Here is a 115,343-nt window from a genome sequence, read left to right on the forward strand (position 1 = left end):
CGATTAAATATGCGATTGAACACGGTCGCAAATCTGTGACGCTCGTTCATAAAGGAAACATTATGAAATATACAGAAGGTGCGTTTAAAAACTGGGGTTACGAATTAGCTGAACAAGAATTTGGCGATCAAGTGTTTACATGGGCGGAGTATGATCGCATCGTTGAAGCGCATGGAAAAGAAGCTGCAAACAAAGCGCAGGCGGAAGCAGAAGCAGCAGGAAAAATTATCATTAAAGATGCGATTGCAGATATTTTCTTACAACAAATTTTAACTCGTCCACGCGAGTTTGATGTTGTTGCGACGATGAACTTAAACGGCGATTACATTTCTGATGCGCTTGCAGCACAAGTAGGCGGCATCGGTATTGCTCCAGGTGCAAACATTAACTATGAAACAGGTCATGCAATTTTTGAAGCAACGCATGGCACGGCACCAAAATATGCAGGATTAGATAAAGTAAATCCGTCATCGGTCATTTTATCTGGTGTAATGATGTTTGAACATCTCGGTTGGAACGAAGCAGCGAAACTCATTATTGACTCTATGGAAAAAACAATTGCATCTAAAGTGGTCACATATGATTTTGCACGCTTAATGGAAGGTGCAACAGAAGTGAAATGCTCTGAATTTGCGGATGCTCTCATTCGAAATATGAGTGAATAAACGAAAAAAAGGGGATGGAAGAACGTGGGTATGAAACGTAAAAAAATCTCAATTATCGGTGCTGGATTTACGGGAGCGACAACAGCGTTTATTTTAGCGCAAAAAGAGCTAGGGGATATCGTTCTTGTCGACATTCCACAATTGGAAAATCCGACAAAAGGAAAGGCGCTCGATATGCTTGAGTCAAGCCCAGTTCTTGGTTTTGACGCGAACATTATTGGTACGTCAGATTATGCGGATACGGCTGATTCAGATATCGTTGTCATCACTGCGGGGATTGCGCGGAAGCCAGGGATGAGCCGTGACGACTTAGTAACGACAAATCAAAGCATTATGAAAGCTGTAACGAAAGAAGTCGTCAAATACTCACCAAACTGCTTTATTATCGTCTTAACAAACCCAGTAGATGCGATGACATATACAGTATTTAAAGAATCAGGCTTTCCGAAAAACCGCGTCATCGGTCAATCGGGTGTATTAGATACCGCACGTTTCCGAACATTTGTTGCACAAGAATTAAACTTATCTGTTAAAGACATTACAGGATTTGTTTTAGGCGGTCATGGAGATGATATGGTACCGCTTGTACGTTACTCATACGCAGGAGGCATTCCGCTTGAAACGTTAATCCCAAAAGAGCGTTTAGATGCCATTGTTGAACGTACGCGTAAAGGTGGCGGTGAAATCGTCAACTTGCTAGGCAACGGTAGTGCTTATTATGCGCCAGCCGCTTCCCTTGCTGAGATGGTTGAAGCGATCGTAAAAGACCAGCGCCGAGTTCTTCCAGCCATCGCTTATTTAGAAGGCGAATACGGATATGAAGGCATTTATTTAGGTGTGCCAACGATTTTAGGTGGCAACGGAATCGAAAAAGTGATCGAATTACAGCTAACAGAAGAAGAAAAAGCAGCATTAGCGAAATCTGTTGAATCGGTGAAAAACGTGATGAAAGTGTTACAATGATAAAAAATTCGGGGGACCTTTCCCCGAATTTTTATATATGGTCAAACAAAGGGGAGATGGCGATGTTAGGGAAAAAGCGTAAAATTGGGCGTTTAATTTCGGACATTTCGGTAGGGGAGAAGCTCGTATTAACGGAAGCGATTGAAGATAAAGATTTATTGTTATATTTAGGGCTGACAAACGATGCGAACCCGCTTTATATTCAACATGACTATGCATCTCAAACACCGTTGAAACGTCCGATCGTACCAGCGATTATGTTAACAGGTATGATTACATCAGCTATTTCGAAATATTTACCAGGTCCAGGAAGTCATATCGTTTCCCAAACGATTGAATTTAAACGACCGGTATATCATTATGAACACGTGGAGTTTTTATTTGAAGTAACGCATGTTGATGAAGAAAACAATGAAATTCATATTTCTGTTCAAGCGGTTCGAGATGGAGAAGAAATATTAGTTGGGGCGTTGCGTGTCGTTCCTCCATATCCGTTTATGGAAGAAAAAGCATTAGATAACTTTTAAAAGGGGCATCGCCTCTTTTTTTATTTTTATCTTTCAAAGTAACCCGTTATAATAAAAATGTAACAAATTTACGTTGTTGGAGGATGGCTATGTCGAAACGTCTGTTAGTTGTCGATGATGAGCACTCGATCGTCACTTTATTAGAGTACAATTTAAAGCAGGCAGGATTTATTGTATTAACAGCTTATGATGGGGAAGAAGGGCTTCATAAAGCATTGGAAGAACGACCCGATTTTATCATTCTCGATTTAATGTTACCAAAATTAGATGGTATCGAAGTATGTAAGCAATTGCGTCAACAAAAAGTGATGACACCTATTTTAATGTTGACGGCAAAAGACGATGAGTTTGATAAAGTGCTTGGGCTTGAACTAGGTGCTGATGATTATATGACAAAGCCGTTTAGCCCACGCGAAGTTGTCGCGCGTGTCAAGGCGATTTTGCGCCGAACGACCATTCATGGACATGAAGAAAAACAAGAAAATGGTGACGATTCGCTCATTGTCGGGCAACTAAAAATTTTCCCAGATCGTTATGAGGCGTATTTTGCAGAGCAAAGATTAGAATTAACTCCGAAAGAGTTTGAACTATTAGCATATTTAGCGAAATATAAAGGGCGTGTGCTGACGCGCGATCAATTGCTTAGCGCCGTATGGAATTACGATTTTGCTGGTGATACGCGCATTGTCGATGTACATATTAGCCATTTGCGTGAAAAAATTGAACAAGATACGCGAAAACCCGTATATATAAAAACGATACGCGGATTAGGGTATAAACTAGAGGAGCCGAAAGCGGATGAATAAATTTCGCTCTCGGCTATTGCTTGGCCTCATTTCTGTCATTTTATCTGTTTTATTTGGTCTTGGGTTATTATTAGGCCAATTATTTCAAAAATTTTATGCAGATACTGTCCATGAACGTATGGAGAAAGAGGCGAAGCTTTTAGCTTTATATATGGAAAATAAATCGCTCCAATCATCATCGTTTGAGCAAAAATTGCGTGCCATTAGCGATATGTTGTCTGCTCGCATCACCATTGTTGACCGAAATGGGAAACTTATGTTTGATACGAACAATTACGTATCCATTGATGAAAAACGTCATAAAAAATTGATTCAAACGTTATTAAAACAAGAAGATCGGTCCGTTATATTTGAAGAAGAGCAAGATTTATATTACTATGCGGTCCCATTTTGGCAACGAGATGAACAACTGGGGCATATCGTTCTCAGCTTGCCGATATATGCGATTGAGCGGGTAAATGAACAAATTTGGATTTTGCTTACATTCAGCTTAAGCATTGCATTTTTCATTATTCTTTTATTAGGTATTAAAATTACGAATCAATATACAAAACCGATTGAGACCGCGACAAAAGTGGCGATGGAGCTTGCACGCGGCAATTATAAGGCACGAACGTACGAAAGTCGAGAAGATGAAACAGGAATGCTTAGTCAGTCGCTTAACATTTTAGCGCGCAATTTACAAGAGATGGTGCGCATGCAAGAAATGCAGCAAGATCGCTTGCGGGCATTAATTGAAAATATGGGGAGCGGCTTAATTTTAATTGATCAACGTGGCTACATTTCGCTGATGAACCGCGCGTATAAGGAAATGTTTCATATTGATCCGTCCGACTATGTTCATCGTTTATATTATGAGGCGTTTCCGCATAAAGAAGTTATTGCGCTTGTGGAAGAAATATTTATGACCGAAGTAAACGTACGTAAACAATTGCTTCTTCCTGTCGGTATTGAGCGAAAACATTTCGAAGTATACGGAACACCAATTATCGGAACGAACGATGAATGGAAAGGAATTATTGTTGTGTTCCATGATATTACTGAGCTAAAAAAGCTTGAGCAAATGCGAAAAGATTTTGTCGCGAACGTTTCACACGAACTAAAAACGCCGATTACATCGATTAAAGGTTTTGCGGAAACGTTGTTAGATGGGGCGATGCATGATGCTCAAACGCTTGAATATTTTTTAACGATTATTTTAAAAGAAAGTGAACGACTTCAACATTTAATTCAAGATTTGCTTGATTTATCGAAAATTGAACAACAAGGATTTACATTAAATGTATCTGTTGTTGACTTGCATGAAGTATTAAAAGAAGTCATTGTTATGCTTGAAGCGAAAGCAAACGATAAACAAATTGCATTATCATGCACATCGAATGCACCGATTTGTTATATGTATGGGGATTTACATCGTTTAAAGCAAATTTTTATTAATTTAATTAACAACGCCATCGCTTATACGCCAGCAGGTGGACGCGTCACTGTTTCCATCGAAAAGGACGATAAACAATTGCGTGTTCATGTCAGCGACACAGGAATTGGTATTGAACAAAAAGAAATTCCGCGCATTTTTGAACGATTTTATCGCGTAGACAAAGCACGAAGTCGCAATTCAGGTGGAACAGGTCTTGGATTGGCGATTGTAAAACATTTAGTGGAGGCACATCACGGAACGATTTCTGTCAAAAGTGAAGTAGGGGTAGGAACGACCTTTACCGTGCATTTTCGCATCGATGCTTGTTTAGACGAGTAATTTTTTTACGATATATTTACAAACGATTTACCATATATTCAAAAAATATTGGTAAGATAACAGATGAAAACCCCTTCATCCAAGAAGCCGATTGTCTTGGAATAGGCGAGGACAACGAACGTTCTCGTCTTTTTTCTTTTTTTACGGGTATCGTGGTAAAATAAGCGTAAGTGAATAAAGAGGAGGTTTTCGGTTTGACAAATAAATTAGTATTGATCGACGGCAATAGCATCGCTTACCGCGCTTTTTTTGCTCTGCCGCTCTTACATAACGATAAAGGGATTCATACAAATGCGATTTACGGTTTTACCATGATGTTAATGAAGCTCATTGAAGAAGAAAAGCCGACGCACATGCTCGTGGCGTTTGACGCAGGGAAAACGACATTTCGTCATGAAGTGTATACAGAATATAAAGGTGGGAGACAAAAAACGCCACCGGAACTATCAGAACAGTTCCCATTTTTACGTGAGTTGCTCGATGCGTATAACATCCGCACGTATGAGCTTGAAAATTATGAAGCCGATGATATTATTGGGACGCTCGCGACACAAGCGGAAAAAGAAGGATTTCACGTTGTGATTATTTCAGGGGATCGGGACTTAACTCAATTAGCGTCTGAGCGTATTCATGTCCATGTGACGAAAAAAGGAATAACAGATATGGAACGATATACACCAGAACATGTACTTGAAAAGTACGGATTAACGCCGGCGCAAATTGTTGATTTAAAAGGGTTAATGGGAGATGCATCGGATAATATCCCAGGTGTTCCGGGAGTCGGAGAAAAGATAGCATTAAAGTTGTTAAAGGAGTACGGAACAGTTGAACACGTACTTGCATCACTTGAACATATTTCAGGAAAAAAACTAAAAGAAAATTTACAAACGTATCGTGAACAAGCGCTACTAAGTAAACAGCTAGCAACCATTCATCGCGACGTTCCGCTTACGCTATCGCTTGATGAATTAGCATGGCAGTCATACGATGTTGAGCGACTGGCAGCGCTATTTCAAGAGCTAGGTTTTACATCGTTAATGGATAAAATAGGAAAGTCTTTACATGAACAACGATCGTTAACGAACGTCTCTTTTGTGACGGTGCAAACGATTGAAGAACATATGTTGACGGAAGAGAGCGCCCTTGTTGTCGAAGTGCTCGATGCGAATTATCATCAAGCACCGATTCTCGGATTTGCACTTGTTAATGAGCGAGGACATTTTTTTATTCCCACAGATGTTGCTTTCGCCTCATCTATATTTCGAACATGGCTTGAGAATGAGCGATGTAAAAAAAGTGTGTTTGATGCGAAACGAGCGATTGTTGCGCTAAAGTGGCACGGCATTGAATTGAAAGGTGTTGATTTTGATTTATTATTAGCTGCATACTTGCTCAATCCGACAGATGCAAACGGAGATGTCGCTGCTGTTGCAAAAACAAAGCAATATACAGACGTACAAAGCGATGAAGAAGTATACGGAAAAGGGGCAAAACAAACTATTCCCCCGACAAATGTATTAGCTGAACATCTCGTACGAAAAGCAAAAGCGATCGCTTCGCTAAAAGAAACATATATTCATGAACTAAAGCAAAATGAACAATTCGAATTGCTTATTCACTTAGAGTTACCACTTACGTTCATTTTGGCACAAATGGAGTTTCACGGTGTAAAAGTAGATGTGAATCGCTTGCAAGACATGGGGAAAGAGTTCACCGCTCAGCTTCAACAAATTGAGCAACGCATTTATGAATTAGCAGGAACGACATTTAACATCAATTCCCCAAAACAACTAGGGACGATTTTGTTTGAGAAATTACAGTTGCCGATTGTAAAAAAGACGAAAACAGGTTATTCAACATCGGCGGATGTTTTAGAAAAATTAGCTCCTTACCATGAAATCATCGAGCAAATTTTACATTATCGTCAGCTCGGAAAATTACAATCGACATATGTAGAAGGATTAATGAAAGTAGTTCGTCAAGATACAGGGAAAGTGCATACCATTTTCCAACAAGCATTGACGCAAACAGGGCGCTTAAGTTCGACGGAGCCTAATTTACAAAACATTCCGATTCGCATTGAAGAAGGAAGAAAAATTCGTCAAGCATTCGTCCCATCTTTTGATGACTGGGTCATTTTTGCGGCTGACTATTCGCAAATTGAGTTGCGGGTGTTAGCTCATATTGCTAACGATGAAAATTTAATCGCAGCATTTCATCATGATCTCGACATTCATACGAAAACAGCGATGGACATTTTTCATGTAAAGGAAGAAGAAGTAACCGCACATATGCGCCGACAAGCGAAGGCCGTCAATTTTGGTATCGTTTACGGAATTAGCGACTACGGATTGTCGCAAAACTTAGGCATTACACGCAAAGAAGCAGCGGAATTTATCGAGCGATATTTTCAAAGTTATCCGGGTGTCAAACGGTATATGGAAGAAATTATACAAGATGCGAAACAAAAAGGATATGTTACGACGTTGCTTCATCGTCGTCGCTATTTACCGGATATTACGAGCAACAACTTTAATATTCGCAGCTTTGCTGAGCGGACAGCGATGAACACGCCGATTCAAGGAAGTGCTGCCGATATTATTAAAAAGGCGATGATTGATTTAGCGACACGGTTACATGAAGAACGGTTACAAGCTCGTCTATTATTGCAAGTACATGATGAACTGATTTTAGAGGCTCCAAAAGAGGAAATTGATTTGTTGAAAAAACTTGTTCCAGACGTGATGGAAAATGCGGTATCATTACGTGTTCCACTAAAGGTCGATTATCACTTTGGACCGACGTGGTATGATGCAAAGTAAAGAAAGGATGAACACATGATGCCAGAATTACCTGAAGTGGAAACGGTGCGGCGCACGCTTCTTCCGCTTGTTGTCGGCAAAACGATCGAACGGGTGAAAGTGCATTGGGAAAAGATGATTCAACATCCTGACGTAGAAACATTTTGTGAACGATTAAAAGGAAAAACGATTGCCGATATTCAACGACGAGGAAAATTTTTAATTTTTCAATTGGATGATGTCGTTCTTGTGTCCCATTTGCGTATGGAAGGACGCTACATATACGAAAAAGAAAATGCTCCATTTGATCGACATACGCATATCTTTTTTACATTTACAGATCGTACAGAACTTCGTTATCGCGATGTGCGTAAATTTGGGACAATGCATTTGTGCGATAAAGGGGAAAACATTCCTCCTTTATTGCATATCGGCATCGAGCCACTTGATGAGCAGTTTACTGTTTCATGGCTTACCGATCAGCTTCAACGAACAAAACGAAAAATAAAAGCGGTATTGCTTGATCAAACGATTGTTGCTGGGTTAGGGAACATTTATGTCGATGAAGTGCTATTTCGTTCGTCCATTCACCCAGAACGCCTCGCAGCTACGTTAACGACGCAGGAGGTAGAAGCGTTACATGAAGCGATCGTTGAAACGATACGAGAAGCGATTGAAAAAGGGGGAAGTACGGTTCGAACGTACGTCAATACACAAGGGAAAATAGGAACATTTCAGACGCAATTGTACGTATATGGTCGCGTAAACAAGCCGTGCCGTCGATGTGGAGAGCCCATTGTCAAAACAACGGTTGCGAATCGCGGTACGCATTATTGTAAACATTGTCAAACATAGTGTAAGAACATTGCCTAGGCCTCTTCCATATACTATGGTAGTTTTTCAAAGGAAGGGGCGGGCGCTGATGATCACATGGTCTTTATTTTTACTTGCTTTAGCTGTTAGCATCGACGGTTTGACTGTCGGGATTACGTATGGCATGCGGAATGTGCATATTCCGCTTCGGTCATTGCTCATTATTTCGCTGTTTTCGTGCATGACTTTTTTAGTAGCGATGGGCATTGGACGCATCATATATGCGTTTTTTTCCTCAACTGTTGCGAACGCAATGGGTGGAAGTATATTGATCGTATTAGGGCTATGGATGCTCATTCAATTTATCCTTAAACGAGACGACAATGAAGAAAAGTTTCTCATGAATGTAGAAATTCGTTCGCTCGGTATTGTTATTCAAATTTTACGCAAGCCGACGATGGCTGATTTTGACCGATCAGGTACGATTACAGGGATGGAAGCTGTATTTTTAGGTGTTGCGTTGTCTCTTGATGCGTTTGGAGCCGGAGTGAGCGCAGCGCTTTTAAATTATTCTGTAACGTTTACGACATTTCTCGTTTGTTTGCTTAGCTTTAGCTTTTTATTTAGCGGTTTAAAAATTGGTAAGTCGTTTAGGACATATGACTGGCTACAAAAATATTCGTTTTTGCCTGGAATTATGCTCATTGTACTTGGTATTTTTAAAATGAGGTAGGGGGGACGGTAAGTGTTAACGATCGGTTTAACAGGGGGGATTGCGAGCGGAAAAAGCACGGTCGCGGCGATGTTTCGCGACTTACATATTCCTGTCATTGATGCAGATGAAATTGCCCATCGTGTCACAGCAATAAATGGTGAGGCGTATAAGCCCATTATTGAAACGTTCGGCCGCGACATTTTAGATGCAAACGGAGCAATTGATCGCCGCAAACTCGGTGCGATCGTGTTCGATGATGAACAAAAGCGAAAACAGTTAAATGCCATCGTTCATCCGCTTGTGCGCAAACATATGCTACAACAAAAAGAACAATATGCGAAACAGGGGAAAAAGGTAGTTGTTCTTGATATTCCCCTTCTATTCGAAAGCAAATTAGAGCATCTCGTTGATCGCATTCTCGTTGTATATGTCGATGAACAAACCCAGCTTCATCGGCTTTGTGAGCGCAATGGCTTTTCGGCTGAAGAAGCGTGGGCGCGAATCAAAGCACAAATGCCACTTGAAGAAAAAAGAAAGAAAGCCGATGCTGTGATCGACAATAACGGAACGATAGAAGAAACGAAACGACAACTGCATACATGCTTAATGCGTTGGGGTGTCCTTGAAAAATAGGACGCCCTTTTTTTATTTTTTTATAGCATAAACACACTAAAAGTGTTATACTATTTTTGTAGATAACAAGTAAATAGTATAACATATATATTGAAAGGAGCTATATAATGAAAGCGAGAGTAGCGATTAACGGGTTCGGACGCATTGGACGAATGGTGTTCCGAAAAGCGATTATTGAACAAGATCTTGATATTGTAGCGATTAATGCGAGCTATCCGCCTGAAACGTTAGCTCATTTAATAAAATATGATTCAAACCACGGCAAATTTGATGGAGAAGTTATTCCGGTTGAAGATGGGCTTATTGTAAACGGGAAAAAAGTACAGTTGCTCAATTCCCGTGATCCACGCCTATTGCCATGGGGAGAGCTTCAAATCGATATTGTCATTGAAGCGACAGGAAAGTTTAACGCAAAAGAGAAAGCAATGATGCACATCGAAGCAGGAGCAAAACGTGTCATTTTAACAGCGCCAGGAAAAGATGAAGATGTAACGATTGTCATGGGTGTAAATGAACATATGCTTTCTCCGGAACATATCATTATTTCAAATGCTTCATGCACAACAAATTGTTTAGCTCCGGTTGTGAAAGTGCTTGATGAAGCATTCGGCATTGAAAATGGATTGATGACAACTGTGCATGCGTATACAAACGATCAGAAAAATATTGACAATCCACATAAAGATTTACGCCGTGCACGTTCGTGCGCACAATCGATCATTCCGACAACGACAGGTGCAGCGAAAGCGTTAGAGCTCGTATTGCCACATTTAAAAGGAAAAATGCACGGCATGGCGTTGCGTGTTCCAACGCCAAACGTTTCGCTTGTTGATGTCGTTGTCGATGTCAAAAAAGACGTAACGGTCGATGAAGTCAACGAGGCATTTATGCAAGCAGCGCGTGGATCGTTAAAAGGTATTTTAGACGTGACGATGGAACCGCTCGTATCCATTGATTTTAATACGAATCCACACTCTGCCATTGTCGATGGCTTATCCACGATGGTGATCGAAAATCGAAAAGTAAAAGTATTAGCATGGTATGACAATGAATGGGGTTATTCGTGCCGCGTTGTCGACTTAACAAAGCTTGTCGCGAAACAGTTATTAAAAAATGAAGCGGTTGCCATGTCATAACGCTGGGGCTCCAGCGTTATTTTTATGCCTATTTTACAAAAAAACAAAAAACAATATTGAAAAAAATATATAAACAAAGTATACTATTTTTCGTGAACTTCTTGAACGCATGGTAATGTGACTACTTAAAGGGTTAGGACCTCTTTGGACTAACTTTCCCCCGTGGTAGTTATACATTCCAGAAAGCAAAAGAAATTCATCGTTTATTTTTTCAAAATTTATTAAAGGGGGATACGATCATGGATACAATGGGTCGTCACGTTATCTCAGAACTTTGGGGATGCGATTTTGATAAGTTGAATGACATCGAGTTTATTGAAAAAACATTTGTTGATGCAGCGTTAAAGTCAGGTGCGGAAATTCGTGAAGTTGCATTTCATAAATTTGCACCACAAGGCGTTAGCGGTGTTGTGATCATTTCTGAATCACATTTAACAATTCACAGTTTTCCTGAACACGGATATGCGAGTATCGATGTGTACACATGTGGACATTTAGATCCAACAATTGCTGCTGACTATATTGCAGAAGCGTTAGGCGCGCAAACACGTGAAACAATTGAATTGCCTCGTGGCATGGGTCCGATTGAAATTAAACAAGCAAAAGCTTTATAATAAAATGTAAGAGAAAAGAGGTGTAGATTCTGCACCTCTTTTTTATCATTCATTGAAAGGCGAGGAGACGAAAGGTGAAGTGGAAATACGTATTAACGAATCATAATGAAACATCGGAACGTCACCCGGATGAGCAGTTAAAAAGCCGCTATTACAAAACGACGCAAATGGCTGCATTAAAGACAGTGAAAGAAATATTTGAGCAAATGGACGGCTATCATATTGTAGCAATCTCTGAAGAAAGAGGAGAAATGAGTGTATCGCTTACAAAAGGAAAAAAAGCATTTATCGTCGTGACAGTCATTTCTGTTCGACCGTTTGAAACAGCTATTGATTTTTCTGTGACAACGGAAACAAAGTGGTTGCCGATCGACTTTGGATTTAGCCGTCAACTTATTATTCGTTTATATGATCAATTAGCTAAACGATTAACATACATCGGATCGGGAATATATAGTGAGAAGTAGTTGTGTATGTGCCTTTTTTTGTCTACTATAAGGGTAAGATTACTATCGGGAGTTGATACATATGAAATGCCCATCGTGTCACCATCATGGGACGCGTGTACTTGATTCGCGTCCAGTTGATGAAGGGCGTTCCATTCGCCGTCGTCGCGAATGTGAACGTTGCCATTTTCGTTTTACAACGTTTGAAAAGGTAGAGGAAACACCGTTAATTGTCGTGAAAAAAGAAGGAACGCGAGAAGAATTTAGTCGTGAAAAAATATTGCGTGGGCTGATTAAAGCATGTGAGAAGCGGCCGGTTGCCCTTGAACAATTAGAGCAAGTGACGCAGCAAATTGAGCGAGAATTGCGCAATAGTGGCATAAATGAAGTAAAAAGTGAAACGATCGGCGAAATGGTGATGGAAAGATTATCAAAAATTGATGAAGTCGCTTACGTTCGTTTTGCCTCTGTATATCGACAGTTTAAAGATTTAAACGTCTTTATTGAAGAATTAAAAGAGCTCATTAAAAAAGAACAAGGAGAAAGAGCATAACGTGCTCTTTTTCATATGAAGAAGGTCGATAAGATGGAATATAGTTGGAAAGAGTTAATTGCGGTCGACCGATATATTGTCCATGCGAACGGAGTGTTAAGTGAACTAGACCGAAAAGTATTGACGCTTTTATATCAACCTTTAATCGGGGCTCAAGCGTACAGCTTATATATGACGTTATGGAGCGAACTTGAACAAGCGCGTCTATGGAGCGAGGAGACGACACATCATAGCTTAATGGCGATCATGCAATGCAGTTTGCCGACGATATATGCCGAGCGTTTAAAGCTTGAAGGGATTGGGTTGTTAAATACGTACATGAAACGAACGAATGAAGACGATGAACGGGTATTTATTTATGAATTGCTTCTTCCACTTACACCAGAACAATTTTTCAACGATGGCGTTTTAAATGTATTTTTATATGACCGTGTCGGAAAAACAAAATTTCAAAAGCTGAAAAAGTTTTTTTCTGATCGTGCCATTGATCGTACGTCATTTACATCTATCACCCGCTCATTTCACGATGTCTTTTCATCCATCCAACCCGAAAAAATGATTCATAAATTAAGTGATGAAGCGAAACAAGAAGTGATGCTTCAAGATGGACAGCAATATATAGGAAAAGAACGAGCGATGTATAAGATGCAAGATGATATATTTGACTTTGATGCCTTTTACGCTGGACTATCCCATCACCTTGTACCACGACGGGCGATTACTGAAAAAGTAAAAGATGCAATCAAAAAGCTTTCTTTTCTGTATGGGATTGGTCCTCTTGATATGCAAAAAATTGTGATGGGCGTCATCGATCCCGCTGAACAAATTGACATCGAAGCACTACGAAAAGCGGCGCAAGAATGGTATCAATTTGAACGTGGTGAAGCGCTTCCGCGTTTATATGATCGGGTACAACCGTTAGCTGAGCGAACGATGGCACATGTCGAGCCAAAAAATGAAGAAGAATATTTAATAAAACAACTAGAAACCGTTTCGCCGAGACAATTGCTTATGGATTTTTCTGGTGGAGTTGAACCGGCATTAGCTGATTTACAGTTGATTGAAGACATTATGTTTAAACAAAAATTGCCGCCAGGTGTCATGAACGTGCTTATTTACTATGTCATGCTGCGGACGGATATGAAGTTGCCGAAAAAATATGTTGAAAAAATTGCGAGTTCATGGGCGCGAAAAAAGGTACGTACGGTGAAACAAGCGATGGAATTAGCGAAAAAAGAAGCGCGAGAATATGAGACGTTTATGAAAGAAAAAGAGCAAAAAGGCGCGAAAAAACCGATTCGTACCGAACTGTTGCCAGATTGGCTACAGACGGACTATTCACAATTTGAGCGAAAACAAGTGAAATCAGAAGAAGAGCTAGAACAAAAACGGCGCGAGTTGGAAGAACGGTTGAAAAAACCGAAAAGTTAGGGGATAAACGATGAAACCAATTCGGGAAACAATTCACCATTTGATGAATCGTCACGATTTTAAAGAGCGATATGAGGCGATGAAGCGCGACATTTTACGTGATCCTCATGTTCAAACATTTTTGCGTGGCCATCACGTGACGGATGCGATGTTAAATCGTCATCTCGGTAAATTGTACGAGTTTGTGCAACAAAGTAAGCATTGTGAACGTTGCCAAAGCTTAGAACAATGTCCGAACTTACTGAAAGGTTATACGCCTCATTTAATTTGGCAAGGGAAAAACATTGACGTGCAGTATGAGCGGTGTGCTCGTAAAGTGCAAGATGATGAACGAAAAAAGCAACAGTCGCTTATTCGTAGTTTATTTATTCCGCGCGATATGTTGCAAGCCTCGTTTGATAAGCTAGAAACGGACGATCTTGGGCGAATCGAAGCGATCGAGCTTGCGAACACGTTTGCATCGACATATGAAATAGGCAAGCGAATGAAAGGACTATATTTATATGGATCGTTTGGCATCGGAAAAACATATTTGTTAGCGGCGATGGCAAATGAGTTAGCCCAAAGGCACATTGCATCATTTCTTGTGTACGTGCCAGAGTTTGTTCGCTCGCTAAAATCATCACTTCAAACGGATGCATTTCAAGATACGATTGAATATGCAAAGCAAGTACCCGTTCTGATGCTCGATGATTTAGGAGCAGAATTAATGTCAAGCTGGTGGCGCGATGAGGTGCTCGGTCCGATTTTACAATATCGTATGCTTGAACATTTGCCGACATGTTTTACATCAAATTTTGATTTAAAACGTTTGACGCATCACCTTGCTCACTCACAGCGAGGGGAAGAAGAACAAGTAAAAGCGGCACGAATCATTGAACGAATTGTCTATTTAGCTACTCCGATTGAAATGAAAGGAAAAAATCGCCGAATGGAACTGTGATAAACAAACGGTGTTCCCCATATATATAAAACAAGCATGTTTCGGGAAAAGGGGGGGCACCGTTGATTTATATCGTATTTCAAAATGGACAAGATGCACAACGCCTATTTGCACAGTTAAGCAAAGCACCGCAACCATATGGGAAGTTGCTTTATGATGACAAGACGATTACCGTTTTTTTTCATGAACGGGATGTTGCGCATATGCGCGCATTGTTCATTCCTATTTTTGCTTCATGTATCATTCGAGCGTTTGAAGCGCGTTGGATTTTATCGATCATTTCGCGAACGTTTTTTTATGAAAATGAAGAAGAACAACAACAAATTTTGCAGCTTACGTATTCGTTTATTGACGGCGAAAGGCATGATTATCGTCTCGGAAAAAAGATGAATATACCGCGTGAGCAACTTATTGCTCAATCGTTACATGAATGTTTGCATGAAGGGGTGTTTTCGTTTGAGTCGCTTATGACTTTTCGCTTAAAGCCGTATTATGATCGGCTTATGCATTATGTCGAATTAGCGATTGACGAATATAAATTAGAACAAGAATACCAATCGTTTGTTCAACTGTTGCGCGAAATCGTGGTGTCGCGCCAGCCACAAATGAGCATTCTTCATTTAGTATATGAAAACGAAACGTTTCAATTTTTTGATGACCAATTTTTTCACTTGTCGCCTCAGCAATTAAAGCAGTTTATTGACCGTCGATTGATGGTGAGTCAGCCGATGTACATTGATACGTCTGTATTAGCGCCGCTCGTATCGATAGCGCCAGAAAAAATATATATGTATACAAATGTGACAGATGTTGGAATGATTCAAACGATTCAAAATGTGTTCCAAGAGCGAATGGAGCTGCGACCACCTCTTGATTTTCCAAAAAAATATGCTTATAATGACATACATAATGAATAAAGCAAAAAGTGATGATGAGGACATGGGTGTATTTTTACGGTTCACAGAGAGGGAAGGCATAGGCTGAAACCTTCCTAACACGAAAAATGCACTTACCACCTCTAAACTTCAGCAGTGAACAATGGGACGATCGCCCGTTTAGTAATTGCTGACGGTTTGCGCCGTTATCGAAATGAAGCCGTTTATACGCTCGATTTATATCCGTATAGACGGGAAGAAGGGTGGAACCACGAAACCAACTCGTCCCTCGTTTTTGGGACGAGTTTTTTTTATTTCTAAAAAAAGGAGTGAAAAGCTTTGGCGGATGTAGTAAAAATTACATTTCTAGATGGAGCAGTGAAGGAGTTTCCGAAAGGAGTGACGACGGAAGACATTGCAGCGTCCATTAGTCCAGGATTGAAGAAAAAAGCAATTGCAGGAAAGCTAAACGATCGCATGATCGATTTGCGAACACCGATTGAAGAAGATGGCGCCATTTCGATTATTACGCAAGATATGCCGGAGGCGCTTGACATTTTACGTCATAGCACAGCGCATTTAATGGCACAAGCGATTAAACGATTGTACAAAGATGTGAAGCTTGGTGTTGGCCCTGTCATCGAAAACGGCTTTTACTATGATATTGATGTCGATGTACCAATTACAGCAGAAGACTTACCGAAAATTGAACAAGAAATGAAAAAAATTGTGAAAGAAAACTTAGATATCGTTCGTCGAGAAGTTAGTCGTGAAGAGGCGATTCGTCGTTATACAGAAATTGGCGATCATTTAAAAATTGAGCTTATTCACGACATTCCAGAAGGAGAAATCGTCTCCATTTACGAACAAGGCGAATTTTTCGACCTTTGCCGCGGAGTGCACGTCCCATCAACAGGAAAAATTAAAGAGTTTAAACTGTTAAGCGTGGCAGGTGCATACTGGCGTGGTGACAGTAAAAATAAAATGTTGCAACGCATTTACGGTACGGCCTTTTTCAAAAAAGAAGATTTAGATGAATATTTACGTCTTTTACAAGAAGCGAAAGAGCGCGATCATCGCAAGCTCGGAAAAGAGCTCGACTTATTTATGACATCGCAAAAAGTAGGACAAGGATTGCCGCTTTGGCTTCCAAAAGGTGCAACTATTCGCCGAACAATTGAGCGTTATATCGTCGATAAAGAGCTGTCGCTTGGCTATCAACACGTATATACACCAGTGCTAGGTAGCGTCGAGTTATATAAAACGTCTGGTCATTGGGATCACTATAAGGATGGGATGTTTCCGCCAATGGAAATGGATAATGAACAGCTCGTCTTACGTCCGATGAACTGCCCACATCATATGATGGTGTATAAACATAAAATTCATAGCTATCGCGAGTTGCCAATTCGTATCGCAGAGCTCGGTACGATGCATCGTTACGAAATGTCAGGTGCGCTTACAGGATTGCAACGCGTTCGTGGAATGACATTGAATGATGCGCATATTTTCGTTCGCCCAGATCAAATTAAAGACGAGTTTAAGCGTGTCGTTAATTTAATTTTAGATGTATATAAAGATTTCGGTTTAACAGACTATTCGTTCCGTCTGTCGTATCGCGATCCGCACGATAAAGAAAAATATTATGATGACGATGCGATGTGGGAAAAAGCACAAAGCATGTTAAAAGAGGCGATGGACGAGCTTGGACTTGACTATTACGAAGCAGAAGGAGAAGCTGCGTTTTACGGTCCAAAACTAGACGTTCAAGTACGAACAGCGCTTGGAAAAGATGAAACGTTATCTACGGTTCAACTTGATTTCTTGTTACCGGAACGTTTTGACTTAACATATATCGGTGAAGACGGAAAACCGCATCGTCCGGTTGTCATCCATCGCGGTGTCGTATCAACGATGGAACGTTTCGTTGCCTTTTTAATTGAGGAGTATAAAGGGGCGTTCCCGACATGGTTAGCGCCTGTACAAGTACAAGTTATTCCTGTTTCCCCAGCTGTTCATATGGATTATGCGTATGAAGTAAAACATGCGTTACAAGCGGCAGGCATTCGTGTTGAAGTCGATGAGCGTGAAGAAAAAATCGGTTATAAAATTCGCGAAGCACAAATGCAAAAAATTCCGTACATGCTCGTTGTCGGCGATAATGAAGTAAATGAACGGGCAGTGAACGTGCGAAAATATGGCGAACAAAAAAGCGAAACGATGCCGCTTGATGCGTTCGTTGACTCTATCGTAAAAGAAGTGCGTAAATAAATAGTTGCATTTTCTCTCTATGTTTGTTATAGTTTTATTTGTTGTGATCAATTGACATCAGTTGACAATGTGTTTTGATATATGGTATATATGTTAGAGTAAAAGTAAATACTTGTTTGAACACAAGCAGAAGCACCCGCTTCTCACCTGATCGACGCCGCGTGGCTGTTAGCAGGTTTCATGACAAAGAAATGTTGTGAGCGAGACGTGTGGGTGTATTATGCCCACACGTTTTTTGTTATGTGCGTTCTGCTTTAACAAACAAGTTTGAAAAAACCGTGGAGGTGGCTAGTTATTAGCAAAGATTTTATTATTAATGAAAACATTCGGGCACGTGAAGTTCGTTTAGTCGATCCAAATGGCGAGCAGCTTGGGATTAAGACGAAGCAAGAAGCGTTAGAAATTGCAGCGCGTTTAAATTTAGATTTAGTGATGGTTGCGCCAAATGCGAAACCGCCAGTGTGCCGCATTATGGACTATGGCAAATTCCGCTTCGAGCAACAAAAGAAAGAAAAAGAAGCGCGCAAAAAGCAAAAAGTAATTAACGTAAAAGAAATTCGCTTAAGCCCAACGATCGAAGAACATGACTTCAACACAAAATTGCGCAACGCGCGGAAGTTCCTTGAAAAAGGAGATAAAGTAAAAGCGACGATTCGCTTTAAAGGACGTGCGATTACGCATAAAGAAATTGGTCAGCGCGTGCTTGATCGATTTGCTGAGGCGTGCGCGGATATTGGTACGGTTGAGACGGCTCCGAAAATGGACGGCCGCAGCATGTTTTTAGTGCTAGCACCGAAAAACGACAAATAACAAAAGGGAGGAACACCTTATGCCAAAAATGAAAACTCACAAAGGCTCAGCGAAGCGTTTCAAAAAGACAGGAACAGGTCAATTAAAACGTTCACACGCATTCACTAGCCACTTATTTGCAAACAAAACACAAAAACAAAAGCGTAAACTTCGTAAAGCAACGCTTGTATCAAAAGGCGATTTCAAACGCATTCGTCAATTGTTAGATAACGTAAAATAATTTTAGGAGGGAAATGTTATGCCACGTGTAAAAGGCGGTACAGTCACACGCAGACGTCGTAAAAAAATTCTTAAACTTGCAAAAGGATATTTCGGTTCAAAACATCGTTTATATAAAGTTGCAAATCAACAAGTAATGAAATCGTTAATGTATGCGTATCGCGATCGTCGCCAACGCAAACGCGACTTCCGCAAACTTTGGATTACGCGCATTAACGCTGCAGCGCGCATGAACGGTCTTTCTTACAGCCGTTTAATGCACGGATTAAAGCTTGCAGGAATCGAAGTAAACCGCAAAATGCTTGCTGATTTAGCAGTAAACGATGCAGCAGCATTCACACAACTTGCTAACATCGCAAAAGAAAACTTAAACAAATAATAAAGGAAATGACCATTCTCCCTTGAGGGGATGGTCATTTTTTATAAGAGGGGGAGAAAAAATGGATATAAAAAAATTATTTTCTATGCAGCGGCAATTAGATGAGCGAATTGAAACGGAGCGTGGTTTGCGCGGTGAACGTTTAGTGGAGCGCAAGTTGTTAGCTCTTCTTGTTGAAATTGGAGAACTTGCAAACGAAACACGTTGCTTTAAATTTTGGAGTTCGAAGCCGAAAGCGGCAGAAGAAACGATTTTAGAGGAATATGTAGACGGCCTTCATTTTATTTTATCGCTCGGGCTTGATCTTTCCCTTTATGAACATATCCAATGGCCACATGTGCAAGAAAGTAAACCGCTTGTTGAACAGTTTTTACACGTATTTGAAGCCGTTCAGACGTTTCGCAAAAAGATGGACGAAGAAGCATATGGTCAATTAGTGTATGCGTATGCACAGCTTGGTCATGCGCTTCAATTCAATGCTGAACAAATTGAACGAGCGTATGTCGCAAAAAACGAAGTGAACCATGAGCGACAAAGTCACAATTATTAACAACTGTCAAAATGTTTAGTATAATGAATGTTGTACATAGAGAGGAGTGACATACGTGAAAAAATTAGATGAAACGTTAACGATGTTGAAAGCGTTAACGGATGCAAAAGGTGTTCCGGGCAATGAACGGGAAGTACGTGAAGTGATGAAATCGTACATCGCTCCATATGCAGATGAAGTAACGACTGATCGTCTCGGCAGCTTAATTGCCAAAAAAGTAGGAAAAGAAAACGGACCAAAAGTGATGATTGCGGGTCACTTAGATGAAGTTGGTTTTATGGTCACCCAAATTGATGAAAAAGGTTTTATTCGTTTCCAACCGCTTGGCGGGTGGTGGGGACAAGTGATGCTCGCTCAACGCGTGACAATCGTCACAAAACAAGGTGATATTACAGGCATCATCGGCTCAAAACCGCCACATATTTTACCTGCTGAAGCGCGAAGAAAACCGGTGGAAATAAAAGATATGTTTATCGACATCGGAGCTTCTAGCCGTGACGAAGCGCTTGCTTGGGGCGTGCGCCCTGGCGATGCGATTGTGCCATATTTTGAATTTACAGTGATGAACAATGAAAAAATGTTGCTTGCGAAAGCATGGGATAACCGCATCGGTTGTGCGATTGCGATCGATGTGTTGAAACAATTAAAAGACGTCGAGCATCCAAACGTTGTATACGGCGTTGGTACAGTACAAGAAGAAGTCGGCTTGCGCGGTGCACGAACATCTGCTTTTGCGATTGAACCAGATATTGCATTTGCAGTTGATGTTGGTATCGCGGGCGATACGCCGGGCGTGTCAGAGAAAGAGGCGATGGGGAAACTTGGCGCTGGCCCGCATATCGTTTTATACGATGCAACGCTCGTTTCACATAAAGGATTGCGCGAATTTGTCATTCATGTTGCGGAAGAAATGAACATTCCATATCGCTTTGATGTGATGCCAGGTGGCGGAACAGACGCAGGTGCGATCCATATGACAATGCGCGGCGTTCCGGCGTTGACAATCTCCATCCCAACACGGTACATTCACTCCCATGCGGCGCTTCTTCATCGCGATGACTACGAACAAACAGTAAAACTATTAGTCGAAGTCATTAAGCGATTGGATGAAGAGAAAGTAAAAGAAATTACGTTTGATTAAGAGAAGAGAAGTCGACCTGTACACGGTCGGCTTTTTTCTTTTTTCAGAAAATTTTTATTGACGGAAACGAAAAAATTTACTAAAATTTTTACTAGTAGGCGAAAACGCTTACTAAAATAAATTCATTTCTAGGGGGAGATAACAATGAAAAGGAAAAGGATAATTGTGTTTGGAAATTTAATTGCTTCTATGATTTTACTTTTTTTGGTGGGATGTAAAGCGGAGGAGGTAGATGAAAAAGATAGTTCAAGTGAAAAAGTAAAAATCGAATTTTTTCATTATAAGTCTGAAGCGAAAGATACATTTGATGAATTAATTTCCAAATTTGAAAAAGAAAACCCTAATATCGACGTTGTTAACGCCAATCCGCCAGATGCTGAAACGGTTTTGAAAACTCGCGTTGCTAAGCGGGATATTCCGGATATCGTCGCTATTGGAGCAAACTCTACATTCGCTGAACTGTCCAAAGCAGGTGTATTTGTCGATGTAACGAACGCCACAGAACTTGATTCCATTCAACCTGCTTATATTGATATGTTACGCGATGTTACTGGATTAGAAAAAGTATACGCCATTCCATATGCAGCCAATGCAGATGGAATTATTTATAATAAAACGATATTTAACGAACTTGGTTTAACGGTTCCAAAAACATGGGACGAACTAATCGCTGTAGCTGAAAAAGTGAAAGCGGCTGGTAAAACGCCATTCTATTTCACATTCAAAGATGCTTGGACTACCTTGCCAGTCTATAACGCACTCGCTGCCAACACGCAAGGAGAGAATTTCTTCGATCAGTTGAATGATGGAAAAACAACTTTCCAAAAAGGATATAAAGAAGCAACTGAAAAATTTGTCCAATTACTAGAATATGGTCATAAAGATAACTTTGGCAAAGGTTATGCAGATGGGAACGTCGCTTTTGCCAAAGGTGAATCAGCGATGTACTTACAAGGAATTTGGGCTATACCGGAAATCCGAAAAGCAAATCCTGATATTGAACTAGGCGTCTTCCCTTATCCAGCTACAAATGATCCTGAAAATACGAAACTCGTTTCTGGTGTCGATTTACTTTTAGCTATTTCTAAAACGTCAAAACATCCAGAAGAAGCAAGAAAATTTGTAAACTTCTTACTTGATCCGGAAAATGCGAAATTTTACTTAAGCGAACAAAATGCATTCTCTGCCATTAAAGGTATTACACAAGAGGATCCTGCTTTAGATGGATTGAAAGAAAGTTTTGAAAAAGGAGCTCTCGTTGACTTCCCAGACCACTATATCCCACTTGCAGTCGGTTTAGAAAAACTTTTACAACAGCTTACGCATGATAAAGATGTAGAAAAATTCCTTAAAAACTTAGACGCCGAGTGGGAAAAAGTACAGGGTCGTAAATAAACGCATTTTGAGAGGGAATTAGGATTCAACCTAATTTCCTCTTCCCCTACATGAGGAGGAAAACATATGAAGAAGAGGGATATCGCACTTTCAACAAACAAACATATTCTTTTACCCGTAAAAAGCATGAAAAAGCCGAAAAATATTGCGATTTATCTTATGACGATACCTGCTGTTGTTCTATTTGCAACATTTCACACATTCCCGGCTATTCAAGGAATTTTCTACTCGTTTACAAACTGGGATGGCTTAAGCTTTGATTACGATTTTGTAGGATTAAAAAATTATCACTATTTATTTCAAGACGAAAATGTGCTCAACTCTTATCTTTTTACGTTTAAGTTTGCTTTTTTTTCAACTATTTTAGTAAATGTGTTAAGCTTATTAATCGCGATGGGGCTCAATGCAAATATTAAGTTTAAAAACTTTTTTAAGGCTGTCTACTTTCTGCCAAATATTTTAAGCGTCCTCATTGTTGGTTATATTTTCAACTACTTATTCGCCAATGTTATTCCTTTATTAGGAGAAAAATTAGGAATCGACTTTTTATCTACCAATATTTTGGGGAAAGAAAAATGGGCTTGGATCGGAATCGTCATTGTCGCTGTTTGGCAAGCTTGTGCGTTTAATACCATTTTATATCTAGCAGGCTTACAAACGGTTCCTGCAGAGTTGTATGAGGCTGCAAGTATTGATGGTGCTAATAAATGGCAAAGTTTTTGGCATATTACATTTCCAATGATAGCCCCTTTCTTCACAATTAATATGGTTTTAGCTATGAAAAACTTTTTGATGGTCTTTGACCACGTTGTGGCTCTTACTGGCGGCGGACCTGGCCGATCAACCGAATCGATTTCGCTTTTAATTTATAATGGCGGATTCCAAGGCGGTGAATTCGCTTACCAATCCGCAAACGCTGTCATCTATTTTATTGTCATTATGGTCGTATCGTTATTGCAAATTAAATTTCTACAAAAACGGGAAGTGGATATGTAATGAAAAAGAAAACAAATTGGTTCGTCACGTGTTTAATTGTTATCGGATCATTGTTCATTTTGTTTCCTTTATATATGGCTATTTCAATCGCTTTAAAAACACCAGAAGAGTTAGCGCATTCCGTCTTTTCGCTGCCAATCGGACTACACTTTGAAAACTTTACAAAAGCAATCGAAGCAACGAACTTTTTTCAAGCATTTAAAAATAGTGCGTTTATTACCATTACCACTGTCATTTTTACCATTTTAACAAACTCGATGGTGGCTTACGCCATTGCTCGAAACATGCATCGTAGATTTTTCAAAATCTTGTATTACTACTTTGTCAGTGCATTATTCATCCCGTTTCCGATCATTATGTTACCGATCGTTAAGCAAACATCTGCATTCGGTATGAACAATCCAAGCGGTTTAATTTTTCTGTACATCGTTTATGGAATTGCCTTTAACATTTTTATCTATGTCGGATACATTCGTTCCATTCCAAAAGAACTCGAAGAAGCTGCCATCGTGGATGGATGCAGCACGTGGGGCGTTTTTTGGAAAATTGTCTTTCCGCTTCTAGCACCGATTAACGCAACCATCGGTATCCTTACTTGTTTATGGGCATGGAACGACTTTTTATTGCCTTTAGTCATATTAAGCGACCAAGACGATATGACTTTACCATTAGTCCAATACGTGTTTCAGTCTGAATTTGGCACAGATTATAACTTGGCATTTGCCTCCTACTTAATGGCACTTTCACCAATGATTATCGTTTACTTGTTTGCGCAAAAATGGATTATCAGCGGAGTAATAAGAGGCGCAATTAAATAAAAAATAATGGGGGATTACCAATGGCGATTACGTTCGATTCTATAAACAAAACATTTCACTTACAAGCAAAAGACACAAGCTATGTTATGCAAATTTTCCGCGACGGGTATTTAGCCCATCTTTATTTCGGGAAAAAAGTTCGCAACTATCACCATTCGAATAAATTACAGTTTTTAGATCGAGGATTTTCTCCTAATCCAGACCCATCTGATCGAACATTTTCATTAGATACATTGCCGCAAGAATATCCAGCATACGGCAATACAGACTTTCGCACACCTGCTTATCAAATACAACTTGAGAATGGGTCTACTGTATCGGATTTGCGCTATAAAACACATAAAATCTACAAAGGCAAGCCGAAATTAAACGGATTGCCAGCGACTTATGTCGAAACAGAAGATGAAGCGGAGACGCTGGAAATCGAGTTAGAGGATGATAACACCAAGCTAAAAGTAATCCTTTCTTATACCGTATTTGAACATTTCAATGCGATTACACGTTCCGTTCGCTTTGAAAATCAAGGTTCAGAAAATATAAAAATTTTACGTGCGTTAAGCATGAATATCGATTTTCGCGATGCGAACTTCGATTTTCTGCATCTTTCAGGCGCACATTGTCGAGAGAGATATATGGAAAGAAAACCACTTTTTGTAGGTACTCAATCGATCGAAAGCCGAAGAGGGGCAAGCAGTCATCAACAAAACCCATTCATCGCGCTGTTGAGAAAAAATGCCAATGAAGACGAAGGCGAAGTATTTGGCTTTAGCCTCGTGTACAGCGGCAATTTCCTTGCACAAGTGGAAGTTGATCAATTTCACACAGCACGTGTGTCGCTAGGAATTAATCCGTTTGATTTTACTTGGCTATTAGAGCCTGGCGAAGCGTTTCAAACACCGGAAGTGGTGATGGTCTATTCCGATCAAGGACTAAACGGGATGTCGCAAACGTTTCATCGACTATACCGAACTCGTTTAGCCCGCGGACCATTCCGAGACAAAGAACGTCCAATTCTTATTAACAACTGGGAAGCTACCTATTTTGATTTTAACGAAGAGAAAATTTTGGAAATTGCGAAAGCAGGTAAAGAATTAGGAATCGAGTTATTTGTATTAGATGACGGTTGGTTTGGTAAACGGGACGATGATAAAAGCTCTTTAGGAGATTGGTTCGTTGACAAAAGGAAGCTTCCAAATGGATTAGCAGGACTAGCTACAAAAATCCGAGAGATGGGAATGCAGTTTGGACTATGGGTTGAACCGGAGATGATTTCGGTCGATAGCGATTTATATCGCAAGCATCCAGACTGGTGCCTCCATGTTCCAAAACGGCCGCGTTCAGAAGGACGTAATCAGCTTATTTTAGATTACTCACGTAAAGAAGTGTGTGATTACATCATCAAAGTAATGTCCGATATTTTATCAAGCGCCCCCGTTTCCTATGTGAAATGGGATATGAATCGTCACATGACCGAAATCGGATCTGCTGCCTTGCCGCCAGAAAGACAAAGAGAAACAGCCCACCGTTATATGTTAGGGTTGTATCGCGTAATGGAGGAAATCACCTCCAAGTTTCCGCACGTTTTATTTGAAAGTTGTTCAGGAGGAGGCGGGCGTTTTGATCCAGGGATTCTTTATTACATGCCGCAAACGTGGACGAGCGACAATACAGATGCGATCTCTCGTTTAAAAATTCAATACGGCACAAGTATCGTTTATCCAATCAACGCAATGGGAGCGCATGTGTCAGCAGTTCCAAACCATCAAGTTCATCGCATCACTTCACTGGATATTCGCGGGCATGTGGCGATGTCAGGAAACTTTGGCTATGAACTCGATTTAACGAAATTAACCGATGAAGAGAAGGAAAAAGTGAAAGAGCAAGTGGCCTTTTATAAAGAAATTCGCCGTTTAGTGCAATATGGCAACTTTTATCGAATCCTAAGCCCATTTGAAGGAAATGAAACGGCGTGGATGTTCGTTTCAGAAGACCAATCTGAAGCGGTTGTCGCTTACTTTAGAGTATTAGCGGAGGCGAATGCTCCACTTTCTTCAATTCTTCTAAAAGGGTTGGATCCGAATAGACAATACTATCTAATTGGAAAAGGAGTTGAAGAAGGAGAAGTATATGGTGGCGATGAGTTAATGTATGTGGGATTAAATGTTCCATATCTTGAAGGGGATTTCGTGAGTTTTATTTGGGTATTAAAAGAATGGAAGGATAATGAGTGTTAAAACTAATAATCAAAGTGGTGTTTTAAATGATTAAGCAATTAGAAAATGAATATATAAAAATATTTCAAAGGGAATATGGAAGATTTTTATTTTTCTTCGCCCCCGGTCGTGTCAATTTAATCGGTGAACATACTGATTATAACGGAGGGTATGTGCTCCCTTGTTCATTGCATATCGGAACGTATGTAGTCGCTCGATTAAATGATGATGGGATGATTCGGCTCTATTCCAAAAACTTTCATGACGATGGAATCGTTTCGATAAGAAAGGACGAACTCGCCTATGACGAGTGTCATGGATGGGCGAATTATCCAAAGGGAATCATCCAAGCGCTTATGCCGAAACATGTTCAAAAGGGCATTGACGTCTTATACTATGGCAATATTCCGAATGGGGCAGGGCTATCTTCTTCTGCTTCTATCGAGCTCGCTACCGCCGTTATGTTGAACGAGTTGTTTCAACTTCGTATGGAGATGATGGAATTAGTAAAAATTAGTCAAAAAGTAGAAAATGAATATATCGGTGTGAATTGCGGGATTATGGATCAATTTGCGGTCGGAATGGGGAAAGCAGGACATGCGTTATTGCTTGATTGCCAGACACTGAAGTACCAATATTTGCCCCTTTCTTTAGAAGATTGTTCGATTGTTATTGCAAATACAAATAAAAAGCGAGGGTTAGCGGATTCAGCATATAACGAGCGCCGTGCGACATGTGAACAGGCGCTTGCCAAATTACAGCGCTATGTAAGCATCCACTCTCTTAGTGATTTAACGATCGAGCAGTTTAACGAATATGCACATGTTCTTTCACCGATAGAACAAAAACGAGTGCGTCATGTCGTTTCGGAAAATGAACGAACGAAACAAGCTGCCTCTGCTTTACAAAAGGGAGATTTGCATACATTTGGACAATTGATGCGCAAATCACATGAATCATTGCGTGATGATTACGAAGTGACGGGAAAAGAGTTAGATACGCTCGTGGAGGCAGCGTGGAAACATAAAGGGACGATTGGGGCACGCATGACAGGAGCGGGGTTTGGCGGTTGTACAGTAAATATTGTAAAAGACGATCATATTCCGTCGTTTATCGAAGAAGTTGGGAAAATGTATGAAATGGAGATAGGGTATGCACCAAGTTTTTACGTAGCGAAAATTGGTGACGGGGCGAAACAACTGACAAAAGAAGGGGAGAGCATGCGATGATTCTCATTTGTGGGGGAGCAGGATATATCGGGAGTCATGCCGTGTATCGTTTCATTGAAAAAGGAGAACAAGTCGTTGTTGTCGATAATTTACAAACCGGGCATCGAAAAGCTGTTCATTCAGATGCGCTGTTTTACGAGGGAGATATTCGTGATCGTCACTTTTTAAGCGACATATTTAAAAAGCATGAAATAGATACAGTGATTCATTTTGCGGCTCATTCCCTTGTTGGAGAAAGTGTCCAAAACCCATTAGCTTATTACAACAATAATGTTTATGGAACAGAAGTGTTACTTGATGTCATGAATGAACATGGCGTAAAACAAATTGTATTTTCCTCAACAGCGGCTGTGTATGGGGAACCAAAACATATCCCTATTCAAGAGGAAGATGAAACAAATCCTGAAAGTCCGTATGGTGAAACAAAACTAGCAATGGAAAAAATGATGAAATGGGCGAACATTGCATACGGTATTCGTTACATTTCTTTACGATATTTCAACGTCGCAGGCGCGTATGGAACGATGCTTGGCGAAGATCATCGCCCTGAGACACATGTCATTCCTCTTATTTTACAAGTGCCGCTAGGAAAACGAGAAGAGTTTCATATTTTTGGAGATGACTACGACACATATGACGGCACTTGTATTCGCGATTACATTCACGTATTAGATTTAGTAGATGCTCATATGTTAGCGGTGGAAAAACTAAGAAAGGGTAGTGAAAGCGTCGTATACAATTTAGGAAATGGCAACGGGTTTTCTGTCAAAGAAGTCGTTGAAGCAGCACGTCGTGTCACAGGGCATCCGATTCCCGCCAAAATTATGCCGAGACGCCCTGGGGATCCTGCGCGCTTAGTTGCTTCATCCGAAAAAGCGAAACGTGAGCTTGGATGGAAGCCAATATATACAACAATAGAAGAAATTGTTTCTTCGGCATGGGAGTGGCATAAAGCGAATCCGAACGGGTATGAAGAGGTGTAGCGATGGTAAACATTTATGAAGAAATTGAAGCACTTATTCAGTATGCACTTTATCATCGTTTAATTGAAAAAGAAGATGTCATTTATACGCGCAATCGACTGCTAGCTTTGTTAAAGCTGGATGAATGGAAACAAGTAGACGTTACCCCCTCCTCCGACCGTCCACTTGTTTCGATTTTACAACATATCATGAATTGGGCGGAAGCGCATGGGCGATTTGCTGGAAAGACAGTGACAGAACGTGATTTATTTGATACAGAAATTATGAATTGTTTTGTGGCCCGTCCGTCTACGATTATTCAAACGTTTTATGAGAAATATAAACGAAATAAGCAAGAAGCAACAACTTGGTTTTATGAACTGAGTCAAGCGTCCAATTACATTCGTGTAGACCGAGTGATGAAAAATAGACGATGGAAAGTGCGAACGAAATACGGCGATATGGATATAACGATCAACTTATCTAAGCCGGAAAAAGATCCTCGAGATATTGCGCGCATGAAGGAAACAAAAGAGCAACATTATCCTCCTTGCTTGCTATGTATTGAAAATGAAGGGTATGCTGGAACGATTCGACATCCTGCGCGAGCGAACCATCGGATCATTCCTGTTGAGTTATGCGGCGAACGTTGGTTTTTTCAATATTCACCTTACGTTTATTACAACGAGCATTGCATCGTGCTTCGCGATAAGCATGTACCGATGAAAATGGAAAGAAAAACATTTGAGCGGTTGCTTGATTTTGTCGATCAATTTCCTCATTACTTTATCGGTTCAAACGCGGATTTACCTATTGTAGGAGGATCGATTTTATCGCACGATCATTTTCAAGGTGGACAATATACATTTGCGATTGAAAAAGCTTCAGCTGATTTTTCGTTTACACTCGCTGCTTATCCTCACGTACAAATGAGCGTCATTCGTTGGCCTATGTCAGTGATACGTATACGCGGAGAAAAACAAGATGTGTTAGAAGTTAGTGATTTTATCTATAAAGAATGGCAAACGTATAGCGATCCGAAAGTGGATATATATGCACAAACAAACGATGTACCGCATAATACGGTCACGCCAATTGCTCGTAGACGCGAGAAGTTGTACGAGATGGATATTGTGTTAAGAAACAATCGCACATCAGAAAAATATCCGTATGGTATTTTTCATCCGCATGAGGAATTGCATCATATTAAAAAAGAAAATATCGGTTTAATTGAAGTCATGGGATTAGCTGTATTGCCTAGCCGATTAGCGAATGAATTAGAGACGATTGCAACATACATGAAAAATAACACACGAAGAGAGCAATGGGATTCGTCATTATTGAAACATTGGGAATGGGTGCAAGAGATTATGGAGAGACATCCGCTCATCGATGATGTACATGAGCTATTAAAAGAAGAAGTAGGAAAACGATTCGAACAAGTGCTTGAACATGCGGGTGTATTTAAACGAACGGAAGAAGGAAAGGAAGCGTTTTATCGTTTTATTCGTCATATTCAAGAAAAACATAGATAAAGACGGAGGAGAAACCATGTATGTAGGAGTGGACTACTATCCAGAATATTGGCCAAAAGAAATGATCGATGAAGATATTCAAGGAATAAAAGAGCTTGGAGCTAACATCGTTCGTATTGGGGAATTTTCTTGGCATTTAATGGAGAAAGCAGAAGGGAATATTGACTTTTCTTTTTTCGATGAAGTAGTAAAAAAGTTGAAAGAAAACGGGCTTTCGATCATGTTTGGTACGCCGACCGCAACGTTTCCAGCTTGGCTAGCAAAAAAGCACCCAGATATTTTATCGAAAGACGAATATGGACGTACTCGTGTATTTGGGGGACGACGACAATATTGTTTTAATTCGAGAACGTATCGCTCATATGCAGCCAATATAACGGAACAACTTGTTAAACATTACAAAGATGAGGAAGCGATCGTTGCTTGGCAAATCGATAATGAATTTGGACATGAAGGAAGCGATATGTGTTATTGTGAACAGTGTCATCGTGAGTTTCAGCAATTTTTGAAAGAAAAATATAAACAAATTGACGCATTAAATGAAGCGTACGGAACAATTTTTTGGGGGCAGACGTATAACGATTTTTCAGAAATCCCAATGCCAACAAAAACAATAACAACGCATAACCCGTCTTTGCAGTTAGATTGGGCACGTTTTCGTTCGTTTTCAGTCAATCGTTTCGCTCATGAAATGACAAACATCGTCAAAAAATATAAAGGTTCTCATCAGCAAGTAACGACAAACGTATCTGGCGGATTTTTTAATAAATGGTTTGATCACGAAGAAAATGTGCGCGAAATGGATTTTGTATCGTACGATAACTATCCGGTATGGGGAGGACTAGATGAGCCGATTTCTCCTGCGGCGATTGCGATGAGTCATGATTTTAATCGCGGATTGCTCGGAAAAAATTATTGGATTGTTGAAGAGTTAATGGGGGCTCAAGGACATGAGATGATCGGATATTTACCGCGACCGAATCAAGCAAAAATGTGGTCGTATCAAGCGTTCGCTCATGGATGTACGAATATGTTATATTTTAGCTGGCGAGGAATGGATCGAGGGGCCGAGCAATTTTGTTATGGCATCGTTGACCATAGCAACGTACGAGGTAGAAAATATAAAGAAGTACAATCTGTTTTTTCACATATTCCGACATTTGAACACGTATTACAGTCGCCAATTCAAGCGCATATTGCTGTTTTATATGATTATGATAACATTTGGTCGTGGCGTTTTCAGCCGCAAAGTAAGGCGTTTGACTTTACAACCGAACTTCTTCGGTTATATGAGCCGTTTTATCGCTTAAATGCAAATATTGACGTCATTCCTGTTTCACGGGATTTTTCAAAATATAAAGTACTTATCGTTCCTGTATTACAAATCATTGACGAACAATTAGCAGAAAAATTGAAAATGTTTGCTCGTCGTGGCGGGACAATTATATTTTCTTTTCGAACAGGGCTAAAAAATAAACAAAATAATATTCATTTTAAACATGTATTACCTGCGCACGTCAGTGATCTTATCGGTGCGCATATTCATGAAGTAGAATCTCTAGCATATCGTCATGTTCCAATCATCGGTGAAGGAAGATGGCAAGGTAAAAAGGCGATGTGCTCCGTATGGCGAGATTTGCTTGAACCAACAACAGCTAATGTATTATATCGATATGACGATCCGTTTTATCCTCTCGCTGCGATAACTGAAAATGAATACGGTGATGGGAACGTCTATTACGTTGGAGGAGGAGTAGATGTTCAAGCGCTTCGTGACATGGCTAAAGAAGTTGTGCAAAAGCATAACATATGGCATGTAGAAAGCGCAGAAGGTGTCGAAGTATATCGACGTGTATGTGAAGATGTGGAGTATCTATTCATTTTAAATCATACCGATCAAGAGAAACAATTTGGCGATTTGGTTCTAAGACCGTATGATAGTCAAATCGTTAAAATTTAGCATAAATAAAGGAGTGGCATCGATGGCTACATTGAAAGAAATTGCCGAGAAAGCAGGGGTTTCGGTCGCCACTGTATCGCGTGTACTAAACTACGATACAACGTTATCCGTCTCGGATGAAACGAAAAAGCGCATTTTTGAAATTGCCCAAGAGCTGAACTATAAAACGCCTAGAGAACGCAATCAAATGAGTGCAAAAGACCGACTTCGCTTTGGGGTGGTCAACTGGTATTCGGAATCTCAAGAGCTTGACGATCCATACTACATGGCTGTGCGCCTTGGTGTTGAAAAGGAATGTTTTCGCCGCCAAATTGAGTTAGTCAAGTTATTTAAAAAAGAAGGCTCGTATGAATCGGAGTGGTTGACAGGGTTAGATGGGATTATAGCGGTCGGGAAGTTTGGGAAAAGGGAAATTGACTTGTTTGCATCTGTTACCGACCATATCGTTTTTGTTGACTATTCGCCTGATGAAGATCGCTTTGATTCTGTCGTTGTCGATTTTCGAAAAGCGACAGCTCGCGTTCTTCAATATTTAATTGATCTCGGTCATAAACATATCGGCTATATTGGAGGGCGTGAATATGTTGATGACGGTCATTTAATTCAAGATGAGCGTGAGCGTACATTTTACGAATATTTATATTTGCGAGGTATGTTTATTCCAGAATATGTATTAACAGGGCGTTTTATTGCAGAGGATGGGTATATGTTAATGAAACAAGCACTTCAGCTGCCGAATCGGCCAACTGCGTTTTTTATTGCAAGCGACTCGATGGCTATTGGAGCGTTGCGGGCGTTGCATGAAGCAGGAGTTGATGTTCCAAATGAAATTACAGTTGTCGGTTTTAATGATCTCCCTACATCAAAATTTGTTCAGCCTCCATTATCCACTGTGCAAGTTTACACAGAATTTATGGGAGAAACAGCGGTTGAATTGCTTGTCGAACAAATTCAAACGAAAAGAGAGATTCCGAAAAAAATTGTTGTTCCGACGAAACTTGTCGTAAGAGAAAGCAGCTGTGCTTATACAGTAAAGAAATAGCTTCCGCTTTGGCGAAAGCTATTTCTTTATATAACAAATAAGTTAATTAGTTTGTTTATTGAACAAACTAAAATGTTGCTGTTATAATTAAGAAAATGATAATTAAAGAAAATTCAATATTTTTGAGAGGACTGACAGTACAGCTGGTTTCGGTCTTTATCTACACGAGGAGTGAATGAAATGTCAAAAAAAGTACGGTGGGGAATTTTAAGCACGGCTCATATTGCAAGGGAGACGATGATTCCAGCTATTCAGCGTGCAGAGAACGCAGAAGTTGTAGCTATTGCTAGTGGAAATGATAGAGTACACGAGATCGCTGAACGCTTTCACATTCCTAAGGTATACAGTACTTATGAACAGTTATTGAATGATCCCGAGATTGATGCTGTATATATTCCGCTTCCTAATCACATGCACATGAAATGGACAATCAAGGCGACAGAACATAAAAAACATATTCTTTGTGAAAAGCCAGCTGCTTTATGTGAAGACGATGTTCGAAGAATGGTAGAGGTTTGTAGAGAAAATAGTGTCATCTGGATGGAAGCATTTATGTATCAATTCCACCCGCAACATAAGAGAGTAAAAGAGATAATGTCATTAGGAGAAATAGGAATTGTAAAAAGTATGAGAGCAAGTTTTTCTTTTTATCTTGTCGAGCGAGAAAATAATATTCGAATGGAGAAATCACTCGGAGGAGGAAGTTTATTAGATATAGGATGTTATTGTGTCCATTCGATCCGTTCTTTGTTACATGCAGAACCAGTTATTTTGTCTGTTCGCTCCACTTTTGATCACATGAAAGGTGTAGATATAGTCACAAGTGGTTGGCTAAAGATGAGCAACGGCGTGCATGCTTTATTTGATTGCAGCTTCGATATGTTTTCCCGCAATGAATATGAAATTATCGGAACGAAGGGAAAAGTAACCGTTCCGCGGGCGTACCGTCCTGACATACAACAAGGCAACGGTTTAATCATCATCCAAACGGATGACGGAAAAACGCGGGAAGAAGTAGTAAACGGCGACCAATACCGTCTACAGGTGGAGCACTTTTCACAATGTATCCTCGCTGGAACAACGCCAAGCTATTCGGACGATGCGATCATCCAACAAGCGAAAGTGTTAGATGCGTGCCGCATGTCAGCGGAAACAGGAAAAGTGGTCGAGTTAACCGTTTAAGCAACGTACGAAGAAAGGTAGGAAGAGGGATGAGAATTGTACAGGAACAATGGACGGAAGTAGATGGCCGTCCGATTATCGCCTATACCTTTACGAACGATAACGGGATGGAAGTGACGTGTTTAAATTATGGGTGCATCATTACAAAAATATTGGCTCCTGACAAACACGGAAACTATGAAAATGTTGTCTTAGCGTTCAATGAGTTTTCTCCGTATCTTACAAACAGCCCGTATTTCGGAGCGGTGATCGGAAGAGTGGCGGGAAGGATAAAAAATGCCTCTTTTGAATTAAACGGAAAAACCTATACGTTATACAAAAATGAAAACGGCAACCATTTACATGGCGGCAAAAAAGGATTTCATCATGCCATTTGGCAAGGAGCGGGATTTTCTAAAAAGGAGGAAGCCGGCGTCCAATTTTCGTATACAAGTGTCGATGGAGAAGAAGGTTATCCGGGCAATGTAGACGTTCAAATCACATATACGTTAAATAACCAAAACGAGTTCATTATTTCTTACCGTGCGACTTCTGACCAAGACACGCCGCTCACGTTAACGAACCATACGTATTTTAATTTGAGCGGCAATTTAAAAAGCGATATTTTACACCATCGTTTAAAAATCAAGAGCAATCAGTTTTTAGAGCTGGATAATGAGTTTATTCCGACCGGTGTGCTTTTAGATGTGGCGAATACGCCTTTTGACTTGCGTGAAGGAAAAACAATCAAAGAAGGCGTGGAAGCAAATCATCCGCAAATTGCTTTAGTCGGGCAAGGGTATGATCATCCGTTTTTATTAAATGCTCATCACGACGAAGAAATCGTTTTGTTCGACCCAAAAAGCGGACGAACATTACTAGTAGAAACAGACGAACCAGGGGTAGTAGTATATACGGGCAATCAGCTTCCGGATGAAATAAAAGTAAACGGAGTGCCATCGCGAAAATATTTAGGCATTTGTTTAGAAACGCAAGCATTGCCGGATGCGGTACATCATCCGCATTTTCCTTCTTGCATTTTGCGAGCAGGTGAAGTGTATTCATCTGTTACGAAATATACGTTTCGTGTACATGAGGAGGGAGAAAGATGAACTATCGTCGGTTAGGAAACACAGAACTGGAAGTGAGCGAAGTAAGTTTCGGAACGTGGGTGATTGGCGGTTCTTGGGGGCAAACAGATGATAGTGAAGCATTGAAAGGGTTGCAGCGGGCGATTGATGCTGGTGTCAATTTTTTCGATACGGCAGATGTTTATGGCGACGGTCATAGTGAAGAACTTCTAGCAAAAGCGACAAAAGGAAAAGAGGACGACATTTATATCGCCACGAAATTTTGTCGGGCGGGGGACATTCATGATTTTCGCACCTACTCCGAAGAAAACGTGCGGAAATATTGCGAAGGAAGTTTAAAGCGCTTGCAACGTGAACGCATCGATTTATATCAAATTCACTGCCCGCCGTTTGAAGTGTTAAAAGATGGTCGGGTGTTTGAAGTGTTGGATAAGCTGCAGCAAGAAGGAAAGATTCGCTATTATGGCGTAAGTGTCGAAACGGTGGAAGAAGGGCTGTTTTGTCTAACGAATCCGAACGTGAAAGCATTGCAAGTCATTTTTAACATTTTCCGCCAAAAACCGTTAGAACAATTGCTTCCGCAAGCAAAAGCACAAGGTGTCGGGATATTGGCGCGGCTGCCGTTGGCAAGCGGATTATTGACAGGGAAATTTAAAAAAGATACAACATTCGCCGAAAATGATCACCGCCATTTTAATCGAGATGGGCAACACTTTAATGTTGGCGAAACGTTCGCTGGGCTTGAGTTTCATAAAGGGGTAGAGCTCAGTGAACAGCTAGCGTGGATCGCAGACGGCAGAGGCAATATGACAAGAGCCGCATTGCGCTGGATTTTAGATCATGACTCCGTTACATGCGTCATCCCAGGCTTTAAAACGGTACAGCAAGTCGAAGACAATTTGCAGGCGCTCAACGTCCCGTCCTTTAGCGAAGAAGAAAAGGAACGGTTAACAGAGTTTTATAAAAATGAAATCCATCCGTTTATTCGCGGGGCGTATTAAGAAAAAGGCATCCAGCTCGTTTGGATGCCTTTTATTTTACAGAAACACTTCTATTTTTTTCCCTTTTTTCAGGAAATCTTCGATGACAAAAAAAGAAATTCCTAATGCCGTTGAATAAAGCGATAATTTAGAAAAATGAATGTTGACATTCGCGCGGTGAAACGGCAAGGTGCGCTTGTCGATAACTTGTTGGATGGCAGGGAAAAGCCATTTTTTTGCCATCGATAAGCGGTTGCCGATGATGACTTGCTCTGGATTAAACGTATTGATCAAATTATTGATTCCAATGCCTAAATAGCGACCGATGCGCTCTAATAATGCGAGCACGTCTTGATGATTGTTTTCTGCCAATTGTAATAGTTCTTCTAACGATACCTCATTGTCAAAAAACGGACTCGCTCCATCCAATAGCGCTTTTTCCGAAGCATACAATTCCCAGCAGCCAATACTTCCACAGCGGCACGGTGGACCGTCGGCTTCGATCGTCATATGACCGCTTTCTCCAGAAAACCCGCTTGTTCCTCTATATAGCTCTCCGTTTAGGATTAAGCCGACACCGATGCCAATACCGGCACTTACGTAGATGATGTTACGAAAATCTTTACCTGCACCACTACGTTTTTCCCCATATGCACCAGCGTTTGCTTCGTTATCAATCATGACAGGAACGTGGAACGTTGCTTCGATGTCTTGTTTTAGCGGGATGTTTTTCCATCCTAAATTTGGGGCGAATAATAACTCTCCTTCTTTATCAACAATACCTGGAACGCCGATGCCAATTCCGACTAAGCCGTATCGGCTGTCTGGCATCCGTTCCGTTAAATATAAAATGGTTTCTTTTATACGTGTTAGGACAGAAGAATAATTTTTGTCATGAAACATCACTTGTTTTTCAAGGACGATATTTCCTTGCAAATCGGTTAGCACGCCAAGAATGTAATGAACCCCTAAATCAATGCCAATGGAATATCCGGCTTTTTCATTAAATAACAATAAAACAGGCCGTCGACCACCGCTTGATTCTCCTTGCCCGATTTCATACACAAGCTCTTCGTCCATTAACTCTTTTACTAAAGAAGAAACAGTCCCTTTATTTAATCCGGACCGTTGTGCCACATCCGCCCGTGACAAAGGCCCTTGGCTTTTCACCATATCAAGAACAAGCGATTTATTAATTTTTTTAATTAAATGTGGATTTCCAGTTATTCTTGTCAAATTTATCACCCTGATTATCAATGTATCACAATTGTATGAAAAATTCTAGTTCACTTTGTTTGTTTTATAGACAAACAAAATGGAGGGTTTTATAATGTAAGTCAAGAAGAAAGAAGGGGCGCCTTTTCAATCTAAATTTATATGGTGGGAACGTGTTTTAGTTATGTGAAGACAGAGGTGATTTAATGATCCATCTATATGTTAAACAAAAGATGGCTCGCTTTAATACGCTACGTAATCAAATTTTAACGATCTATATTTTTGTGATGACACTTGTGCTATTATTTGTAGGAGTTATTACATTTCATATTGTTTCGTCACTACTGAAGAAAAATGCAGAAGAACAAATACAACAAACAATTATTCAAGCAAATGGAAGGTTAGAATCTTTATATAAACAGTTAAATTCACTAACTGCCCAAATTGTGACTGATATATATGTTCAACGTACATTTTTGAAAGAAGTACAAGGTAAGTATTTGAGTTTTGAAGAGAGGCAGTATTTAATGCAAGTAGTAAACTCATATCAAACATATTTTGATGGTATTCAATCGTTTGAATTATATACAAACGATTATAAGCGAATATTTCCTCTAAATGAAATGAATTTAGTAGAGCGAGTGGGAGTAGAATGGATTCAGGAAATAAAAAAACAACGTGGCAAGATGGTTTGGATTGGGCAAGATCCAAAATCGTCTCATTTTTTTGTCGTTGCGCGTCAAATTCGATTGACAGATCATTCTTTTTCATCAGGCGGTTACTTGTTAGTACGGGTTAATACTGATTATTTTCAATTTAGTGGTTTTTCTGAACAAAAAATAAACAATCAAAGTTATACATTGGTATTAGATGAGAAAGGTCACAAAATTTTCTCAAGTTTGCCCGCATATCTCATACACGTTTTATATGTAAAGAAAAAAGAAGAAAAAAATTATATGGTTGTCGAGCAGACCTCACCTCTTACAAAGTGGAAGATAATTATCGTTACGCCTTTGGAAGCGCTTATAAAAGGTGTCGATATTTTAAAAAATGCAATAATTCTCTCAGGTACTTTTGGTTTTATCATCTTCTTTGCTTTTTCTTTTTTTCTATCCACTATTGTAACTCGCCCACTTTTAAAGTTAACGAAAATTATGCACGGTGGGAGGAACGGAAAATTAAAATTAAGCCCTCCGATTTCGTCTACTATTGAAATTGATGAATTAATTGAAACATACAACTCTTTAGTAAATGATATTAATCATTTAATACAAATGGTTTACGAAAAAGAGTTAGTTCGAAGTCAAGCGGAACTGAAAGCGTTGCAGGCTCAGATCAATCCACATTTTCTTTTTAATACACTTGATGCGCTGTATTGGTCGCTTATTGAAAGAGATGAAGAAGAATTAGCGAAATTTGTATTAAATATGGCTGAGCTGTTCCGTTACACAATTAGCCATTCTGATCATGATGAATGGGTGACAATTCGAGAGGAAATGGAACATATTCAACGTTATATGGAAGTGATGAGGGTAAGGTGGGGAGAACGATTTGTTTGGAAAATTACTGTTCCTGACCATTGTTTACATGTAAGAATTCCGAAATTACTCATTCAGCCGCTTGTTGAAAATGCAGTTCTGCATGGAGTTGGAAATAAAACAGGTATAGGTACAGTTTCAATCAGCATGACAGAATGTATGGAGGGAAATGAGTTGCTTATTAAGGTGCAAGATGATGGAAACGGTATGGATGAAAAAGATTTGAAAACGTTGAAAGAAAAGTTAACAAGTAAAACGGTTCCTTCGATGAAAGGGAGTGGGATCGCGCTCATGAATGTTAACCGACGATTACAGCTTTACTACGGCGAAGAGCGAGAGTTACTTATTCACAGCGAAGCAGGGAAAGGAACATGTGTAACATTTCAAATTCCTAAAAGTGGGTGAAGCTTCGTGAGAAGTATAAAAACGATTTTGATTGTTGATGATGAGCCAAGAGCACGTGAAGGAATGAAAAAGGTTCTAAATTTGTGGGCAATGGGAAAATATGAAATTGCATGTGCTAGTAGTGCTGAAGAAGCAGTTTCTATTTTACAAAAGAAAAAAATCGATGTGTTATTAACAGATATTCGTATGCCGCAAATTTCAGGTTTAAAACTTATTCGTACCCTTAAGGAAAAAAATGAAATTCCTATTATCATTATCTCGGCTTACTCCGAGTTTACGTACGCTCAGGAGGCGATCACGTTAGGTGTTGTAGACTATTTGCTTAAACCGGTAGATAAAGATAAACTGATTGAAGCGGTGGAGAAAGCACTTGATATATCAGAAAGTCTGGAAAAGGCAAAGAAGATCGAAAAGATTTTGGATGACCATGTCATAGGAATACACGAAGAGAAACTTTCTTCACCTATTAAAAAAGCGATTCAGTTCATTCATGAAAACCTCGACAAACCTTTTAGTTTAAGTGATGTATCTAAATATGTATATTTAAATTCGAGTTATTTTAGCGCCCTATTTAAGCAAGAAATGAATATGACGTTTAGTGAATATGTAACAAGATGTCGATTACAAAAGGCGAAAAACTTATTAATAAATACGAATTTATCGATTGCTGAAATTAGTAGCGTCGTAGGGTATCAAACATCTAAGTACTTTATTAAAATATTTAAAGAGTTTGAAGGGATTACTCCTTATCGTTTTCGAAAAGAGTATCTAAAAAAAATGGAATTTTAAATGATGAATGTTACCTTACTAGGAGCCATCACTCGTGCTACATTAGAAGTAAGAAAACGAAAGGGGGATTTTGAAAGTGTTAAAGAAAGCGCATACAATATTGTGGCTAGTTGTTTTAATGCTTGTTTTAGCGGGCTGTTCAGAAAAAACAGCTGAGAAAGACACAGAAGGAAAAGGTGAGGAAAAAGTAACACTCACTTTCATGCATCTTTGGCCGGCGGGAAGTTCTAAGCAGCATAACATGATTGTAAACGAAATTATTCAAGAGTTTGAAGCAGAAAATCCGAATGTAAAGATTAAACAAGAAATTTTGGAAAACGAACAGTATAAAAACAAACTGAAAGTATTAGGGGCTTCGAATGAACTTCCTGATATTGGGATGACATGGGCTGCAGGGTTTTTAGAGCCTTATGCGAAAGGAGGGCTCTTTACTCCACTAGATGATCTGTTAGCCGACGGATTGCGTGAAAATTTTGTTTCAGGTACAACAGAGCCATATGCATTAGAAGGAAAAACATATGCCCTTCCTTTAGAGTTGAATATTACTCCTATTTACTATAACAAAGGGATTTTTGAAAAATATAATTTGGAAGTCCCTAAAACATACGATGAGTTTAAACAAGTTGTACAAGTACTGGTAGATAACGGGGTTGCCCCTATTGCTCTAGGAAATAAAGATCGTTGGACAGGTTCGATGTGGTATATGTATTTAGCTGATCGTATTGGTGGAGCAGATACATTAAAAAATGCGATTAACGGGAGCGGTACGTTTGAGGATCCGAGTTTAGTACAAGCTGCAGAAGAAATACAAAATCTTGTGAGAATGAAAGCATTTATTAAAGGATTTAACGGTTTATCGAATGATGAAGCAAAGGCAGAATTTACAAATGAAAAGGCTGCTATGTATTTGATGGGAACATGGGATTTACCACAGTTCACAACAAATGAAGATATTCCAAAAGAATTTAGAGAAAAAGTAGGATTTTTCAAGTTCCCAGAAGTTGAAGGTGGAAAAGGAAATATTGATAGCTGGGTTGGTGGACCAGGCGTAGGGTTATTTGTATCTGAAAATTCAAAACATAAAGAAGAAGCGAAACAATTTGTGAAGTTCTTTGTTGAAAAATGGGGAGAACGTTCTGTCACAAGAGCTGGTGTCATTCCAGCAACAAAAGTGAATACCGCCAACATTGAATTACCACAAATGTATATTGATGTTTTAAATGAATTAGCAAATGCGAGCAACATTACATTATTTGCCGATGTGCAGATGAACCCAGAAGCCGCACAAACTCACTTGAATTTAATTCAGTCGTTATTTGGGGAAAGTGTCACACCGGAAAAATTCGCAAAACAGCACCAAGAAGCATTGTCTAACACACGCTAGATATGAAGAACAGAAAAAGGACATATTTTTATAATATGTCCTTTTTCCTCAAAGTATGAGGGAGGAAATAATATGGACAAAGTAATGTCTGATAAACGTGTCATCGCATTATACGTTCTACCTGCTTTATTAATGATCGTTATATTAGTTTATGTCCCGATTATTATGACGGGATATTATAGCTTAATGCAATGGGATGGAATAGGTGAAAGAACATTTATTGCATTGGACAACTATAAACAGTTATTAAAAGATAGTATGTTTTGGAAAAGTGTATATCATTCATTTTTATTAGCTGTTTTTTCTGTTTTGAGCCTTGGTGGTTATTTAGTTGTCTCTCTTATTCTTGCGGGAAGGATAAAAGGCGCAAATATGCTTCGGAAAATTTATTTAATTCCTATGTTGCTTTCCTCTGTGGCTATTGCTCAGTTATGGTTAAGAATTTATCATCCTTCTAACGGAATGTTGAACCAATTTCTTTCATCTTTAGGGGTAGATGATCCTCCAAATTGGCTTGCTGACCCTTCAATTGTACTATATTCTGTTTTTATACCTATAATTTGGCAATACGCAGGGTTTTATATATTGATCTACTACGCAGCTTTAAAAAATATCCCATCTTCCATTATTGAAGCAGCTATTATTGATGGGGCTAATCCTTGGCAGTTAGCATATAAAATTAAATTGCCGCTCATTGCTGGTGTAATCAAAGTGACAATCGTATTGGCTGTTGTCGGTTCTTTGAAATATTTTGATTTGATTTATGTAATGACTGGCGGTGGACCAAACGGAGCAAGTGAAGTTATTGCTTCTTACATGTATCAAAAAGCATTTCGTAGTTTCAATTTTGGATACGGGAGTGCAATTGCTTTTTCTCTGTTGATTCTTTGTATTGTTGCTACGTGGTTAATTAGAAAGTTAACGCACACAGAAGAAGAAGTTCAATATTAATAGTGTATGGGGTGCTGATACGATGGAGAAATCGACATATATATATATGAAAAAAATAGGCATGTTTCTTTTTTATATGATGCTATTTTTAGTAGCTGGATTACAAATACTTCCTCTTGTCTGGTTATTATTTTTCTCTCTGAAAAACAACCAAGAAGTATTTAATACGCCTCTTTTTTCTTTACCTTCCCCTCCACGTTGGGAAAACTATGTGAAGGTATGGGTTGAAGGGGATATTGGTCTTTATTTTTTCAACAGTTTGTGGATTACTACTGTATCAGTCATTTTTACCGTTTTATTAGCTAGTTTTGTAACGTTTGCGATTACACGGATGAATTGGAAACTTAAACATGTCGTACTTGGATTGTTCATGGTCGGATTAATGATTCCGATACACTCGACACTTATCCCTTTGTTTAACTTTTTTATGAAAGTGAAGCTCATCGATCATCCGATGTCGATTGTTTTAACAAATATAGGTTTCAATTTACCTATCACGATTATGATTTTACTAGGTTTTTATAATGCTTTGCCACGTGAACTTGAAGAATCGGCTGTGATGGATGGTTGCTCTGTGCATCGTATGTTTTTCCAAGTAATTTTGCCAATGACTTCCCCGGTTATTGTAACAACGACAATTATTAACATGATTTATAACTGGAATGAGTTTGTATTTGTTAACACATTCATTAGTTCAGACGAGTATAAAACATTAACAGTAGGAATACAAAATTTCATCGGACAGTATACAACCGATTGGGGAGCAATTGGAGCTACTTTAATGATTAGTGTGTTACCAATTTTAATTATTTTCTTCTTTTTAAGCAATAAAATTATGGAAGGAATTACAGCTGGGGCAATTAAAGGATAAGAAAGGGGTATGGTTATGCCGAAAAATATGTTTTTTAATGCGCATCATTCACCAGTCGGAGCATTTGCTAGTTTTACACTGGGGTTTCCCGGAAAAAGTGGAGGATTAGATCTCGAATTAGCTCGTCCTCCAAGACAAAATGTGTTTATTGGTGTAGAGTCATTAGAACAGTCAAATGTATATGATGTATTGCCATTTTTACAAATGGAAAATGAAGATGAAAGCAGACGATACGATATTGAAAACCCAGATCCAAATCCGCAAAAACCAAACATTCTTATTCCGTTTGCAAAAGAGGAGATCAAGCGCGAATTCCGTGTGGCAACCGATACGTGGAAATCTAGGGATTTAACGTTTACGATTTATTCGCCAGTAAAGGCGGTGCCTGATCCTGAAACAGCAGCCGAGGAAGAACTCAAGTTGGCGTTGGTTCCGGCTGTAATTGTAGAGATGACGATCGATAATACAAACGGAACAAGAACACGGCGGGCGTTTTTTGGATTCGAAGGCACCGACCCGTACACCTCGATGCGGCGGATCGATGATACGTGCCCGCAGTTGCGCGGGATTGGCCAAGGACGGATTGTGGGCATTGTCTCCAAAGACGAGGGTGTTCGCTCTGCGTTGCATTTTAGTATGGAAGATATTTTAACAACACCGCTTGAAGAAAACTGGACATTTGGACTTGGGAAAGTTGGGGCGTTAATCGTCGATGTGCCGGCGGGAGAAAAGAAAACATATCAATTTGCCGTTTGTTTTTACCGCGGCGGCTATGCAACGGCGGGAATGGATACTTCTTATTTTTACACCCGTTTCTTCAATAATCTCGAAGAAGTCGGCCTTTATGCGTTAGAGAAGTCGGACGTATTAAAGGAGCAGTCGTTCCGTTCGAATGAACTCATTGAAAAAGAATGGCTCTCCGATGATCAGAAGTTTATGATGGCGCATGCGATTCGCAGCTACTATGGCAATACCCAGTTGCTTGAGCATGAAGGAAAGCCGATTTGGGTCGTTAATGAAGGCGAATATCGGATGATGAACACGTTTGATTTAACGGTTGACCAACTCTTTTTTGAATTGAAAATGAACCCTTGGACGGTGAAAAATGTACTTGATTTGTATGTGGAGCGATACAGCTACGAAGATTGTGCCCGTTTTCCGGGAGACGAAAAGGAATATCCGGGAGGCATCAGCTTTACCCATGATATGGGAGTTGCTAACACATTCTCGCGCCCACATTACTCGTCATATGAGCTATATGGCATTAGCGGCTGCTTTTCGCATATGACACACGAACAGCTCGTCAACTGGGTGCTTTGCGCGGCGGTATACATTGAGCAAACGAAAGATTGGGCATGGCGCGACAAGCGGCTCGACATTTTGGAGCAGTGCCTTGAAAGCATGGTTCGCCGCGATCATCCAGACCGAGAAAAGCGAAACGGAATTATGGAACTTGATAGCACGCGCACGATGGGTGGCGCAGAGATTACAACATATGATAGTTTAGATGTTTCCCTCGGCCAAGCGCGTAATAACTTATATTTAGCAGGAAAGTGCTGGGCAGCCTATGTCGCGCTTGAGAAATTGTTTAGCGATGTCGGCAACGAAGAGCTAGCCGTGTTAGCTGGTGAACAAGCGGAAAAATGCGCAGCGACTATCGTAAGCTATGTGACGGATCAAGGATATATCCCAGCGGTGATGGGGGAAGGAAATGACTCAAAAATCATTCCAGCCATTGAAGGGCTTGTATTCCCTTATTTTACGAATTGCCATGAGGCGTTAAAAGAGGATGGACGTTTTGGGAAATATATTCAAGCGCTGCGCAACCATTTGCGTTATGTATTACAGGAAGGAATTTGCCTCTTTCCAGACGGCGGATGGAAAATTTCCTCGACAAGCAACAACTCGTGGTTAAGTAAAATTTATTTATGCCAGTTTATTGCTCGCCACATTTTAGGGTGGGAATGGGACGAACAAGGAAAACGGGCTGATGCGGCTCATGTCGCGTGGCTCACGCATCCGACGCTCTCCATTTGGAGTTGGAGCGACCAAATTATCGCTGGTGAAATTAGCGGCAGCAAATACTACCCGCGCGGCGTAACGAGCATTTTATGGTTGGAGGAGGGAAGATGAAAGGGCAACTGTACTGGGAGGAAGGAAAACTTTTTCGTTTATGTGAATGGGGAATGAGATTAGCGTATGTGAATGTTCTTTGGTTTTTCTTTACTTTCGCTGGGCTGGTTGTGGCTGGAATCGCTCCATCTTCCATTTCTTTATTTACTGTTATGAGAAAATGGCTGACAGGACAAGAGGATATTCCTGTATTTCAGACGTTTTTTTCCACATACAAAAAAGAATTTTGGCGAACAAATGCAATAGGATTTGTTTTAGGAACCGGTGCCGGTGTATTGTTTCTTGATTTTTTATTTATGACTTACACGAAAGGGATGCTCTCCCTCATACTTTTGGCATTTTTGCTGATGATTACGATGTTTTATTTCATTGTTTGCTTGTATATTTTTCCGGTTTATGTTCATTACCATTTGCGAGTAGTTGATTATATAAAACATTCATTTTTCATCGGAATAGCTAATCCGGCAACAACATTGACGCTGACTATCTCGGTTATTTTGATAGGAATGTTGTTTTTGTCTATACCGGCGCTCATTCCGTTTTATGGAGCTAGTTTATGTTCTCTCATTGTAATGAAAGGGGCATTAAAATGTTTCCGAAAGATAGAGGGGAAATTGTCATAAACTTATAACAAACAAACTTTGTTTATCTAATAGACAAACAAACAAAAAGGCGTTATACTGTTATCAGAAGTTCGATTTCACTAAATGACGAGGAGGATTTTAGTATGGCGTATTTTGAAAACGTTGACAAAGTGGTGTATGAAGGCCCGGCATCGGAAAATCCGCTTGCGTTTAAGTTTTATAATCCGGAAGAAAAAGTCGGGGATAAAACGATGGAGGAGCATTTGCGCTTTTCGGTGGCGTATTGGCACACATTTGTTGGGGATGGGGCAGACCCGTTTGGGGTTGGTACGGCGATCCGCCCGTGGAACCGATACAGCGGAATGGATTTGGCAAAAGCGCGTGTGGAGGCAGCGTTTGAGTTATTTGATAAGCTAAACATTCCATTTTTCTGCTTCCACGATGTCGATATTGCCCCAGAAGGAGCGACGTTAAAAGAAACGTATCAAAACTTAGATACGATTGTTGATATGATCGAAGAATACATGAAAACAAGCAAAACCAAGTTGCTTTGGAATACAGCTAATTTATTTACACATCCTCGTTTTGTACATGGTGCAGCCACTTCTTGCAATGCAGATGTGTTTGCGTATGCAGCAGCAAAGGTGAAAAAAGGCTTAGAAATTGCCAAACGACTTGGTGCAGAAAACTATGTATTCTGGGGCGGGCGTGAAGGCTATGAAACGTTGTTAAATACAAATATGAAGCTCGAACTGGACAATTTAGCCCGCTTTTTGCATATGGCGGTTGACTATGCGAAAGAAATTGGCTTTGACGGGCAATTTTTAATTGAGCCAAAACCAAAAGAACCAACGAAGCATCAATACGACTTTGATGTTGCAACAGCATTAGCGTTTCTACAGACGTATGGACTAAAAGATTATTTCAAATTCAACATTGAAGCAAACCATGCGACATTGGCAGGTCATACATTTGAACATGAACTTCGCGTAGCGCGCATTCACGGAATGCTCGGTTCGGTCGATGCCAACCAAGGCGACCCGTTGCTTGGCTGGGATACCGACGAATTCCCAACAGACTTGTATTCTACTACTCTTGCGATGTACGAAATTTTACAAAATGGCGGACTCGGAAAAGGCGGATTGAACTTTGATGCGAAAGTAAGACGCGGTTCGTTTGAACCAGAAGACTTATTCTACGCCCATATTGCCGGAATGGATAGCTTTGCGATTGGACTAAAAGTGGCGTATCGTTTAATTGAGGATCGTGTGTTTGAATCAGTTGTTGAGGAACGGTATAAAAGCTATACAGAAGGAATTGGCCGGGATATCATTGATGGGAAGGCCGACTTCCATACACTAGAGGCATATGCATTAAATCTTCGCGATATTTCCAATCGTTCAGGACGGCAAGAACGTTTAAAAACGTTGCTTAACCAATATTTACTTGAAGTTTGTGTAGCTCGTTAACGAAATGAGGGATGAACTTGGAACACGTCATTGGCATCGATTTGGGAACGAGTGCAGTTAAAGTATTACTTGTTGACTGGACTGGAAAAGTAAAAGGGGAGTGCACAGAGGCGTATCCCCTTTATCAACCATATTCAGGATATAGCGAGCAAAATCCAGAAGATTGGGTAGAAAAAACGATTACTGCATTACGAAAAGTGTTGCAAGTATCAAATGTCGATCCCAGTTCGATTGTCGGACTCAGTTTTTCTGGACAAATGCATGGGCTAGTATTATTATCTGAAAACAATGAGGTTGTACGTCCAGCCATTCTTTGGAACGATACAAGAACGACAGAAGAGTGCCGATTAATTGAAGAGAAAGTTGGAAGAGATAAGTTGTTGTCCATTACAAAAAATCGGGCACTTGAAGGGTTTACGTTACCCAAATTATTATGGGTAAAAAAGCACGAACCGCATCTTTATAAACAAGTCCGTACGTTTTTATTACCAAAAGATTATGTTCGCATGCGTCTAACGGGTCATATCGCTATGGAATATTCTGATGCAGCAGGAACGTTGCTCCTAGACATAAGTAAAAAGGTGTGGAGTGAGGAAATTTGTCAGGCGCTCGATATTAATATTCATTTATGTCCGCCATTAGTTGAGTCCACGGATTATGTTGGTACATTGTTGCCGGAAATAGCAGAAAAAACCGGATTGTCAAAAAATACAAAAGTATTTGCTGGTGGAGCAGACAACGCATGTGGGGCAATTGGTGCGGGCATTTTAGAAGAAGGACAAACGATGTGTAGTATCGGGACATCTGGTGTCGTGCTTGCATTTGAACAAACTGGTGAAAGAGAATTTGGAGGAAAAGTACATTATTTTAATCACGCAAAACCAAATTCGTACTATATTATGGGTGTAACGTTAGCTGCGGGATATAGTTTTGATTGGTTTAAGCGAACGTTTTTAAATCACATGTCTTTTTCTGAAATTGTCAAACGAGCGTATCAATCATCTATTGGAGCGAACGGACTATTGTTCACACCGTATTTAGTTGGGGAAAGAACTCCTCATGCAGATGCTGATATTCGTGCTTCTTTTATCGGAGTGGATGCTATTCATACATCATGGGATTTTGCGCGCGCTGTATTAGAAGGGATTACGTTTTCTTTAAATGAATCTGTCGAAATCATTAGAGCGAGTGGAAAACGTGTGGATACAGTCGTTTCGATTGGCGGTGGGGCAAAGAGTGAAGAGTGGTTACAAATTCAAGCAGATATATTCGCTACACCAATCGAAAAATTAAAGAATGAACAAGGTCCAAGTATGGGAGCTGCGATGATTGCGGCCTACGGTTGTAAGTGGTTCCCATCTTTAGAACACTGTGCTCGTATATTTAAAGACGTAGAACAAGTTGTTGAGCCGAATAGCCGAGCTGTAGAAAGATATAAAGAAATTTTCGAAATGTATAAAGAAATATACCTACAAACAAAGGAACTGTCGAAAAAATTGAAAGCGTTTAGACGATAAAAATCCCCCCTTAAAATAAATTGTGCAAGAAATAGCCTTCGCATGGAAGGCTATTTTTTTACTGCTTCTTCTAATGTGGCAAGCATCGATTGTTTTTGTTCATCTGTTGCATGATTCCATAATGCTTCAAACAAGACGCCAAGACCAGGCAAATATTTTTCTTCCCCTTGTTGAATCGCATCGACGATCGTATGTTCTAATTGGTCTTTTGAGCTGTTTGCGACGTTTGCCATCACGGCACCACGTAAGTTGAAGTCCATTGTTTTCACTCCATTCTTTATGTATTGCGTACGTAGTTTTTGCTATAATGGTAACTACTATTCATTAAAAGAGGAGAGAGAAAGATGGAAAAAGCAACATTTGCTGGAGGTTGTTTTTGGTGCATGGTCACTCCGTTTGAAGAGCTTGATGGCATTTACGGCATCGTTTCTGGATACACCGGCGGTGATGTGGAAAATCCGACATATGAACAAGTGAAAACAGGGACGACAGGGCATTATGAAGCGGTGCAAATTACGTTTGATCCGAGTGTGTTTCCGTACGAAAAATTGTTAGAGTTATATTGGTGTCAAATTGATCCGACGGATGATGGCGGGCAATTTCATGACCGCGGTCCGCAATATCGAACAGCTATTTTTTATCATAATGAGCGGCAAAAAACATTAGCGGAGCAATCGAAAAAACAACTAGAAGAAAGTGGACGTTTCTCAAAACCGATTGTCACCAAAATTTTGCCTGCGACAACGTTTTATCCAGCAGAAGACTATCATCAAAATTACCATAAAAAAAATCCGAAGCACTATAAAGAAGACCGCGCTGCTTCAGGTCGCGATGAATTTATTGCGAAACATTGGGGGAACAACGAGTGAAACGAATTGAATCACCGAAAAATGAGCGAGTGAAGCAATGGAAAAAACTTTTAACGAAAAAAGAGCGCGACAAAACCGGATTGTTTCTCATTGAAGGATTTCATTTAGTCGAAGAGGCAATAAAAAGCGGCGTTCATATTGAAGAAATCATCATCGCTGAACATGCGACGATTCCAGCAAGCTGGAACGTTGCGCATATTCCGATGACGATTGTGACAAATGACGTGATGAAAGCAATTAGCGACACGGAAACACCGCAAGGCATCGCAGCGGTATGCAAACAATTGCATTGGAACGTCGACGATGTGCAAACAGCATTGTTCATTGATGCCGTTCAAGATCCGGGGAATGTAGGGACGATCATTCGCACCGCAGATGCCGCAGGAGTAGACGTCGTTGTTGTTGGTGAAGGGAGCGCAGACGTATACAATGCAAAAGTCATTCGTGCGACGCAAGGCTCACTGTTTCATTTTCCTGTTATAAAAGGAGACATCGGACAATGGATGGCTCGCTTTCAAAATGAACATATTCCGATTTATGGCACATCGCTTCAAAATGGGGTAGACTATCGTTCTGTCGCTCCTTCGTCATCATTTGCATTAATTGTTGGCAACGAAGGAGGCGGAGTGAGTGAGCAATGGCTAAAACAGACGACAGCGAATTTATATGTTCCGATTTATGGAAAAGCGGAATCATTAAACGTCGCCATTGCGACAGGCATTTTACTGTATCATTTACAGAAAAAATAAACGTATGTTTGCATGATTACCTTGCACCTGATGGCACATTTGCTTATAATAAATGAAGAATTTCATGATGAAAAGACGATGATCGAGAAGAGTAGCTTGCCGATCGCCATTCAGGGAGAAAACGCCATAGACTGCGAGCGTTTTTATGGTAGAAGCAAGTGAATTCACCTCGGGAGTTGACGCTTGGACCATTTTGCATATGCAAAATGTAAAGGCGTTCCGGTGGAAGCCGTTATCTGAATGAAGTGAGCTATGCGAACGGCATAGCTAACAAGGGTGGTACCGCGAGTGCACTCGTCCCTTATGTGAGGGGCGAGTTTTTTTATTTATATAGATCAGAGGAGGGTTTTTATGAAGGAGCGGTTACAACAGCTTCAACAAGAAGCACTTGAAAAAATTGAACAGGCAAACGATTTAAAAGCGCTCAATGACGTGCGCGTCGCATATCTCGGCAAAAAAGGCCCAATTACAGAAGTGCTGCGCGGCATGGGGGCATTGTCTCCTGAAGAGCGTCCTGTGATGGGAGCGCTTGTGAACGAAGTGCGCGAAGCGATTCAAACAGCGCTTGAAGCAAAGCAAGCAACGCTTGAACAAGCAGAAGTCGAGAAAAAACTAGCAGCGGAAGCGATTGATGTGACACTTCCAGGACGCCCGATTAGACGCGGGAATCATCATCCGTTGACGCGCGTCATTGAAGAAATTGAAGATTTATTTATCGGCATGGGCTATACGATTGCCGAAGGACCGGAAGTCGAAAAAGACTATTACAACTTTGAAGCGCTCAATTTGCCAAAAGGTCATCCTGCGCGCGATATGCAAGATTCCTTTTATATTACAGAGGAAATTTTATTGCGCACGCATACGTCACCTGTGCAAGCACGCACGATGGAAAAGCATCAAGGACGCGGTCCAGTAAAAATCATTTGCCCGGGAAAAGTGTATCGCCGCGACAACGACGATGCAACACATTCGCATCAATTTACGCAAATTGAAGGGCTTGTCGTTGATGAACATATTCGCATGAGCGACCTAAAAGGAACGTTGCGCGAGTTTGCTCGCAAAATGTTTGGTGAAGACCGCGACATTCGTTTCCGCCCGAGCTTTTTCCCATTTACTGAGCCGTCGGTCGAAGTTGATGTGTCATGTTTTAATTGCGGCGGACACGGATGCGGAGTATGTAAAGGTACTGGCTGGATTGAAATTTTAGGTGCTGGGATGGTTCATCCGAACGTGCTGGAGATGGCGGGATTTGATTCGAAAAAATATACAGGCTTTGCGTTCGGGATGGGGCCAGAGCGTATTGCGATGTTGAAGTACGGCATTGATGATATTCGTCATTTTTATCAAAACGATGTTCGTTTCTTGCAACAATTTAATCGGGTGTAAAAGGAGGTTGGCATGATGTTTGTTTCATATAAATGGCTACAACAATATGTTGATTTAACAAATATTACGGCAAAAGAATTGGCTGATCGCATCACAAAAGCAGGCATTGAAGTGGAAAGTGTTGAGGTGCGCAATAAAGGAATACAAGGTGTCGTCATCGGACATGTACTTGAGCGTGAACAACATCCGAATGCTGATAAATTAAGCAAATGTTTCGTTGATATCGGTGAAGGAGAGCCGGTGCAAATTATTTGTGGGGCACCGAACGTCGCAAAAGGACAAAAGGTTGCCGTTGCGAAAGTTGGTGCGGTATTGCCTGGAAATTTCAAAATTAAACGCGCCAAATTGCGCGGTGAGGAATCGAACGGCATGATTTGTTCGTTACAAGAACTTGGCGTGGAATCAAAATTAGTGCCGAAAGAATACGCTGATGGCATTTTCGTTTTCCCAAGCGATGCGCCGGTCGGAGCGGATGCGTTAGAACTACTTTACTTGGATGACGAAGTGTTAGAATTAGGATTAACCCCAAACCGTGCCGATTGTTTAAGCATGATTGGCGTTGCTTATGAAGTAGCGGCTATTTTAGGACGGAGCGTGAAGTTGCCGGCAATCGAACTTCACGAAAACAGCGAAAGCGTTTATGATTACATTTCCGTACGCGTCGACGCGCCAGAAGACAATCCGTTATATGCGGGACGTATTGTGAAAAACGTGAAAATTGGTCCATCTCCGCTTTGGATGCAAGCGCATTTAATGGCAGCCGGCATTCGACCGCATAATAACGTCGTTGATATTACGAACTATATTTTACTTGAGTACGGCCAGCCGCTTCATGCGTTTGATTACGACCGCCTCGGTTCAAAAGAAATTGTCGTTCGCCGCGCGAAAGCAGGTGAAACGATCGTGACGCTCGACGATGTAGAGCGGACGCTGACAGAAGAGCATCTTGTCATTACAAACGGCAAAGAGCCTGTCGCTTTAGCCGGTGTGATGGGCGGCGCGAACTCGGAAGTAAAAAATGACACAACGACCGTGTTTATTGAATCCGCGTATTTCGCAAGCCCGATTGTTCGCCAAGCGGTCAAAGATCATGGGTTGCGCAGCGAGTCGAGCACACGTTTTGAAAAAGGCATCGACCCAGCGCGGACAAAAGAAGCGCTTGACCGCGCGGCGATGTTAATGGCGGAATATGCTGGCGGTGAAGTCGTTGGCGGCGTGGTGGAAGTGAACACACTGCAACGAAAAGATGTCGTTGTCACGATTACACTAGACCGTATCAATAATGTGCTTGGCACAACCATTACGAAAGAAGAAGTGGCAGGCATTTTAACGAACTTGCAATTTACGTTCACAGAAGATAACGGAACGTTTACGATTGCTGTTCCATCGCGCCGCCGCGATATTGCGATTGAAGAAGACATCATCGAAGAAGTGGCGCGTCTTTATGGATATGACAACTTGCCAGCAACTCTTCCAGTCGGGGAAGCAAACCCAGGCAAGCTCACACCATACCAAGCAAAGCGTCGTAAAGTACGCCGTTATTTAGAAGATGCGGGCTTGTTCCAAGCAATTACGTACTCGCTCACAAACGAGGCGAAAGCGACGATGTTTGCGCTTGAAACGGCGGAACCGATCCGTTTGGCATTGCCAATGAGTGAAGAACGAAGCGTCTTGCGGCAAAGTTTAGTGCCACACTTGCTTGAAGCTGCAAGCTACAACCGTGCTCGCCAAGTCGAAAACGTAGCGCTATACGAAATCGGTTCGGTATATTTAGCAACGAATGCAAACGAGTTGCCAAACGAAAAAGAGCGGTTAGCCGGTGTCTTGACAGGAGTATGGCATGCGCATGTATGGCAAGGAGAGAAAAAAGCGGTCGATTTCTACGTTGCAAAAGGCATTTTAGACGGTTTATTTGCGCTGCTAGGATTAGAGAACCGCGTGGAATATAAGCAAGCCAAACGCGAGCACCTTCACCCAGGGCGTACAGCAGAAATTTTATTAGATCATAAGACAATCGGTTTTGTCGGTCAGCTTCATCCGGTCGTACAAAAAGAATTTGATTTAAAAGAAACGTATGTGTTTGAACTAGACATTGAAGCATTGTTGAAGGCGGAAGTAGATGACATTCGCTATACAGCGATTCCACGCTTCCCATCCATTACGCGCGACATTGCCCTTGTTGTCGATGAACATGTCGTCGCGGGTGAGTTGCAAAAAGCGATTATCGAAGCAGGCGGCGAACTATTAAAAGACGTATCGATTTTCGACGTCTATAAAGGAGACCGCCTTCCTGAAGGCAAAAAATCAATTGCCTTTGCGCTCCGTTACTACGACCCAGCGCGGACATTAACAGATGAAGAAGTAACAAACGTTCATGAACAAGTGATCAAAGCGGTCGAACAACAATTCGGCGCCACATTGCGCGGATAAAACGAAGCCCCCATCTGATGCACAAGCATTGGATGGGGGTTTTTATGTCCTCATCGAATGGATGAGGGCGTTTTTGTCTAGTCCGCCAAAATTGGCGGGCACACCGCCAAAAAATGGCGGAGTTCGACAATATGTTGGTGGTGAAGAATGGAAAAAAGTGAAGTATAATCAAACTATCAAAACGAAAGGAGGAATTTTTAAAATGATTCGTCAATTGACCAGTATAGTAACAGCGGTAATGCTTGTTGGAGGAGTTTTATTTGGCATAGGAAAAGATTCATTGGCAAATTCCGATCAAAAGGTGGTTAATTCCTCAAAACAATCTGGAACGATTACTCCTCAATCGATTGCATCAAAGACAAAAACAACAACGATCCAAGTTGGACAAACCGTTCAAACTTTGTATGTGACAGGAACTTTTGAAACTCAGTATAGTGATGTTCATAAAAGGAAACTGTTTTCGGGAGTCAAATCGATCTCCTCAAAAGCGTCTGGAAGTGGAACGTGGACACAGACAGGATATAGTGCGGAATTAATTGATGGTGGTCGCACATACGTCATTACAGTGTCAGGAAAATATTCTTATAACGGTGCAACATATACGATTTCCACAAGTATAGAATTTTATTGCAATGCTAATGGTTCTATAGGATAGATAGTAAGGGAAAAGACTTGTCACAATCTTCGACAAGTCTTTTTGTTTTTCAGGAAGGAATTTTATTGGATTTGTCGAATATTCCCTATCTGTAAATATTTGTGCAAGGTATGATCGAATGAGTGAAAAAGAAAAAAGAGCGAAACAAATGAAAGAAATTGTCGAACAATTTATGGCGGAACCGCGACTGAAAGCACACATGCTGATGGCAATCGAGCAACATAAGAAAGAGAGCGATTTTGTTTTTGGTCGATTAGCCTATTCGCACTATGACATGTTTTCAAAACAAGAACATCCCTTCATTTATATCGCCGCAGCTGTTGAATTCATCGTGCTTGCTGGTGATTTACTGGATGATGTAGTCGATCGAGATCGTTTCGAGGATACAGCTATTCCTCTTCATATGGCGATCGGGTTCTTATTGCTTGGTCAGCAAGCGATTGCAAATGTACCGATTCTTGGTGATAAAAAATTGGTTCATCACCACAACATGTACTTGACAAGTGATACGCTTTCTTGAACAAAAATGTACAGAAATCATTGGTTTACTGCTTCTTCCTCACAAGCATCGGTAGAGTGTGTTATAAAAAATCAAGTACAACTTTTGGTGAAGAGCCAATATATTTTTACGATTGAATTAAAAAACAGAACCATATCATCCATCCCTTCATCATTGACTGTTTTGTATTTCATAGTTATATTATTAAATAGTTAAACAATTGAACTATTTTGACAGGAGGCATGAAGTGTTGGAGAGAAGCATACAACAATTGATTGAGCGCTATTTGTCCGTTTCGTTTCTCGTGAATAAACGAGGGGCGGCGCTGATGAAATGTGAGTTAGATGATGTGACGCACGATCAATATTATTTATTGCGCTACATATATAAGCGAGGAGTATGCACATCAACGGAATTGGCGGACGTGTTTGCGGTGAATAAAAGCGCCATTACTGCGATGACAAATCGTCTTGTTGAAAAAGGAATGATTGAACGAGGGAGAGGGGGAGACGACCGTCGTGTTATTGCGCTTTCGCTGACGGAAAAGGGAAGGAAATGGCTTGAAGAAACAGAACAAAACGTGTATGAACTTGTGGAAGCAATTATGACGAAACTTTCACATGAAGAAATTGAACAGTTTATTCAAACGTATGAAAAGCTAGCGATGATTTTACAAGAAATGGGGGAAAGCAAATGAAAGCGATCATTCGCGGAAAGTGGGCCGTTTTGCTTCTTTGGATGTTAGCAGCCGTCGTACTGATGATGACTGCACCGAATATGGGGGAACTTGTGCGCGAAAAGGGGCAAATTACCGTTCCAGACGGCTACTCGTCTTCGCTTGCTAGCGAGCTACTAAAAGAAGTACAAAAACAAGAAAAGAAAGAAGGGGAAATGAGCGCTGTTCTCGTATTTCATCGAAAAGATCGCTTGCAAGATGAAGATTGGAAAGAAATCGAGAAAGCTGTAGAGCAACTGAAGGCGAAAAAAGAATCGCTCGGTTTAATGCAAATCGTTTCGCCACTTGATGATCGCACGCTAAAAGAAAAGCTCGTTTCAAAAGATGAAACAACGGCACTCATTTCGCTTCAATTAGAACGAAACAAACGTACAGCAAAAGAAATAAGCACAGCGCTTTATGAGGCGATTGAGCATATTGATGTGCCGCACTATTACACAGGTAGTTGGATGATTGATGAAGATGTTGTACAAAGTTCACAAGAAGGGTTGAAAAAAACAGAAGGCATTACCGTTGTTTTTATTTTAGTTGTTTTATTTCTTGTGTTCCGTTCGCTCGTCGCTCCGTTTGTGCCGTTGTTAACGGTCGGATTGACGTATGTTGTGTCGCAATCGATTGTCGCTTTTCTCGTCGACCGCGTCGATTTTCCGCTTTCTACATTTACGCAAACGTTTTTAGTCGCCGTTTTGTTCGGGATTGGCACAGACTATTGCATTTTATTGCTTAGCCGTTTTAAAGAAGAACTAGCGAAACGAGAAGACCGGACAGAAGCCATTATCGCAACGTATAAAACAGCAGGAAAAACGGTTATTTTTAGCGGATTGGCGGTGATGATCGGCTTTGCATCGATTGGATTATCGACGTTTAAATTGTATCAGTCCGCCTCCGCCGTTGCGGTTGGTGTCGTTGTGTTACTTGTTGCGCTTGTTACGCTTGTGCCGTTTTTTATGGCTACACTTGGCGAAAAGCTGTTTTGGCCAATGAAAGGTGCACTTGAACATAAGCCGAGCAAATTATGGGATGTGGCAGGTCGCTTTTCTTTCGCACGACCACTATGGGCGCTCGTGATCGTAGCTATCATTACGTTGCCGATTTTATTTACGTATGACAGCAAACTTTCTTTTAACTCGATGGCGGAAATTGGAGATCGTTATCCTTCCGTCAAAGCGTTCAACATCATTTCTTCTCACTTTAGCGAAGGGGAAGCGATGCCTACGAAAATCGTCATGAAAAACGACGAAGCGATGAATGACGAGCAATATTACTACTTAATTGAAAAAATTAGCCGTGAAGTTGCAAATATTGATGGTGTGGACGCTGTTCGTTCGGTGACGCGCCCACTTGGAGAGCCGATCGATCAATTGTTTGTGACAAAGCAAGCAGAACAGTTAAAAGATGGATTAGGAAAAGGAGCAGACGGCATCGGACAAATTCGTTCCGGTTTAAGCGAAGCGAGCAGTGAAATGGCCAAGTCAGCCCCGAAACTCGAGCAGGCAACGGGCGGCATTCGTGAACTCGTCAACGGAACGACGAAGTTGAAAACGGGAATGAACGATTTACAACAAGCATTGAAGCAATTAGAAGATGGTGTGCGAAGTGGAGCGCTCGGTGCGGCTGATTTAGAGAAAGGATTGCAGACGATACAAATGAATATGAAAAAGCTGCATGATGGAGCGAATGAGTTACGAAACGGATATGAGCAAGCAACGAGCGGATTGCGTCAACTAAGCGAACAATATAAACAAATGGAAGCAGGACTTACTGCGATTGCCAAACAATTGCCTCTTCTTTCTCAGTCGCTGAATCGTATGGAAGAACGGCATGCGAGTTTGCGTGAAGACGCGGAGTATGCACATGTGAAGCAAGCGATTGAGCAAATCAGTGTGCAAATGAATACACTCTCTTATGCGTTTGTTCAAGTGAATGATGCGCTACAACGAATTCAACTCGGTTTGCAACAAGCGAATGAATCGTTTGCGACAGTAACAAATGGACAACAGGCGCTCGTGAATGGAATGGATGAAGTCATCGTTGGACTCGGAAAGCTTCGATTAGGATTAGAGAAAGCGGCAGATGGCCAAGGACAAATTGTTCAACGACTGCCAGAAGTGACAAATGGACTAGCGAAAGTAAATGAAGGACAACAGCAATTGCTTACAGGTTTTTCACAACTCAATGGTCAAATGGATCAACTCATCTCGGGATTAAATCAAAGCGTCGATGGATTGCGACAAGTAGAAAATGGACTACAGTCTGCAAAGCAGTACGTTTCTGACTTAGCGAATGCACCAGATGAAGAAATGGCAGGGTGGTATATGCCGCCACAATTGTTAACGAGCGAGGAATTTGCTCAAGCAAAGGAAGCGTATATGTCGAAAGACGGAAAAGTAGTGACGTTCGACGTTGTTTTTTCGTCCAATCCATATGAAACAGAAACGATGGAAAAAATCGCAGAAGTGAAAGAAGCGATTGCTCGGGCAGTGAACGGTACGAAACTTGAACATGCGAAAGTAGGCGTTGGTGGCGTGACAAGCATATACTCAGATTTACGCGACGTTTCTGCCGACGATTATGCGCGCACGTCATTATTTATGCTTATAGGGATTGCGATTATTTTAATTGTTCTCCTTCGTTCGTTCATTATGCCGGCGTACTTAATGTTATCGCTTATTTTAACGTATTATACGTCGATGGCATTCACTGAACTTGTATTTGTCAATATGCTTGGATATGAAGGAGTGAACTGGGCTGTTCCGTTTTTTGCGTTCGTTATTTTAATGGCGCTTGGTATTGACTATAGCATTTTCTTAATGGATCGCTTTAATGAATATCGCGACAAAACTGTTCAAGAAGCGATGCTTGAAGCGATGCGTCACATGGGAACAGTCATTATTTCCGCAGCGGTCATTTTAGGAGGAACGTTTGCGGCGATGTATCCATCAGGTGTGCTATCATTATTGCAAATTGCGACGATTATTTTAACAGGCCTTTTCTTATATGCGCTGATCGTTTTGCCGTTATTTATTCCGGTGATGGCGAAAACGTTTGGACGGGCGAATTGGTGGCCATTTATGAAGTAAGAGCGGGTGTCGATGCCCGCTCTTCTTTTCGTATATCTTTTCATATATCTGCAAGTCGTGGTAAGATAAAAGGTAGAATTTTGCCGAAACGGGAGATCGGATGAATGGGGGAAACGGTTTGAAGGAGCAGCAAAAAACGCGCATTACAGTAGATATATACGGGCAACAATATTCGATCGTCGGAACAGAAAGTTCAAGTCACATTCGTCTCGTTGCGTCAATTGTTGATGACAAAATGCGTGAAATTAGTGCGAAAAATCCGACGCTTGATACGAGTAAGCTCGCCGTACTAACGGCTGTCAATATCGTTCATGAATATATTAAACTAAAAGATGAATACGATCGTCTTTTGCGAAAAATGAATAAAGAAAAGGATGATGACAGCGATGATTGATTTGCTCATTTGTTTCATCCTTCTCATGGGTCTAATGATTGGATTGAAACGAGGATTTATTTTGCAATTTATTCATATGACAGGTTTTTTTATCGCGTTTATCGTTGCGTATAAATATTACGACCAACTAGCGCCACGGCTGAAGTTGTGGGTGCCGTATCCGAGCTTCGGCGATGGTGAGGCGATGAAATTGCTCATTGAAAGCACCAATTTAGATGAAGCATATTATCGTGCGATTGCCTTTGCTGTTTTGTTTTTTGTTACGAAAATCGTGATGCAAGTGATCGGTTCAATGTTAGACTTCGTCGCACAGTTGCCGCTTTTAAAAAGCGTAAATCGTTGGGCAGGCGGGGCGCTTGGATTTATGGAAGTGTATTTGCTTTTATTCGTGCTTTTATACGTGAGTGCCCTTGTTCCTGTGGCTGCGATTCAACAACCGCTCCACGACTCATTTATCGCTAGTTTAATCGTCAAGCATACACCGATTTTATCCGACTTTGTGAAGCATATGCTCGTGCAATATATGGCGTAAAAACTTCTCCGTTTGAGAGAAGTTTTTTCGTCGAAAGGAAGGGAATAAAATGGAAAAAAGTAAAAAAGAAGCGATTCGTTTGCTTGAAACAATCGCTTTATATATGGAGATCAAAGGAGAAAATCCGTTTAAAGTGTCCGCCTTTCGCAAAGCAGCTTCAGCGTTAGAACGAGATGAACGTGCCTTAACAGATATTGCTGATTTTACATCGATTGCAGGCATTGGGAAAGGAACAGCAGCCGTTTTACAACAATGGTTACAGACAGGAACGAGCGATGTGCTTGAACAGTTAAAAAAAGAAATTCCTGAAGGATTGTTTCCGCTTTTAAAATTGCCGGGACTTGGCGGGAAAAAAATTGCTAAGCTGTATCATGAGTTACGCGTGACCGATATCGAAACATTAAAAGAGGCATGTTTAGCTCAACGCGTGCGACAATTAAGCGGTTTTGGCGCAAAAACAGAAGAAAACATTTTAGCTGCGCTCGCTAATCTCCATGCGCGCCCTGAGCGGTTGCCGATTGCGTTTATGCTTGAAGTGGCTTTAGATGTCGAACGTCAGCTTGCGAAGATGGAAGGGATTGTTCAGTTTTCGCGCGCGGGCAGTTTGCGCCGTGTATGCGAGACGATAAAAGACTTAGATTTTATTATTGCAACAAACGATGATTCGCTTGTTCGTGAGCAGTTGTTGCAACTTGAACATATTCATGACGTTGTTGCAAACGGTGAAACGAAAGTATCGTTGCAGTTAACGTATGAGTATGTTGTCAATGTTGATTTCCGCATCGTTTCTCCTGAACATTTTGCTACGACGCTTCATCATTTTACTGGTTCAAAAGATCATAATGTGCGCATGCGTCAGTTAGCGAAAGAACGTGGTGAAAAAATTAGCGAGTACGGCGTCGAGCATATACAAACAGGTGAAGTGAAAACGTTTGCGACAGAAGAGCAATTTTTTGCTCATTTTCATTTGCCGTTTATTCCTCCAGAACTGCGTGAAAGTGGACAAGAAGTCGATGCATATGACGGGACGCCGCTCCTTTCTTTATCCGATATACGCGGCGATTTACATATGCATACGACATGGAGCGACGGTGCGTTTTCGATTCAACAAATGGCGGAAGCATGCCGTAAAAAAGGGTATCGTTATATGGCGATTACCGATCATTCGCAGTTTTTAAAAGTAGCAAATGGGTTAACTGTCGAACGATTAAAACGGCAACAAGAAGAAATTGCTCGCCTGAACGAACAATACGATGACTTTGTTATTTTATCTGGCATTGAAATGGATATTTTACCAGATGGAACGTTAGATTTTTCTGATGATATATTACAAACTGTTGATTTTGTCATCGCTTCCATTCATTCCGCTTTTTCACAACCAGAAGAAACGATAATGAAACGTCTAAAAGAAGCGCTAATGAATCCATACGTTCATATGATTGCTCATCCGACTGGACGGTTAATTGGCGAGCGAAGCGGATACGCTGTAAACATAGAACAATTGTTACAGCTTGCGAAAGAAACAAATACGGTGCTAGAACTAAATGCCAATCCACATCGCCTCGATTTAACGTACACCTATTTACAAAAAGCGCAACAGCTTGGTGTCAAAATTGCGATTAACACGGATGCACACAATATTCGTATGTTGGATGATATGGAACTCGGTGTTGCATTCGCACGTAAAGGGTGGATTCGCAAAGAAACGGTCATAAATACATGGGATATCGACCAACTCATGTCTTTTTTGCGAAAATAAACAGCAGGAGGGTTACTTTGTGCACGTAAAAACGTTACACATTGTTGAGTTTGATAAAGTAAAAGCACAACTTGCGGAATATGCGTCTTCCTCGTTAGGAAAAGAAAAAGTTGTGGCGCTTATGCCGTCATCATCTGTTGAGGAAGTTGTGCGTTGGCAAGAAGAAACAGATGAAGCAGCAACGGTTCTTCGTTTGCGCGGCCACGTGCCGCTAGGTGGCATATTTGATGTACGTCCACAAACGAAGCGTGCAAGCATCGGGGGAACGCTTAGCCCACATGAACTTCTCGATATCGCAAGCACGATGCGAGCAGCACGGCAGTTGAAAAAATTTTTAGAAGGGACCGAGGCAGAGCTTCCGCATATGATGGCATATGCCGAGCAAATCGTTCCGCTTGTTGAGCTTGAGCAACATATATATCGTTGTATTGATGAAAGCGGGGAAGTGCTTGATGAAGCAAGCGATCGGCTTCGTTCGTTGCGCCACCAACTACGCACGATTGAAGGGCGAGTGCGCGATAAGTTAGAAAGTATTATTCGCTCATCATCGGCTCAAAAAACATTGTCTGATGCGATAATTACGATTCGTAACGATCGGTACGTCATTCCGGTCAAACAAGAATATCGCCATACGTATGGCGGCATTGTACACGATCAGTCCTCATCGGGCGCGACGTTATTTATTGAACCGCAATCGGTTGTAGAATTAAACAATGAACTGCAACAATTGCGTGTCAAAGAAAAACAAGAAATTGAACGGATTTTAAGTGAATTATCTGCCTCTGTGGGAGAGCAGGCGACAACGATTGTTGAAAACGTGGCATTACTCGCACAGCTTGACTTTTTGTTCGCTAAGGCAAAATACGCTAAAGCGATCAAAGCAACGAAGCCAGCGATCAATGAGCGTGGATATATTCGCCTCATTCAAGCTCGTCATCCGCTTATTCCACCTGATCAAGTCGTTCCAAACGATATTGAACTAGGGAGCGACTATACGACAATGGTAATTACAGGACCGAATACAGGAGGAAAAACGGTCACGTTAAAAACGATTGGCTTGTTTACTGTCATGGCGCAAGCTGGATTGCAAGTACCCGCTTTAGACGGATCGCAGCTGGCCGTATTTCGTTCGGTGTATGCCGATATTGGAGATGAGCAATCGATTGAACAAAGTTTAAGTACGTTTTCTTCTCATATGGTCAATATTGTTGAGATTTTAAAACAGGTGGACGAGCATAGCCTCGTTTTATTTGATGAGCTTGGTGCAGGAACGGATCCACAAGAAGGTGCAGCGTTAGCCATTGCTATTTTAGATGAAGTGCATAACCGTGGTGCGCGAGTGGTAGCGACAACGCACTACCCTGAATTAAAAGCATATGGCTATAATCGTCGTGGTGTGATAAATGCAAGTGTTGAATTTGACATCGAAACGTTAAGTCCGACGTATAAACTATTGATCGGTATTCCTGGTCGAAGCAATGCGCTTGATATTTCTCGACGGCTCGGATTAGATGAACATATTATTGCGCGCGCACGAACGTATATTAGTGCGGAAAACAATGAAGTCGAAAATATGATTGCTTCTCTAGAGCAAAGCAAAAAGCGGGCAGAAGAAGAGTGGGAGCAAGCAGAAAAACTTCGTCAAGAAGCGGAACAGCTGCGAAACGAATTACAACAGCAGTGGAACGAATGGCATGAACAACGCGATCATTTGCTAGAAAAAGCGAAAGAAGAAGCAGAATTCATTGTGAAAAAAGCGATGAAAACGGCAGAAGAAGTCATTCAAAACCTTCGCGAGATGCAAAAACAACAAGCGATCGCGATGAAAGAACATGAACTCATCGCTGCGCGTAAAAAGCTAGAAGAAGCTATACCGCAAATCGACACGAAAAAGAAAAAGCGAGTGCAAAAAGAAAAGCAACCTTTACAACCTGGTGATGAAGTGAAAGTCACTCATCTCAATCAAAAAGGGCAGTTGATTGAGAAAGTATCCGATAAAGAGTGGCTTGTGCAAATCGGTATTTTAAAAATGAAAGTGGATGAAGAAAATTTGCAGTATGTAAGCAGTCCAACACCAATGGAGACAAAGCCGATTGCGACGGTGAAAGGACGCGATTATCACGTTCCGCTTGAGCTAGATTTGCGTGGTGAACGATATGAAGATGCGTTGCTTCGCGTTGAAAAGTATATTGATGACGCAGTATTAGCAGGATACCCACGCGTGTCCATTATTCACGGAAAAGGAACAGGCGCACTTCGAAAAGGAGTGCAACAATATTTGCAAAATCATCGTTCGGTGAAAAGCATTCGGTTTGGTGAAGCGACCGAAGGGGGAACAGGCGTCACCATTGTCGAATTACAGTGACGGGAGGAACTATGAGCGCTTTTTGGGAAAATGAGATGATTCATATTGCTGCCAATTTTAGTGTCGTCATTTTATGTTTAGTTTTATTTTTAGCCATTTTTGAGCTTGTGACGAAATATAAAAATTGGGAAGAAATTAAAAAAGGAAATATGGCGGTAGCGATGGCGACAGGCGGAAAAATATTTGGTATTGCGAATATTTTTCGTTATTCAATCGATCATCACGATTCACTGTTAACGATGATCGGTTGGGGGATTTATGGCTTTGTCTTGTTGTTAGTCGGTTATTTTATTTATGAGTTTTTAACACCGAAGTTTAACATTGACGACGAAATTGCCAACGATAATCGCGCGGTAGGATTTATTTCGATGGTCATTTCTATCGGTTTGTCGTTTGTCATCGGAGCAAGTATACGGTGAGAGGAGAAAGAAATGGAAACGTTAGCGAAAGTATTGCTTGTATTGTGCGGTGTGTTTTTGCTTATAGGTGTCATATACCTCACATTTTTTGCATAAAAGGTGTCAGTAGGCACCTTTTTATTTTTTGATACAAAAATTTCAGAAAATATTATAAAATATAAATAATCTTATAGAAAAAGGGGGAAACAAAATGGAGAAGCCATGGCTAGCGTTATATCCTCAGCAAGTTCCTCATTCGATTGATTATCCGCGCAAGCCGTTGCAACAATTTTTGCAAGAAGCAGCGGAGCAGTTTCCGCACAAAACAGCGATTCACTTTTTAGGAAAGGAGTTGACGTACAAAGAAATATATGAGCAAGCATTGAAGTTGGCGTCGTATTTACAGCAGCTCGGTTTAGAAAAAGGCGATCGCGTATCGATTATGTTGCCAAACTGCCCTCAAGCGGTCATTAGCTATTATGCCGTTTTGTTTGCAGGTGGCATTGTTGTACAAACAAATCCGCTATACACCGAACGGGAGTTGCAATATCAGTTAAATGACAGCGGTGCAAAAATCATTATTGCTCTTGATTTACTTTATCCGAGAATCATAAAAGTGAAAGCGCATACAAATGTTGAACATATGATCATTACAAGCATAAAAGATTATTTGCCGTTTCCGAAAAACGTATTATATCCGTTTGTACAAAAGAAACAAACAGGAATGATTGTGCGCGTCAAACATGAAGGGGATTGCCATTTATTTACGAAAGCATTATCGCTAGCAAGTGGAAAAGTACAAAAAGTGGACGTTCATCCGATCGAAGATGTTGCGCTGCTTCAATATACAGGGGGGACGACAGGATTTCCGAAAGCAGCGATGCTTACACATTATAATTTAACAGCGAATACGCTCATGTGCGCGAAATGGATGTATAAATGTGAACGTGGCAACGAATCGATTCTCGGAGTGCTTCCGTTTTTCCACGTATACGGGATGACTGCGGTCATGAACTTATCCATTATGGAAGGATATAAAATGATTTTATTGCCAAAGTTTGATGTCGAAACGACGTTGAAAACGATCGAAAAACAGCGGCCAACGCTATTTCCGGGTGCGCCAACGATTTACATCGCGCTACTAAACCACCCGAGTTTGAAAAAATATGACTTATCATCGATTAAAATATGCATTAGCGGTTCAGCTCCACTTCCAGTTGAAGTGCAAGAACAATTCGAAACGGTAACAGGCGGAAAAATTATTGAAGGATACGGTTTAACAGAAGCCTCTCCGGTGACGCATTCTAATTTTATTTGGGATGGAAAACGAATCAAAGGAAGTATCGGTGTGCCTTGGCCAGATACAGAGGCGATGATCGTTTCATTGGAAACGGGCGAACGAGCAAATGTGAATGAAATCGGAGAAATTGTTGTTCGTGGACCGCAAGTGATGAAAGGATATTGGAATCGTCCAGAAGAAACGGCTGCGACGCTTCGGGACGGATGGTTATATACAGGTGACTTAGGCTATATGAACGATGAAGGATATTTCTTTGTTGTAGATCGGAAAAAAGATATGATTATTGCAAGCGGTTATAACGTATATCCGCGCGAAGTAGAAGAAGTGTTGTATGAACATCCGAAAGTGCAAGAAGCGGTCGTCATTGGTGTACCTGATGCTTATCGCGGTGAAACGGTAAAAGCGTTTATTGTGCTGAAAGAAGGGGAACAGTGCACGGAAGAAGAGCTTGACCAATTTATGAGAAGTAAATTGGCGGCATATAAAGTGCCACGCATTTATGAATTTAGAAAAGAATTGCCAAAAACAGCAGTCGGAAAAATATTGCGCCGTGCGCTTGTTGAAGAAGAAAAAGAAAAGCAAAAATAACCTTTGTACGTTTTTTCTTGACACGCTTTTGGCCTCTCTTTAAAATAAAAATATGAATGATTGTTCATTCATATTTTTGAAAGGGAGAATGCAAAGTTGAAACGCGATAAACCGAAGTTTAAACAAATTATTGATGCAGCTGTGATCGTCATTGCTGAAAACGGCTACCATCAAGCTCAAGTCTCAAAAATTGCGAAACAAGCAGGTGTAGCGGATGGTACAATCTACTTGTATTTTAAAAATAAAGAAGATATTTTAATTTCGTTGTTTCAAGAAAAAATGGGCTATTTCATTGAAAAAATTGAAGAAGAAATAGAAGGAATTTCGAGTCCGTCGGAGAAATTGTTCTTGTTGATTCAAAAACATTTTCAAATGTTAGCGGCAGATCCGCATTTAGCAATCGTTACCCAATTGGAACTTCGCCAATCGAATAAATCGTTACGTCTGAAAATTAATGAAATTTTGAAAGGATATTTAAAAGTAGTTGATCGCATTGTACAAGAAGGGATTGACAAAGGGGAATTTCGTTCAGATTTAGACGTACGCCTTACGCGTCAAATGATTTTCGGAACCATTGACGAAATGGTGACAACGTGGGTAATGAATGAGCAAAAATATGATCTTGTCGCATTAGCAAAGCCGGTTCATCAATTGGTAACGAAAGGTTGTTGTGTATAAACAACAACCTTCCGATATATACGAAGGAGGGGGAACATGTTTTCCGTTCAACAAGAGGGGGATGTGACGATTTTGACATTTCATCGCCCGCCAGCCAATGCCTTAGCCTCTTCTGTTTTGAAAGAGCTTTCAGAACGGCTTGATGCATTAAAAGAAGATGATCAAGTACGCGTGATTGTTCTTCATGGGGAAGGAAGATTTTTCTCAGCTGGTGCGGATATTAAAGAATTTACAGCGATTGATGCGAGCGAACAAGCAGCTGAACTCGCTCGTGCAGGGCAACAAGTGATGGAGAAGATTGAACAGTTTCCGAAACCGATTATTGCGGCCATTCACGGTGCTGCACTTGGTGGAGGGTTAGAGTTGGCTATGAGTTGCCATCTGCGCATCGTATCTGAAACGGCCAAACTTGGTTTGCCAGAATTACAGCTTGGCATTATTCCTGGATTTGCAGGTACGCAGCGTTTGTTACGCCATGTCGGTATGGCAAAAGCGTTAGAAATGATGTGGACAAGCGAACCGATGACAGGAGTGGAAGCGGTTCAATGGGGGCTAGCAAATCAAGCGGTGCCAGAAGAACAGTTGCTTCATACAGCAAAGCAACTTGCACAAAAAATTGCACAAAAGAGCCCGATTTCTGTTCAAGCGGTATTGCAGCTTGTTAATGAGGCAAGAACAAAAACGTTCCACGAATGTGTGGAAAAAGAGGCGCAGCTTTTTGGACAAGTATTTGTCACGGAAGATGCGAAAGAAGGCATTTCTGCATTTATTGAGAAACGGACACCACAGTTCCGAGGAAAATAAGAGGGGGAGAGAAACATGAATATTTTCGTATTAATGAAACGTACATTTGATACGGAAGAAAAAATTGTGATTCAAAATGGGAAAGTAAGTGAAGAAGGTGCGGAATTTATCATTAATCCGTACGATGAATATGCGATTGAAGAAGCCATTCAAGTACGCGATCAACACGGTGGAGAAGTGACAGTCGTTACAGTTGGAAACGAAGATGCGGAAAAAGAGCTTCGCACAGCACTTGCGATGGGAGCAGATAAAGCGGTGCTTATTAACATTGAAGATGATGTAGAAAACCGCGATCAATATACAACGGCAAAAGTGCTTGCGGAATATTTAAAAGATAAAGAAGCTGATTTAATTTTAGCAGGAAACGTAGCGATTGACGGTGGTTCCGGTCAAGTTGGCCCACGCGTTGCGGAATTGTTAGGCATTCCTTATGTAACAACAATTACGAAATTAGAAATTGATGGAAGTAATGTGAAAGTGGTGCGCGATGTTGAAGGGGACGAAGAAGTGATTGAAACATCGTTACCGTTATTAGTGACGGCACAACAAGGTTTAAATGAACCACGTTATCCATCATTGCCGGGGATTATGAAAGCGAAAAAGAAACCGCTTGAGGAATTAGAGCTTGATGATTTGGATTTAGAAGAAGATGATGTCGAAGCGAAAACGAAAACGATTGAAATCTTTTTGCCGCCGAAAAAAGAAGTAGGGAAAATTTTACAAGGGGACATTTCGGAGCAAGTAAAAGAACTCGTTTCACTTCTTCATACAGAAGCAAAAGTTATTTAATAGGGGGATGGGGATTATGGCAAGAAAAGTGTTAACATTAGCAGAAGTGCGCGACGGAGCGTTGCGCAACGTATCATTTGAAGCAATTGCTGCGGCAAAAACGATCGCGGAAGGCGGAGAGGTTGTTTCTGTCGTTGTCGGAGCGAGCGTTCGCTCATTAGCGAATGAACTCATTGCTTACGGTGCAGACCGTGTCATTGTTGTCGAGCATGAAAAATTAGCGGCTTATACACCAGACGGGTATGCTCAAGCATTGCAAGCGGTTGTCGAGCAAGAGAAGCCAGAAGGAATTGTATTCGGACATACAGCGCTTGGGAAAGATTTATCGCCAAAACTTGCTGCAAAATGGCAGTCTGGTCTCGTGTCCGACGTTGTTGCTGTGGAAGAAACGGGAGGAAATATCGTCTTTACGAGACCAATTTATTCTGGTAAAGCGTTCGAAAAGAAAATTGTTACAGACGGTTTCATGTTTGTTACCGTTCGTCCGAATAACATTGCTCCACTTGAGAAAGATGAAACGCGCACAGGTGCAGTTGTTGACGTGCAAGTAGATATAAAAGATTTACGCACAATCGTTCGTGATGTTGTACGAAAAACAGCGGAAGGTGTCGATTTGTCAGAAGCGAAGGTGATTGTTGCTGGGGGCCGTGGCGTCAAAAGTGCCGAAGGATTCGAGCCGTTGAAAGAGTTAGCCAACTTGCTTGGCGGTGCGGTTGGGGCATCGCGTGGAGCATGCGATGCAGGATATTGCGATTATTCTCTTCAAATCGGTCAAACGGGAAAAGTCGTTACGCCAGACTTATATATTGCATGCGGTATTTCTGGGGCTATCCAACATTTAGCAGGTATGTCTAACTCGAAGGTAATCGTAGCGATTAATAAAGATCCAGAAGCGAATATTTTCAAAGTAGCAGACTACGGCATCGTCGGTGACTTATTTGAAGTCGTTCCGCTTTTAATTGAGGAGTTTAAAAAATTAAAAGTACATTCATAAGGCAGAGCATGATGCTTTGCCTTTTCTTTTCAGCATATTTTTTGACGACAAGGAAATAGTAGAAGCGAAGCAAAAGATTGGCGTAATGAATACGTTCAATGGTATACTATGTGCATGGAACTGAAATGTTTAAGGAGGAATGAAACATGGCAATTGTAAATGCAACAGATCAAACGTTTGTGAATGAAGTAAAAGAAGGAGTTGTGCTCGTTGACTTTTGGGCACCTTGGTGCGGACCTTGCAAAATGATTGCACCTGTATTAGAAGAAGTAGACCGCGAACTTGGCGGCAAAGTGAAGGTTGTGAAAGTAAACGTCGATGACAACCCAGAAACAGCTGGTAAATTTGGCGTTATGAGCATCCCGACGTTATTTGTCTTTAAAAATGGCGAAGTGGTCGACAAAACGGTTGGTTTCCAACCAAAAGAAGCGCTTGTTGGTCTTTTAAGCAAACATTTATAATCGACACGCCTCGGAGAAATCCGAGGTATTTTTTTTGAAATTTTATATTGACATTGAAAATCGTTCTCTACTATAATGATAACGGTTAATGATAATCGTTATCAAAAAGGGGGATACATACGAAATGAAAAAACGTCAATTAAAAGCTGTATTTGCCATGTTTTTATTAGCAGGTGGAGTGCTTGCAGGTTGCGGACAACAAAAAACAGAAACGACAGAGAAGAAGGAAGAAACAAAAGTAGAGGAAAAACAAGAAGAGCAACAAGCTGAAACCGAGCAAGCAGAAGAGCAAGTAAACGTTCAAACGTTCATTGATGCCTATAAAGCGATCAAAGCTGAAACAGAAAAGGCGAAAGAAGGACAACCAGTTGATTGGAGCCTTGTAGAAAAAACATATACAGAGCAACTGCAAAAGCCAATTAACGAACTAGATGGTACATTTGCTCAAACGATTGAAGCAGCGATTCAAGGTGGAAAAAGCGGAGAACTAAATGTACATCCAGCGCGCCAAATTGTAGATAAAGTGACGCAGTCATATTTTTATCAGTTGCAAAAGAAATTGCAAAAAGACGTTGTAGCTGCACTTGAAGCTGGCGACCAACAAAAAGCGACAACATTGTTCGAACAAATTAAGTTGCTAGCAGCGGAAATTTTCGTCCCAACAGCGATGAAACGTGATGAATATTATCAATTAACAGGAGAATCTAGCCTTGAACAAAGCATTAACGCTGGTTTAGCAGCACAAGAAGAAGCGTTAAAAGCAAACAACGTAGATGATTTTAAAGTGTACATTCAGTTAACGGATAAATCGATCTATCGCAGCTACTATTTAGCATCAAAATCATATGCTGAAAAAATTGAAGCAGGTGTTAAAGAAGGAAAGGCAGAAGATGAGCTAAAAGGTCAACAAGCTGAAGCATGGGGCTTTTTACAAGCGATCAAAGGCTCTTTAGCTGAGGGAGATGAAGCTGCGACAACTCGCTTAGATGAAATTTTATCATTAAATAATGACTACAAAAACATTAAAGCACAAGAAGTGAGTGCATTATTTGCAAAAGCGTTGTTTGGCAAAATGAAAGGCTATCATGAAAAAGCACCGGCACAGTTAGACGAAAATAACGTTGTCGAAGCGAAAGTAAAAGCGTTAGAAGGAAACATGTTCTTAAAAGCGATTGAATTAGATGTGAAAGCAAAATTAGGTGAGCAAAAAGCTGCAGAAGTGTTTGCTACGGCAGAAAAATGGTACAACGCTATTGCAGAGAACAAAAAAGATGAGGCAGCTCAACATAGCAAAGTTGTGCTTGATGCTGTTGGTGCGATCATTGAATAAATAAAAGAGCCGCGCATACCACGCGGCTTTTTTCTTATGATACAATAGTAGCGCATAAACGATGAGGGAGTCGAACAAATGGCAAAAGTATGTATCACAGGTGGAGCAGGATTTATCGGTAGTCATCTCGGAAAAAAAATACTTGAACTTGGACATGAACTCGTTGTCATCGACAACTTCCACCCATATTACTCAACGTGTCGGAAACAGAGCCAGCTTCAACAAATAAAAAACGTCGGTTTTTTTCATTTTTATCATGTAGATATTTTACAGTCAGATGCACTGAAGCAAATTTTTTTACATCATCGCCCGAATGTTGTGTTTCATTTAGCGGCGCTGCCTGGTGTGCAGCCTTCATTAGCAGCGCCTCTCACGTACATTGATTATGATGTAAAAGGAACGGTAAACGTATTACAAGCAGCAGGAGAGGCGGTGGTTGAACATGTGTTATTCGCCTCTTCTTCGTCTGTGTATGGTGACCGAGCATTTCAGCCATTAAAAGAAGAGATGGCAAATGGACAAGTCGTTTCCCCGTATGCAGCGGCAAAATATAGTGCGGAATCGTTTTGTCATGCGTACGCACATATGTATGGGTACACGATGACGATTTTTCGTTATTTTACTGTATACGGACCGTGGGGACGGCCGGATATGGCGATTAGTAAATTTATTCGTCAATTGTTGCGCGACGAACCGATTACCGTTTACGGTGAACATACCGCTCGCGATTATACGTTTATTGATGACATTGTTGACGGAATGATTCGAGCGCTAGAGCGAAAAGGAACAAGTGATGTGTTTAATCTTGGAGCTGGTCAACCGGTGACGATGAAGCAGTTGCTTGCGGAGTTGCGCATCCATTTTCCACATATGCGCATTCATTACGAACCTTCTCGGCTTGGCGATGTCGTCGCTACATGGGCAGATATTACGAAAGCGAAAGAACAGCTCGGATATAAGCCGCATGTATCGTTACGAGAAGGCTTAGCAAAGACGATTGAATGGGCGAAGCAATATGAAAAATAAACAAATCAATATCGTTATACGGCTCATTAGTCTTGGATGTATAGCCATATTTATATGGATGACCGTTCAACATTTTAATGCACAACTGTTGCTTAATCTTATGCATAAGCTTGTTTCGCAACCGGGGCACGCAAGTTGTATGTTCATGATGTATGGGCTTGCCTTCGTTTTGCGTGCAATGGCATGGAAATGGTATTTGCCTCAGGCTCGCTTTCAAACGTGTGTCGATGGATTATTTGCTAGTTTATTTATTAATCACATTTTTCCGATTAAAGTGGGCGATGTTGCCCGCATTGGTATATGTGCAAGGAGAGATCGCATTCCTTTTACGATTGTTGCCGAATCTGTTATTATATTACGCCTTCTCGACTTGATCGTTTTGTTTTTCTTTGCTTTTTTTGGTGCAATCGTTTATATGCACACCGTTATCCGTTCCGCCATGATTTTCCCCCTCATTTTTGGCGGGCTCGTTGTTTTGTTTTTTGTCCTTCGACGCATCGATTTGTCATGGTTACAAAAACATAAACAACATTGGAACATGATATGGAAAAGCCGTCGCTTTGTGCCAATTGTTGTTGCTATTGTTTTCAGTTGGATATGTGAAGCCGTCGTTTTGTTTGAAATGGCGAAAATGGTTGCTTTTCCACTTTCATTTGCTCAATCGTTATGGGTAAATAGTATGACCGTTGGAGGACAAATATTTCAAATGACTCCAGGAGGGTTAGCTACGTATGAAGCCGTTATGGCATTTGCGCTAACGCGCATTCATTCGTATTGGGAACAAGCATATGCCCTTGCGCTAGTGACCCATTTGTTTAAATTTTTATTTTCTTATGTCGTCGGGCTATATGTATGGTTTCGCATCCCGACATTATGGACATTCGTTCGAAAGGAGGACGCAGCATGAAAAAAGCATCGAAGTTTGAAAAAATAGCGGCAAGATGCTGGAACTTATTAAATGAAGGAAAGCCATTCACTCCAATTTTTGTCATCGGAACGATGGTTCTTTTCCATTTATTTGATGGCATCACGTGGGAAGAAGGGGAAAAGTTATTTTATCATTTTTTACTTACAATTCCTCTTTTCGTTTTGTACTACGTATATGACTATCCGCTATTTTTACGTAACTATTTATGGATTCCGTACGTCATGTTTTTAATGATTTGGTCTTTCGTTCCGACGAGCTTACTTTTGTTTGCCGTCAGTCTCTACTTCTTTTTTACCGTTTTCTTTTGGGGAACGTTATATTATCATTTACGCATTGGAACAACATGGTTGAACTTCACTCGCTTTTGGAAACTCGTATTAAAAAATAGCGACTCTACGAGCGGAAATGCGCAAGAACAATTACCGAAAGTGTTGCTTCTTCTTTCTACGTGGGAATACGGGATGCAACATGATGTATATGTTCCGTCATTCATTGCTTTTTACGCATTTGTTTTTATATGGTCATTTATTTTACATCGCTATTTATTTGACTGGAAGCCGAAAGTCATCGGTCATTATACGAACAATGTGCCTCCAAATAATAAACCGTTGAGCGATCGCGTCATCGTCCTCGTGATTGATGGAATGAGAAAAGATCGTTTTGAACAAGCAAACGCTCCATTTTTAAAATCGCTCCGTGCCAATGGAACAGATTTTACACAAATGGAAACAGTATATCCTGCCCGAACGGTCGTTTGTTTTACATCGATGCTTACAGGAACGTATCCGTTTGAGCACGGTATTCGTTCAAATATGGTATGGAAGCTAGGTATTCGAGTAGAAAGCATTTTTGACTCACTTCGAAAAGTAGGGAAAAAAGGAAAAGTGCTCGGTATCGCTCATCTTGTCGATTCCCTAGGAAATGATGTCGAAACAGTTACAGCTGTCATGCATAACGATGTGGCAGATCGTAACATTATGGAGCGGGCGAAACAAATCATGGCCGAACAAGATTTACATTTATTCGTCGTTCAATTCATTGGAACGGATCAAACCGGTCATAGTCGCGGTGTACATTATGATGAGTATGTGCAAAAAATTGAAGAAGTTGATCGGTTCATTCAACAATTTGTTGAGTGGTTGCATGAGCAAGGGAAAATGGACAACACAACGCTCATCGTTTGTGCAGATCATGGACAAGCAGATGGCATTGGTGGACATGGCCATTTAGATGAAGGAGAACGATACGTTCCATTTTTCATGTACGGTCCGATGATCGAAAAAGGAAAGCGGATTGATGAAAAACATAGCCTCGTTTCCCTTGCCCCAACGATTGCTTATTTGTTAGGGGCTCCATATCCGAGCCATAGCCGTGGCCCTGTGTTAGTCGAAGCGCTGAAGAAAGAGGGAAAAAGATGAAAGTCGTTGTATTTTTGCCTGCACATAACGAGGAGGAAGCGATTGGAGAAGTCATTCGTCGTATTCCGAGACAAATTCAACCGAATATAAACGTATACGTATTAGTGATTGACGACGGATCAACGGATCGTACAGTTCATGTAGCGAAACAAGCAGGAGCTGATGTCATTTATCGACACGAACGAAATCGTGGGTTAGGGGCAGCTGTACGCACCGGCTTACAACAATGTGTCGAACTTGATGCTGACATCGGTGTCATGATTGATGCAGATAATGAATATCCGCCAGAGCAAATTCCTGATCTGATTATGCCTATTTTACGTGGAGAAGCGGATTATACAATGGGGTCTCGCTTTTTAGGAACGATTCATGGGATGAAATGGCATCGCCGCATCGGAAATTATATGTTTACGTGGCTTCAATGTATGTTGTTAAAAACATGGATTTACGACGGTCAATCAGGTATGCGGGCATTTTCACGTGAAGCGATGGAAGAAGCGGAAATTATTCATGATTACAACTACGCTCAAGTATTGACGTTAAATTTAGTTCGCAAAGGATTTCGTCTAAAAGAAGTGCCGATTGTATATCAAGTGAGAACGACAGGGCAATCGTTTATTAAATTTACCGCTTACTTAAAACATGTTCTTCCGGCTATCGTGAAAGAAATGTGCCGTCCGGTGAAAAGAAGGCATATGCGCTCTATTCAGCAACGCTAGAGAGTCATTTTCTAGCGTTTTTTCTTGACAATAATTATGATAATTATTATCATTATCATCGAAGGAGGAGATCGGAGTGAAAAAGCTTTTATTTTTTTGTTTGTCAATGATATTAATTTTCACTTCAGCTCCTATGTCTTCGTTCGCTTACTCATACGGTGATCCGAACGAAGAAGCGGTTGCTGAAGCATATAAAGAGATGGTCGCGAAAGCGCAAGAGAAAAAGTTTGATGAAGTGAAAGCCATTTATGAAACGGTGCAAAAAGAAATCGATATGCATATGGGTCCTGAACCGTCTGCCATTATTTTAGAGGCGATTGAAAATAAAGATGTAGACACAATCGTTTCAGCGATGCAAAAAGTGCTTGTGTTAAACGTTGCCCGTCGTTTAGAAAATGTGGAAAGAAATTTCGATAATTATGATACGAGCAAACGTTTATTAGCGAAAGCATTTGCTACATATAAAGCACTTTCCCCGATTGTACAACAAAAAGATGCTAAACTTGATGAAAAATTAAAGCAACAGTTTGATATTGCCTTGCAATCGCTCGGAAATCCGGGATTGTTTGGAGTAGGAAAAAAAGAGTCAAACATCAATCAATTTAAAGAAAGCAAAAAAACCATTTTACAAGCGTTACAAGATCAATTTGAATTAGAAAATATTGAAACGGGTCATTTTACAGAGGAAGATTTAGATCGATTAGCAGCAGCAAAAAAGAAGGAATGGACGGATTTATCTGATATCAAAAACTGGATTCCGATCATTGCGATCGTGATAGTTATTGTTGCTGTTGTTGTGTATGCCGCAAGAAAACGAAAGTAAAGAAAGGGGGCGCGTGGTTTGGAAGTTCAAGCACTGCTCATTACGTTTCGTGAAGCGTTAGAAGCGCTATTAATTGTTGGGATTATTACATCGTATTTGAAGCGCATTGATCAATCACGGTATGTGAAATATGTTTGGCTCGGCGCAGGATTAGCTGTGTTTGCAAGCGCCATTGTCGCATTATTATTCCAAGTTGTGCTAACTGGTTTTTCCACGATGGCAAGCGAAATATATTTAAAGGTGAGCATCATCTTCATTTCTTCCATCTTGCTGACGCAAATGGTATTTTGGATGGCAGAACATAGCAAAGATATAAAAAGTAGTATGGAAGGAAAAATGAGCAAATACGTCTCTAAAGGCGATGTATTTGGCATGGTGATGCATTCGTTTTTAGTTGTATTGCGCGAAGGTGTGGAGACGGTCTTTTTCTTCGCTGCCATTACAGGTGGAAACATCGGGGCGGCGGTGCAAGGATGGGGCGCCATTACTGGTTTAACGATCGCTGCTGTTGTCAGCTACATGTTCTTTAAAGGAACGATGCGCGTACCATTAAAAACGTTTTTTAAAGTCACAGGTGCATTTATTATTTTGATTGCAGCTGGATTGCTTGTACAAGGCATTTCAATGTTGCAAGATTTAAAAATAATCGGTAGCGTCATGCCGCACGTTTACGATATTACATGGTTTATGCCGGAACATCCAATTGATCACGAACATTTCGTGCGCGATACAGGACAAGAACCGATTCTTTCTGGCGACGTCGGTATTTTCTTCAAGGCGTTATTCGGTTATTCATCGATGCCATCGCTTGAAGAAGTGTTAGCATATATTGGTTATTTCGTCGTCATTTATTTACTTGTGAAAACACGTTATGGTGCGAAAGAAGAAAAAAACGAAAAAAATGAGAAGGTGCTTGAACAACAAGTGATGTAAAGTACAGGGGGAGCCTTGTACTTTTTTACTTAGGAGGGTTTATTGTGCGAATCGTTTCAATCATCGTGCTGTTTACCGTATGCGTATCGTATTTCGTCTATGCCAGCCCGTTTGCAGCAACGTGGGATGAAGTGGACTTTGCACTCGCGCTTGATCGATACGATTTACTTGCGATGCAACCACATTTTCCAGGATACCCGTATTTTATTTTTGGTGGCATGCTTATTCATTCGTTTGTTCACAATGCTGCCAAAGCGCTTGCGATTTGGAACGGATTACTCATGATGAGTGCGACAATTCCTATTTATTTGCTTGCCAAAGCATACGTGGAAAAAAAGTATGCGCTCTTCATGACAGCACTCGTCCAATCGCTTAGCTATGTCATGTTAATTGTTTCACAACCGATGTCGGAGGGGAGTGCTCTCGCTCTTTTATGGTGGTATGTGTGGAGTTTAGAACGGGCGCTTCGCTCGGACCGTGTTCACGTGCAATGGCTACCGTTATTATTATTTAGCATCATGCTTGGTATTCGATTATCATACATTCCTTTTGGCGTTGGTATATTATATGTTTGGTGGAAGCGGAGGTATCGTTTAAAACAGCTTCTGTTATACAGTTTGGCAGCGGTTGCGTTTCAATTCATTTGGATCAGTGCAGTGGCTGCAACAGAAGGAGAAGGTTTTTGGCAGCTTGCATTTTCGTTTGTAACAGGGCATTTTACACAATGGGGAGGAACGGTTTCAACGGATGAAGCGCCGTTTTGGCAGCGAGCATATATGCTTATTTTTTATAATATCATTTGGACAGGCATGGCAAAGCAGTCTGTATGGCTACTTAGTTGTTTTGTTATTTTGTTTTTGATGACGTGGAAGCATATATTTCTTCCGAATTTATATCGTTTGCTTTTATTGACGTATTTTCTTTGGGCGCTATTTGCGCAAAATATTGAAAAGCCAAGGCATATATTGCCGATTGTCATCATCGTTTCATTCTTTTTGTTCACAAGTGCCCTTCAGTCGACATCGCGCCTTCGCCTGACGGTTATGCTCGCTTTACTCGTTTCTCAAACGGTAATCGGCATCCAAGGGGTAAACCATCAAGCGACACAGTTGCCAGCGACGTATCAGTTGGCGTATGATTTTGAACAGAAAGAACAACCGTTTATTTTATTTACGTGGGAAGAGACGCGTGTTCTTGAGTATTTACGTGTTTCTTTTCCTCATGAACGTGTGTTTTCATTTCATGTTTTTCAACGTGACAAAGCCGCATTTTCACATGCGAAAGTGTATGTGACTGATCATGTCGTCAAAGGGTTTCAAGCGCAAGGGATAGACGTTCGTCCATATATTCGCCCGATTCGGACGTATGAATCGAGCTTATTATCTGATCCTGTATATGGGCGCATCACAGTATATGAATGGCGAGAGGAGGGAAACCGTGAATGAGCGATTAAAAGAAAAGTTAGCGATTTTGCCCGATCAGCCGGGTTGCTATTTAATGAAAGATGCACACGGAACGGTCATTTACGTTGGAAAAGCGAAAGTGTTGAAAAATCGTGTTCGATCTTATTTTACAGGCACACATGACGGAAAAACACTTCGCTTAGTGAATGAAATTGCTGATTTTGAATATATCGTGACATCTTCCGATTTAGAAGCGCTCATTTTAGAAATGAACTTAATAAAAAAATACGATCCGAAATATAACGTCATGTTAAAAGATGATAAAAGCTATCCCTTTATTAAAATTACTGGGGAAACGCATCCGCGTCTGATCATTACGCGCACGGTGAAAAAAGATAAAGGGAAATATTTCGGCCCGTATCCAAACGCCCAAGCGGCACATGAAACGAAAAAATTGCTCGATCGTTTATATCCGTTAAGAAAATGTGAGAAAATGCCGAAAAAAGTTTGCTTATATTATCATATGGGACAATGTTTAGGTCCTTGTGAATATGACGTATCGGAGGAAGAAAATAAACAAATTGTTGAACAAATTACGCGGTTTTTAAACGGCGGCTATAAAGAAGTCAAAGAGAAATTGACAGAAAAGATGATGGAAGCAGCGGAACAGTTACAGTTTGAGCGGGCGAAAGAATACCGCGACCAAATTTCGTATATTGAAACATTAATGGAAAAACAAAAAATGATTTTACATGATTTTGTTGACCGCGACATTTTTGGATATGCGTACGATAAAGGATGGATGTGCGTACAAGTATTTTTTATTCGCCAAGGGAAGCTCATCGAACGAAACGTGTCGATGTTTCCGCTGTACCAAGAGCCGGAAGAAGAGTTTTTAACGTTTTTAGGTCAATTTTACAGTAAACATTATCATTTAAAGCCACGCGAAGTCGTATTGCCCCGAGAAATCGATGGAGAAATGGCGGCGAAATTGCTCGATGTCAACGTCACACAGCCGAAAAGCGGAAAAAAGAAAGAACTTGTTGATTTAGCTTGTAAAAATGCGCACATTGCGCTGCAAGAAAAGTTCTTTTTAATTGAACGTGACGAAGAACGAACGATTCGCGCGGTTGAACGGCTAGGTGAAGCGCTCGGGATTCCGACGCCTCATCGCATCGAGGCGTTTGATAACTCAAACATTCAAGGAACAGACGCTGTTGCTGCGATGGTTGTATTTATTGACGGAAAGCCGGAAAAAAAAGAATATCGTAAATATAAAATAAAAACGGTGCAAGGGGCAGATGATTACGAGTCGATGCGCGAAGTCATTCGCCGACGCTATACTCGTGTATTACGCGAACGTTTACCGCTCCCTCATCTCATTGTTGTCGATGGAGGAAAAGGGCAAATACAAGCCGCAAAAGAAGTGTTAGAATGCGAACTTGGGTTATCGATTCCGATCGCTGGGTTAGTGAAAGATGAGAAACACCGAACGTCCCATTTCCTTTTTGGTGATCCACCGAGCATCGTTTCATTAGAGAAAAATAGTCAAGAGTTTTATTTGCTGCAACGCATTCAAGAAGAAGTGCATCGGTTTGCGATTACATTTCATCGGCAAGTTCGTTCAAAATCTGCGTTTCATTCCATTCTCGATCAAATTCCAGGGGTTGGGGCAAAAAGGAAACAAGCGTTATTGCAACATTTCGGATCGATTAAAAAAATGAAAGAAGCGACTGTTGAACAAATACAAGAAGCAAACATTCCAAAACACGTCGCCCAAAAAATTCATGAAACGCTTCAAACGTACGAAAGCTGACCATCATCGGTCAGCTTCATCTTTTCGATCCCATTTGACTGTGAATAAAACGGTTTTGGCGCGTCGTTTTTGTTGTTCAAACGCTTCTGTGACATATCCTTTTTGTTGCTCAAACTGTTGGGCAAGAAAGCCCGCTTCAAGTTGAAATGTACAATCTTCACTATAATCGAACCGCATCGCAACGAGCGGTCCTTCTAATTGAAGTTCACATTGATCTTTTTTTTCTTCAAGCAGCGATAAATTTCCCCAACCCGCTTGTTCAAAAAAAGCAATGACATCATCGATTGTAGCTAGCGGGTATTTTCTCGCTAAATCTTTTCCTGCCCAATATAAAATAAATGGAGTTTCTTTCCCGAATAAATTTGGCAACAATTCTTTCCGAAATAAAAAGTCGCTAAAAGCAGAAATGTTCATTTGTTTCCACTGTTCATGCCCGCTCACGTTCAATTCCCCTCTCTATTTTTTCATTATAGCGCACAACAATGTGAAAAACAGTATTGACTTTTCTTTTATTTCGGACTTCACTAGAGGTATAGTTGTTTTAAAATTTTAAATGATTGAACATTTCGTGAACACCTTTTCTTGACGCTCCTACATTCTGGGAGTACAATGAATGTGACAATGATCAATGGAAATGGAAGTGTTTACACTTCTATTGTTCATTGTCTAGTAGATGCGGATGGGAGCTCATAGAAAAGGAAAATGACAATTTAAGGGGGGTTATGTATGGCACAAAATCGAGAGTTTTTTTATCGTCGACTCCATTCATTGCTCGGAGTCATTCCAGTTGGGCTGTTTTTAACACAGCATTTAGTTGTTAACCATTTTGCAACAAGAGGAGCAGATGCATTTAACAAGGCGGCCGCTTTTATGGAGCAGTTACCGTTTCGGTACTTCTTAGAAATTTTCATTATTTTTCTTCCGCTATTATTCCATGCCATCTATGGGCTATATATCGCATTTACGGCACAAAACAATGTCAGTCGTTACGGATATTTTCGTAACTGGATGTTTATGTTGCAACGCTTAACGGGGATTATTACGCTCATTTTCGTCGTCTGGCACGTATGGGAAACGCGCGTTCAAGCCGCATTTGGTGCGGAAGTGAACTATGACATGATGGCGAACATCGTTGCGAACCCGTTTATGCTTGCATTTTATATTGTTGGAATCGTTTCTGCGGTATTTCACTTTGCAAATGGGCTATGGTCGTTTTTCGTTAGCTGGGGTATTACAGTGACTCCTCGTTCACAACAAATTTCTACATACGTGACAATGGGGATTTTTGTCGCGCTTTCGATCGTTGGTATACGCGCGATTTTAGCATTCGTTTAATCCACAACATTGAAGGAGTGAGGAGACATGAGTAAAGGAAAAATTATCGTTGTTGGTGGGGGGCTTGCCGGCTTAATGGCAACAATTAAAATTGCCGAAGCAGGCGTAAAAGTAGATTTATTTTCATTAGTTCCTGTGAAGCGGTCTCACTCTGTTTGTGCACAAGGTGGCATTAACGGTGCGGTCAATACAAAAGGAGAAGGGGACTCTCCGTGGGAACACTTCGATGATACAGTATATGGTGGGGACTTTTTAGCTGACCAACCTCCAGTAAAAGCGATGTGTGAAGCGGCCCCAGGCATTATTCATTTGCTTGATCGCATGGGTGTGATGTTCAACCGTACGCCAGAGGGATTGCTTGATTTCCGTCGCTTTGGTGGAACGCAGCATCACCGTACTGCATATGCAGGGGCAACGACAGGACAGCAGCTTCTTTACGCGCTTGATGAACAAGTGCGCCGTCACGAAGTCGCTGGTTTAGTGACAAAATATGAAGGTTGGGAGTTTTTAGGTGCTGTTTTAGATGATGAGCAAGTATGTCGCGGAATTGTCGCACAAAACTTGACAACGATGGAGATTAAAGCATTCCCAGCAGATGCGGTCATCATGGCAACAGGTGGTCCAGGGATCATTTTCGGGAAGTCAACAAACTCTATCATTAATACAGGTTCAGCAGCATCAATTGTTTATCAACAAGGTGCGTATTATGCAAACGGAGAGTTTATCCAAATTCATCCGACAGCTATTCCGGGCGATGATAAGCTTCGTTTAATGAGTGAGTCAGCGCGCGGAGAAGGTGGACGAGTTTGGACGTATAAAGACGGAAAACCTTGGTATTTCTTAGAAGAAAAATATCCTGCTTACGGAAATCTCGTTCCGCGCGATATTGCGACGCGTGAAATTTTCCATGTATGTGTCGACTTAAAGCTCGGTATTAACGGCGAGAACATGGTGTATTTAGATTTATCGCATAAAGATCCGAAAGAACTCGATATTAAGCTAGGCGGTATTATTGAAATTTATGAAAAGTTTATGGGTGAAGACCCAAGAAAAGTGCCGATGAAAATATTCCCAGCTGTTCACTACTCAATGGGTGGATTATGGGTTGATTATGATCAAATGACAAACATTAAAGGATTGTTTGCGGCAGGCGAATGTGACTATTCGATGCACGGAGCAAACCGTCTCGGTGCGAACTCGTTATTATCAGCGATTTATGGCGGAATGGTAGCTGGTCCAAAAGCAGTTGAATATATGAAAGGGCTTGAAAAATCAGCAGATGCGATGCCTTCTTCTTTATATGAACGCTATTTAAAACAAGAAGAAGAAAAATGGGCGCAAATTATGGCGATGGATGGCACAGAAAACGCCTACGTCTTGCATAAAGAGCTTGGCGAATGGATGACAGATAACGTCACGGTCGTTCGTTATAACGATAAATTATTAAAAACAGATGAAAAAATTCAAGAATTGCTTGAGCGTTATAAAAACATTAACATTAATGACACGGCAAAATGGAGCAACCAAGGTGCGTCGTTCACACGTCAGCTTTACAACATGTTGCAGTTAGCTCGCGTCATCACGCTTGGCGCTTATAACCGTAACGAAAGCCGTGGAGCGCATTATAAACCAGAGTTTCCTGAGCGAAACGATGAAGAATGGTTAAAAACAACGATGGCAAGCTTCACGCCAGATGGTCCATCATTCCATTATCGCGAAGTGGATACATCACTCATTAAACCGCGCAAGCGCGACTACACGAAAAAGAAAGGGGAAGTGAAATCATGAGCGAAAATAAAACGATTCGGATTATTGTCACAAGACAAGATCGTCCGGATACAGCCCCTTACGAAGAAGAGTTTGTCATTCCGTATCGTCCGAATATGAACATTATTTCGGCGCTCATGGAAATTCGGCGCAATCCGGTCAATGCGAAAGGAGAAAAAACGACGCCTGTTGCTTGGGAAATGAACTGTTTAGAAGAAGTGTGTGGCGCTTGTTCGATGGTGATTAACGGCAAGCCGCGTCAATCATGTACAGCTCTTGTTGATCAGCTTGAGCAGCCAATTCGTTTAGAACCGATGCGCACGTTCCCGGTCATTCGCGACTTGCAAGTTGACCGTAGCCGCATGTTTGATTCTTTGAAAAAAGTAAAAGCATGGATTCCAATTGACGGAACGTACGATTTAGGTCCAGGGCCGCGCATGCCAGAACGCAAGCGGCAATGGGCATATGAATTATCTAAATGCATGACGTGTGGCGTATGTTTAGAAGCTTGTCCAAACGTCAACAGTAAATCAAACTTTATCGGTCCGGCACCGCTTTCGCAAGTGCGCTTATTTAACGCACATCCAACAGGGGCGATGCATAAAGCAGAGCGGCTTGAAGCGATTATGGGTGATGGAGGACTAGCAAACTGCGGAAATTCACAAAACTGCGTGCAATCTTGCCCGAAAGGCATTCCGCTCACAACGTCTATTGCGGCATTGAACCGCGCAGCAACGATTCAAATGTTCCGCAATTTCTTCGGTAGCGATGAAGTGTAACAAAAAGGTCGACTCTTTAAGAGTCGACCTTATGTTTCTGATGTTAGCTAAACTTGTATAGAGGGGGAGAGGGAAGATGAAAATCTCTTATATTGACGATATGAAAGAATGGGAGCAACGTTTTTCTTTTTTTCATCCGGTGCGTGTTCGCTTTTCGGAAACAGATATGTTTGGCCATTTAAACAATACGGTTCCTTTTGTATATTTTGAAGAAGCGCGCATTGCATTTTTTGAACATCTCGGCTTTATGAATGATTGGTTAGGGAAAGAGCATGATGCCATTCCGGTAGTGGCGAATTTACAATGCGACTTTTTGCAACAAGTATATTTTGGTGAGCAGCTACATATCGGTGTAAAAGTCGCACACATCGGCAATTCTTCTGTCGATTTACATTACGTTGGAAAAAAACAAGATGGAGCGATTGCATTTACAGGGCGTGGGACGATGGTGCAAATGTCAAAAACGACAGGAAAAGGAGTCGCTTGGGACGAACGTGCGCGTGCGCGATTAGCTGAAAATATGTAACCGTTATAGCCCTTCTTGCATACGATATGTTGACTAAATATATACCCATCCGTTTCGGTCTGGTAAAAGCAAGGAGGGTTATCCACTTGAATCAGAAGCCGCTGCTCACAAAAAGAGAACGAGAAGTATTCGAACTGTTGTTGCAAGACAAGACGACGAAAGAAATTGCTAGTGAACTGTTCATTAGCGAAAAAACAGTTCGTAACCACATTTCGAATGCAATGCAAAAGCTTGGGGTAAAGGGGCGCTCACAAGCTGTCGTTGAATTGCTTCGAATGGGAGAACTTGAACTATAAAGAGAACCGGCTCGCCTTTTCATTTCAGGCAAGCCGGTTTTCTATTGATTTGATGTGTGTTATAATGAAAGATGTTTTGTCATACATCAACAAAGAATGAGGCGAATACATTGGAAAGACCGATTGGAGTTATTGATTCAGGCGTTGGTGGATTAACTGTTGCCAGAGAAATGATGCGCCAACTACCAAAAGAACAAATTGTATATTTAGGAGATACGGCACGCTGTCCGTACGGACCGAGACCACGGGAAGAAATTCGACAATTTACATGGGAAATGACGAACTATTTACTAGGATATGACATAAAAATGCTCGTTATTGCATGTAACACAGCAACCGCTGTCGCACTAGAAGAAATTCGCGATACGCTCAACATTCCCGTGATCGGTGTCATTCATCCTGGCGCTCGTACCGCATTAAAAATTACAAAAAACTATCATATCGGTGTCATCGGCACAATCGGAACGGTGAAAAGCGGGGCTTATGAGCAAGCACTCAAATCCATTAATAGTGATGTAACAGTAGAAAGTTTAGCTTGTCCAAAGTTTGTTCCTTTAGTTGAAAGCGGACAGTTTGAAGGAGAAGAAGCAAAACAAATTGTTGCCGAATCGCTTGAACCGTTAAAAGATCGACCGATTGATACGCTCATTTTAGGCTGTACACATTATCCGCTTTTAAGTCCGCTGATTCAACAATATATGGGGGATCACGTCAAACTTATTTGTTCTGGCGATGAAACAGCACGGGAAGTGAGCACGATTTTGCATCATAGCCATTTGCTTTATACGGGGAATAAACGCCCGAAGCATATATTTTTAACGACCGGCTCGAAAGAAATGTTTCAACAAATTGCCTCGAAATGGTTCGGTCATCCCATTGAACATGTCGAGACGATTCAATTATCTTAAAATCCTTCGCATATGCCGAAGGATTTTTTGTTCTACTTTTTTAGACGGCTCGTATACATAGTAGTACAAACCGTGTGAGGAGGGGAGTCCATGCGCCGTGCGTGGGTCGTTGTAACAATGTTTGTTTTTATTCTTTCAGGATGTGGGCTGTTTGGAGGTGAAAAAGCAACAAAAGAGATTGATCCACCAAAAGATGTAACGTATATAGAAGATGAGCAAGCGTTGCAAGAAAAAGAAGCAGCAGAAAAAGAACAAGCGACAGAAACCGTTCAACGCGAATTGTATTTAATTGATAAAAACGGCTTTGTCGTTCCACAAACGTTTGCCTTACCAAAAACAAACGCCGCCGCAAAACAAGTGCTTGAATATTTAGTGGAAAATGGTCCAATCTCAGAGCTGTTGCCAAACGGATTTCGGGCCGTTCTTCCAGCTGACACGCAAGTATTAAGCGTCAATTTAAAGCAAGATGGCACGCTTGTCATTGATTTTTCAAAAGAATTTGCTAATTATCGCCCAGAAGATGAAAAGCGAATTTTACAAGCGATCACATGGACAGTGACGCAATTTGATAATGTGAAACGTGTGAAAATTCGCATGAACGGTCATGATCAAAACGTCATGCCGGTCAACGGAACACCAATTAGCGATGAACTGAGCAGAGATGACGGAATTAATATTGAAACGAATGGCGTTGTAGACATTACGAATACGCATCCGGTCATCGTCTACTTTTTAGCACAAGACGGGAAACAAACGTATTATGTACCGGTAACAAGACGCGTACCGAATAGCGAACAAGATGAGTTAGCAGCAGTTGTGAATGAGCTGATTAAAGGACCAAGCTACGGTTCTGGGTTATTAAGCGACTTTCAAGCAGATGCGAAACTGTTAGAAGCGCCAAAATATGAAGATGGGAAAGTGACGTTAAACTTTAACGAAGCGATTTATGGCAGCGCGGAGAAAAACGTTGTTTCGACGCATGTGCTCAATTGTTTAGTGTTGTCGTTAACAGAACAGCCAGGAGTGGAGAGCGTGGCTATTACCGTAAACGGAAAAGCACAATTAGTTGATGAAAGTGGAAAACCGTTATCAGAACCGGTAACAAGGCCGCAAAATGTGAACACAGGTAGTTTTTGAAACCAATTTTTTGCTATACTATATAAAGATTCATCGTCGAGAGGCAGTGTTCCTGCCTCTTATTTCGTGAACATACATTGAGGAGGATTTTTTGTGAGAGTAGATGGTAGAACAAACGAAGAGCTTCGTCCCGTACATATTGAACCGAACTATTTAAAACATCCAGAAGGCTCAGTGCTCATTGCCATTGGCGATACGAAAGTCATTTGTACAGCAAGCATTGAAGATAAAGTTCCACCGTTTATGCGCGGGGGTGGAAAGGGATGGATTACTGCGGAGTATGCGATGATTCCGCGCGCGACAGAGCAACGAAACATTCGCGAAGCAAGTAAAGGAAAGTTGTCAGGGCGAACGATGGAAATTCAACGGCTCATTGGCCGAGCGCTTCGTTCTGTTGTTGATTTGCAAAAATTAGGGGAAAAAACAATTTGGATTGATTGTGATGTCATTCAAGCAGACGGTGGAACGCGCACAGCGTCAATTACAGGGGCATTTGTCGCCATGACGTTGGCACTCGGAAAAATGGTCGAAGAAAAAAAATTGCCGGCGCTACCGATTACAGATTTTTTAGCTGCTACATCAGTCGGAATCGATGAAGAGCATGGCATTATTTTAGATTTAAATTACGTTGAAGATTCAAAAGCGCATGTCGATATGAATATTGTCATGACAGGATCGGGGCGCTTTGTTGAAATTCAAGGAACAGGGGAAGAAGCGACATTTTCATATGAGCAGTTGCTCGATTTATTAACGGTTGCTGAAAAAGGCATTCATGAGCTTATTGCTCGACAAAAAGAAGCGCTCGGTTCTCTTGCGGAACAAATTATGCAACATCGTTCGGAAGGGGAAGAAGCAAAGTGAAGCGAATGATCATTGCTACAAAAAACAAAGGAAAAGTAGCCGAGTTTCAACAATTGTTTGCGAAAAAAGGAATCGACGTTCGTTCGCTTCTGGATTACGATGACATACCCGATGTTGAAGAAACGGGAACGACGTTTGCAGAGAATGCGATATTAAAAGCCACGACGATTGCGAATATGCTTCATGAAATCGTCATTGCAGATGATTCTGGTTTAATCGTTGATGCGCTAAACGGTGAGCCGGGCGTATACTCGGCTCGCTACGCTGGGGAAGGAAAAAACGATCAAGCAAACATGGAAAAAGTGCTTACAAAGTTACAAGGTGTGCCTTTTGAACAACGAACCGCCCGTTTTCATTGCACGTTAGCTGTTGCAAAACCGAATGGGGAAACAGCGACCGTAGACGGTGTGTGCGAAGGATATATTACAGAAAAGCCAATAGGTGAAAACGGTTTTGGGTACGACCCGATTTTTTACGTTCCTGAAAAACAACGGACGATGGCCCAATTAACAAAAGAGGAGAAAAATGAAATAAGCCATCGGGCAAAGGCGTTACAACATCTTTTGGGCATATGGGACAAGCTGTTTGAAAAGGGGAATGAGTCGTGAACGTATTAATCATAAGCGATAGCCACGGATTAACAACTGAATTACAAACAATCGTTTCACGTCATAAACAACATGTCGATGCAATCATTCATTGCGGTGACTCGGAGTTAACGAGCGATCATGAAGCGTTGCAACATATGCTTGTTGTGCGAGGAAATTGCGACCATGAACGTCGTTTTCCAACCGATCTTGTTGAAGAAGTGAACGGTGTTCGCTTTTTCATTACACATGGTCATTTGTACAACGTCAAAATGACGCTCATGAACCTATATTATAAAGCAAAAGAAGTCGGAGCACGCATCGTTTGCTTCGGTCACTCGCACATTGCAGGATGTGAACAAATCGATGACGTCCTTTTCATTAATCCAGGAAGCATTTATTTACCGCGCCTGCGTCGTGAAAAAACATATGCCATGCTACATATAGACGAAACAAACACAACCGTACATTTTTACAACATTGACGGGCAGCTCCTTCATGATGTAACGGGCATATACAAAACACAATAGGGGCAAGAAAATTCCGCCGCCCCTATTGACTTTTTTCATAAACATCATTACAATAACAATTGTCCAAACCAAGATCATATGTCCCAGTAGCTCAGCTGGATAGAGCAACGGCCTTCTAAGCCGTCGGTCGGGAGTTCGAATCTCTCCTGGGACGCTAACACAGTCCTCTTGCGTACGCAAGAGGACTTTTTTTATTAGTCAAAAAATGTTCAAAATTTTTTATCCCCTTTCTTTTCCTTGATATATCAATTATGTAAGCGGATACATAACATTTTAACTAATCTAAATAATCAAAAAATTCAATGAAATAGTATTGACTCTTTTGGTAAATGGTCGTATGATAATTTTCAAATAAATCTAACAAAAGTCGCACTCAACATAAGAAGCAGGAGACGGCGAACAGGGGAAGAGGGGAAAAACATTGAGTGAACAGTGGATTTTTCTGAACGATGAATTTGTCACAAAAGAAAATGCAAAAATCTCTGTATACGATCACGGTTTTCTTTATGGGGATGGGGTGTTTGAAGGCATTCGCGTGTATAGCGGCAACGTGTTTCGTATGAAAGAACATATTGATCGCTTATACAATTCAGCGAAATCCATTTTATTAAACATTCCGTACACAAAAGAAGAATTAACAAATATTATCGTCCAGACGGTGCAAAAAAACGGCTTTGAGGACGCTTATATTCGCGTAGTTGTGTCGCGCGGTGTCGGTGACCTCGGACTTGATCCATACAAATGTCCAAAGCCGCAAGTGGTCGTCATCGTTGAACCGTTGGCGATCTTCCCAAAACATTTATATGAAACGGGCATCGAAGTCGTTACGGTAGCAACGAGACGAAATCGACCAGATGTACTAAGTCCAAAAGTAAAATCGTTAAACTACTTAAACAACGTATTAGTACGAATTGAAGCGCATTTAGCAAACGTCAGCGAAGCGCTCATGCTTAACGACCAAGGATATGTCGCTGAAGGCTCAGCAGATAACGTGTTTATCGTCAAAAATGGCGTGTTATATACACCACCAGGATATGTCGGGGCACTTGAAGGCATTACGCGCGATGCGATCATGGACATCGCCAAAGACCTCGGTTATGTCGTTAAAGAAGAACCGTTCACTCGTCATGATGTGTACACAGCAGACGAAGTATTTTTAACAGGAACCGCAGCAGAAGTCATTGCGGTCGTCAAAGTCGATGGTCGTGTCATTGGTGACGGTGTACCGGGTGAACATACGAAACGGTTGTTAGAAGAGTTTCGTAAACGAGTTGTTTCTGAAGGTGTAAAAGTATATGCTACACAAAATGTGAATGCAGGATAACAAGTAAATAAGAGAAAAGCGTTGAAGAGGATAAGTAGCTAGCGGGTTAGGCATCTACAGAGAGCCGGGGAAGCTGAAAACCGGTGATGTCTCCGCTAGTGAACTCCCCTCCGAGCGCCGTCCTGAACGATTTCTAGTAGGGACGGACGGGTGCACGTCACTCGTTATTAAAACGAGCGCTGCGACGATTGTCGCGTGCTCCTGAGGTGGCTTTGCCACGAAGAAGGGTGGTACCGCGGAAAGGATGCAAGCCTTTTCGCCCCTTTGGTCCACGTGGACCGATGGAGGGGTGAGAAGGCTTTTTTTATTTCACATTTTTTTAGGGGTGAAAAAATGGCAGCGAATATGAAAGTGAAAGAAAGAGTAGCAAAAAAGCAAACGTTGTGTGGAGCGCTCATGTTAATTGAGGCGCTCAAAGCAGAAAACGTAAAAGTCATTTTCGGTTATCCGGGAGGTGCTGTGTTACCGATTTACGACAAGCTTTATGAGTCAGGCGTATTCCACGTGCTAACACGTCATGAACAAGGCGCTATTCATGCAGCGGAAGGATATGCCCGCATTTCAGGAAAACCTGGTGTCGTCATTGCCACGTCTGGACCGGGTGCCACAAATATCGTGACCGGTTTAACAGATGCAATGATGGACTCTATTCCGCTCGTCGTCTTTACAGGGCAAGTGGCATCAAATGTCATCGGTTCAGATGCCTTCCAAGAAGCGGATGTGTTAGGAATTACAATGCCTATTACAAAACATAGTTACCAAGTACGCGACATACACGAGCTGCCAAAAATCATTAAAGAAGCATTTCATATTGCGACGACTGGGCGCCCAGGCCCTGTATTAATCGATATTCCGAAAGATATGGCCGTCGCTGAAGCGGAGTTTGATTACGAACAAGATGTACAGTTGCCAGGTTATCAGCCGACAACAAAACCGAACCATTTGCAAATTCGCAAGCTTGTTGAAGCAGTTAGTCAAGCAAAGCGCCCGGTCATTTTAGCGGGAGCAGGTGTTCTCCATGCGAATGCCCATGAACAGTTAAAACAATATGCTGAACAACAAAATATTCCTGTCATTCATACCCTTTTAGGGCTTGGTGGTTTTCCTGCCGATCATCCACTATTTCTCGGGATGGCAGGAATGCACGGAACGTACACAGCAAACATGGCTCTGTATGAGTGTGATTTGCTCATTAATGTCGGCGCACGATTCGATGATCGGGTGACTGGAAATTTAGCGCATTTCGCACCAAAAGCAACGGTCGCTCATATCGATATTGATCCAGCGGAAATTGGAAAAAATGTACCAACAAAAATTCCAATCGTTGGTGATGCAAAAGAAGCACTCATTCAATTAATTGAACAAAACGGAAAGCGACCAGATGTATCAGAGTGGCTTAACAAGTTAAACGAATGGAAACGTGAATATCCGCTCATGTACAAACGCGAACCGGGTGTACTCAAACCACAACGTCTCATTGAAATGATTCACGAATATACAAACGGTGAAGCGGTTGTGACGACAGATGTAGGTCAACATCAAATGTGGGTCGCTCAATATTATAAATTTAAGCAACCACATCGTTGGGTTACATCCGGTGGGCTTGGAACGATGGGATTCGGCTTGCCAGCGGCAATTGGTGCTCAATTGGCGCAACCAGAAGCGACGGTTGTAGCGATCGTTGGTGACGGTGGGTTTCAAATGACATTACAAGAGCTATCGGTTATTCAAGAGTTGAATTTGCCAATTAAAATTGTCATCGTTAACAATCAAGCGCTCGGCATGGTGCGTCAATGGCAAGAAATCTTTTATGAAAAACGATATTCTCATTCTCTCATTCCGAATCAACCGGATTTCGTTCGGTTAGCGGAAGCATACGGCATGAAAGCGATGCGCGCAACGACGGAAGAAGAAGCAGAATACGTATTGAAAGAAGCGTTTGCGACAAATGCCCCGGTTTTACTTGATTTTCATGTTCATCCAGGGGAAAACGTATATCCGATGGTGGCACCTGGAAAAGGGCTACATGAGATGGTGGGGGTGAAATGGTGAAGCGAATTATTACAATGACAGTAAACAACCGTCCAGGTGTATTAAATCGCATTACAGGTTTGTTTACGAAGCGACATTACAACATTGAAAGCATTACAGTTGGCCATACAGAAACAGAAGGCGTTTCACGTATGACGTTTGTCGTCAATGTAGATGATGAACGCATTGCTGAACAAATTACAAAGCAATTAAACAAACAAATTGATGTGTTAAAAGTTGTAGATATTACTGATCAAGCGATTATCGTTCGAGAACTTGCTTTAATTAAAGTGGCGGTTACAGCGGCGACGCGCGGTGAAATTTATACATTAATTGAACCGTTTCGTGCAGCGATTGTCGATGTGGCGCGCGATAGTCTTGTCGTTCAAGTAACAGGTGAGCCAGAAAAAATTGATGCGATCATCGACTTATTAAAGCCATACGGATTAAAGGAAGTCGCAAGAACAGGAACAACAGCGTTTCCGCGCGGTTCACAACGCGCAGCATCAACAAATAAATCACTATTCATCATTTAAATTAAGGAGAGGATTTTATTATGGTAAAAGTATATTACAATGGCGATGCAAATGAAGCTTACATTCAAGGAAAGAAAGTAGCGATTATCGGATACGGATCTCAAGGTCATGCCCATGCGCAAAACCTTCGCGATAGCGGCGTTGATGTGATCATTGGGTTGAGAAAAGGTAAATCATGGGAAAAAGCGGAACAAGATGGATTTGTCGTCTTGCCAGTGGATGAAGCGACAAAGCAAGCTGATATTGTAATGATTTTACTTCCAGATGAACATCAGCCGAAAGTATATAAAGAAGAAATTGCACCAAACTTACAGCCGGGCAATGCCCTCGTGTTTGCACACGGGTTTAATATTCATTTTAACCAAATTGTCCCACCAAGCGACGTGGATGTCTTTTTAGTTGCACCGAAGGGACCAGGCCATTTAGTTCGTCGCACATATACAGAAGGAGCAGGTGTGCCAGCGTTAATTGCTGTATATCAAAATGTAAGCGGCGAAGCGAAAGAAACAGCGCTTGCGTATGCAAAAGCGATCGGATCCGCTCGAGCAGGTGTAATTGAAACGACGTTTAAAGAAGAAACAGAAACAGATTTATTTGGCGAACAAGCGGTTCTTTGTGGCGGGTTGACTGCTCTTGTCAAAGCAGGATTTGAAACGCTCGTTGAAGCCGGATATCAACCGGAAATTGCATATTTCGAATGTTTGCATGAGTTAAAACTTATTGTTGATTTAATGTACGAAGGCGGTTTAGCAGGCATGCGCTATTCTATTTCTGATACAGCACAATGGGGTGACTTTGTTACAGGTCCACGCATCATTAACGATGCGGTAAAAGCAGAAATGAAAAAAGTGCTCGAAGACATTCAAACAGGGAAGTTTGCAAAAGGTTGGATTTTAGAAAATCAAGCGCATCGTCCAGAGTTTAACGCGATTAACCGTCGCGAAAACGAGCATTTAATTGAAGTCGTTGGCCGCGAATTACGTAAAATGATGCCGTTTGTCAACGCTAAACAGAAAGATGTGGTGACGGTCGGTGCGAAAAATTAACATTTTTGATACGACGTTGCGTGACGGAGAGCAGTCTGCGGGCGTCAATTTAAACTTGCATGAAAAGCTAGAAATTGCTCGGCAGTTAGAACGCCTCGGTGTAGATATCATCGAGGCGGGATTCCCTGCCGCATCAAAAGGTGATTTCCAAGCCGTTCAAGCGATCGCTCAAACCGTTCGCAACTGTTCGGTTACAGGTCTTTCTCGCTCTGTTCAGTCAGACATTGATGCGGCGTGGGAGGCGCTAAAAGATGGGGCGGAACCACGATTACACGTATTTATCGCCACGTCACCTATTCATATGCAATATAAATTGCGCATGACACCAGAACAAGTGATTGAAACAGCTGTTGAGTCTGTTCGTTACGCGAAAAAATATTTTCCGATTGTACAATGGTCAGCAGAAGATGCATGTCGAAGCGATCTTCCGTTTCTTGCAACAATTATTGAACGAGTGATCGAAGCAGGAGCGAACGTCATTAATATTCCAGATACAGTCGGCTACATTACACCGAAACAATATGGCGACATATTCTCTTTTTTAAAGAAAAATGTTCGGAATATTGAAAAAATTAGTTTGTCTGCTCATTGTCACGATGACTTAGGAATGGCCGTCGCAAATTCGCTTGCGGCTATTGAAGCGGGAGCGACACAAATTGAAGGAACGATTAATGGCATTGGCGAGAGAGCAGGAAACGCGGCAATTGAAGAAGTGGCGGTCGCGCTTTATATTCGCAAAGATTACTACCAAGCTGAGACGCGCTTGAACTTGCAAGAGATTAAACGAACGAGCAACCTCGTAAGCAAGTTAACAGGAATGATTGTCCCTCCAAATAAAGCGATCGTTGGTAAAAACGCTTTTGCCCATGAATCAGGCATTCATCAAGATGGAGTGTTAAAAGAAAAAACAACGTATGAAATTATATCTCCGCAACTTGTTGGCGTGCAATCGAATTCGATGGTGCTCGGAAAACATTCGGGACGCCATGCGTTTCGCACACGCATTCAAGAGCTTGGTTATTCGTTAACAGAAGAAGAAGTGAATCGTTTATTTGTTCGTTTTAAAGATTTAGCAGATAAAAAGAAAGATATTACCGATGATGATTTAATCGCCCTTATTTTAGATGAAAAGCTAGATACGTATAAAAACTTTTATCAATTATGTTCGATTCAAATGCAGTACGGGACAAATCAAATTCCAACAGCAGTTGTCGTGTTGAAAGATGGAGAAGGAAACGACATTCAAGAAGCAGCAACGGGGGCTGGTAGCGTCGAGGCGCTATATAACGCTTTAGAAAAAGCGCTGCAATTGCCGGTGACGTTGCTTGACTATCGCATTGAATCCGTTGGAAGCGGACGTGATGCTTTAGCGCAAGTATATGTGAAAGTATCGCTCGATGGTAAAGAAGCAAGCGGGCGTGGAACGGCACAAGATGTGCTGGAAGCATCAGCAAAAGCATATATTCACGCCGTCAATCGCATGTTTGTCATTGAAAAAATGAAAGAAGAACAAGCGCTTGCCGCGCAATAATAAAGGGGGATGTTTTATGTATCGTATCGCTGTGTTACCTGGGGATGGCATTGGAAAAGAAGTGACAAAAGGAGCGGTAAAAGTTTTGCAAGCGATTGGTGTTCGTTTCGGACATACGTTTCATTTTTCATACGGTTTGATCGGTGGAGAAGCGATTGACCGTGAAGGAACTCCGCTTCCAGAACAAACGCTTCAAATGTGTAAACAAAGCGATGCGGTATTGCTTGGTGCTGTTGGTGGACCGAAATGGGACAGTCATCCGCCGCACGTTCGTCCCGAAAGAGGACTGTTGCAAATTCGGAAAGAAATGAACTTGTTTGCAAATATTCGTCCGGTGACGTTTTATAACAGCTTATCAGCTTCTTCACCATTAAAACCACATGTGATTGAAGGAGCCGACTTTGTTATCGTTCGGGAGTTAGTCGGAGGTTTATATTTCGGAAAACCGAGTGAACGACGTGTGGAAAAAGGAGAAGAAACGGTTGTTGATACGTTGTTTTATAAACGAGCAGAAATCGAGCGCATCATCACGTTTGCTTTTACTCTTGCACAAAAGCGGAAGAAAAAAGTCACCTCTGTTGATAAAGCGAATGTGTTAGAGTCAAGTCGCATGTGGCGGGAAGTAGCTGAACAAGTCGCTAAGCGTTTTCCGGACGTTCAACTTGAACATATGCTTGTCGATAATGCGGCTATGCAGCTCGTTCGTTCGCCAAAACAGTTCGATGTGATTGTCACAGAAAATATGTTTGGCGATATTTTAAGCGATGAAGCATCGATGTTAACAGGATCGCTCGGCATGCTTCCGTCGGCAAGCTTGTCTGTTGACGGACCTGCATTATACGAACCGATTCACGGTTCGGCTCCAGACATTGCTGGACAAAATAAAGCGAATCCGCTTGCAACGATTTTATCAGCAGCGATGATGCTTCGCTTATCGTTCGGATTGACAGAAGAGGCCGATGTCATCGAGCGAGTTGTTAAGCAGGTGTTGGATGCGGGATATCGTACCGCAGACATTGCCCAACAAGGTGATTGTGTATTATCGACGACAGCAATGGTCGAAAAAGTAAAAGATGCCATTTTAGATGATGTAGCGATTGAACGAATTATGCAAGTATATGTGTAGGAGGGATTGAGGTGGCGCCAAAGACGATTATTGAAAAAATTTGGGATGAGCACGTTGTGTACCGTGAAGATGGGAAGCCAGATTTATTATACATTGACTTACATCTCGTTCATGAAGTGACATCGCCGCAAGCGTTTGAAGGATTGCGGCAAAAAGGAAGAAAAGTGCGCCGCCCAGATTTAACGTTTGCGACGATGGATCATAACGTTCCAACGATCAATCGATTCGTCGTTGAAGATGAAGTGGCAAGAAATCAAATGACGGCATTGGAGCGGAACTGTCGTGAGTTCGGCGTTCCGCTTGCCGATTTAAACAGTCCAGAACAAGGCATTGTACATGTTATCGGTCCGGAACTTGGATTGACGCAACCGGGAAAAACAATCGTGTGCGGGGATAGTCATACGTCAACACATGGCGCTTTTGGAGCGTTAGCGTTCGGAATCGGCACGAGTGAAGTCGAACATGTGTTGGCGACGCAAACGTTATGGCAACACCGCCCGAAAACGATGCAAGTGAACGTCACAGGTGCATTGGCACCGGGTGTATCAGCAAAAGACGTCATTTTAGCGATTATCGGAAAGTTTGGTGTTGATTTCGGAACGGGGTATGTGCTTGAGTTTACAGGCGATGTTATTCGTCGTTTGTCGATGGAAGAGCGGATGACGATTTGTAACATGTCGATTGAAGCAGGCGCGCGCGCAGGGTTAATTGCTCCGGATGATGTAACGTTTGCATATTTGCGCGGGCGAAAATATGTTCCAAAAGGAGAAGCGTTTGAACAGGCCGTTGAAAAGTGGAAACAGTTATGCACAGATGAAGGAGCGGTATATGACCGTGTTATTCATATGGATGGAAGTGACATCGCTCCAACCGTTACATGGGGGACAACGCCTGCGATGAGTTCTCCAATTGATGGAACCGTCCCTTATCCAGAAGAGTTTGCAACCGAAACGGAGAGAAAGGCAGTTCAGTTAGCCTTGCAGTATATGGGACTAAAGCCAGGAACGAAAATGACGGATATTGCTGTTCAACATGTGTTTATCGGATCGTGTACGAATTCACGCATCAGCGATTTAAGAGAAGCGGCACAAATCGTGAAAGGAAAAAAAGTCGCACCGGGTGTAAGGGCGCTCGTCGTTCCGGGCTCACAACAAGTGAAAAAACAAGCGGAAGAAGAAGGCATTGCTCAAATGTTTATTGATGCAGGTTTTGAATGGCGCGATTCCGGCTGTAGCATGTGTCTTGGTATGAACCCAGATACTGTGCCAGCAGGAGAACATTGTGCTTCAACGTCAAATCGCAATTTTGAAGGACGGCAAGGAAAAGGGGCACGTACGCATCTCGTTAGTCCAGCGATGGCAGCTGCGGCGGCAATTTATGGACATTTTGTTGATGTGCGCACATTGTATAAAGAAGCGGTACGATAGGAGGGAGACGCGTTGGAACCATTCATTATTCATAAAGGAAAAGTCGCTGGTTTAGATCGTGCCAATGTGGATACGGATCAAATTATTCCGAAACAATTTTTAAAACGAATTGAGCGCACAGGATTTGGCCAATTTCTTTTTTATGATTGGCGCTATCTTCCAGACGGGACACCAAACCCGCATTTTGAGTTAAATCGCCCTGAAAACGAAGGAGCAACGATTTTAGTGGCAAATGAAAATTTTGGTTGCGGTTCATCGCGCGAACATGCGCCTTGGGCGCTTGCTGATTACGGGTTTCGTGCTGTCATTGCTCCTTCCTTTGCGGATATTTTTTATAACAACTGTTTAAAAAATAGTTTACTTCCAATTAAACTTTCAAAAGAAGATGTCGTGTATTTATTAAAACAAGCGGAGCGGTCAGATTATGAGCTGACTATTTCCCTTGAACAACAAGTCGTTTTTGATGACGAAGGATTTACAAGCGCGTTTGATATTGACCCGTATCGAAAACAGCTTCTTTTAAAAGGTTGGGACGAAATCGACTTAACGTTCGTTTATGAACCATATATTATCGCCTATGAAAAAGCACGCTCTTGACGATTCGTCGAGGGCGTTTTTCGTTGAGTTTGGTCAAAAACATTGTTAAACTAAAAGGCAAATGTAAGCGAAGGTGAACGAATATGAAAAAACGAAAAGTCGTTCCGCATCCATATGTAAAAGAACGGTTGTTAACAGAAGGGATGAATGCGTTAAAAGAAAAGCGATATAAAGAAGCGTATACGTACTTGACACAATTGAAAGAGCTGCAACTTCACGATGATGATGTAGAAATGGCACTTGTCGTCTGTTTATTTGAAATGGGACATGTAGAAGAGGCAAAAGAAAGATGTGAGCAACTGTTAGAGCGCGGCAGAGGGGATTGGACGGTATACATCTCTATGCTCGTCCATTTACAACAATACGATGAAGTTGTCGCAGTCATTCATAAACTTCAGCGAAAAGGAATGGATTGCACACCGTTTTTACCGCTTTTACAGTTTAGTGAAAAAATGATTCGGTCTCAGCACGAACAACGCTCAAAACAATACGAATCGATTTTCGAAAGCGATCAATGGACGAAACAACTACGCACCCTTCACCAATTAGATGTGCGCACCGTTCCACACCTTGTTTCTATTTTTGCTCGCTATTTACATGATGAAATGAAACATCCAATTGTAAAAACGACGATGTTACACATGTTAAGGAAAGAACAAGTGACGGAGCCGATGACCGTAAAAAAATTTGGGCAAACGATGACGGTCGTTCCAGCTGAGCTCGATGAACAACAACAAAAGCATTGGATAGAACAAGTGCTTGATATCATCGAACAAACGTGGGCGACACAAAATCCAACGATGTATGAATGGTGTGAACAAATATGGCTTCGTTACATGTTTGTGACATACCCGTTTCTTCCAGCAGGTTCCGCACAACAATGGGCAAATGCGTTATACACATATGTTGAGCAATGTGAAACGGGACAAACGGTATGGACAAATCCGCTCGTTGCCAAACTTTATGAAGCAGAAAAATTGTGGCTCTCTGTTGAAAGTATATAATTGTATGGTATAATATAGTGGTTGTATTACACATAAAACCGTGTATGCCTACATATATGTAGTTCATTTACATGAATTTTTGAAGTTGGAGGGAAATAAGCATGTCGGCGAAATGGGAAAAACTCGAAGGCAATCAAGGCGTTCTTACAGTAGAAGTAGACGCTGAAAAAGTGAACGAAGGATTAGATGAAGCGTTTAAAAAAGTAGTGAAAAAAGTACAAATTCCAGGATTCCGTAAAGGAAAAATTCCTCGCTCTTTATTTGAAAAACGTTTCGGCGTTGAATCTTTATACGCAGATGCGTTAGATATTTTATTGCCAGAGGCATACGCAAAAGCTGTTGAAGAAACAGGCATTGAGCCAGTCGATCGTCCAGAAATCGACGTGGAGCAAATGGAAAAAGGAAAAAGCTTGATTTTCACTGCAAAAGTGACTGTGAAGCCAGAAGTGACGCTTGGTCAATACAAAGGGCTTGAAGTAGAGAAATTAGATGATACAGTAACTGACGAAGACGTCGAACAAGAATTAAAACGTTTGCAAGAGCGTCATGCAGAGCTCGTTGTGAAAGAAGAAGGAACAGTAGAAAACGGTGATACAGTCGTCATCGATTTCGAAGGGTTCGTTGATGGCGAAGCGTTTGAAGGCGGAAAAGCAGAAAACTATTCTCTTGTGATCGGTTCAGGTACATTCATCCCAGGATTTGAAGAGCAATTAATTGGCATGACAGCTGGGGAAGAAAAAGACATTGAAGTGACGTTCCCAGAAGAATATCATGCAGAGCAATTAGCTGGTAAACCAGCTGTGTTCAAAATTAAATTGCACGAAATTAAAACAAAACAACTTCCTGCGCTTGATGATGAGTTTGCGAAAGACGTAGATGAAGAAGTAGAAACATTAGACGCGCTAAAAGAAAAAATTAAAGAGCGTTTAACAAAAGAGAAAAAAGAAGAAGCAGAAGCGGCACTTCGCGATGCAGTTGTTCAAAAAGCAACAGAAAACGCACAAATGGAAATCCCAGAAGTGATGGTGAAAAACGAAACAGACCGCATGATTCGCGAGTTTGAGCAACGTTTACAAATGCAAGGGTTAAACCTTGACTTATACTATCAATTCTCTGGACAAGATGAAGCGGCACTTCGTGAACAAATGAAAGAAGAAGCAGAAAAACGTGTTCGCGTCACATTGACGCTTGAAGCGATCGTCAAAGCAGAAAACATTGACGTAACAGAAGAAGAAGTAGAGAAAGAACTAGAGGAAATGGCGAACCTTTACAGCTTATCGGTCGATAAGTTAAAAGAGCTTTTAGGTACATTAGATGGCTTAAAAGAAGACTTAAAAATGCGCAAAGCAATCGATTTGCTTGTTGAAAACAGCAAAGTTGTTGCATAATGAGAAGAGAAAGAACAAGGTGCATCACGTGCCTTGTTCTTTCCACATATAGTTGCAGTAATAAAAGTTTTCTAACTTTTCGCGCACATTTGCGTTTTTATTGGCATACTTTTAAAGATTTATGATAAAATGACGAATACATAACGTTTTTTCTTTTTCGTGTACATATGATAGTAGAGAAATAAGGGGTGAAATCATGTTTAAATTTAATGATGAAAAAGGGCAGTTGAAATGCTCGTTTTGCGGCAAAACGCAAGAACAAGTGCGCAAGCTTGTTGCTGGCCCAGGTGTATACATATGCGATGAGTGTATTGAATTGTGTACAGAAATTGTGCAAGAAGAGCTTGGATCGGAAGAAGAAGTGGAGTTCAAAGACGTACCGAAGCCAAAGGAAATTCGCGAAATTTTAGATGAGTACGTCATCGGGCAAGACGAAGCGAAAAAAGCGCTTTCTGTAGCGGTATATAACCATTACAAGCGAATTAATTCAAACAGCAAAATTGATGATGTCGAATTAGCGAAAAGCAATATTTTAATGATTGGGCCGACAGGAAGCGGAAAAACATTACTAGCTCAAACACTTGCTCGCATTTTAAACGTGCCGTTTGCAATTGCTGATGCGACATCGCTAACAGAAGCGGGATATGTTGGAGAAGACGTTGAAAACATTTTATTAAAGCTTATTCAAGCGGCAGATTACGACATTGAACGTGCAGAAAAAGGAATTATTTATATCGATGAAATCGATAAAATTGCGCGCAAATCAGAAAACCCTTCCATTACGCGCGACGTATCGGGAGAAGGTGTGCAACAAGCGTTATTGAAAATTTTGGAAGGAACAATTGCGAGCGTGCCTCCACAAGGCGGACGAAAACATCCGCATCAAGAGTTCATTCAAATTGATACAACGAACATTTTATTCATTTGTGGTGGGGCGTTTGATGGTTTAGAACCAATTATTAAACGTCGTCTCGGGAAAAAAGTGATCGGCTTTAGCTCAGATGTACAGGCGGAAGTTGAAGAAAAAGATTTGCTGTCGAAAGTGTTGCCAGAAGACTTATTAAAATTCGGATTAATTCCAGAGTTTGTTGGACGTCTTCCGGTTATTACGAGCTTACAACCGCTCGATGAAGATGCGCTTGTTGATATTTTAGTGAAGCCGAAAAATGCCCTTGTCAAGCAATATGAAAAAATGCTCGAACTGGACGATGTCGAGCTTGAATTTGAAGAAGAAGCACTTCGTGAAATTGCAAAACGTGCGATTGAGCGAAAAACAGGAGCGCGCGGTCTACGCTCTATTATTGAAGGGATTATGCTTGACGTCATGTTTGAATTACCGTCGCGTGAAGATGTGAAAAAATGCGTCATTACGGCAGAGACGGTACGCGGAGAAAAAGCGCCGCTTCTCATTTTACACGACGGAACGGTTGTTGAGTACGAACGAAAAACATCAGCGTAAATGAAAAAAAGGTCGATTTTCCAAATCGGAAAGTCGATCTTTTTTTGTTTATTTCCTTCTTTGCTCGGAGATACTATGCGTACAATACATATGCAGGAGGAACGGCCATGAATTGGACAAACATTGCGCTGCTTATTCAGTTGTTTTTCGGGATTATTATCGGCCTCTACTTTTTAAATTTATTAAAAAGTCAACGCACACAAAAAATTTCAATTGATAAAGAAGCACGAAAAGAGATGGAACAACTTCGAAAAATGCGTTCCATTTCATTAACAGAACCACTTGCTGAAAAAGTGCGTCCAAAAACGTTTGATGATATTGTCGGCCAAGAAGATGGAATGAAAGCATTAAAAGCGGCATTATGTGGACCGAATCCACAACATGTCATTATTTACGGCCCACCTGGTGTCGGAAAAACAGCAGCTGCCCGCCTCGTATTAGAAGAAGCGAAAAAAAATCCACTATCTCCATTTCGAAAAGATGCTGTATTTATTGAATTAGATGCAACGACTGCTCGATTTGATGAGCGCGGTATTGCTGATCCGCTTATCGGTTCTGTACACGATCCGATTTATCAAGGAGCAGGAGCGATGGGACAAGCCGGTATTCCGCAACCAAAACAAGGAGCAGTAACGAATGCTCACGGTGGGGTGTTATTTATTGATGAAATTGGCGAGTTGCATCCGATTCAAATGAACAAGCTGTTAAAAGTGTTAGAAGACCGTAAAGTGTTTTTTGAAAGCGCATATTATAGCGAAGAAAATCCGAATATTCCAAACCACATTCACGACATTTTTCAAAACGGATTGCCAGCTGATTTTCGACTTGTTGGTGCCACGACACGAACGCCAAATGAAATTCCGCCAGCCATTCGCTCGCGCTGTATGGAAGTATTTTTTAGGGAGTTAGAGCAAGAAGAAATCGCCCAAATTGTGAAAAAGGCCGCTGAAAAAGTAAACCTTCCAATTGAGGAACAAGCAGTTGATGAGCTTGCGATGTATGCTCGGAATGGACGAGAAGCGGTCAATACGCTACAAATTGCAGCGGGAATCGTCATTTCGGAGAAACGGTCTAAAATTTTGCGTCAAGATATTGAATGGGTGATTCAATCGAGCCAACTATCACCGCGATATGAGAAAAAAGTAGGGCAAGAAGCAAAAGTCGGATTAGTAAACGGATTAGCAGTTTATGGGCCAAATAGCGGAGCACTATTAGAAATTGAAGTTGCGGTATTGCCGACAAAAGAAAAGGGAACGATCAATATGACCGGCATTGTCGAAGAGGAGCAAATTGGCGGACAAGGAAAGTCGATTCGGCGAAAAAGTATGGCTCGTGGCTCGATAGAAAACGTCATTACTGTTTTACGTACACTTGGTGTTCCTGCGGATCAATATGATATTCACGTTAACTTTCCGGGCGGTGTTCCGATTGATGGTCCTTCGGCTGGTGTTGCGATGGCGATCGGTATTTACTCCGCGATTTATCGTTTACCGATTGATCCAACCGTAGCGATGACTGGAGAAATCGGTGTACATGGAAACGTGAAGCCTGTTGGCGGCATTTTTCCGAAAGTAAAGGCAGCCAAGCAAGCTGGAGCGAAAACGGTCATTATTCCGCGCGGCAATATGCAGTCGATTTTAAGACAAGTGACAGACATTGAAATTGTTCCTGTTGATCATATTAGTGATGTTCTTTCCTTTTTATTTCACGAACATGTTCGTTCTGTTCCGATGCGTCATCATTTACCAAAAACAGAACGAATGTGAGAGTCATCGGCTTCAACGGAGCGTTGAAGTCGATTTTTTACGATGAAAGATTTTACAAACGCTATAATGTACTATACAATAGGGCAATAGAAGTATGATGGAGGTGCGGGGCTGTGGCGAGAAAGAAAAATAAAGTCATTCCACTCTTGCCGTTAAGAGGATTACTTGTGTTTCCAACGACAGTGTTGCATTTAGACGTTGGGCGGGAAAAATCAGTACAAGCGTTGGAAAAAGCGATGGTGGAAGAAAATCTCGTGTTGTTAACGTCACAAAAAGATGTACAAATTGATGATCCAGAGCTTGAAGATGTATACGAGATGGGGACGATTGCACGAGTGAAGCAATTGTTAAAGCTCCCGAACGGAACGTTTCGTGTGTTAGTGGAAGGGGTATCGCGTGGAAAAGTAGTCAAGTGGGTAAGTGAAGAGCCGTGCTATGTCGTGCAAGTGGAACCGTTTGTTGATAACGAAAAGGAAGATATAGAGTTTGAAGCGTTGCGTCGAACAATGCTCGAATATTTTGAGCAGTACATAAAGCTATCTAAAAAATTGTCCGCAGATATTTATACGTCTGTCATGGACATTCAGCAAGCGGGACGAATGGCCGATATTATCGCTTCCCATTTGCCGTTAAAGCTTGAAGAAAAACAACGGTTGCTTGAGGCGGTGGATGTGAAAGAACGCGTCCATCAAATCATTCAAATTCTTCATAATGAAAAAGAAATTTTACATTTAGAAAAACGAATTAGCCAGCGTGTGAAGCAATCAATGGAGCGAACGCAAAAAGAATATTATTTGCGCGAACAAATGAAGGCGATTCAAAAAGAGCTCGGTGAAAAGGAAGGAAAAGCGGGCGAAATCGATTTGTTGCGCGAAAAAATTGAACAAGCAGGGATGCCAGAACATGTGAAAGCCACTGCGCTAAAAGAATTAGAGCGTTATGAAAAAGTGCCAGCTGCCTCTGCTGAAAGCGGGGTTATTCGCAACTATTTAGATTGGTTGCTTGCGTTGCCATGGACGAAACAAACAGAAGATATTCACGATATTCATCGGGCGGAAAAAATTTTAAACGAGGAGCATTATGGGCTTGAAACAGTAAAAGAGCGCGTGTTGGAATATTTAGCTGTTCAACAATTAACCAATTCATTACGTGGACCGATTCTTTGTTTAGTTGGGCCACCGGGTGTTGGGAAAACATCGCTTGCTCGTTCCATTGCGAAAACGTTAAATCGACATTTCGTTCGCATTTCGCTCGGTGGAGTGCGTGATGAATCGGAAATTCGCGGTCATCGTCGCACGTACGTGGGTGCTTTGCCAGGTCGGATTATTCAAGGAATGAAAAAAGCGGGAACGATTAACCCTGTATTTTTGCTTGATGAAATTGATAAAATGTCAAGCGATTTTCGCGGTGATCCGTCTGCGGCGTTATTGGAAGTATTGGACCCAGAACAAAACCATTCGTTTAGCGATCATTACATTGAGGAGCCGTACGATTTATCAAAAGTCATGTTTATTGCGACAGCGAATACGCTCGCAACAATCCCGCGTCCATTATTAGATCGCATGGAAGTTATTACAATTCCAAGTTATACAGAAATTGAAAAGTTGCACATTGCAAAAGAACATTTATTGCCAAAACAAATGGAAGCGCACGGATTACAAAAACGAATGCTTCATATGCGCGATGATGCGATCATGCAAGTCATTCGTTATTATACGCGTGAAGCAGGTGTGCGCAACTTAGAACGTCAGCTCGCTTCCATTTGCCGCAAAGCAGCGAAAACAATCGTATCAGAAGGGCGAAAACGAATTGTTATTACAGAAAAAAATGTGAGCGAGTTTTTAGGAAAACCGAAATATCATTACGGACAGGCGGAGAGCGAAGACCAAGTCGGCGTAGCGACAGGGCTTGCATATACGGCAGCTGGTGGAGATACGCTAGCGATTGAAGTATCGATTGCTCCTGGAAAAGGAAAATTGACGCTTACCGGTCAATTAGGCGATGTGATGAAAGAATCTGCCCAAGCAGCATTTACATACATTCGCTCGAAAGCAAAACAATTAGGCATTGATCCAGAGTTTCATGAAAAACTAGACATTCACATTCACGTGCCAGAAGGGGCGGTACCAAAAGACGGTCCATCTGCAGGGATTACGATGGCAACAGCGCTGATTTCTGCTTTGACAGGGAAACCGGTCAGCCGCTTTGTCGGCATGACGGGAGAAATTACGTTGCGCGGTCGTGTACTTGCCATTGGCGGTGTCAAAGAAAAAGTATTAAGCGCTCATCGCGCCGGATTAAAGAAAGTCATTTTACCGAAAGAAAACGAAAAAGATTTAGAAGATATTCCAGAGATCGTAAAAAAACAATTGCAGTTTGTTCTCGTTTCACATATTGATGATGTACTTGAACATGCTTTGGTAGGTGGAGAAAAATGAAAATTACAAACGTAGAAATGGTCATTAGCGCTGTGAAGCCAGAACAATACCCAGCAGGCCAACTCCCTGAGTTTGCGCTTGCTGGGCGCTCCAATGTCGGAAAATCATCATTTATTAACAAAATGATTAACCGAAAAAATTTTGCGCGCACATCATCTAAACCGGGGAAAACACAAACATTAAACTTTTATCGAATTAATGATGCGTTATACTTCGTCGACGTACCGGGATATGGATTTGCGAAAGTATCAAAAACAGAACGGGAAGCGTGGGGAAAAATGATTGAAACGTATTTTACGACGCGCGAACAATTGAAAGCAGCGTTGTTGATCGTTGATTTGCGTCATCCCCCGACGAAAGATGATGTGATGATGTATGAATTTTTAAAGCATTACAACATTCCAACGCTCGTCATTGCGACGAAAGCGGATAAAATTCCGCGCGGGAAATGGCAGCAACATGTGAAGGTCGTTAAAGAAACATTGCGCCTTATTCCAGATGACGAACTCATTATTTTTTCTGCAGAGACAGGTCAAGGGAAAGATGAAGCATGGGGTGCGTTACAAAAATGGATATAAATAAAAAATGTGGGTGAGTGACCCACATTTTTGTATATTTACCCCTTTTTTACGAACAATAAGTACAATCCGAGCAAAACGAATGCGATCGGCCAAATGTGGATGAGTGAATCAAATGTCACGGACGTAAACACTTGCTGAAGCCGATGTGAAAATAAAAAAATAATGGATAGCGTAAATAATAAAATGGTAGGAAGCAATGCTTGCTTTGTTTTTACGTATTGTAACAACAACCCGAGTGCGATAATGAACGTCAATGCGCTTATATCATCTGGCCACGCTGAAAGGCGTGAAGCGAGATGAAAATGAATGCCGATCCCAGTAAACGCCACACCGGACAAAATAGCGGAGTAGTCTTTTCCGATATACGCTTGGCCTAAAAAAGCGATGCCGATCATGAACAGCAACGTTGGCCACGTATGGAAAGAAGGAAAAAGTGAAAATCGCTCTAGTAAAAAGTACGTTCCAAAACCGATTAAAATAATGCCAGAAAAAATACCACGTTTTTTCATTGAAAATCCCCCAATTCCGTGCGACACTTAAAACAGCACCTGTTCACTAGTTTACTAAATGAACAGCATTTAAGAAAGATCGAAAGTTGTCAAATTGTATTCACACTTTATAAGGAAAAAACAAAATAGACGTGCTATAATGAAATGAGATGACTTTAAAATTCGGGGTGATGGGAATGTATGTCGTCGTTGTCAGCGTAAACTATCGTACAGCCCCTGTCGAAATTCGTGAGAAATTGACGTTTAATCAAACGGAACTTGCTGAAGCGATGAAAGCGCTACAAAAGCAAAAAAGTATGTTAGAAAACGTCATCGTCTCGACATGTAACCGCACAGAAATTTATGCGGTTGTCGATCAACTAAACACAGGGCGTTATTATATAAAAACATTTTTAGCGGATTGGTTTGGGCTTGATAAAGAACAAATCGTTCCGTATTTACGTATTTATGAGGAACGTGAAGCGATTGAACATTTGTTCCGCGTCGCTTGCGGTCTTGATTCCATGATCTTAGGAGAAACGCAAATTCTTGGGCAAGTGCGCACAAGTTTCCTTTTAGCGCAACAAGAAAACACAATAGGCACGGTGTTTAAACAGCTATTTAAACAAGCGATTACATTAGCGAAGCGTGCACATGCCGAAACAGAAATTGGTGCAAATGCGGTTTCTGTTAGCTATGCAGCTGTCGAGCTTGCGAAAAAAATTTTTGGCGATTTGAAAAATAAACATGTGCTCGTTTTAGGTGCGGGAAAAATGGGAGAATTGGCGTTGCAAAACTTGTACGGAAGCGGCGTCAAACGCGTAACAGTGGTGAATCGCACGTTTGAAAAAGCGCAGCAACTTGCGGAACGATTTAACGGGGATGCCAAGCCGTTATCTCAATTGCAATGTGCGTTGCTAGAAGCGGATATTTTAATTAGTTCGACGGGCGCAAAGCAATACGTCATCACAAAAGAAACGATGGCAGTAATTGAAAAAATGCGCAAAGGTCGTCCATTTTTTATGATTGATATTGCTGTACCACGCGATTTAGATCCTGCGCTTGCTGAGTTAGATAGCATCTTTTTATATGACATTGACGACTTGCAAGATATTGTTGAAGCAAACTTGGCGGAGCGAAAAAAGGCAGCAGAGGAAATTGAACGCATGATTGCTGAGGAAATGGACGAGTTTCAACAATGGTTGCATATGCTCGGTGTCGTTCCTATTATTGCAGCTTTACGCGAAAAGGCGATGCTCATTCAAGAAGAAACGATGAAAAGTTTAGAGAGAAAATTGCCACATTTATCGGAACGAGATAAAAAAGTATTAAACAAACATACAAAAAGCATCGTCAATCAATTGTTGCGTGACCCGATTTTGCGCGCAAAAGAATTGGCTGCAGAGGACAATGCAGAAGAAGCGCTTCAGTTGTTTATGAAAATTTTCAATATTGAACAACAAGTGAAGCAGCAACAAAAAGAGATGAGCTGTGTTCACGAGCGAGCAACAGAACCATCTTTTCAATCGTAAGGAAGATCATATATGTTTGACATGACGAGATGGTATGAACTCTCGCTTCTTTTACATGCATCGTCCGTTTTGTTTTATTTTATTGATTTTCTTCACCACAACCGGAAGGCAAACCGTATTGCTTTCGGGTTGCTTTCTATTGTTTGGGGGATGCAAACATTTTTCTTTTTTGCGAGAATGGTCGAAACAGGAAGATTTCCTGTTTTAACGCTTGCGGAGGGGCTGTCGTTTTACGCATGGCTGCTTATTACGTTATCGCTTGCGATTAACGGATGGCTGCGCGTTGATTTCCTCGTCTTTTTTACAAACGTATTAGCGTTTTTTATTCTTTCGTTGCATACGTTCGCACCGACGCCGTACACTGTTGGCATTGCTGAACAGCTCATGTCAGAGCTATTGTTTATTCATATTACGATGGCCATTTTATCGTACGGAGCATTTTCGATTTCATTTATGTTTTCGCTTTTATATTTGCTTCAATATGAGCTATTAAAGAAAAAAAAATGGGGAAAACGGTTATGGCGACTCGGCGACTTAGCGAAGCTTGACGATCTTTCCTATGTGTTAAATGGCGTCGGTGTACCAGTTTTATTATTAAGTTTAATTTTAGGTATGGTTTGGGCATACATGAAAGTAGATCATTTCGTTTTATATGACGCAAAAGTGCTCGGTTCGTTTACTGTATTTGCAACATACAGTTTTTATTTATATAAGCGAGCTGTCAAAGGAATACAAGGAAAAGAAATGGCGCTTTGGAATATCGGATCGTTTCTTATTTTGCTTATTAATTTCTTTTTGTTTGGCACGTTATCACAATTTCACTTTTAGCGACTGTTGGAGGAAAAGCATGATGAGAAAAATCATTGTTGGTTCGCGCCGAAGCAAGTTAGCGTTAACTCAGACGAATTGGGTCATCGAGCAACTGAAACAGCTCGGTGCGCCATTTGAGTTTGAAGTAAAAGAAATTGTCACAAAAGGCGATCAAATTTTACATGTGACGTTATCGAAAGTCGGAGGCAAAGGGTTGTTTGTAAAAGAAATTGAACAAGCGATGCTAGATCGCGAAATTGATTTTGCAGTTCATAGTATGAAAGATATGCCCGCTGTTTTACCTGACGGATTAATGATCGGATGTGTACCGAAGCGTGAAGATCATCGTGATGTACTTATTTCGAAAGGGCATATTCCGTTTGAACAATTGCCGAGTGGGGCGATTGTTGGAACGAGCAGTTTACGCCGCTCGGCACAACTGTTAGCCGTTCGCCCAGACTTGAAAATCCAATGGATTCGCGGCAATATTGACACTCGTTTATCCAAGCTACAAACAGATGAGTACGATGCGATCATATTGGCAGCTGCTGGTTTGCATCGCATGGGCTGGGCGAAAGAAGTAGTGACACAATATTTACCGACCGACATATGTGTCCCAGCCGTTGGCCAAGGAGCATTGGCCATTGAATGTCGGGAAGATGATACAGAACTACTGCAATGGTTAAACAAGCTGACTGACGAGAAAACAGCGCGCGCTGTTCGTGCGGAACGCGCATTTTTACAGCGCATTGAAGGCGGTTGCCAAGTTCCTGTAGCTGGATACGCATCCGTTGATGGAGATGTCGTCGTCCTGACAGCGCTTGTTGCAACGCCGAATGGAACAGAAGTATTAAAAGAAGTTGTGCGAGGAACAGAGCCAGAAGAAGTAGGCATAGAAGCGGCACAACGATTAATTGAACGAGGAGCGAAACAGCTAATTGAACGTGTATTAAAGGAGCTGGGATAAATGCTTCGGGGGAAACGGGTGCTTGTGACGCGCGAGAAAGCGCAAGCAAAAGCGTTATCGCAAACGTTAGAACGATACGGTGCAATTCCTGTGGAACTGCCGCTCATTCGCATCGTATGCGCGAAACAGACGGATCAGCAATTGTTGCACAAGTGGCATACGTTTGATTGGATCGTATTTACAAGCCAAAATGGCGTTAAATATTTTTTCGAGCAAATTGGCGAAATGAAGCCACCGACGTGGCCGAAAGTGGCGGTGGTAGGAGAAAAAACAGCGCAAGCATTGCAAAAACGAAACGTCGTTGTTGATTTGATTCCAAACGAGTTTGTTGCTGAAAGTTTGGCCGAAGCGTTAAAGCCGTTGCTTTCAGCGAATGCGCACGTTTTGCTTGTGAAAGGAAACTTAGCGCGCGACACGTTGCGCGAACAATTAAGCAACATAGCGAACGTGACCGATTGGATTGTATACGAAACGACATACAACGAAGAAGCAAAGCCAAAACTCATTCATTTTCTTCAGCAACGAATGATTGATGCGATCACATTTACAAGCTCATCGACGGTACATAGTTTTGCACAAGCGATCGCAGGGGAAAACGTTGACTTGTCTTTCGTCACAATCGCATGTATCGGTCCGATTACGAAACAAACAGCGCTTCAGTTCGGGCTTCCTGTTCACGTTTGCCCACATACATATACAATCGATGAGATGGTTGAACAACTTCACCAATATTTTTCAAGGAGTGAATAATATGCAATTTGCACGTCACCGTCGTTTGCGACAAACGGCCAATTTACGAGCTATGGTACGTGAAACACATCTTCATACGGAAGATTTCATTTATCCGATTTTTGTCATCGAAGGAGAAAAAATAAAAAATGAAGTGCCATCCATGCCTGGTGTATATCAGCAATCGCTTGATTATGCCATTGAAGATGTGCGCGCAGCTGTTGACTTAGGCATTCGTTCTATTATCGTGTTTGGTGTGCCGAATGAAAAAAATGATATTGCTTCGCAAGCATATTGTGAACACGGCATCGTTCAACGTGCTATTCGTGCGATAAAGAATGAGTTTCCTGAACTTGTTGTTATTGCAGATACATGCTTATGTCATTATACGAGCCATGGCCATTGTGGCATCGTAGAAAACGGGACGATTATCAATGACGATACGCTTGAATTGTTAGCGAAAACAGCAGTAAGTCAAGCGAAAGCCGGAGCGGACATCATCGCACCGTCCAATATGATGGACGGGTTTGTGGCAGCGATTCGTCAAGCGTTAGATGAAGAAGGCTTTACATATGTCCCGATCATGTCTTATGCGGTCAAATATGCTTCGGCATTTTACGGACCGTTTCGTGATGCCGCGCATAGCGCACCGCAATTTGGCGATCGTAAAACGTATCAAATGGATCCTGCCAATCGCCTAGAAGCGTTTCGTGAAGCACAAGCAGATGTGAGCGAAGGAGCCGACTTTTTAATGGTGAAACCGGCACTGTCTTATTTAGACATTATTCGCGACTTGAAAAATCATTTCCATTTGCCGATCGTTGCTTACAATGTGAGTGGGGAATATGCGATGGTAAAAGCAGCAGCACAAAATGGTTGGATCGATGAAAAAGCGGTTGTGCTTGAAATGTTAACGAGCATGAAGCGAGCAGGAGCCGACTTAATTTTAACGTATTTTGCGAAAGACGTTGCTCGTTGGTTAAAGGAGGAAAAGTGATGCGTAGCTATGAACGTTCCAAAGCAGCGTATGCTGAAGCAGTGAAACTGATGCCTGGCGGGGTAAATAGCCCGGTGCGCGCATTTAAATCGGTAAAAATGGATCCCATTTTTATGGCGCGTGGAAAAGGATCAAAAATTTACGACATTGATGGCAATGAATATATTGATTACGTTTTATCATGGGGGCCATTGATTTTAGGTCATGCAAACGACCAAGTCGTTGAGGCGTTAAAACGAGTAGCAGAAACAGGAACAAGTTTCGGAGCCCCAACGTTAATCGAAAATGAACTTGCTAAACTTGTGATGGAACGGATGCCGTCTATTGAAATCATTCGTATGGTTAGTTCAGGAACGGAAGCGACGATGAGCGCTCTTCGTTTGGCGCGAGGATATACAGGACGAAATAAAATTGTGAAATTTGAAGGTTGTTATCATGGACATGGGGATTCGCTTTTAATTAAAGCCGGATCAGGTGTCGCGACGCTCGGCTTGCCTGATAGTCCGGGAGTGCCAGAAACGGTTGCTCAACATACGATTACCGTCCCGTATAACGACTTACAAAGCGTGCGTTATGCGTTCGAAAAGTTTGGGGAAGATATCGCAGCTGTCATTGTAGAACCTGTCGCTGGAAACATGGGAGTCGTTCCGCCAGAACCAGGTTTCTTGCAAGGGTTGCGCGATGTGACGAACGAATACGGTGCACTTCTTATTTTTGATGAAGTGATGACAGGTTTCCGTGTAGACTATTATAGCGGTCAAGGCTATTATAGTGTCACTCCTGATTTAACATGTCTTGGAAAAGTCATCGGTGGAGGGCTACCGGTTGGCGCATACGGTGGCCGTGCTGAGATCATGGAGAAAATTGCGCCAAGCGGTCCGATTTATCAAGCAGGCACGTTATCCGGAAATCCGATGGCGATGACAGCAGGTTATGAAACGTTGCGTCAATTAACGCCAGAAACATATGAAACGTTCAAGAAAAAAGCGAATCGATTGGCGGAAGGATTAAGCGAAGCGGCAAAAACATACGGTATTCCACATACGATTAACCAAGCTGGCTCGATGATCGGCATTTTCTTTACAAATGAGCGTGTCATCAATTACGAAACGGCGAAAACATCCGATTTAGACTTGTTTGCTCGCTATTATCAAGAAATGGCGAACGAAGGCATTTTCTTGCCACCATCTCAGTTTGAAGGCATGTTTTTATCGACTGCCCATACGGATGAAGATATTGAAAAGACGATTAAAGCAGCGCGACGTGCGTTTGCGAAAATTAGCGATTGCCTATAAGGCGTCGCTTTTTTTATGCATACTTCTTTTTTCCTTCTCATACTCATAGTAATGTGAAATGACTTGGACGTTGAAGGAGAGATGAGCATGTTGCGTTTTTCAATTGAAGAAGCGATTGCCTTTCGACGTGAACATCACGTTGATCAATTATTATCCATTTCGCTACAACCGACGATTACGATTGAGGAACAAGAAGATTATGTGTACATTCGTGGGGTGCTAGAGTTATCAGGAGAATATACGAACCGAGAAGAAGACGGAGAAGACGATCAACCGTTTGAAGCGGTTCGCTATGTGGAACATGTACGTATAAATGATGAGCAAATTGGCGAGTTTTTGCATCAATTTCCGATCGATGTCACCGTACCGAAAGAGCGAATTGATGACATTGAACAAGT

The 115,343-nt window shown here is 41.4% G+C and carries 106 protein-coding genes, 1 tRNA gene and 3 other annotated features (2 of these 110 cut by a window edge); of the genes, 103 read left to right on the forward strand and 4 right to left on the reverse strand.

Features of this window, described 5'->3' with window-relative positions:
• From icd to K1I43_RS03910, 34 genes are all read left to right on the forward strand, one after another.
• Positions 1–665, forward strand: partial view of an NADP-dependent isocitrate dehydrogenase gene (icd, locus tag K1I43_RS03745; protein WP_019416691.1) — the 3' portion only. 610 nt of this gene lie to the left of the window's left edge; only the last 665 of its 1,275 coding nucleotides appear in the window; the start codon falls outside the window, past its left edge; it ends in the stop codon at positions 663–665.
• A 24-nt stretch (positions 666–689) separates the two neighbouring features.
• The gene (mdh, locus tag K1I43_RS03750; RefSeq protein ID WP_019416692.1) at positions 690–1,628 is read left to right on the forward strand and encodes a malate dehydrogenase; all 939 of its coding nucleotides are present in this window, start codon (positions 690–692) and stop codon (positions 1,626–1,628) included.
• Between the two features lie 56 nt (positions 1,629–1,684).
• Positions 1,685–2,155: a MaoC/PaaZ C-terminal domain-containing protein gene (locus K1I43_RS03755; protein WP_019416693.1), complete on the forward strand. Its 471-nt coding sequence runs from the start codon at positions 1,685–1,687 to the stop codon at positions 2,153–2,155.
• Positions 2,156–2,244: 89 nt separating this feature from the next.
• Positions 2,245–2,961, forward strand: a complete 717-nt coding sequence (locus K1I43_RS03760; protein WP_009361832.1) for a response regulator transcription factor — start codon at positions 2,245–2,247, stop codon at positions 2,959–2,961.
• Positions 2,954–4,717 carry a two-component system histidine kinase PnpS gene (gene pnpS, locus K1I43_RS03765; RefSeq protein ID WP_019416695.1) on the forward strand — a complete coding sequence of 588 codons (1,764 nt, stop codon included), beginning with the start codon at positions 2,954–2,956 and terminating at the stop codon, positions 4,715–4,717. The genes K1I43_RS03760 and pnpS overlap by 8 nt, the downstream gene beginning before the upstream one ends.
• A 194-nt stretch (positions 4,718–4,911) precedes the next feature.
• Complete coding sequence (gene polA, locus K1I43_RS03770) at positions 4,912–7,539, forward strand: DNA polymerase I (protein WP_019416696.1); 2,628 nt, start codon at positions 4,912–4,914, stop codon at positions 7,537–7,539.
• 18 nt (positions 7,540–7,557) lie between these two features.
• The gene (gene mutM, locus K1I43_RS03775; RefSeq protein WP_019416697.1) at positions 7,558–8,373 is read left to right on the forward strand and encodes a DNA-formamidopyrimidine glycosylase; all 816 of its coding nucleotides are present in this window, start codon (positions 7,558–7,560) and stop codon (positions 8,371–8,373) included.
• A 64-nt stretch (positions 8,374–8,437) separates the two neighbouring features.
• Positions 8,438–9,064 carry a sporulation membrane protein YtaF gene (ytaF, locus tag K1I43_RS03780; protein WP_026011499.1) on the forward strand — a complete coding sequence of 209 codons (627 nt, stop codon included), beginning with the start codon at positions 8,438–8,440 and terminating at the stop codon, positions 9,062–9,064.
• 12 nt (positions 9,065–9,076) lie between these two features.
• Complete coding sequence (coaE, locus tag K1I43_RS03785) at positions 9,077–9,679, forward strand: dephospho-CoA kinase (protein WP_009361827.1); 603 nt, start codon at positions 9,077–9,079, stop codon at positions 9,677–9,679.
• A gap of 107 nt (positions 9,680–9,786) precedes the next feature.
• The gene (locus K1I43_RS03790) at positions 9,787–10,815 is read left to right on the forward strand and encodes a glyceraldehyde-3-phosphate dehydrogenase (protein WP_019416698.1); all 1,029 of its coding nucleotides are present in this window, start codon (positions 9,787–9,789) and stop codon (positions 10,813–10,815) included.
• Between the two features lie 239 nt (positions 10,816–11,054).
• Positions 11,055–11,429, forward strand: coding sequence for an adenosylmethionine decarboxylase (speD, locus tag K1I43_RS03795; RefSeq protein ID WP_003397846.1), 375 nt, complete (start codon positions 11,055–11,057; stop codon positions 11,427–11,429).
• Between the two features lie 74 nt (positions 11,430–11,503).
• Positions 11,504–11,896 carry a hypothetical protein gene (locus K1I43_RS03800; protein ID WP_019416699.1) on the forward strand — a complete coding sequence of 131 codons (393 nt, stop codon included), beginning with the start codon at positions 11,504–11,506 and terminating at the stop codon, positions 11,894–11,896.
• Between the two features lie 61 nt (positions 11,897–11,957).
• Positions 11,958–12,428, forward strand: coding sequence for a transcriptional regulator NrdR (nrdR, locus tag K1I43_RS03805; RefSeq protein ID WP_009361824.1), 471 nt, complete (start codon positions 11,958–11,960; stop codon positions 12,426–12,428).
• A 33-nt stretch (positions 12,429–12,461) separates the two neighbouring features.
• Positions 12,462–13,859 carry a replication initiation and membrane attachment family protein gene (locus K1I43_RS03810; RefSeq protein ID WP_026011500.1) on the forward strand — a complete coding sequence of 466 codons (1,398 nt, stop codon included), beginning with the start codon at positions 12,462–12,464 and terminating at the stop codon, positions 13,857–13,859.
• A 10-nt stretch (positions 13,860–13,869) separates the two neighbouring features.
• Positions 13,870–14,802 (forward strand): primosomal protein DnaI, encoded by a 933-nt coding sequence (dnaI, locus tag K1I43_RS03815; protein ID WP_019416701.1) that lies wholly within the window; start codon positions 13,870–13,872, stop codon positions 14,800–14,802.
• Positions 14,803–14,864: 62 nt separating this feature from the next.
• A complete protein-coding gene (gene ytxC / locus K1I43_RS03820; protein WP_019416702.1) occupies positions 14,865–15,719 on the forward strand; it encodes a putative sporulation protein YtxC in 855 nt (284 codons plus the stop codon).
• 297 nt (positions 15,720–16,016) lie between these two features.
• A complete protein-coding gene (thrS, locus tag K1I43_RS03825) occupies positions 16,017–17,948 on the forward strand; it encodes a threonine--tRNA ligase (RefSeq protein WP_019416703.1) in 1,932 nt (643 codons plus the stop codon).
• 118 nt (positions 17,949–18,066) lie between these two features.
• Positions 18,067–18,190, forward strand: a sequence feature (ribosomal protein L20 leader region).
• A gap of 25 nt (positions 18,191–18,215) precedes the next feature.
• Positions 18,216–18,758, forward strand: a complete 543-nt coding sequence (infC, locus tag K1I43_RS03830) for a translation initiation factor IF-3 (protein ID WP_006323512.1) — start codon at positions 18,216–18,218, stop codon at positions 18,756–18,758.
• Between the two features lie 19 nt (positions 18,759–18,777).
• On the forward strand, positions 18,778–18,978 hold the full coding sequence (gene rpmI / locus K1I43_RS03835) for a 50S ribosomal protein L35 (protein ID WP_003397838.1): 201 nt from the start codon (positions 18,778–18,780) through the stop codon (positions 18,976–18,978).
• A gap of 18 nt (positions 18,979–18,996) precedes the next feature.
• Entirely contained in the window at positions 18,997–19,356 is a 360-nt protein-coding gene (gene rplT / locus K1I43_RS03840; protein WP_003397837.1) for a 50S ribosomal protein L20, read from the forward strand.
• Between the two features lie 61 nt (positions 19,357–19,417).
• The gene (locus tag K1I43_RS03845; protein WP_009361819.1) at positions 19,418–19,906 is read left to right on the forward strand and encodes a dUTP diphosphatase; all 489 of its coding nucleotides are present in this window, start codon (positions 19,418–19,420) and stop codon (positions 19,904–19,906) included.
• Between the two features lie 55 nt (positions 19,907–19,961).
• On the forward strand, positions 19,962–21,047 hold the full coding sequence (locus K1I43_RS03850; protein ID WP_009361818.1) for a M42 family metallopeptidase: 1,086 nt from the start codon (positions 19,962–19,964) through the stop codon (positions 21,045–21,047).
• Positions 21,048–21,191: 144 nt separating this feature from the next.
• On the forward strand, positions 21,192–22,442 hold the full coding sequence (locus tag K1I43_RS03855; protein ID WP_136260287.1) for an ABC transporter substrate-binding protein: 1,251 nt from the start codon (positions 21,192–21,194) through the stop codon (positions 22,440–22,442).
• A gap of 126 nt (positions 22,443–22,568) precedes the next feature.
• Positions 22,569–23,438: a carbohydrate ABC transporter permease gene (locus K1I43_RS03860; protein WP_026011502.1), complete on the forward strand. Its 870-nt coding sequence runs from the start codon at positions 22,569–22,571 to the stop codon at positions 23,436–23,438.
• Positions 23,438–24,256 carry a carbohydrate ABC transporter permease gene (locus K1I43_RS03865; RefSeq protein ID WP_019416708.1) on the forward strand — a complete coding sequence of 273 codons (819 nt, stop codon included), beginning with the start codon at positions 23,438–23,440 and terminating at the stop codon, positions 24,254–24,256. Before K1I43_RS03860 ends, K1I43_RS03865 begins: the two co-directional genes overlap by 1 nt.
• A 20-nt stretch (positions 24,257–24,276) precedes the next feature.
• Entirely contained in the window at positions 24,277–26,490 is a 2,214-nt protein-coding gene (locus K1I43_RS03870) for an alpha-galactosidase (protein ID WP_019416709.1), read from the forward strand.
• 26 nt (positions 26,491–26,516) lie between these two features.
• The gene (locus tag K1I43_RS03875; RefSeq protein ID WP_019416710.1) at positions 26,517–27,698 is read left to right on the forward strand and encodes a galactokinase; all 1,182 of its coding nucleotides are present in this window, start codon (positions 26,517–26,519) and stop codon (positions 27,696–27,698) included.
• Complete coding sequence (galE, locus tag K1I43_RS03880; protein ID WP_019416711.1) at positions 27,695–28,681, forward strand: UDP-glucose 4-epimerase GalE; 987 nt, start codon at positions 27,695–27,697, stop codon at positions 28,679–28,681. Before K1I43_RS03875 ends, galE begins: the two co-directional genes overlap by 4 nt.
• Positions 28,682–28,683: 2 nt before the next feature.
• Positions 28,684–30,195: a UDP-glucose--hexose-1-phosphate uridylyltransferase gene (gene galT / locus K1I43_RS03885; RefSeq protein ID WP_019416712.1), complete on the forward strand. Its 1,512-nt coding sequence runs from the start codon at positions 28,684–28,686 to the stop codon at positions 30,193–30,195.
• 16 nt (positions 30,196–30,211) lie between these two features.
• Positions 30,212–32,155: a beta-galactosidase gene (locus K1I43_RS03890; RefSeq protein WP_019416713.1), complete on the forward strand. Its 1,944-nt coding sequence runs from the start codon at positions 30,212–30,214 to the stop codon at positions 32,153–32,155.
• 22 nt (positions 32,156–32,177) lie between these two features.
• Positions 32,178–33,197: a LacI family DNA-binding transcriptional regulator gene (locus K1I43_RS03895; protein ID WP_026011503.1), complete on the forward strand. Its 1,020-nt coding sequence runs from the start codon at positions 32,178–32,180 to the stop codon at positions 33,195–33,197.
• A 180-nt stretch (positions 33,198–33,377) separates the two neighbouring features.
• Positions 33,378–34,379, forward strand: coding sequence for a Gfo/Idh/MocA family protein (locus K1I43_RS03900; RefSeq protein WP_019416715.1), 1,002 nt, complete (start codon positions 33,378–33,380; stop codon positions 34,377–34,379).
• Between the two features lie 29 nt (positions 34,380–34,408).
• Positions 34,409–35,470: an aldose epimerase family protein gene (locus tag K1I43_RS03905; protein WP_019416716.1), complete on the forward strand. Its 1,062-nt coding sequence runs from the start codon at positions 34,409–34,411 to the stop codon at positions 35,468–35,470.
• Positions 35,467–36,450: an aldo/keto reductase gene (locus K1I43_RS03910; protein ID WP_019416717.1), complete on the forward strand. Its 984-nt coding sequence runs from the start codon at positions 35,467–35,469 to the stop codon at positions 36,448–36,450. Before K1I43_RS03905 ends, K1I43_RS03910 begins: the two co-directional genes overlap by 4 nt.
• A gap of 36 nt (positions 36,451–36,486) precedes the next feature.
• On the opposite strand, the gene K1I43_RS03915 is transcribed toward K1I43_RS03910, so the two are convergent.
• On the reverse strand, positions 36,487–37,665 hold the full coding sequence (locus K1I43_RS03915; protein ID WP_019416718.1) for an ROK family transcriptional regulator: 1,179 nt from the start codon (positions 37,663–37,665) through the stop codon (positions 36,487–36,489).
• A 185-nt stretch (positions 37,666–37,850) separates the two neighbouring features.
• Here K1I43_RS03915 and K1I43_RS03920 point away from each other — a divergent pair, with 185 nt between their 5' ends.
• The 9 genes from K1I43_RS03920 to xylB all read left to right on the forward strand — a co-directional run bounded on the left by K1I43_RS03920 (position 37,851) and on the right by xylB (position 49,285).
• Positions 37,851–39,587, forward strand: a complete 1,737-nt coding sequence (locus K1I43_RS03920) for a sensor histidine kinase (RefSeq protein WP_035065403.1) — start codon at positions 37,851–37,853, stop codon at positions 39,585–39,587.
• Positions 39,588–39,593: 6 nt separating this feature from the next.
• Positions 39,594–40,376, forward strand: a complete 783-nt coding sequence (locus K1I43_RS03925; RefSeq protein ID WP_019416720.1) for a response regulator transcription factor — start codon at positions 39,594–39,596, stop codon at positions 40,374–40,376.
• A 76-nt stretch (positions 40,377–40,452) separates the two neighbouring features.
• Positions 40,453–41,760 carry an extracellular solute-binding protein gene (locus tag K1I43_RS03930; protein WP_019416721.1) on the forward strand — a complete coding sequence of 436 codons (1,308 nt, stop codon included), beginning with the start codon at positions 40,453–40,455 and terminating at the stop codon, positions 41,758–41,760.
• 72 nt (positions 41,761–41,832) lie between these two features.
• Positions 41,833–42,711 (forward strand): carbohydrate ABC transporter permease, encoded by an 879-nt coding sequence (locus tag K1I43_RS03935; protein WP_019416722.1) that lies wholly within the window; start codon positions 41,833–41,835, stop codon positions 42,709–42,711.
• Positions 42,712–42,757: 46 nt separating this feature from the next.
• On the forward strand, positions 42,758–43,582 hold the full coding sequence (locus K1I43_RS03940) for a carbohydrate ABC transporter permease (RefSeq protein WP_370628343.1): 825 nt from the start codon (positions 42,758–42,760) through the stop codon (positions 43,580–43,582).
• Between the two features lie 15 nt (positions 43,583–43,597).
• Entirely contained in the window at positions 43,598–45,715 is a 2,118-nt protein-coding gene (locus K1I43_RS03945) for a glycoside hydrolase family 52 protein (protein WP_019416724.1), read from the forward strand.
• Positions 45,712–46,338: a YesL family protein gene (locus K1I43_RS03950; protein WP_019416725.1), complete on the forward strand. Its 627-nt coding sequence runs from the start codon at positions 45,712–45,714 to the stop codon at positions 46,336–46,338. Before K1I43_RS03945 ends, K1I43_RS03950 begins: the two co-directional genes overlap by 4 nt.
• A 104-nt stretch (positions 46,339–46,442) precedes the next feature.
• Complete coding sequence (gene xylA / locus K1I43_RS03955; RefSeq protein WP_019416726.1) at positions 46,443–47,768, forward strand: xylose isomerase; 1,326 nt, start codon at positions 46,443–46,445, stop codon at positions 47,766–47,768.
• Between the two features lie 17 nt (positions 47,769–47,785).
• A complete protein-coding gene (xylB, locus tag K1I43_RS03960; protein ID WP_019416727.1) occupies positions 47,786–49,285 on the forward strand; it encodes a xylulokinase in 1,500 nt (499 codons plus the stop codon).
• A gap of 50 nt (positions 49,286–49,335) precedes the next feature.
• On the opposite strand, the gene sspI is transcribed toward xylB, so the two are convergent.
• Positions 49,336–49,545: a small acid-soluble spore protein SspI gene (sspI, locus tag K1I43_RS03965; RefSeq protein ID WP_019416728.1), complete on the reverse strand. Its 210-nt coding sequence runs from the start codon at positions 49,543–49,545 to the stop codon at positions 49,336–49,338.
• Between the two features lie 84 nt (positions 49,546–49,629).
• Between sspI and msrA the strand changes: the two genes are divergently transcribed.
• The 28 genes from msrA (at position 49,630) to uvrC (ending at position 81,147) form a co-directional block, all read left to right on the forward strand.
• Positions 49,630–50,154, forward strand: a complete 525-nt coding sequence (gene msrA / locus K1I43_RS03970; RefSeq protein ID WP_026011504.1) for a peptide-methionine (S)-S-oxide reductase MsrA — start codon at positions 49,630–49,632, stop codon at positions 50,152–50,154.
• Positions 50,151–50,903, forward strand: a complete 753-nt coding sequence (locus K1I43_RS03975) for a TrmH family RNA methyltransferase (protein ID WP_026011505.1) — start codon at positions 50,151–50,153, stop codon at positions 50,901–50,903. The genes msrA and K1I43_RS03975 overlap by 4 nt, the downstream gene beginning before the upstream one ends.
• Before the next feature lie 69 nt (positions 50,904–50,972).
• Positions 50,973–51,208: a binding site (T-box leader), on the forward strand.
• A gap of 46 nt (positions 51,209–51,254) precedes the next feature.
• Positions 51,255–52,289: a phenylalanine--tRNA ligase subunit alpha gene (gene pheS, locus K1I43_RS03980; protein WP_009361815.1), complete on the forward strand. Its 1,035-nt coding sequence runs from the start codon at positions 51,255–51,257 to the stop codon at positions 52,287–52,289.
• Between the two features lie 15 nt (positions 52,290–52,304).
• A complete protein-coding gene (gene pheT / locus K1I43_RS03985) occupies positions 52,305–54,719 on the forward strand; it encodes a phenylalanine--tRNA ligase subunit beta (protein ID WP_136260286.1) in 2,415 nt (804 codons plus the stop codon).
• Between the two features lie 73 nt (positions 54,720–54,792).
• Complete coding sequence (locus tag K1I43_RS03990; protein WP_019416731.1) at positions 54,793–55,374, forward strand: hypothetical protein; 582 nt, start codon at positions 54,793–54,795, stop codon at positions 55,372–55,374.
• Positions 55,375–55,492: 118 nt separating this feature from the next.
• Complete coding sequence (locus K1I43_RS03995; protein ID WP_019416732.1) at positions 55,493–55,894, forward strand: hypothetical protein; 402 nt, start codon at positions 55,493–55,495, stop codon at positions 55,892–55,894.
• A 229-nt stretch (positions 55,895–56,123) separates the two neighbouring features.
• Positions 56,124–56,570 carry a MarR family winged helix-turn-helix transcriptional regulator gene (locus K1I43_RS04000; RefSeq protein WP_255571826.1) on the forward strand — a complete coding sequence of 149 codons (447 nt, stop codon included), beginning with the start codon at positions 56,124–56,126 and terminating at the stop codon, positions 56,568–56,570.
• The gene (locus tag K1I43_RS04005; RefSeq protein WP_019416734.1) at positions 56,567–59,689 is read left to right on the forward strand and encodes an efflux RND transporter permease subunit; all 3,123 of its coding nucleotides are present in this window, start codon (positions 56,567–56,569) and stop codon (positions 59,687–59,689) included. Before K1I43_RS04000 ends, K1I43_RS04005 begins: the two co-directional genes overlap by 4 nt.
• A gap of 118 nt (positions 59,690–59,807) precedes the next feature.
• Complete coding sequence (gene zapA / locus K1I43_RS04010; protein WP_026011506.1) at positions 59,808–60,083, forward strand: cell division protein ZapA; 276 nt, start codon at positions 59,808–59,810, stop codon at positions 60,081–60,083.
• Positions 60,076–60,615, forward strand: a complete 540-nt coding sequence (locus K1I43_RS04015) for a CvpA family protein (protein ID WP_009361809.1) — start codon at positions 60,076–60,078, stop codon at positions 60,613–60,615. Before zapA ends, K1I43_RS04015 begins: the two co-directional genes overlap by 8 nt.
• 49 nt (positions 60,616–60,664) lie before the next feature.
• Entirely contained in the window at positions 60,665–62,374 is a 1,710-nt protein-coding gene (polX, locus tag K1I43_RS04020) for a DNA polymerase/3'-5' exonuclease PolX (RefSeq protein WP_019416736.1), read from the forward strand.
• A gap of 19 nt (positions 62,375–62,393) precedes the next feature.
• Entirely contained in the window at positions 62,394–64,739 is a 2,346-nt protein-coding gene (locus K1I43_RS04025) for an endonuclease MutS2 (RefSeq protein ID WP_026011507.1), read from the forward strand.
• A gap of 11 nt (positions 64,740–64,750) precedes the next feature.
• Positions 64,751–65,158: a DUF350 domain-containing protein gene (locus tag K1I43_RS04030; RefSeq protein WP_009361806.1), complete on the forward strand. Its 408-nt coding sequence runs from the start codon at positions 64,751–64,753 to the stop codon at positions 65,156–65,158.
• Between the two features lie 190 nt (positions 65,159–65,348).
• Complete coding sequence (locus tag K1I43_RS04035; protein WP_009361805.1) at positions 65,349–67,025, forward strand: long-chain-fatty-acid--CoA ligase; 1,677 nt, start codon at positions 65,349–65,351, stop codon at positions 67,023–67,025.
• Positions 67,026–67,121: 96 nt separating this feature from the next.
• Positions 67,122–67,703, forward strand: coding sequence for a fatty acid metabolism transcriptional regulator FadR (locus tag K1I43_RS04040; protein ID WP_009361804.1), 582 nt, complete (start codon positions 67,122–67,124; stop codon positions 67,701–67,703).
• A 36-nt stretch (positions 67,704–67,739) separates the two neighbouring features.
• Complete coding sequence (locus tag K1I43_RS04045) at positions 67,740–68,507, forward strand: enoyl-CoA hydratase (RefSeq protein WP_019416737.1); 768 nt, start codon at positions 67,740–67,742, stop codon at positions 68,505–68,507.
• Positions 68,508–68,522: 15 nt separating this feature from the next.
• Positions 68,523–69,296, forward strand: a complete 774-nt coding sequence (locus tag K1I43_RS04050) for an electron transfer flavoprotein subunit beta/FixA family protein (protein ID WP_019416738.1) — start codon at positions 68,523–68,525, stop codon at positions 69,294–69,296.
• Between the two features lie 16 nt (positions 69,297–69,312).
• Positions 69,313–70,290, forward strand: a complete 978-nt coding sequence (locus K1I43_RS04055) for an electron transfer flavoprotein subunit alpha/FixB family protein (protein ID WP_026011508.1) — start codon at positions 69,313–69,315, stop codon at positions 70,288–70,290.
• Positions 70,291–70,436: 146 nt separating this feature from the next.
• The gene (trxA, locus tag K1I43_RS04060; protein ID WP_009361800.1) at positions 70,437–70,751 is read left to right on the forward strand and encodes a thioredoxin; all 315 of its coding nucleotides are present in this window, start codon (positions 70,437–70,439) and stop codon (positions 70,749–70,751) included.
• 124 nt (positions 70,752–70,875) lie between these two features.
• Entirely contained in the window at positions 70,876–72,081 is a 1,206-nt protein-coding gene (locus K1I43_RS04065; RefSeq protein ID WP_019416740.1) for a hypothetical protein, read from the forward strand.
• Between the two features lie 78 nt (positions 72,082–72,159).
• Positions 72,160–73,107, forward strand: coding sequence for an NAD-dependent epimerase/dehydratase family protein (locus K1I43_RS04070; protein WP_019416741.1), 948 nt, complete (start codon positions 72,160–72,162; stop codon positions 73,105–73,107).
• On the forward strand, positions 73,097–74,014 hold the full coding sequence (locus K1I43_RS04075) for a lysylphosphatidylglycerol synthase transmembrane domain-containing protein (protein WP_019416742.1): 918 nt from the start codon (positions 73,097–73,099) through the stop codon (positions 74,012–74,014). Before K1I43_RS04070 ends, K1I43_RS04075 begins: the two co-directional genes overlap by 11 nt.
• Positions 74,011–75,453: an alkaline phosphatase family protein gene (locus tag K1I43_RS04080; RefSeq protein WP_026011509.1), complete on the forward strand. Its 1,443-nt coding sequence runs from the start codon at positions 74,011–74,013 to the stop codon at positions 75,451–75,453. The genes K1I43_RS04075 and K1I43_RS04080 overlap by 4 nt, the downstream gene beginning before the upstream one ends.
• Entirely contained in the window at positions 75,450–76,172 is a 723-nt protein-coding gene (locus K1I43_RS04085) for a glycosyltransferase family 2 protein (protein ID WP_019416744.1), read from the forward strand. The genes K1I43_RS04080 and K1I43_RS04085 overlap by 4 nt, the downstream gene beginning before the upstream one ends.
• Before the next feature lie 76 nt (positions 76,173–76,248).
• Positions 76,249–76,995: a hypothetical protein gene (locus K1I43_RS04090; RefSeq protein ID WP_019416745.1), complete on the forward strand. Its 747-nt coding sequence runs from the start codon at positions 76,249–76,251 to the stop codon at positions 76,993–76,995.
• A gap of 18 nt (positions 76,996–77,013) precedes the next feature.
• Positions 77,014–77,928 carry an FTR1 family iron permease gene (locus K1I43_RS04095; RefSeq protein ID WP_009361793.1) on the forward strand — a complete coding sequence of 305 codons (915 nt, stop codon included), beginning with the start codon at positions 77,014–77,016 and terminating at the stop codon, positions 77,926–77,928.
• 44 nt (positions 77,929–77,972) lie between these two features.
• On the forward strand, positions 77,973–79,373 hold the full coding sequence (locus tag K1I43_RS04100; protein ID WP_019416746.1) for a glycosyltransferase family protein: 1,401 nt from the start codon (positions 77,973–77,975) through the stop codon (positions 79,371–79,373).
• Entirely contained in the window at positions 79,366–81,147 is a 1,782-nt protein-coding gene (gene uvrC, locus K1I43_RS04105) for an excinuclease ABC subunit UvrC (RefSeq protein ID WP_026011510.1), read from the forward strand. The genes K1I43_RS04100 and uvrC overlap by 8 nt, the downstream gene beginning before the upstream one ends.
• Positions 81,148–81,150: 3 nt before the next feature.
• Here uvrC and K1I43_RS04110 read toward each other — a convergent pair whose 3' ends face one another.
• A complete protein-coding gene (locus tag K1I43_RS04110; RefSeq protein WP_009361790.1) occupies positions 81,151–81,588 on the reverse strand; it encodes a YslB family protein in 438 nt (145 codons plus the stop codon).
• 285 nt (positions 81,589–81,873) lie between these two features.
• Between K1I43_RS04110 and K1I43_RS04115 the strand changes: the two genes are divergently transcribed.
• From K1I43_RS04115 to yihA, 25 genes are all read left to right on the forward strand, one after another.
• The gene (locus tag K1I43_RS04115) at positions 81,874–82,482 is read left to right on the forward strand and encodes a succinate dehydrogenase cytochrome b558 subunit (protein WP_019416748.1); all 609 of its coding nucleotides are present in this window, start codon (positions 81,874–81,876) and stop codon (positions 82,480–82,482) included.
• 27 nt (positions 82,483–82,509) lie between these two features.
• Positions 82,510–84,270: a succinate dehydrogenase flavoprotein subunit gene (gene sdhA / locus K1I43_RS04120; RefSeq protein WP_009361788.1), complete on the forward strand. Its 1,761-nt coding sequence runs from the start codon at positions 82,510–82,512 to the stop codon at positions 84,268–84,270.
• Complete coding sequence (gene sdhB / locus K1I43_RS04125; RefSeq protein ID WP_009361787.1) at positions 84,267–85,028, forward strand: succinate dehydrogenase iron-sulfur subunit; 762 nt, start codon at positions 84,267–84,269, stop codon at positions 85,026–85,028. The genes sdhA and sdhB overlap by 4 nt, the downstream gene beginning before the upstream one ends.
• A 76-nt stretch (positions 85,029–85,104) precedes the next feature.
• On the forward strand, positions 85,105–85,554 hold the full coding sequence (locus K1I43_RS04130; protein ID WP_019416749.1) for an acyl-CoA thioesterase: 450 nt from the start codon (positions 85,105–85,107) through the stop codon (positions 85,552–85,554).
• A gap of 80 nt (positions 85,555–85,634) precedes the next feature.
• Positions 85,635–85,850, forward strand: a complete 216-nt coding sequence (locus K1I43_RS04135) for a helix-turn-helix domain-containing protein (RefSeq protein WP_032100525.1) — start codon at positions 85,635–85,637, stop codon at positions 85,848–85,850.
• A 110-nt stretch (positions 85,851–85,960) separates the two neighbouring features.
• Entirely contained in the window at positions 85,961–86,758 is a 798-nt protein-coding gene (gene racE / locus K1I43_RS04140; RefSeq protein WP_009361785.1) for a glutamate racemase, read from the forward strand.
• A gap of 90 nt (positions 86,759–86,848) precedes the next feature.
• Complete coding sequence (locus tag K1I43_RS04145; RefSeq protein ID WP_009361784.1) at positions 86,849–87,895, forward strand: GerMN domain-containing protein; 1,047 nt, start codon at positions 86,849–86,851, stop codon at positions 87,893–87,895.
• Positions 87,896–87,988: 93 nt separating this feature from the next.
• On the forward strand, positions 87,989–88,756 hold the full coding sequence (gene rph / locus K1I43_RS04150; RefSeq protein ID WP_009361783.1) for a ribonuclease PH: 768 nt from the start codon (positions 87,989–87,991) through the stop codon (positions 88,754–88,756).
• Positions 88,753–89,364 carry an XTP/dITP diphosphatase gene (locus tag K1I43_RS04155; protein WP_009361782.1) on the forward strand — a complete coding sequence of 204 codons (612 nt, stop codon included), beginning with the start codon at positions 88,753–88,755 and terminating at the stop codon, positions 89,362–89,364. Before rph ends, K1I43_RS04155 begins: the two co-directional genes overlap by 4 nt.
• Positions 89,361–89,873, forward strand: coding sequence for a metallophosphoesterase family protein (locus tag K1I43_RS04160; protein WP_009361781.1), 513 nt, complete (start codon positions 89,361–89,363; stop codon positions 89,871–89,873). The genes K1I43_RS04155 and K1I43_RS04160 overlap by 4 nt, the downstream gene beginning before the upstream one ends.
• Positions 89,874–89,953: 80 nt before the next feature.
• Positions 89,954–90,027 (forward strand) — tRNA-Arg (locus K1I43_RS04165).
• A 267-nt stretch (positions 90,028–90,294) separates the two neighbouring features.
• Complete coding sequence (gene ilvE / locus K1I43_RS04170; RefSeq protein ID WP_009361780.1) at positions 90,295–91,197, forward strand: branched-chain-amino-acid transaminase; 903 nt, start codon at positions 90,295–90,297, stop codon at positions 91,195–91,197.
• Between the two features lie 12 nt (positions 91,198–91,209).
• Positions 91,210–91,464: a binding site (T-box leader), on the forward strand.
• Between the two features lie 66 nt (positions 91,465–91,530).
• The gene (gene ilvB / locus K1I43_RS04175) at positions 91,531–93,249 is read left to right on the forward strand and encodes an acetolactate synthase large subunit (RefSeq protein WP_009361779.1); all 1,719 of its coding nucleotides are present in this window, start codon (positions 91,531–91,533) and stop codon (positions 93,247–93,249) included.
• Complete coding sequence (ilvN, locus tag K1I43_RS04180; protein WP_026011511.1) at positions 93,246–93,764, forward strand: acetolactate synthase small subunit; 519 nt, start codon at positions 93,246–93,248, stop codon at positions 93,762–93,764. Before ilvB ends, ilvN begins: the two co-directional genes overlap by 4 nt.
• Positions 93,765–93,784: 20 nt before the next feature.
• Positions 93,785–94,810 (forward strand): ketol-acid reductoisomerase, encoded by a 1,026-nt coding sequence (gene ilvC, locus K1I43_RS04185; protein ID WP_019416753.1) that lies wholly within the window; start codon positions 93,785–93,787, stop codon positions 94,808–94,810.
• Complete coding sequence (locus tag K1I43_RS04190) at positions 94,797–96,341, forward strand: 2-isopropylmalate synthase (RefSeq protein WP_019416754.1); 1,545 nt, start codon at positions 94,797–94,799, stop codon at positions 96,339–96,341. The genes ilvC and K1I43_RS04190 overlap by 14 nt, the downstream gene beginning before the upstream one ends.
• A gap of 16 nt (positions 96,342–96,357) precedes the next feature.
• Complete coding sequence (leuB, locus tag K1I43_RS04195; protein WP_019416755.1) at positions 96,358–97,467, forward strand: 3-isopropylmalate dehydrogenase; 1,110 nt, start codon at positions 96,358–96,360, stop codon at positions 97,465–97,467.
• An 11-nt stretch (positions 97,468–97,478) separates the two neighbouring features.
• Positions 97,479–98,894 (forward strand): 3-isopropylmalate dehydratase large subunit, encoded by a 1,416-nt coding sequence (gene leuC, locus K1I43_RS04200; RefSeq protein ID WP_019416756.1) that lies wholly within the window; start codon positions 97,479–97,481, stop codon positions 98,892–98,894.
• 12 nt (positions 98,895–98,906) lie between these two features.
• A complete protein-coding gene (gene leuD, locus K1I43_RS04205) occupies positions 98,907–99,491 on the forward strand; it encodes a 3-isopropylmalate dehydratase small subunit (protein WP_009361773.1) in 585 nt (194 codons plus the stop codon).
• A gap of 83 nt (positions 99,492–99,574) precedes the next feature.
• A complete protein-coding gene (locus K1I43_RS04210) occupies positions 99,575–100,495 on the forward strand; it encodes a DUF3196 family protein (RefSeq protein WP_019416757.1) in 921 nt (306 codons plus the stop codon).
• 101 nt (positions 100,496–100,596) lie between these two features.
• Positions 100,597–101,883, forward strand: a complete 1,287-nt coding sequence (tig, locus tag K1I43_RS04215) for a trigger factor (protein ID WP_019416758.1) — start codon at positions 100,597–100,599, stop codon at positions 101,881–101,883.
• 196 nt (positions 101,884–102,079) lie between these two features.
• Complete coding sequence (gene clpX, locus K1I43_RS04220) at positions 102,080–103,342, forward strand: ATP-dependent protease ATP-binding subunit ClpX (RefSeq protein WP_009361770.1); 1,263 nt, start codon at positions 102,080–102,082, stop codon at positions 103,340–103,342.
• 107 nt (positions 103,343–103,449) lie between these two features.
• Positions 103,450–105,108 (forward strand): ATP-dependent protease LonB, encoded by a 1,659-nt coding sequence (lonB, locus tag K1I43_RS04225; protein ID WP_026011512.1) that lies wholly within the window; start codon positions 103,450–103,452, stop codon positions 105,106–105,108.
• A gap of 113 nt (positions 105,109–105,221) precedes the next feature.
• Complete coding sequence (gene lon / locus K1I43_RS04230; RefSeq protein ID WP_009361768.1) at positions 105,222–107,546, forward strand: endopeptidase La; 2,325 nt, start codon at positions 105,222–105,224, stop codon at positions 107,544–107,546.
• Positions 107,543–108,124 carry a ribosome biogenesis GTP-binding protein YihA/YsxC gene (gene yihA, locus K1I43_RS04235; RefSeq protein WP_019416760.1) on the forward strand — a complete coding sequence of 194 codons (582 nt, stop codon included), beginning with the start codon at positions 107,543–107,545 and terminating at the stop codon, positions 108,122–108,124. The genes lon and yihA overlap by 4 nt, the downstream gene beginning before the upstream one ends.
• Positions 108,125–108,162: 38 nt before the next feature.
• Here yihA and K1I43_RS04240 read toward each other — a convergent pair whose 3' ends face one another.
• A complete protein-coding gene (locus tag K1I43_RS04240) occupies positions 108,163–108,636 on the reverse strand; it encodes a LiaI-LiaF-like domain-containing protein (RefSeq protein WP_009361766.1) in 474 nt (157 codons plus the stop codon).
• A 176-nt stretch (positions 108,637–108,812) separates the two neighbouring features.
• On the opposite strand from K1I43_RS04240, the gene hemA reads away from it, so the two are divergent.
• The 7 genes from hemA to K1I43_RS04275 all read left to right on the forward strand — a co-directional run.
• A complete protein-coding gene (gene hemA / locus K1I43_RS04245) occupies positions 108,813–110,147 on the forward strand; it encodes a glutamyl-tRNA reductase (RefSeq protein WP_019416761.1) in 1,335 nt (444 codons plus the stop codon).
• Between the two features lie 12 nt (positions 110,148–110,159).
• Positions 110,160–110,975, forward strand: coding sequence for a cytochrome C assembly family protein (locus tag K1I43_RS04250; protein WP_019416762.1), 816 nt, complete (start codon positions 110,160–110,162; stop codon positions 110,973–110,975).
• 22 nt (positions 110,976–110,997) lie between these two features.
• Positions 110,998–111,924, forward strand: a complete 927-nt coding sequence (hemC, locus tag K1I43_RS04255; protein ID WP_026011513.1) for a hydroxymethylbilane synthase — start codon at positions 110,998–111,000, stop codon at positions 111,922–111,924.
• Positions 111,925–112,674 (forward strand): uroporphyrinogen-III synthase, encoded by a 750-nt coding sequence (locus K1I43_RS04260; protein WP_009361762.1) that lies wholly within the window; start codon positions 111,925–111,927, stop codon positions 112,672–112,674.
• Positions 112,667–113,650 (forward strand): porphobilinogen synthase, encoded by a 984-nt coding sequence (hemB, locus tag K1I43_RS04265; RefSeq protein WP_026011514.1) that lies wholly within the window; start codon positions 112,667–112,669, stop codon positions 113,648–113,650. Before K1I43_RS04260 ends, hemB begins: the two co-directional genes overlap by 8 nt.
• Positions 113,650–114,945 carry a glutamate-1-semialdehyde 2,1-aminomutase gene (gene hemL / locus K1I43_RS04270; protein ID WP_026011515.1) on the forward strand — a complete coding sequence of 432 codons (1,296 nt, stop codon included), beginning with the start codon at positions 113,650–113,652 and terminating at the stop codon, positions 114,943–114,945. Before hemB ends, hemL begins: the two co-directional genes overlap by 1 nt.
• Positions 114,946–115,032: 87 nt before the next feature.
• Positions 115,033–115,343, forward strand: the 5' portion of a protein-coding gene (locus K1I43_RS04275) for a LysM peptidoglycan-binding domain-containing protein (protein ID WP_136260283.1). It continues 595 nt past the right edge of the window; the window shows 311 of its 906 coding nt (coding positions 1–311); its start codon is at positions 115,033–115,035; the stop codon falls past the right edge of the window.

The organism is Anoxybacillus sp. ST70, assembly GCF_019553625.1.
GTDB lineage: Bacteria > Bacillota > Bacilli > Bacillales > Anoxybacillaceae > Anoxybacillus > Anoxybacillus gonensis.

What these genes read in the sequence shown, in the direction of transcription:
- K1I43_RS03755 (WP_019416693.1), top strand. Translation starts at nt 1,685, where the DNA reads ATGGCGATGTTAGGGAAAAAGCGTAAAATTGGGCGTTTAATTTCGGAC.
- K1I43_RS03760 (WP_009361832.1), top strand. Translation starts at nt 2,245, where the DNA reads ATGTCGAAACGTCTGTTAGTTGTCGATGATGAGCACTCGATCGTCACT.
- pnpS (WP_019416695.1), top strand. Translation starts at nt 2,954, where the DNA reads ATGAATAAATTTCGCTCTCGGCTATTGCTTGGCCTCATTTCTGTCATT.
- mutM (WP_019416697.1), top strand. Translation starts at nt 7,558, where the DNA reads ATGCCAGAATTACCTGAAGTGGAAACGGTGCGGCGCACGCTTCTTCCG.
- K1I43_RS03790 (WP_019416698.1), top strand. Translation starts at nt 9,787, where the DNA reads ATGAAAGCGAGAGTAGCGATTAACGGGTTCGGACGCATTGGACGAATG.
- speD (WP_003397846.1), top strand. Translation starts at nt 11,055, where the DNA reads ATGGATACAATGGGTCGTCACGTTATCTCAGAACTTTGGGGATGCGAT.
- nrdR (WP_009361824.1), top strand. Translation starts at nt 11,958, where the DNA reads ATGAAATGCCCATCGTGTCACCATCATGGGACGCGTGTACTTGATTCG.
- K1I43_RS03810 (WP_026011500.1), top strand. Translation starts at nt 12,462, where the DNA reads ATGGAATATAGTTGGAAAGAGTTAATTGCGGTCGACCGATATATTGTC.
- dnaI (WP_019416701.1), top strand. Translation starts at nt 13,870, where the DNA reads ATGAAACCAATTCGGGAAACAATTCACCATTTGATGAATCGTCACGAT.
- rpmI (WP_003397838.1), top strand. Translation starts at nt 18,778, where the DNA reads ATGCCAAAAATGAAAACTCACAAAGGCTCAGCGAAGCGTTTCAAAAAG.
- rplT (WP_003397837.1), top strand. Translation starts at nt 18,997, where the DNA reads ATGCCACGTGTAAAAGGCGGTACAGTCACACGCAGACGTCGTAAAAAA.
- K1I43_RS03845 (WP_009361819.1), top strand. Translation starts at nt 19,418, where the DNA reads ATGGATATAAAAAAATTATTTTCTATGCAGCGGCAATTAGATGAGCGA.
- K1I43_RS03855 (WP_136260287.1), top strand. Translation starts at nt 21,192, where the DNA reads ATGAAAAGGAAAAGGATAATTGTGTTTGGAAATTTAATTGCTTCTATG.
- K1I43_RS03860 (WP_026011502.1), top strand. Translation starts at nt 22,569, where the DNA reads ATGAAAAAGCCGAAAAATATTGCGATTTATCTTATGACGATACCTGCT.
- K1I43_RS03865 (WP_019416708.1), top strand. Translation starts at nt 23,438, where the DNA reads ATGAAAAAGAAAACAAATTGGTTCGTCACGTGTTTAATTGTTATCGGA.
- K1I43_RS03870 (WP_019416709.1), top strand. Translation starts at nt 24,277, where the DNA reads ATGGCGATTACGTTCGATTCTATAAACAAAACATTTCACTTACAAGCA.
- K1I43_RS03875 (WP_019416710.1), top strand. Translation starts at nt 26,517, where the DNA reads ATGATTAAGCAATTAGAAAATGAATATATAAAAATATTTCAAAGGGAA.
- galE (WP_019416711.1), top strand. Translation starts at nt 27,695, where the DNA reads ATGATTCTCATTTGTGGGGGAGCAGGATATATCGGGAGTCATGCCGTG.
- galT (WP_019416712.1), top strand. Translation starts at nt 28,684, where the DNA reads ATGGTAAACATTTATGAAGAAATTGAAGCACTTATTCAGTATGCACTT.
- K1I43_RS03890 (WP_019416713.1), top strand. Translation starts at nt 30,212, where the DNA reads ATGTATGTAGGAGTGGACTACTATCCAGAATATTGGCCAAAAGAAATG.
- K1I43_RS03895 (WP_026011503.1), top strand. Translation starts at nt 32,178, where the DNA reads ATGGCTACATTGAAAGAAATTGCCGAGAAAGCAGGGGTTTCGGTCGCC.
- K1I43_RS03900 (WP_019416715.1), top strand. Translation starts at nt 33,378, where the DNA reads ATGTCAAAAAAAGTACGGTGGGGAATTTTAAGCACGGCTCATATTGCA.
- K1I43_RS03905 (WP_019416716.1), top strand. Translation starts at nt 34,409, where the DNA reads ATGAGAATTGTACAGGAACAATGGACGGAAGTAGATGGCCGTCCGATT.
- K1I43_RS03910 (WP_019416717.1), top strand. Translation starts at nt 35,467, where the DNA reads ATGAACTATCGTCGGTTAGGAAACACAGAACTGGAAGTGAGCGAAGTA.
- K1I43_RS03920 (WP_035065403.1), top strand. Translation starts at nt 37,851, where the DNA reads ATGATCCATCTATATGTTAAACAAAAGATGGCTCGCTTTAATACGCTA.
- K1I43_RS03935 (WP_019416722.1), top strand. Translation starts at nt 41,833, where the DNA reads ATGGACAAAGTAATGTCTGATAAACGTGTCATCGCATTATACGTTCTA.
- K1I43_RS03940 (WP_370628343.1), top strand. Translation starts at nt 42,758, where the DNA reads ATGAAAAAAATAGGCATGTTTCTTTTTTATATGATGCTATTTTTAGTA.
- K1I43_RS03945 (WP_019416724.1), top strand. Translation starts at nt 43,598, where the DNA reads ATGCCGAAAAATATGTTTTTTAATGCGCATCATTCACCAGTCGGAGCA.
- K1I43_RS03950 (WP_019416725.1), top strand. Translation starts at nt 45,712, where the DNA reads ATGAAAGGGCAACTGTACTGGGAGGAAGGAAAACTTTTTCGTTTATGT.
- xylA (WP_019416726.1), top strand. Translation starts at nt 46,443, where the DNA reads ATGGCGTATTTTGAAAACGTTGACAAAGTGGTGTATGAAGGCCCGGCA.
- sspI (WP_019416728.1), bottom strand. Translation starts at nt 49,545, where the DNA reads ATGGACTTCAACTTACGTGGTGCCGTGATGGCAAACGTCGCAAACAGC.
- msrA (WP_026011504.1), top strand. Translation starts at nt 49,630, where the DNA reads ATGGAAAAAGCAACATTTGCTGGAGGTTGTTTTTGGTGCATGGTCACT.
- pheS (WP_009361815.1), top strand. Translation starts at nt 51,255, where the DNA reads ATGAAGGAGCGGTTACAACAGCTTCAACAAGAAGCACTTGAAAAAATT.
- pheT (WP_136260286.1), top strand. Translation starts at nt 52,305, where the DNA reads ATGTTTGTTTCATATAAATGGCTACAACAATATGTTGATTTAACAAAT.
- K1I43_RS03995 (WP_019416732.1), top strand. Translation starts at nt 55,493, where the DNA reads ATGAGTGAAAAAGAAAAAAGAGCGAAACAAATGAAAGAAATTGTCGAA.
- K1I43_RS04005 (WP_019416734.1), top strand. Translation starts at nt 56,567, where the DNA reads ATGAAAGCGATCATTCGCGGAAAGTGGGCCGTTTTGCTTCTTTGGATG.
- K1I43_RS04015 (WP_009361809.1), top strand. Translation starts at nt 60,076, where the DNA reads ATGATTGATTTGCTCATTTGTTTCATCCTTCTCATGGGTCTAATGATT.
- polX (WP_019416736.1), top strand. Translation starts at nt 60,665, where the DNA reads ATGGAAAAAAGTAAAAAAGAAGCGATTCGTTTGCTTGAAACAATCGCT.
- K1I43_RS04030 (WP_009361806.1), top strand. Translation starts at nt 64,751, where the DNA reads ATGAGCGCTTTTTGGGAAAATGAGATGATTCATATTGCTGCCAATTTT.
- K1I43_RS04035 (WP_009361805.1), top strand. Translation starts at nt 65,349, where the DNA reads ATGGAGAAGCCATGGCTAGCGTTATATCCTCAGCAAGTTCCTCATTCG.
- K1I43_RS04045 (WP_019416737.1), top strand. Translation starts at nt 67,740, where the DNA reads ATGTTTTCCGTTCAACAAGAGGGGGATGTGACGATTTTGACATTTCAT.
- K1I43_RS04050 (WP_019416738.1), top strand. Translation starts at nt 68,523, where the DNA reads ATGAATATTTTCGTATTAATGAAACGTACATTTGATACGGAAGAAAAA.
- K1I43_RS04055 (WP_026011508.1), top strand. Translation starts at nt 69,313, where the DNA reads ATGGCAAGAAAAGTGTTAACATTAGCAGAAGTGCGCGACGGAGCGTTG.
- trxA (WP_009361800.1), top strand. Translation starts at nt 70,437, where the DNA reads ATGGCAATTGTAAATGCAACAGATCAAACGTTTGTGAATGAAGTAAAA.
- K1I43_RS04065 (WP_019416740.1), top strand. Translation starts at nt 70,876, where the DNA reads ATGAAAAAACGTCAATTAAAAGCTGTATTTGCCATGTTTTTATTAGCA.
- K1I43_RS04070 (WP_019416741.1), top strand. Translation starts at nt 72,160, where the DNA reads ATGGCAAAAGTATGTATCACAGGTGGAGCAGGATTTATCGGTAGTCAT.
- K1I43_RS04075 (WP_019416742.1), top strand. Translation starts at nt 73,097, where the DNA reads ATGAAAAATAAACAAATCAATATCGTTATACGGCTCATTAGTCTTGGA.
- K1I43_RS04080 (WP_026011509.1), top strand. Translation starts at nt 74,011, where the DNA reads ATGAAAAAAGCATCGAAGTTTGAAAAAATAGCGGCAAGATGCTGGAAC.
- K1I43_RS04085 (WP_019416744.1), top strand. Translation starts at nt 75,450, where the DNA reads ATGAAAGTCGTTGTATTTTTGCCTGCACATAACGAGGAGGAAGCGATT.
- K1I43_RS04115 (WP_019416748.1), top strand. Translation starts at nt 81,874, where the DNA reads ATGGCACAAAATCGAGAGTTTTTTTATCGTCGACTCCATTCATTGCTC.
- sdhA (WP_009361788.1), top strand. Translation starts at nt 82,510, where the DNA reads ATGAGTAAAGGAAAAATTATCGTTGTTGGTGGGGGGCTTGCCGGCTTA.
- sdhB (WP_009361787.1), top strand. Translation starts at nt 84,267, where the DNA reads ATGAGCGAAAATAAAACGATTCGGATTATTGTCACAAGACAAGATCGT.
- K1I43_RS04130 (WP_019416749.1), top strand. Translation starts at nt 85,105, where the DNA reads ATGAAAATCTCTTATATTGACGATATGAAAGAATGGGAGCAACGTTTT.
- K1I43_RS04145 (WP_009361784.1), top strand. Translation starts at nt 86,849, where the DNA reads ATGCGCCGTGCGTGGGTCGTTGTAACAATGTTTGTTTTTATTCTTTCA.
- ilvB (WP_009361779.1), top strand. Translation starts at nt 91,531, where the DNA reads ATGGCAGCGAATATGAAAGTGAAAGAAAGAGTAGCAAAAAAGCAAACG.
- ilvC (WP_019416753.1), top strand. Translation starts at nt 93,785, where the DNA reads ATGGTAAAAGTATATTACAATGGCGATGCAAATGAAGCTTACATTCAA.
- leuB (WP_019416755.1), top strand. Translation starts at nt 96,358, where the DNA reads ATGTATCGTATCGCTGTGTTACCTGGGGATGGCATTGGAAAAGAAGTG.
- K1I43_RS04210 (WP_019416757.1), top strand. Translation starts at nt 99,575, where the DNA reads ATGAAAAAACGAAAAGTCGTTCCGCATCCATATGTAAAAGAACGGTTG.
- tig (WP_019416758.1), top strand. Translation starts at nt 100,597, where the DNA reads ATGTCGGCGAAATGGGAAAAACTCGAAGGCAATCAAGGCGTTCTTACA.
- clpX (WP_009361770.1), top strand. Translation starts at nt 102,080, where the DNA reads ATGTTTAAATTTAATGATGAAAAAGGGCAGTTGAAATGCTCGTTTTGC.
- lonB (WP_026011512.1), top strand. Translation starts at nt 103,450, where the DNA reads ATGAATTGGACAAACATTGCGCTGCTTATTCAGTTGTTTTTCGGGATT.
- yihA (WP_019416760.1), top strand. Translation starts at nt 107,543, where the DNA reads ATGAAAATTACAAACGTAGAAATGGTCATTAGCGCTGTGAAGCCAGAA.
- K1I43_RS04240 (WP_009361766.1), bottom strand. Translation starts at nt 108,636, where the DNA reads ATGAAAAAACGTGGTATTTTTTCTGGCATTATTTTAATCGGTTTTGGA.
- hemA (WP_019416761.1), top strand. Translation starts at nt 108,813, where the DNA reads ATGTATGTCGTCGTTGTCAGCGTAAACTATCGTACAGCCCCTGTCGAA.
- K1I43_RS04250 (WP_019416762.1), top strand. Translation starts at nt 110,160, where the DNA reads ATGTTTGACATGACGAGATGGTATGAACTCTCGCTTCTTTTACATGCA.
- hemC (WP_026011513.1), top strand. Translation starts at nt 110,998, where the DNA reads ATGAGAAAAATCATTGTTGGTTCGCGCCGAAGCAAGTTAGCGTTAACT.
- K1I43_RS04260 (WP_009361762.1), top strand. Translation starts at nt 111,925, where the DNA reads ATGCTTCGGGGGAAACGGGTGCTTGTGACGCGCGAGAAAGCGCAAGCA.
- hemL (WP_026011515.1), top strand. Translation starts at nt 113,650, where the DNA reads ATGCGTAGCTATGAACGTTCCAAAGCAGCGTATGCTGAAGCAGTGAAA.